Annotated in this window: 96 protein-coding genes and 3 pseudogenes (1 of these 99 cut by a window edge); 48 read left to right on the top strand and 51 right to left on the bottom strand. The window is 71.8% G+C overall.

Translation table 11 applies throughout. The annotated features are described in order from the left end of the window. Positions 1-152: 152 nt before the first annotated feature. From ACIRC0_RS03440 to ACIRC0_RS03450, 3 genes are read left to right on the top strand one after another with little or no spacing between them, the layout of a single operon-like run. Positions 153-1,217: a Rieske 2Fe-2S domain-containing protein gene (locus ACIRC0_RS03440; RefSeq protein ID WP_403610600.1), complete on the top strand. Its 1,065-nt coding sequence runs from the start codon at positions 153-155 to the stop codon at positions 1,215-1,217. Further along, positions 1,214-1,396: a hypothetical protein gene (locus ACIRC0_RS03445; RefSeq protein WP_403610603.1), complete on the top strand. Its 183-nt coding sequence runs from the start codon at positions 1,214-1,216 to the stop codon at positions 1,394-1,396. Before ACIRC0_RS03440 ends, ACIRC0_RS03445 begins: the two co-directional genes overlap by 4 nt. After that, entirely contained in the window at positions 1,393-2,328 is a 936-nt protein-coding gene (locus tag ACIRC0_RS03450) for a PDR/VanB family oxidoreductase (RefSeq protein WP_403610605.1), read from the top strand. The genes ACIRC0_RS03445 and ACIRC0_RS03450 overlap by 4 nt, the downstream gene beginning before the upstream one ends. A 201-nt stretch (positions 2,329-2,529) precedes the next feature. Here ACIRC0_RS03450 and ACIRC0_RS03455 read toward each other — a convergent pair whose 3' ends face one another. From ACIRC0_RS03455 to ACIRC0_RS03470, 4 genes are read right to left on the bottom strand one after another with little or no spacing between them, the layout of a single operon-like run. Then, a complete protein-coding gene (locus ACIRC0_RS03455) occupies positions 2,530-3,345 on the bottom strand; it encodes an ABC transporter permease (protein ID WP_200420407.1) in 816 nt (271 codons plus the stop codon). Between the two features lie 49 nt (positions 3,346-3,394). After that, a complete protein-coding gene (locus ACIRC0_RS03460) occupies positions 3,395-4,285 on the bottom strand; it encodes an ABC transporter permease (protein WP_403610610.1) in 891 nt (296 codons plus the stop codon). 9 nt (positions 4,286-4,294) lie between these two features. Continuing rightward, positions 4,295-5,500 (bottom strand): ABC transporter substrate-binding protein, encoded by a 1,206-nt coding sequence (locus tag ACIRC0_RS03465; protein ID WP_403610612.1) that lies wholly within the window; start codon positions 5,498-5,500, stop codon positions 4,295-4,297. A 41-nt stretch (positions 5,501-5,541) separates the two neighbouring features. Beyond that, positions 5,542-6,579 carry an ABC transporter ATP-binding protein gene (locus ACIRC0_RS03470; protein WP_403610614.1) on the bottom strand — a complete coding sequence of 346 codons (1,038 nt, stop codon included), beginning with the start codon at positions 6,577-6,579 and terminating at the stop codon, positions 5,542-5,544. Between the two features lie 122 nt (positions 6,580-6,701). Between ACIRC0_RS03470 and ACIRC0_RS03475 the strand changes: the two genes are divergently transcribed. Next, positions 6,702-7,439 (top strand): FadR/GntR family transcriptional regulator, encoded by a 738-nt coding sequence (locus tag ACIRC0_RS03475; RefSeq protein WP_403610616.1) that lies wholly within the window; start codon positions 6,702-6,704, stop codon positions 7,437-7,439. Positions 7,440-7,688: 249 nt separating this feature from the next. Here ACIRC0_RS03475 and ACIRC0_RS03480 read toward each other — a convergent pair whose 3' ends face one another. Beyond that, positions 7,689-8,357 (bottom strand): hypothetical protein, encoded by a 669-nt coding sequence (locus ACIRC0_RS03480; protein WP_403610618.1) that lies wholly within the window; start codon positions 8,355-8,357, stop codon positions 7,689-7,691. 221 nt (positions 8,358-8,578) lie between these two features. On the opposite strand from ACIRC0_RS03480, the gene ACIRC0_RS03485 reads away from it, so the two are divergent. The 4 genes from ACIRC0_RS03485 to ACIRC0_RS03500 are packed head-to-tail and all read left to right on the top strand — an operon-like array spanning position 8,579 to position 12,465. Then, entirely contained in the window at positions 8,579-9,235 is a 657-nt protein-coding gene (locus ACIRC0_RS03485; protein ID WP_403610621.1) for a helix-turn-helix domain-containing protein, read from the top strand. A 32-nt stretch (positions 9,236-9,267) separates the two neighbouring features. Beyond that, on the top strand, positions 9,268-9,798 hold the full coding sequence (locus ACIRC0_RS03490; protein ID WP_366026182.1) for a toxin-antitoxin system, toxin component: 531 nt from the start codon (positions 9,268-9,270) through the stop codon (positions 9,796-9,798). A gap of 20 nt (positions 9,799-9,818) precedes the next feature. Beyond that, a complete protein-coding gene (locus ACIRC0_RS03495) occupies positions 9,819-11,027 on the top strand; it encodes an MAB_1171c family putative transporter (RefSeq protein ID WP_403610624.1) in 1,209 nt (402 codons plus the stop codon). Beyond that, positions 11,011-12,465 carry an FAD-dependent monooxygenase gene (locus ACIRC0_RS03500; RefSeq protein WP_403610626.1) on the top strand — a complete coding sequence of 485 codons (1,455 nt, stop codon included), beginning with the start codon at positions 11,011-11,013 and terminating at the stop codon, positions 12,463-12,465. The genes ACIRC0_RS03495 and ACIRC0_RS03500 overlap by 17 nt, the downstream gene beginning before the upstream one ends. A gap of 110 nt (positions 12,466-12,575) precedes the next feature. Here ACIRC0_RS03500 and ACIRC0_RS03505 read toward each other — a convergent pair whose 3' ends face one another. Continuing rightward, a complete protein-coding gene (locus tag ACIRC0_RS03505; RefSeq protein WP_403610629.1) occupies positions 12,576-13,238 on the bottom strand; it encodes a TetR/AcrR family transcriptional regulator C-terminal domain-containing protein in 663 nt (220 codons plus the stop codon). 239 nt (positions 13,239-13,477) lie between these two features. On the opposite strand from ACIRC0_RS03505, the gene ACIRC0_RS03510 reads away from it, so the two are divergent. Further along, positions 13,478-14,533: a threonine/serine dehydratase gene (locus ACIRC0_RS03510; RefSeq protein WP_403610632.1), complete on the top strand. Its 1,056-nt coding sequence runs from the start codon at positions 13,478-13,480 to the stop codon at positions 14,531-14,533. A 35-nt stretch (positions 14,534-14,568) separates the two neighbouring features. Here ACIRC0_RS03510 and ACIRC0_RS03515 read toward each other — a convergent pair whose 3' ends face one another. After that, positions 14,569-14,997 carry a hypothetical protein gene (locus tag ACIRC0_RS03515; protein WP_403610634.1) on the bottom strand — a complete coding sequence of 143 codons (429 nt, stop codon included), beginning with the start codon at positions 14,995-14,997 and terminating at the stop codon, positions 14,569-14,571. A 403-nt stretch (positions 14,998-15,400) separates the two neighbouring features. Here ACIRC0_RS03515 and ACIRC0_RS03520 point away from each other — a divergent pair, with 403 nt between their 5' ends. After that, positions 15,401-16,591: an MFS transporter gene (locus tag ACIRC0_RS03520; RefSeq protein WP_403610637.1), complete on the top strand. Its 1,191-nt coding sequence runs from the start codon at positions 15,401-15,403 to the stop codon at positions 16,589-16,591. 3 nt (positions 16,592-16,594) lie between these two features. On the opposite strand, the gene ACIRC0_RS03525 is transcribed toward ACIRC0_RS03520, so the two are convergent. Then, a complete protein-coding gene (locus ACIRC0_RS03525) occupies positions 16,595-17,617 on the bottom strand; it encodes an alpha/beta fold hydrolase (RefSeq protein WP_403610640.1) in 1,023 nt (340 codons plus the stop codon). Between the two features lie 275 nt (positions 17,618-17,892). On the opposite strand from ACIRC0_RS03525, the gene ACIRC0_RS03530 reads away from it, so the two are divergent. Next, on the top strand, positions 17,893-18,117 hold the full coding sequence (locus ACIRC0_RS03530; protein WP_403610643.1) for a hypothetical protein: 225 nt from the start codon (positions 17,893-17,895) through the stop codon (positions 18,115-18,117). Between the two features lie 25 nt (positions 18,118-18,142). Here the strand turns inward: ACIRC0_RS03530 and ACIRC0_RS03535 are convergent, their stop codons facing one another. Both ACIRC0_RS03535 and ACIRC0_RS03540 read right to left on the bottom strand, forming a co-directional pair. Then, positions 18,143-18,898, bottom strand: a complete 756-nt coding sequence (locus ACIRC0_RS03535; protein ID WP_403610646.1) for a 4'-phosphopantetheinyl transferase — start codon at positions 18,896-18,898, stop codon at positions 18,143-18,145. Then, entirely contained in the window at positions 18,843-19,751 is a 909-nt protein-coding gene (locus ACIRC0_RS03540) for a metallophosphoesterase family protein (RefSeq protein WP_403610648.1), read from the bottom strand. Before ACIRC0_RS03540 ends, ACIRC0_RS03535 begins: the two co-directional genes overlap by 56 nt. 333 nt (positions 19,752-20,084) lie before the next feature. On the opposite strand from ACIRC0_RS03540, the gene ACIRC0_RS03545 reads away from it, so the two are divergent. Continuing rightward, positions 20,085-21,209, top strand: coding sequence for an ATP-grasp domain-containing protein (locus ACIRC0_RS03545; protein WP_403610651.1), 1,125 nt, complete (start codon positions 20,085-20,087; stop codon positions 21,207-21,209). A 42-nt stretch (positions 21,210-21,251) separates the two neighbouring features. On the opposite strand, the gene ACIRC0_RS03550 is transcribed toward ACIRC0_RS03545, so the two are convergent. Continuing rightward, positions 21,252-21,413 (bottom strand): hypothetical protein, encoded by a 162-nt coding sequence (locus tag ACIRC0_RS03550; RefSeq protein ID WP_403610654.1) that lies wholly within the window; start codon positions 21,411-21,413, stop codon positions 21,252-21,254. Between the two features lie 54 nt (positions 21,414-21,467). Here ACIRC0_RS03550 and ACIRC0_RS03555 point away from each other — a divergent pair. Together ACIRC0_RS03555 and ACIRC0_RS03560 are read left to right on the top strand one after the other, a co-directional pair. Beyond that, a pseudogene (locus ACIRC0_RS03555) lies at positions 21,468-21,728 on the top strand (zinc-binding dehydrogenase); the annotation flags it as partial. A 160-nt stretch (positions 21,729-21,888) separates the two neighbouring features. Next, positions 21,889-23,574, top strand: coding sequence for a carbohydrate binding domain-containing protein (locus ACIRC0_RS03560; protein ID WP_403610656.1), 1,686 nt, complete (start codon positions 21,889-21,891; stop codon positions 23,572-23,574). 64 nt (positions 23,575-23,638) lie between these two features. On the opposite strand, the gene ACIRC0_RS03565 is transcribed toward ACIRC0_RS03560, so the two are convergent. From ACIRC0_RS03565 to ACIRC0_RS03580, 4 genes are read right to left on the bottom strand one after another with little or no spacing between them, the layout of a single operon-like run. Then, positions 23,639-24,889 (bottom strand): alpha-L-fucosidase, encoded by a 1,251-nt coding sequence (locus tag ACIRC0_RS03565; RefSeq protein ID WP_403610659.1) that lies wholly within the window; start codon positions 24,887-24,889, stop codon positions 23,639-23,641. 3 nt (positions 24,890-24,892) lie between these two features. Next, a complete protein-coding gene (locus ACIRC0_RS03570; RefSeq protein ID WP_403610662.1) occupies positions 24,893-27,937 on the bottom strand; it encodes an alpha-mannosidase in 3,045 nt (1,014 codons plus the stop codon). A gap of 57 nt (positions 27,938-27,994) precedes the next feature. After that, positions 27,995-29,332 carry a 6-phospho-beta-glucosidase gene (locus tag ACIRC0_RS03575; protein WP_403610665.1) on the bottom strand — a complete coding sequence of 446 codons (1,338 nt, stop codon included), beginning with the start codon at positions 29,330-29,332 and terminating at the stop codon, positions 27,995-27,997. Further along, positions 29,329-30,093 carry a DeoR/GlpR family DNA-binding transcription regulator gene (locus tag ACIRC0_RS03580; protein ID WP_403612674.1) on the bottom strand — a complete coding sequence of 255 codons (765 nt, stop codon included), beginning with the start codon at positions 30,091-30,093 and terminating at the stop codon, positions 29,329-29,331. Before ACIRC0_RS03580 ends, ACIRC0_RS03575 begins: the two co-directional genes overlap by 4 nt. Before the next feature lie 129 nt (positions 30,094-30,222). Here ACIRC0_RS03580 and ACIRC0_RS03585 point away from each other — a divergent pair, with 129 nt between their 5' ends. The 7 genes from ACIRC0_RS03585 (at position 30,223) to ACIRC0_RS03615 (ending at position 40,315) form a co-directional block, all read left to right on the top strand. Then, positions 30,223-31,275 (top strand): carbohydrate kinase family protein, encoded by a 1,053-nt coding sequence (locus tag ACIRC0_RS03585; protein ID WP_403610668.1) that lies wholly within the window; start codon positions 30,223-30,225, stop codon positions 31,273-31,275. 47 nt (positions 31,276-31,322) lie between these two features. After that, positions 31,323-32,600 carry an ABC transporter substrate-binding protein gene (locus tag ACIRC0_RS03590; RefSeq protein ID WP_403610670.1) on the top strand — a complete coding sequence of 426 codons (1,278 nt, stop codon included), beginning with the start codon at positions 31,323-31,325 and terminating at the stop codon, positions 32,598-32,600. 124 nt (positions 32,601-32,724) lie between these two features. After that, positions 32,725-33,609 (top strand): carbohydrate ABC transporter permease, encoded by an 885-nt coding sequence (locus ACIRC0_RS03595; RefSeq protein ID WP_403612676.1) that lies wholly within the window; start codon positions 32,725-32,727, stop codon positions 33,607-33,609. Further along, positions 33,606-34,475 (top strand): carbohydrate ABC transporter permease, encoded by an 870-nt coding sequence (locus ACIRC0_RS03600; protein ID WP_403610673.1) that lies wholly within the window; start codon positions 33,606-33,608, stop codon positions 34,473-34,475. The genes ACIRC0_RS03595 and ACIRC0_RS03600 overlap by 4 nt, the downstream gene beginning before the upstream one ends. Before the next feature lie 84 nt (positions 34,476-34,559). After that, complete coding sequence (locus ACIRC0_RS03605; protein WP_403612679.1) at positions 34,560-35,531, top strand: alkaline phosphatase family protein; 972 nt, start codon at positions 34,560-34,562, stop codon at positions 35,529-35,531. Then, positions 35,528-38,446 carry a glycoside hydrolase family 2 TIM barrel-domain containing protein gene (locus ACIRC0_RS03610; protein ID WP_403610676.1) on the top strand — a complete coding sequence of 973 codons (2,919 nt, stop codon included), beginning with the start codon at positions 35,528-35,530 and terminating at the stop codon, positions 38,444-38,446. Before ACIRC0_RS03605 ends, ACIRC0_RS03610 begins: the two co-directional genes overlap by 4 nt. A gap of 42 nt (positions 38,447-38,488) precedes the next feature. Continuing rightward, positions 38,489-40,315 carry a LamG-like jellyroll fold domain-containing protein gene (locus ACIRC0_RS03615; protein WP_403610679.1) on the top strand — a complete coding sequence of 609 codons (1,827 nt, stop codon included), beginning with the start codon at positions 38,489-38,491 and terminating at the stop codon, positions 40,313-40,315. Positions 40,316-40,324: 9 nt separating this feature from the next. On the opposite strand, the gene ACIRC0_RS03620 is transcribed toward ACIRC0_RS03615, so the two are convergent. The 5 genes from ACIRC0_RS03620 to ACIRC0_RS03640 form a co-directional block, all read right to left on the bottom strand. After that, positions 40,325-41,038, bottom strand: coding sequence for a DUF4232 domain-containing protein (locus ACIRC0_RS03620; protein ID WP_403610682.1), 714 nt, complete (start codon positions 41,036-41,038; stop codon positions 40,325-40,327). Positions 41,039-41,289: 251 nt separating this feature from the next. Next, a complete protein-coding gene (locus tag ACIRC0_RS03625; RefSeq protein ID WP_403610685.1) occupies positions 41,290-41,745 on the bottom strand; it encodes a MaoC family dehydratase in 456 nt (151 codons plus the stop codon). After that, positions 41,742-43,265, bottom strand: coding sequence for an o-succinylbenzoate--CoA ligase (gene menE, locus ACIRC0_RS03630; RefSeq protein ID WP_403610687.1), 1,524 nt, complete (start codon positions 43,263-43,265; stop codon positions 41,742-41,744). The genes ACIRC0_RS03625 and menE overlap by 4 nt, the downstream gene beginning before the upstream one ends. A 12-nt stretch (positions 43,266-43,277) precedes the next feature. Next, positions 43,278-44,153, bottom strand: a complete 876-nt coding sequence (locus ACIRC0_RS03635; protein WP_403610690.1) for an amidohydrolase family protein — start codon at positions 44,151-44,153, stop codon at positions 43,278-43,280. Beyond that, entirely contained in the window at positions 44,153-45,070 is a 918-nt protein-coding gene (locus tag ACIRC0_RS03640) for an SDR family NAD(P)-dependent oxidoreductase (RefSeq protein WP_403610693.1), read from the bottom strand. The genes ACIRC0_RS03635 and ACIRC0_RS03640 overlap by 1 nt, the downstream gene beginning before the upstream one ends. Positions 45,071-45,331: 261 nt before the next feature. On the opposite strand from ACIRC0_RS03640, the gene ACIRC0_RS03645 reads away from it, so the two are divergent. Then, positions 45,332-45,757 carry a MarR family winged helix-turn-helix transcriptional regulator gene (locus ACIRC0_RS03645; RefSeq protein WP_403612682.1) on the top strand — a complete coding sequence of 142 codons (426 nt, stop codon included), beginning with the start codon at positions 45,332-45,334 and terminating at the stop codon, positions 45,755-45,757. A gap of 10 nt (positions 45,758-45,767) precedes the next feature. Continuing rightward, positions 45,768-46,544 (top strand): IclR family transcriptional regulator, encoded by a 777-nt coding sequence (locus ACIRC0_RS03650; protein WP_403610695.1) that lies wholly within the window; start codon positions 45,768-45,770, stop codon positions 46,542-46,544. 17 nt (positions 46,545-46,561) lie between these two features. Here ACIRC0_RS03650 and ACIRC0_RS03655 read toward each other — a convergent pair whose 3' ends face one another. Both ACIRC0_RS03655 and ACIRC0_RS03660 read right to left on the bottom strand, forming a co-directional pair. Further along, on the bottom strand, positions 46,562-50,761 hold the full coding sequence (locus tag ACIRC0_RS03655) for a trypsin-like peptidase domain-containing protein (RefSeq protein WP_403610698.1): 4,200 nt from the start codon (positions 50,759-50,761) through the stop codon (positions 46,562-46,564). After that, complete coding sequence (locus ACIRC0_RS03660; protein WP_403610701.1) at positions 50,758-51,099, bottom strand: CU044_2847 family protein; 342 nt, start codon at positions 51,097-51,099, stop codon at positions 50,758-50,760. Before ACIRC0_RS03660 ends, ACIRC0_RS03655 begins: the two co-directional genes overlap by 4 nt. Positions 51,100-51,397: 298 nt before the next feature. On the opposite strand from ACIRC0_RS03660, the gene ACIRC0_RS03665 reads away from it, so the two are divergent. Continuing rightward, positions 51,398-52,801, top strand: coding sequence for a glycoside hydrolase family 16 protein (locus ACIRC0_RS03665; RefSeq protein ID WP_403610703.1), 1,404 nt, complete (start codon positions 51,398-51,400; stop codon positions 52,799-52,801). Between the two features lie 66 nt (positions 52,802-52,867). On the opposite strand, the gene ACIRC0_RS03670 is transcribed toward ACIRC0_RS03665, so the two are convergent. Continuing rightward, positions 52,868-53,755: a helix-turn-helix domain-containing protein gene (locus ACIRC0_RS03670; RefSeq protein ID WP_403610706.1), complete on the bottom strand. Its 888-nt coding sequence runs from the start codon at positions 53,753-53,755 to the stop codon at positions 52,868-52,870. Between the two features lie 146 nt (positions 53,756-53,901). Between ACIRC0_RS03670 and tkt the strand changes: the two genes are divergently transcribed. From tkt to ACIRC0_RS03705, 7 genes are read left to right on the top strand one after another with little or no spacing between them, the layout of a single operon-like run. Further along, positions 53,902-55,977: a transketolase gene (gene tkt, locus ACIRC0_RS03675; protein ID WP_403610709.1), complete on the top strand. Its 2,076-nt coding sequence runs from the start codon at positions 53,902-53,904 to the stop codon at positions 55,975-55,977. 19 nt (positions 55,978-55,996) lie between these two features. Beyond that, positions 55,997-57,142 carry a transaldolase gene (tal, locus tag ACIRC0_RS03680; protein ID WP_403610712.1) on the top strand — a complete coding sequence of 382 codons (1,146 nt, stop codon included), beginning with the start codon at positions 55,997-55,999 and terminating at the stop codon, positions 57,140-57,142. Next, positions 57,139-58,752 (top strand): glucose-6-phosphate dehydrogenase, encoded by a 1,614-nt coding sequence (gene zwf, locus ACIRC0_RS03685; RefSeq protein ID WP_403610715.1) that lies wholly within the window; start codon positions 57,139-57,141, stop codon positions 58,750-58,752. The genes tal and zwf overlap by 4 nt, the downstream gene beginning before the upstream one ends. After that, complete coding sequence (gene opcA, locus ACIRC0_RS03690) at positions 58,749-59,690, top strand: glucose-6-phosphate dehydrogenase assembly protein OpcA (protein ID WP_403610718.1); 942 nt, start codon at positions 58,749-58,751, stop codon at positions 59,688-59,690. The genes zwf and opcA overlap by 4 nt, the downstream gene beginning before the upstream one ends. Continuing rightward, on the top strand, positions 59,683-61,341 hold the full coding sequence (gene pgi, locus ACIRC0_RS03695) for a glucose-6-phosphate isomerase (RefSeq protein WP_403610721.1): 1,659 nt from the start codon (positions 59,683-59,685) through the stop codon (positions 61,339-61,341). Before opcA ends, pgi begins: the two co-directional genes overlap by 8 nt. Before the next feature lies 1 nt (position 61,342). After that, on the top strand, positions 61,343-62,224 hold the full coding sequence (gnd, locus tag ACIRC0_RS03700) for a phosphogluconate dehydrogenase (NAD(+)-dependent, decarboxylating) (RefSeq protein WP_403610723.1): 882 nt from the start codon (positions 61,343-61,345) through the stop codon (positions 62,222-62,224). A gap of 6 nt (positions 62,225-62,230) precedes the next feature. After that, positions 62,231-62,842 carry a histidine phosphatase family protein gene (locus tag ACIRC0_RS03705; protein ID WP_403610725.1) on the top strand — a complete coding sequence of 204 codons (612 nt, stop codon included), beginning with the start codon at positions 62,231-62,233 and terminating at the stop codon, positions 62,840-62,842. A gap of 13 nt (positions 62,843-62,855) precedes the next feature. On the opposite strand, the gene ACIRC0_RS03710 is transcribed toward ACIRC0_RS03705, so the two are convergent. Continuing rightward, entirely contained in the window at positions 62,856-64,646 is a 1,791-nt protein-coding gene (locus ACIRC0_RS03710; protein WP_403610728.1) for a bifunctional sugar phosphate isomerase/epimerase/4-hydroxyphenylpyruvate dioxygenase family protein, read from the bottom strand. 13 nt (positions 64,647-64,659) lie between these two features. Next, complete coding sequence (locus ACIRC0_RS03715; protein ID WP_403610730.1) at positions 64,660-65,535, bottom strand: shikimate dehydrogenase; 876 nt, start codon at positions 65,533-65,535, stop codon at positions 64,660-64,662. Between the two features lie 157 nt (positions 65,536-65,692). On the opposite strand from ACIRC0_RS03715, the gene ACIRC0_RS03720 reads away from it, so the two are divergent. From ACIRC0_RS03720 to ACIRC0_RS03735, 4 genes are all read left to right on the top strand, one after another. Continuing rightward, positions 65,693-66,358: a TetR/AcrR family transcriptional regulator gene (locus tag ACIRC0_RS03720; RefSeq protein ID WP_366026166.1), complete on the top strand. Its 666-nt coding sequence runs from the start codon at positions 65,693-65,695 to the stop codon at positions 66,356-66,358. A 172-nt stretch (positions 66,359-66,530) separates the two neighbouring features. Continuing rightward, positions 66,531-67,889 (top strand): MFS transporter, encoded by a 1,359-nt coding sequence (locus ACIRC0_RS03725; RefSeq protein WP_403610733.1) that lies wholly within the window; start codon positions 66,531-66,533, stop codon positions 67,887-67,889. A gap of 159 nt (positions 67,890-68,048) precedes the next feature. Continuing rightward, complete coding sequence (locus ACIRC0_RS03730; protein WP_403610736.1) at positions 68,049-69,398, top strand: glycosyltransferase; 1,350 nt, start codon at positions 68,049-68,051, stop codon at positions 69,396-69,398. A gap of 173 nt (positions 69,399-69,571) precedes the next feature. Continuing rightward, complete coding sequence (locus ACIRC0_RS03735) at positions 69,572-70,711, top strand: PP2C family protein-serine/threonine phosphatase (protein ID WP_403610739.1); 1,140 nt, start codon at positions 69,572-69,574, stop codon at positions 70,709-70,711. Here ACIRC0_RS03735 and ACIRC0_RS03740 read toward each other — a convergent pair. Beyond that, complete coding sequence (locus ACIRC0_RS03740; protein WP_403610742.1) at positions 70,708-71,316, bottom strand: TetR/AcrR family transcriptional regulator; 609 nt, start codon at positions 71,314-71,316, stop codon at positions 70,708-70,710. The two genes, ACIRC0_RS03735 and ACIRC0_RS03740, sit on opposite strands and share 4 nt — an antisense overlap. Positions 71,317-71,428: 112 nt before the next feature. On the opposite strand from ACIRC0_RS03740, the gene ACIRC0_RS03745 reads away from it, so the two are divergent. Beyond that, entirely contained in the window at positions 71,429-72,313 is an 885-nt protein-coding gene (locus ACIRC0_RS03745; protein ID WP_403610745.1) for an NAD(P)-dependent oxidoreductase, read from the top strand. 24 nt (positions 72,314-72,337) lie between these two features. Here ACIRC0_RS03745 and ACIRC0_RS03750 read toward each other — a convergent pair whose 3' ends face one another. Beyond that, positions 72,338-72,787 (bottom strand): PPOX class F420-dependent oxidoreductase, encoded by a 450-nt coding sequence (locus ACIRC0_RS03750; protein WP_403610748.1) that lies wholly within the window; start codon positions 72,785-72,787, stop codon positions 72,338-72,340. A 274-nt stretch (positions 72,788-73,061) separates the two neighbouring features. Here ACIRC0_RS03750 and ACIRC0_RS03755 point away from each other — a divergent pair, with 274 nt between their 5' ends. Further along, positions 73,062-74,330: a serine hydrolase domain-containing protein gene (locus ACIRC0_RS03755; protein WP_403610751.1), complete on the top strand. Its 1,269-nt coding sequence runs from the start codon at positions 73,062-73,064 to the stop codon at positions 74,328-74,330. A 44-nt stretch (positions 74,331-74,374) separates the two neighbouring features. Here the strand turns inward: ACIRC0_RS03755 and ACIRC0_RS03760 are convergent, their stop codons facing one another. The 3 genes and pseudogenes from ACIRC0_RS03760 to ribA form a co-directional block, all read right to left on the bottom strand. Beyond that, positions 74,375-75,430, bottom strand: a complete 1,056-nt coding sequence (locus ACIRC0_RS03760; protein ID WP_403610754.1) for a saccharopine dehydrogenase — start codon at positions 75,428-75,430, stop codon at positions 74,375-74,377. Then, positions 75,427-75,576, bottom strand: a pseudogene (locus ACIRC0_RS03765) (sarcosine oxidase subunit beta); the annotation flags it as partial. The gene ACIRC0_RS03760 and the pseudogene ACIRC0_RS03765, both read right to left, overlap by 4 nt. A 64-nt stretch (positions 75,577-75,640) precedes the next feature. Then, positions 75,641-76,324, bottom strand: a complete 684-nt coding sequence (gene ribA / locus ACIRC0_RS03770; RefSeq protein WP_403610756.1) for a GTP cyclohydrolase II — start codon at positions 76,322-76,324, stop codon at positions 75,641-75,643. A 55-nt stretch (positions 76,325-76,379) separates the two neighbouring features. Between ribA and ACIRC0_RS03775 the strand changes: the two genes are divergently transcribed. Then, positions 76,380-77,192, top strand: coding sequence for a creatininase family protein (locus ACIRC0_RS03775; RefSeq protein ID WP_403610759.1), 813 nt, complete (start codon positions 76,380-76,382; stop codon positions 77,190-77,192). Between the two features lie 215 nt (positions 77,193-77,407). On the opposite strand, the pseudogene ACIRC0_RS03780 reads toward ACIRC0_RS03775, so the two are convergent. The 5 genes and pseudogenes from ACIRC0_RS03780 to ACIRC0_RS03800 form a co-directional block, all read right to left on the bottom strand. Beyond that, positions 77,408-78,391 (bottom strand): annotated as a pseudogene (locus tag ACIRC0_RS03780) (YbhN family protein); the annotation flags it as partial. Beyond that, the gene (locus ACIRC0_RS03785; RefSeq protein ID WP_403610762.1) at positions 78,391-79,320 is read right to left on the bottom strand and encodes a class I SAM-dependent methyltransferase; all 930 of its coding nucleotides are present in this window, start codon (positions 79,318-79,320) and stop codon (positions 78,391-78,393) included. The pseudogene ACIRC0_RS03780 and the gene ACIRC0_RS03785, both read right to left, overlap by 1 nt. Further along, the gene (locus tag ACIRC0_RS03790; protein ID WP_403610765.1) at positions 79,317-80,528 is read right to left on the bottom strand and encodes a glycosyltransferase family 4 protein; all 1,212 of its coding nucleotides are present in this window, start codon (positions 80,526-80,528) and stop codon (positions 79,317-79,319) included. Before ACIRC0_RS03790 ends, ACIRC0_RS03785 begins: the two co-directional genes overlap by 4 nt. Beyond that, a complete protein-coding gene (locus tag ACIRC0_RS03795; RefSeq protein ID WP_200420487.1) occupies positions 80,525-80,923 on the bottom strand; it encodes a 6-carboxytetrahydropterin synthase in 399 nt (132 codons plus the stop codon). Before ACIRC0_RS03795 ends, ACIRC0_RS03790 begins: the two co-directional genes overlap by 4 nt. A 155-nt stretch (positions 80,924-81,078) precedes the next feature. Beyond that, a complete protein-coding gene (locus ACIRC0_RS03800; protein ID WP_403610768.1) occupies positions 81,079-82,059 on the bottom strand; it encodes a zinc-binding alcohol dehydrogenase in 981 nt (326 codons plus the stop codon). Between the two features lie 107 nt (positions 82,060-82,166). Here ACIRC0_RS03800 and ACIRC0_RS03805 point away from each other — a divergent pair, with 107 nt between their 5' ends. Then, positions 82,167-82,946: a CDP-alcohol phosphatidyltransferase family protein gene (locus ACIRC0_RS03805; RefSeq protein ID WP_403610771.1), complete on the top strand. Its 780-nt coding sequence runs from the start codon at positions 82,167-82,169 to the stop codon at positions 82,944-82,946. 22 nt (positions 82,947-82,968) lie between these two features. Here ACIRC0_RS03805 and ACIRC0_RS03810 read toward each other — a convergent pair whose 3' ends face one another. Next, positions 82,969-83,424 (bottom strand): RpiB/LacA/LacB family sugar-phosphate isomerase, encoded by a 456-nt coding sequence (locus ACIRC0_RS03810; protein ID WP_403610774.1) that lies wholly within the window; start codon positions 83,422-83,424, stop codon positions 82,969-82,971. An 89-nt stretch (positions 83,425-83,513) separates the two neighbouring features. Between ACIRC0_RS03810 and ACIRC0_RS03815 the strand changes: the two genes are divergently transcribed. Further along, a complete protein-coding gene (locus ACIRC0_RS03815) occupies positions 83,514-84,128 on the top strand; it encodes a DNA polymerase ligase N-terminal domain-containing protein (RefSeq protein ID WP_403610777.1) in 615 nt (204 codons plus the stop codon). A gap of 191 nt (positions 84,129-84,319) precedes the next feature. On the opposite strand, the gene ACIRC0_RS03820 is transcribed toward ACIRC0_RS03815, so the two are convergent. Continuing rightward, the gene (locus ACIRC0_RS03820) at positions 84,320-85,756 is read right to left on the bottom strand and encodes an MFS transporter (RefSeq protein ID WP_403610779.1); all 1,437 of its coding nucleotides are present in this window, start codon (positions 85,754-85,756) and stop codon (positions 84,320-84,322) included. A gap of 311 nt (positions 85,757-86,067) precedes the next feature. Between ACIRC0_RS03820 and ACIRC0_RS03825 the strand changes: the two genes are divergently transcribed. Further along, the gene (locus ACIRC0_RS03825; RefSeq protein ID WP_403610782.1) at positions 86,068-86,649 is read left to right on the top strand and encodes a TetR/AcrR family transcriptional regulator; all 582 of its coding nucleotides are present in this window, start codon (positions 86,068-86,070) and stop codon (positions 86,647-86,649) included. A gap of 22 nt (positions 86,650-86,671) precedes the next feature. On the opposite strand, the gene ACIRC0_RS03830 is transcribed toward ACIRC0_RS03825, so the two are convergent. The 9 genes from ACIRC0_RS03830 to ACIRC0_RS03870 form a co-directional block, all read right to left on the bottom strand. Then, positions 86,672-87,439 carry a TIGR03943 family putative permease subunit gene (locus tag ACIRC0_RS03830; protein ID WP_403610784.1) on the bottom strand — a complete coding sequence of 256 codons (768 nt, stop codon included), beginning with the start codon at positions 87,437-87,439 and terminating at the stop codon, positions 86,672-86,674. Next, positions 87,436-88,449 (bottom strand): permease, encoded by a 1,014-nt coding sequence (locus tag ACIRC0_RS03835; protein WP_403610787.1) that lies wholly within the window; start codon positions 88,447-88,449, stop codon positions 87,436-87,438. The genes ACIRC0_RS03830 and ACIRC0_RS03835 overlap by 4 nt, the downstream gene beginning before the upstream one ends. 154 nt (positions 88,450-88,603) lie before the next feature. Then, a complete protein-coding gene (locus ACIRC0_RS03840; protein WP_403610790.1) occupies positions 88,604-90,430 on the bottom strand; it encodes a phosphatidylglycerol lysyltransferase domain-containing protein in 1,827 nt (608 codons plus the stop codon). A gap of 230 nt (positions 90,431-90,660) precedes the next feature. Continuing rightward, entirely contained in the window at positions 90,661-91,251 is a 591-nt protein-coding gene (locus ACIRC0_RS03845) for a hypothetical protein (RefSeq protein ID WP_403610793.1), read from the bottom strand. Positions 91,252-91,446: 195 nt separating this feature from the next. Then, positions 91,447-92,256, bottom strand: coding sequence for a DUF2690 domain-containing protein (locus ACIRC0_RS03850; protein ID WP_403610796.1), 810 nt, complete (start codon positions 92,254-92,256; stop codon positions 91,447-91,449). Between the two features lie 227 nt (positions 92,257-92,483). Then, positions 92,484-92,978 carry an SH3 domain-containing protein gene (locus tag ACIRC0_RS03855; protein WP_403610799.1) on the bottom strand — a complete coding sequence of 165 codons (495 nt, stop codon included), beginning with the start codon at positions 92,976-92,978 and terminating at the stop codon, positions 92,484-92,486. 333 nt (positions 92,979-93,311) lie between these two features. Beyond that, positions 93,312-95,378 carry an elongation factor G gene (gene fusA, locus ACIRC0_RS03860; RefSeq protein ID WP_403610802.1) on the bottom strand — a complete coding sequence of 689 codons (2,067 nt, stop codon included), beginning with the start codon at positions 95,376-95,378 and terminating at the stop codon, positions 93,312-93,314. 338 nt (positions 95,379-95,716) lie between these two features. Continuing rightward, complete coding sequence (locus ACIRC0_RS03865; protein WP_403610805.1) at positions 95,717-96,967, bottom strand: serine hydrolase domain-containing protein; 1,251 nt, start codon at positions 96,965-96,967, stop codon at positions 95,717-95,719. 162 nt (positions 96,968-97,129) lie between these two features. Then, positions 97,130-98,173 (bottom strand): LacI family DNA-binding transcriptional regulator, encoded by a 1,044-nt coding sequence (locus ACIRC0_RS03870; RefSeq protein ID WP_403610808.1) that lies wholly within the window; start codon positions 98,171-98,173, stop codon positions 97,130-97,132. Between the two features lie 224 nt (positions 98,174-98,397). On the opposite strand from ACIRC0_RS03870, the gene ACIRC0_RS03875 reads away from it, so the two are divergent. From ACIRC0_RS03875 to ACIRC0_RS03900, 6 genes are all read left to right on the top strand, one after another. Further along, positions 98,398-99,183 carry a TIM barrel protein gene (locus tag ACIRC0_RS03875; RefSeq protein WP_403610811.1) on the top strand — a complete coding sequence of 262 codons (786 nt, stop codon included), beginning with the start codon at positions 98,398-98,400 and terminating at the stop codon, positions 99,181-99,183. Positions 99,184-99,251: 68 nt separating this feature from the next. After that, positions 99,252-100,358: a Gfo/Idh/MocA family oxidoreductase gene (locus tag ACIRC0_RS03880; RefSeq protein ID WP_403610814.1), complete on the top strand. Its 1,107-nt coding sequence runs from the start codon at positions 99,252-99,254 to the stop codon at positions 100,356-100,358. Between the two features lie 88 nt (positions 100,359-100,446). Beyond that, positions 100,447-103,314, top strand: a complete 2,868-nt coding sequence (locus ACIRC0_RS03885; protein WP_403610816.1) for a SpoIIE family protein phosphatase — start codon at positions 100,447-100,449, stop codon at positions 103,312-103,314. 43 nt (positions 103,315-103,357) lie between these two features. Continuing rightward, positions 103,358-104,929, top strand: a complete 1,572-nt coding sequence (locus tag ACIRC0_RS03890; protein ID WP_403610818.1) for a sugar ABC transporter ATP-binding protein — start codon at positions 103,358-103,360, stop codon at positions 104,927-104,929. Continuing rightward, positions 104,926-106,005, top strand: coding sequence for an ABC transporter permease (locus tag ACIRC0_RS03895; protein ID WP_403610820.1), 1,080 nt, complete (start codon positions 104,926-104,928; stop codon positions 106,003-106,005). Before ACIRC0_RS03890 ends, ACIRC0_RS03895 begins: the two co-directional genes overlap by 4 nt. Positions 106,006-106,056: 51 nt before the next feature. Beyond that, positions 106,057-107,205 carry a substrate-binding domain-containing protein gene (locus ACIRC0_RS03900; RefSeq protein WP_403610823.1) on the top strand — a complete coding sequence of 383 codons (1,149 nt, stop codon included), beginning with the start codon at positions 106,057-106,059 and terminating at the stop codon, positions 107,203-107,205. A gap of 61 nt (positions 107,206-107,266) precedes the next feature. Here ACIRC0_RS03900 and ACIRC0_RS03905 read toward each other — a convergent pair whose 3' ends face one another. The 5 genes from ACIRC0_RS03905 to ACIRC0_RS03925 all read right to left on the bottom strand — a co-directional run bounded on the left by ACIRC0_RS03905 (position 107,267) and on the right by ACIRC0_RS03925 (position 113,912). Next, complete coding sequence (locus ACIRC0_RS03905; protein WP_403612685.1) at positions 107,267-108,457, bottom strand: sugar ABC transporter permease; 1,191 nt, start codon at positions 108,455-108,457, stop codon at positions 107,267-107,269. A 74-nt stretch (positions 108,458-108,531) separates the two neighbouring features. Continuing rightward, complete coding sequence (locus ACIRC0_RS03910) at positions 108,532-109,314, bottom strand: ATP-binding cassette domain-containing protein (protein ID WP_403610826.1); 783 nt, start codon at positions 109,312-109,314, stop codon at positions 108,532-108,534. Positions 109,315-109,427: 113 nt separating this feature from the next. Beyond that, positions 109,428-110,522 carry a sugar ABC transporter substrate-binding protein gene (locus ACIRC0_RS03915; protein WP_403610828.1) on the bottom strand — a complete coding sequence of 365 codons (1,095 nt, stop codon included), beginning with the start codon at positions 110,520-110,522 and terminating at the stop codon, positions 109,428-109,430. Between the two features lie 607 nt (positions 110,523-111,129). Next, positions 111,130-112,716 carry a Na+/H+ antiporter gene (locus ACIRC0_RS03920; RefSeq protein ID WP_403610831.1) on the bottom strand — a complete coding sequence of 529 codons (1,587 nt, stop codon included), beginning with the start codon at positions 112,714-112,716 and terminating at the stop codon, positions 111,130-111,132. Positions 112,717-112,850: 134 nt separating this feature from the next. Continuing rightward, on the bottom strand, positions 112,851-113,912 hold the full coding sequence (locus ACIRC0_RS03925) for an ABC transporter permease (protein WP_403610834.1): 1,062 nt from the start codon (positions 113,910-113,912) through the stop codon (positions 112,851-112,853). Positions 113,913-114,173: 261 nt separating this feature from the next. On the opposite strand from ACIRC0_RS03925, the gene ACIRC0_RS03930 reads away from it, so the two are divergent. Further along, positions 114,174-114,909, top strand: the start of a protein-coding gene (locus tag ACIRC0_RS03930) for a glycoside hydrolase family 97 catalytic domain-containing protein (RefSeq protein ID WP_403610836.1). The gene runs 1,232 nt beyond the window's last position; 736 of the gene's 1,968 nt are visible here — the first part of the coding sequence; the start codon lies at positions 114,174-114,176; the stop codon falls past the right edge of the window.

Below are 114,909 nucleotides of genomic sequence, written 5' to 3' on the forward strand. Positions count from 1 at the left end.
GCTCGCCGGCCGCAAAAGCACGCCGGTCACTCCAATCAGCCCTGTGAACAGGCCTTTTAGATCGATCCTTCCGTGAGGCGGAAGCCGTATTGCGCCCCTGCGAGCCCCTTCCGGACCATGTCGCCACGACAGAGAGACGGGAGCCAGCCCCCATGCCTCACATGACCGCCTTCGCCAGGAACCAGTGGTACGTCGCCGCCTACAGCCATGAGGTCGGGCGCGAGTTGCTCGGCCGTACGATCCTCGGTGAGCCGCTCGTCTTCTACCGCACCGAGGACGACGGCACCGCGGTCGCCCTGGCCGACCGCTGTGTCCACCGCCGCTTCCCGCTCTCGGAGAGCCGGCTCGACGGGGACCGCATCGTCTGCGGGTACCACGGGTTCACGTACGACACGACGGGCGCCTGCGTGTACGTGCCGGGGCAGAAGCGCATCCCGCGTACGGCCCGTGTCGCCTCGTACCCGGTCGTCGAGCAGGACTCCCTGGTGTGGGTGTGGATCGGTGACCCGGCGCTCGCCGACGCGGGCACCATCCCGCGGGCGAAGCACCTCGACTCCCCGGACTGGGTCACGGTGCGCGGCATGGAGCCGATCGACGCCGACTACGGCCTGCTGGTCGACAACCTGCTCGACCTCTCCCACGAGACGTATCTGCACGGCGGCTACATCGGCACCCCGGAGGTCGCCGAGACGCCGATCACCACCGAGGTCGACGAGGGCGCCGGCATCGTGCGGGTCAGCCGGCACATGGACGACGCCGAGTGCCCGCCCTTCTACGCCCGCTCCACCGGTATCGAGGGCCGCATCACCCGCTGGCAGGACATCGAGTACCACGCCCCCTGCCTCTACCTGCTGCACAGCCGGATCGCGCCGGTCGGCGTGCTGCCCGAGCCGGACGGCAGCGACCCGAACGGTTTCCACACCGAGATCACCTACGCGATCACCCCGTCCTCCGACGGCAAGGTGTACGACTTCTGGGCCGTCTCCCGGGACTTCGCGAAGGACGACGAGGAAGTCACCACGTTCCTGCACGACTTCAACCACACGGTCGTCATGCAGGACGTCGACGCGCTCAACCTGCTGCAAAAGACGCTCGGCACCGAGCGGGCCGGCTACCAGGAGCTGAGCATCAACATCGACACCGGCGGTCTCGCCGCCCGCCGTATCCTCGCCCGGCTGGTCGAGGAGGGCGACAAGCCGGTGGAGAAGGTCCAGTGAGCACGCCCCCCGGTTCTGCGCTGCGCGAGGTCTACCGCATCGACTGGCTCCCGGGCACCGACATCCTGCACGGCACCTGCCACTGCGGCGCCGAGCACACCGCCCAGGACCCGGTGGAGATGTGGGAGTGGATGCTCGCCCACCCCGAAGGACACCAGCCCCGAGGAACCACCTCATGACCGCGTACGAAGCCGAACTCGTCGTCGACCGTCGCGAGCCGGCGGCCGAGGGCGTGATCGCCCTCACCCTGCGCCACCCGCTGGGCGAGGAACTGCCGGCCTGGGAGCCGGGCGCCCACGTCGACGTCCTGCTCGGGCCGGGACTGGAGCGGCAGTACTCGCTGTGCGGCGATCCCGCGGACCGGCAGGCCTGGCGGATCGCCGTGCTCCGCGAGGCAGACGGGCGGGGTGGGTCGGCTCACGTCCACGAGCAGGTGCGCGAGGGTGACAAGGTGCGCGTGCGGGGACCGCGCAACCACTTCCCCCTGCACGCCTCCCCCCGTTACCGCTTCATCGCCGGCGGCATCGGCATCACGCCCATCCTGCCGATGCTCGCCGCGGCCGAGGCGGCGGGCGCCGAGTGGACCCTGCTGTACGGCGGCCGCACCCGCCGCTCCATGGCGTTCACCGCGGAGTTGGAGCGGTACGGGGACCGGGTCACCGTCGCCCCGCAGGACGAGACCGGGCTGCTGGACCTGGCCTCGGTGCTGGACGACGTGCCCGACGGCACGCTCGTCTACTGCTGTGGCCCCGGCCCCCTGCTGGACGCGGTGGAGGAACGCTGCCCCGCCGGCACGCTGCGCGTCGAGCGGTTCCAGCCCAAGGAGCGACCGGCCGGGGACGACGGGGAGTTCGAGGTCGTCCTCGCGCAGAGCGGCCGTACGCTCACCGTCCCGCCGCACGTCTCCGTCCTCGACACCGTGCGCGACGCCGGCGTGGAGGTGCTGTTCTCCTGCACGGAGGGCACCTGCGGCACCTGCGAGACCGACGTCCTGGAGGGCACCCCGGACCACCGGGACTCGGTGCTGACGCCGGAGGAGCGGGAGTCCGGCGAGACGATGATGATCTGCGTGTCGCGGTGCCGGGGCGGGCGGTTGGTGCTCGACCTCTGACCGACGGGCGTTCCCCGATGGGCCGGGGGGTTACGGGCCCGCCCCGCAGCCCTCGGTCCTCGTGCCCCGGTAGCAGGACCCGGCCCCAGTGCCCGTATCCAGGACCGGTCCCAGGGCCCATGTACGCAGGACCGGTCCCAGGGCCCATGTACCAGTGCCGGTCCCGGTGCCCCGGTGCCGGGACCGGGGCCGGGGCCGGTCCTAGATCCGGCTCTCCGTCGCCGTGTCCGCCGACAGTCGCTGGGCTACGTAGATCGGGATCACCGAGAGCAGGACCAGCACCGCCGCCACCACGTTCACGACGGGCGCCTGCTGAGGGCGTGTCATGTTGTTGAAGATCCAGATCGGCAGGGTCTCGATGCCGGGGCCCGCGGTGAACGTCGTCACCACGATCTCGTCGAAGGACAGCGCGAACGCGAGCAGCCCGCCCGCGAACAGCGCCGAGCGCACCAGCGGGAAGGTCACGTCGACGAAGGCGCGGAACGTGTCGGCCCCCAGGTCCATCGCCGCCTCCTCGTAGGAGCCCGAGGTGCGGCGCAGCCGTGCGACCACGTTGTTGAAGACGACGACGATGCAGAAGGTGGCGTGCCCGACGATCACGGTGAACAGGCCGAGACCGACGCCGAGGGGCTGAAGGACCGTGCTGAACGCCGAGTTGAGCGCGATGCCGGTGACGATGCCGGGCAGCGCGATCGGCAGGACGACCACGAACGAGATGGTGCCGCGGCCGAAGAAGCGGTGCCGGGCCACCGCGAACGCGATGAGCGTGCCCAGCACCAGCGCGATGGCCGTGGCGCCGAGGCCCGCCTTCACCGAGACCCAAAGCGCGCTGCGGGCACCCGCGTTCTCCCAGGCCACCGACCACCAGTGGAACGTCCACCCGGGCGGGGGCCAGCTCGCGCTGCGGTCCGGGTTGAAGGAGTTGACCAGGACGAGCGCGAGCGGGACGTAGATGACCGCGAAGCCGAGCCCGGCGGCGATGCGCAGCGCGATGCGCGCGGAACGGGACAGTTGCATGACGTGGGACCTCTTCTGGAGGCTGCCGAGTTGTGGTGGCTCGGGAGTTCTACAGGCTGCTGAGCGCGCCGGTGCGGCGCATCGCCAGCAGGTACAGCACGATGACCACCACCGGGACCGTGCCCAGCGCGGCGGCCATGGGCAGGTTGAGCTCGATGTTGGAGTAGACGAGGTTGCCGATCAGCTGGGTCTTGCCGCCGACGATCTGCACGGTGATGTAGTCGCCGAGGCTGAGCGAGAAGGTGAAGACCGAGCCGGCGGCGACGGACGGCAGCACCATCGGCAGGACGACCGAGCGGAAGGTCCGGCCGGGCCGCGCCCCGAGGTCGGCGGAGGCGTCCAGCAGGTTGGCGGGCATCTGCGCCAGTGCCGTGTGGACGGGCAGGATCATGTACGGCAGCCACAGGTACGTCAGCGTGATGATCGCCGCCGGGAGGCCGAACCCGGGTCCGCTCAGCCCGAACGGCTTCAGCATCCAGTCGGCGAGCCCGCCCTCGGACAGGATCAGCCGCCACGCGTACACCTTGACCAGGTAACTCGCCCACAGCGGGGTGAGGATGGCGACGACCAGCAGCGGTCGCCACCTGGGCTTCGCGACGCGCGCCGTGTAGAAGGCGAGCGGGAAGGCGATCACCGCGCACAGGACGGTGACCGCGAGGGCCACGACGATGCTGCGCCAGATGACCTGGCGGAAGACGGAGGTCGTCAGCAGCGCGTGGAAGTTGTCGGTCGACCAGACCTTCACCACCTCGGAGGTGAAGGAGTCCGTCGTCCAGAACGCCGAGACGAACAGCACTGCGAGCGAGCCGAGGTAGAGCACGGCCAGCCACAGCAGGGGGGCGGTGAGCAGCAGGGACAGCCGCAGCCGCGGGCGGCGGTGCAGCATCCCGGCGAGCCGCCGAACGGGGGCCCGTCCGGCGGCCTGCGCGGTGGCGGTCATCGTCGTGCCTCAGCCCTTGATCTCGGTCCAGGCCTGGACCCACTTGGCGTACGGCACGCACTTGACGTCGCTGCGGCCGTCGAGGCACTGCTCGATGGGCGTGTTCCAGAAGGCGATGTTCTTCCAGTACGCCGTGTCGGCGGCGTGGAAGGTGGTGCAGAAGTTCTTGTCGCTGGTCTGCTCGCACGCCTTGGCGTTGGCGGGGGCCTCACCGAAGTACTCGGCGACCTGCGCGTTGACCTTCGGGGAGATGATCCAGTTCATCCACTGGTAGGCGCAGTTGGGGTGCTTGGCCTTGGAGTAGAGCATCCAGGTGTCGGACCAGCCGGTCGAACCCTCCTTGGGCACGATGGCGTTGACCTTGGCGCCCTCGCTCTTCGCCAGGTTGGCGATGACCTGCCAGGTGGTGCCGACCACGGAGTCGCCGCTCTTGAAGGCGGAGACCTCCTTGAGGTAGTCGCCCCAGTACTCGCCGATGTATCCGTTCTGCTTCTTGAGCAGGTCGACGGCCGCGTCGAACTGCTTCTGGTCGAGCGCGTACGGGTCCTTGATCTTCAGCTCGGGCTTGGTGGCCTTCAGGTACAGCGCCGCGTCGGCGATGTAGATCGGGGAGTCGTACGCCGTCACATGGCCCTTGTACTTGGCGGCGTCGTCGAAGACGGCGGACCAGGACGTCGGCGCGGGCTTGACCTTCTCCGTGTTGTACATGAGCAGGTTGGCGCCACGGCCGTGCGGGATGCCGTACGCCTTGCCCTTGACGGAGTTCCAGGCCTGCAGCTTCAGGTCGCTGAAGACGTCCTTGTAGTTCGGCACGAGGTCGGTGTTGACCGGGGCGGCGTCACCGGAGGCGATCAGGCGCAGGGAGGCGTCGCCGGAGGCGGAGACGGCGTCGTACTCGCCGGTCTTCATCAGCTTGACCATCTCGTCGGAGCTGGCCGCCACCTTGGAGTGGACCTGACAGCCCGTCTGCTTCTCGAAGTCGCCGACCCAGTTCACCTTGGGGTCGTTGGAGCCGTCCTCGACATAGCCGGCCCAGGCGATCAGGTTGACCTGCCCCTCGGTCTTGCCCAGCTTCGACTGCGCCTCGAGGTCGGGCGGGTTGAGGCCGGTGGACGAGGAGGAGCCGCCCGAGCCGGAGCCGGACGAGCCGCAGGCGGTGGCCGCGAGCAGCACCGCGGCACTGGCGGCGACCTGGAGGGTTCGGGTGAGACGCACGACGTTCTCCATACGTGACGGTGACCTGGCGTGGGGGATGGTCAGCGGGCGGTGGGGACCTGGACGGCGTGGCGGCGGTGCCACGTGAGGCGCACCCGGGTGCCTCGGTAGGCGGCGACGTCCTCGGAGGAGGTCTCCAGGTTCTGCTGGAGCGCGGTGAGGCGGCCGCCCGCGTCGAGGTCGACGAGGAAGCGGGTGGCGTCGCCGAGGTAGACGACCTCGGCGACGGTGCCGGTGGCGGTGGAGTGCTCGGGCTCGTCGGCGAGGGCGAACTCCTTCAGCACCCGGATCTTCTCGGGCCGGATGCTGTACGTGCCCGGGGCGCCGGTGACCCGCTCGGCGGCCTCGCCCTGCAGCAGGTTCGAGGTGCCGACGAAGGAGGCGACGAAGGCGGTCGCGGGGCGCTCGTAGATCTCGGCGGGGGTGCCGATCTGTTCGATGCGGCCCTGGTTGAAGACGGCGATGCGGTCGCTCATCGTCAGGGCCTCCTCCTGGTCGTGGGTGACGAACACGAAGGTGATCCCGACCTCGCGCTGAAGGGCCTTGAGCTCGACCTGCATCTGCTCGCGCAGCTTGAGGTCGAGGGCGCCGAGCGGCTCGTCGAGCAGCAGGAGGCGGGGGCGGCCGACGAGGGCGCGGGCGAGTGCGACCCGCTGGCGCTGGCCGCCGGAAAGCTGGCTCGGCCGCCGCTTGCCGAAGCCTTCGAGGCGTACGTCGGCGAGCGCCTTGCGGGCCCGCTGGAGCCGTTCGGCCTTGGGCACCCTGCGGACCTTGAGGCCGTAGGCGACGTTCTGCTCGACGGTCATGTGCGGGAAGAGCGCGTAGTCCTGGAAGACGGTGTGGACGTCCCGCTCGAAGGGGGCGAGGCCGGTGACGTCCTGACCGGCCAGCTCCACCGTGCCGGAGGTGGGGCTCTCGAAGCCCGCGATCATGCGCAGGACGGTCGTCTTGCCGGAGCCGGACGGGCCGAGCATCGAGAAGAACTCCCCGTCGGATATCTCCAGGTCGACCCCGGCCACGGCGCTGGTGCCGCCGAACTCCTTCCGCAGGCCCTGCAGCCGGATCGCGCTGCCCTCCATGGACGGGAACCTTTCTGGAGCACTCTTCCGTTCTTACCTAGGGTCGTAAAGATATGAAGTCATAGTTCAAAGCTCAAGACCCTCTTAAGGTAAAGGTTGAGTCAACGCACAAGGTGGTGGCCGTGAGGCAGAACAGGGACGGCGCCGCCCGGAGAGCCGTGTTCGCTCCGGTGGACACCCGGGCGCGCGTGGAGACGGTCGTCCGCCGGCTCGGCGACGCCATCGAGCTCGGGCTGCTCGCCGACGGGGAGCAGCTGCCCGGGGAGACGGAGCTGGCCGGGCAGCTCGGCGTGTCCACGGTGACCCTGCGGGAGGCGCTGATGGCGCTGCGGCAGCAGGGGCTGGTCACCACCCGACGGGGGCGCGGCGGCGGCAGCTTCGTCTCGCTGCCCGCGGACCCGGCCGAGGAGCGGATCAGGCAGCGGCTGGCCGGCTGGAGCACGGAGGAGCTGCGCGACCTCGGCGACCACTGGACGGCCGTCTCCGGTGCCGCCGCCCGGCTCGCGGCCGAGCGCACCGAACCGGACGACCTGCAGCACCTGCGGCGCACCCTGGAGGAGTTCGCGGCGGCCGGGGACGCGGCGGCGCGCAGTCGCGTCTACGGCCGGTTCCACGTGGAGCTGGCCGCCGCCGCGCAGTCGGCCCGGCTCACCCGTGAACAGATCGCGCTCCAGACTGAGGTCGGGGCACTGCTGTGTCTCGTCCTCGGGGACGACGCCTATCGCGAGGAGGTGGCCGGCCGCCACCGCTCCCTCGTCCGCGCCGTGCAGGACGGGGCCCGGGATGCGGCCAGGGAACTGGCCGAGCGGTGCGTCCAGGAATCGACGGCTCGGCTCATCGCACTACGGGTGACTCTGTAGGGCCTGCCGGCGTACCGGGTCCCGCCGCCGCACCGGGTCCTGCCGCCGCCGTACCGGATGCTGCCGCCGTACCGGGTCCCGCCGCCGCACCGGGTCCTGCCGCCGCCGTACCGGATGCTGCCGCCGCACCGGGTCCCGCCGCCGTACTGTCGCCTGCCCGGCGACCGCGAGGGCTGACGCACGGCAAGAACGAGCCCCGGCGCCGTCGGTGACCTGAACACCGACGGAGCCGGGGCCTCCGCAGCAGCCTTACGCCGGCAGCTCGGGCACCACGCTGAGGTGGTTCGCCGCGTGCCGGGCGCGGCGCGGGCGGCGGGGGGCCGGTGCCGGGCGGCGGGCCTCGCGCAGCACCAGGGTCAGCCGGGAGTACCCCATGTCCTGCAGGGTCTTGGGGGTCTCCCCCACCACCCGGCAGTCGGTGCCCCAGCGCGGGTCGGGGTGCAGCAACGGCCGCACCGCCCCGTCGTGCTCCACGGCGTGCGGTCCGGCCGCGCGGATCCAGTGCGGCAGGCCGTCCCGGTAGGCGGCCTCCATGATCGGGTCCTGGGCGATGTCCCGGCGGATGGACTGCAGCCCGTGGTCCTGCCCGTGCCGCTCCACGGCCGCGGCGAAGTGCGCGAGCATCGGCAGGCACCAGCTCGATTCGTGCTCGCCGAGGACCGTGCCCGCGTCCGGATGGAACAGCACGAACCGCAGGAAGTTGTCGCAGGGCATGGCCGTCGGATGGGATGCCACCCCGCGGAACAGTGTCCTGAACGCGCTGTTGGCGAGCACCACGTCCCAGCGGTGGTCGAAGACGACGGACGGGAAGGGGACGGCCTCGAGGAGCGTGGCATAGTCCTGCAGATACGCCCGTGCTTCTGGACTCTCGGGGAGGGATCGCGGCTGCGACCGCTGCCCTCCTGCCTGAAACGCCATCGGGAGGTCACCCCTCTTGCCCTTGCGGCCTTCACGTGGCGCCTTGATCCTGGTGCCCCGCATCCGGCGTGTCAACTATCGTGGCATTTGGCGTCTGTTGACGGCTGAATCTCGCCACAGTTGTGGCGAGACCTGGATGTCTGTTCGAGGGAACGGCTACTCTCCGTTTGGTTCCGGGCAAGCGAGAACAACGACCTGAGCGAGACGTAGGAGACCTGTCGGTGACGGATGGCTTCGAGGTGCCGGGAGCCGCGGCGCCGGGTCTGCTGCCGGCCGTCGTGGCCCGTGTCACCGCCCTCGCCGACCGGCTGGGCGTGCCGTACGAGCGGATCTTCGACGTCGCACGGCTGTCGGTCGAGTCCGGCGTCCCGGAGCCGGTGGTGAAGGCCCTGCTGAGCGGAGTGCCCGCCGGGGAGCCGGACCTGCAGGCGCGTTTCCTGCAGCGTCTGGATTTGCTGCGCCGCACCCGGCTCAAACCCAACGGGCGCAAGTACACCCAGCAGGAGATCGCCGACGGCGCGGGCATGTCGCGGCAGCAGGCGGGTGCCCTCATCAATGGCGACCGGCGCCCCACCATGGAGCACTGCGACGCAATTCAGCGCTTCTTCGGCGTGCATGCCGGGTTCCTCACGGCCGAGGACCCGGAGGCGCTCGCGAACGCTCTCCAGCGCTCCGAGCAGGAGCTCCTCCAGCAGCTCGCGGACCGCGAGCGCGCGACGGCCGAGGCCGCCGACGACCCGCTGGAGCGGCTGTTGCAGGACCACGGCGTCCGCGGCATCGCCTGGCGGGCGGCCCAGCTGCCCACCGACCAGCACCGGGACAAGGTCGCCGAGTGGCTGGACATGCTCCTGGAGAGCGTCAAGCGGCCCGAGTCGTGATCCGGGAGAGAACCGTGGGCATCGGAAGGGAAATGCGCCGCCTGTGCGGCGAGTTGGTCGCGGAGCTGTCGCTCCCGGCGCCGGCGGAACCCGCCGACCTGTACGCCGCGCTGTGCGACGGCATGAGCAGACGCCGCGGCCGTCCCGTCCAGTTCCGCACGGCTCCCTTCCCACCGGGCACGGCCAGCGGCCTCTGGCTCGACATGGCCGACCAGGACCTCGTCGTCATCGAGGAACGCACCGCCCCCGACCACCAGTTGGTGATCCTCGGCCACGAGCTGTGGCACATGAACGCCGGGCACCACGGCCACCATGTGGAGGGCGCCGCGGTCGCGGCGCGGCTGCTGAGCGACACGGCGGATCTGCGGGCCACCGTCCACAAGGTCGCCGCGCGCACGCACTTCGACCTCGCCGACGAGAAGGACGCCGAGAGCTTCGGGCTGCTGCTGGCGAGCAAGTGCCGTACCTGGCTGGTCGGTTCGTCCCTGCGCGGGCCCGTGAAACGGGACGACCTGGCCGGGCGGATCGAGGCGTCGCTCGGTTATCGCGGACCGCGGGGCTGAGGGGCGCGGGCGCCGATTCCATGGACGGTTCCAGCTATTACATTCCGGCCGCGGCGATGGGTCTGGCGCTCGCCTTCAAGGCGCCCGCGCTGGCCCGTTCGTGGCGCGATCCGCTGCTCAGGTCGGTGTGCGCGCTGATGGCGCTGGCCGGCCTGGTGTTCTTCTTCGCCGCGCCCCCGACCATCGCGAAGGTCAACGACCTCACCGGCATCACCAATGTCTCGGCACCCCTGGTGTACTGCCTGCTCAGCGCGTTCAGCGCGTCCTGCCTGGTCCTCGTCGTCAACTGGCGCGGCGGCCCGCCCGAGGAGACCCGGCGCACCACCCGGAGGATCATCACCGGGTACGGGGTGGTCGTCGTCGCCCTGGTGACGCTGTTCGCGCTCGGCGACGCCCCGGTGGAACGTCTGGTCGACTTCGACACGTACTACGCCCGCACCCCGTACATGCGCGAGATGATCGTGCTGTACCTGCTGGCGCTCACCGTGGCGGGCGTCGCGATGAACTTCATGTGCGGGCGCTGGGCGCTGCAGGTGCGTGGCTGGCTGCGCGTCGGACTGCTGATCATCGTGACCGGCTATCTGTTCAACCTGGCCTATCTGACGACCAAGTTCACCGCCGTCGTCGCCCGCTGGTACGGCCACGACCTGGACTATCTCAGCAGCGACGCGGCGCCGGTGCTGGCGTCCGCGGGGGCGCAGATCAGTGCGGTCGGCTTCTGCCTTCCGCTGGCCTGCCAGCGCGTCGGGGACAGCTGGAGCACCTGGACGACCTACCGCCGGCTGGGGCCGCTGTGGCGCGAGCTGCGGCCGGTGTCCGCGCACGCGGACCACAGGGTGCGCATCTCCTGGTGGTCGCCGGTCGAACTCCAGGTCACCCAGCGGGAGTCCGACATCCACGACGGCATGCTCGGCCTGTACCCCTACTTCGACTCCGAGGTGCGCTCCCGCGCCTACGCCGCCGCCCTGGCGGCCGGCTCCGACCCCGTCCACGCGCAGGCCGAGGCCGACGCGGCGATGGTGGCGGCGGCCGTGCGGGCGAGGGCCGCCGATCCGGAGGGCAGGGTGATCAGCTCGGCGGGAACGGACAGCGCTCCCGCCGCGTCCCTGGAGGTCCCCCGCGACCTCGTGCGGATGTCGGTCGCCCTGCGTCAGTCACCCGTCGTCGCGGCCGCCCGGGGGCCGGCCGGGACCAGCCCAGGAAGCGACTTCCATGAGCGAACCCGCTAGCACCTCCCCGGACGCGAGACCGCGTCGAGCCGTCGTGATCGGCGGCGGCATGGCCGGCATGCTGGCCGCCGCGGCCCTGCGCGCCCACGCCGACGTCACCGTCGTCGAGCGGGATGTGCTGCCCGAGGGCCCCGAACCGCGCAAGGGGCTCCCGCAGGCCCGGCATGTGCACGTGATCTGGTCCGGGGGCGCCCGCGCCATGGAACAGCTGCTGCCGGGGGTGACCGAGGCGTGGCTCGCGGCGGGCGCCCGGCGCGTCCCGCTGCCCACGGGGCTCGTGTCGCTGCAGCCGCGGGGCTGGTTCCGGCGCTGGCCCGAGATGCAGTTCATGATCGCGTGCAGCCGTGATCTTCTCGACTGGGTGGTGCGTGAGCGCGTCACCGGGAGCGAGCGGGTGACGGTGCTCCAGCGGACCGAGCTGCTGGGCCTGGAGGGCGACGCGTCGCGGGTGACGGGCGTGCGGGTGCGGACGGCCGACGGCGAGGAGCGGGTGCTGGCGGCCGACCTCGTCGTGGACGCCGCGGGACGCGGTTCGCGCGCGGCGGCCTGGCTGAAGGACCTGGGCGTGCCCGCGGCGCCGCTGGAGGAGGTGGACTCGGGGCTCGTCTACTCCAGCCGTATCTTCCGGGCACCCGCGGGCACCGAGGAGTTCCCACTGGTCAATGTGCAGTCGGACGCGACGGTGCCGGTGCCGGGGCGGACCACGACCATCGAGCCGATCGAGGGCGGACGGTGGCTGGTGACGCTGTCGGGCACGCGGGGTGGCGAACCGCCCTCCACCGCCGAGGAGTTCGAGGCGTTCGCGCGCGAGAGCGTGCGGCATCCGGTGGTGGGCGAGCTGATCGCGCACGCGGAGCCGCTGTCGGACCCGGTCGTCACCCGCAGCACGGTCAACCGCCGGCGGTTCTACGAGAAGGTCTACGGCTGGCCCGAGGGGTTCGTGGCGATCGGCGACTCGGTGGCCACGTACAACCCGGTCTACGGGCACGGGCTCTCGGTCGCCGCGCAGGGTGCCGTGGCGCTGGGCGAGCTCGTGGCCCGGCACGGGCCTGCCGCCCCGGGACTCGCTCGGCGGGCGCAGCGGGCGGTGGCCCGTCCGGTTGCGACGGCCTGGGAGTTCGCGACCAGCACGGACATCCACTACCCGGGCGCGATCGGCAAGGCACCGAGCCTTGCCAACCGCGTCCTCGGCGCGTACGTCAACCGGCTGATGCTCACCGCGACCGGCCGGCCGCTCGTCGCCAAGGCGTTCTTCGACGTGGTCACCCTGTCGAAGCCGATGAGCGAACTGGTCCGACCGGCCGTCGTGATCGCCGTCCTGCGCGGCCCCCGCCGCCCGCTCCTGACGGCGCCGCCGCTGACCGCGGACGAGTGGAAGGCGGTCACGGGATCGGCGGAAGGCCCACTGGACGGCGAGGCCCGGGAGAGTGCGGCGTAGCAGCCCCTGTCTCTCAGAGGGGCTGCACCGACTCGGCGCCTGGCGACGGGGGGCGGATTGCGCGGGGAGGCGCAGACGGGACCGGCCCCGGAGGTGAGCCGGCCTGACGCTCATGTCCGGTTCCCTTCGCCGTCGCGTGTCGGGTCGGCGGCGTGGATCAGTTGGCGGAGTGCGCCGTAGTAGACCTCGTGGTCGACGGTGGCGGGCAGGATCGCGGCGACGTGCCCGGTCAGCACCGGGAACTCCTCGGGGTCGAGTGCTGCCAGTGCCGTCCGGGTGGCGGCTTGGGTGGCTCTGGGGTCGCGGTGGTCGACGAAGCCGGCACTGCCGAGGGTGAGCAGGTACATCCGCCGATAGGCGGTGATGGCGGCCTCCGGGGTCATCCCGGCAGCGATCGAGTCGGCGAGCTGTGGCTCCACCAGGCGCTTGAGCAACTGCGGTCCGAGCCAGGGCCGGCTGCCGCGCAGGACGACGAGGCCGGGGTGGGCTGTCAGCAGCTCGTACAGGGCGGTGAAGCGGGCCTCTGTGGCGGTGGCCCAGTCGGTGCCCGGCGGAATGTGGGGCAGGCGGGCGGCGAGTTGGTCGGTGACCAGGTCCAGCAGTCCCGCCAGGGTGGTGCAGCGGCGTTGGAGTGAGGCGAGGGAGATGTCCAGCGCGGCGGCGAGGGTGCGGAAGCTGAGCGCGCCGGGCCCGTCGCGGTCGACGATCGACAGCGCCGTTTCGGCGATGCGTTCGGGTGTCGCGCGGTCCAGCGAAGTGGGTTGCCCAGGCATACGGGTCACTGTACGGTACAGCGTATCGCCACGCCGGGAGTTCCTGTCGCCGGTCCGTCTCGCGGCCCCGGCACCTGCGCTTCGGTGCGGTCCCCGAGGCGGGCGGGGCGACGACCGTCGGGGCGGTCGCGCCGAACCGCGGGCGCGCACCGGATCGCGTTCGCGTTCTGCCTCGGCCTGATCGCCACCGGCCGGCTCAGCCTGGTCGTCACCCCTCTCCCACCCGCAGGAGCGACACCGTGCACCAGCTCACGTACGGCGACGTCAAGGCCGCCACCGACCGGATCGCCGGCCGCATCCGCCCCGTCACCCTCGCCCCCGTCGATCCCGGCGCGATCCGCACCGGCCGACGCGACCCCCTGGACGACCGCCCCGGACAGCCGTGCCAGGTATGGCTGGCACTGGAGTTCATGCAGCACACCGGGTCTTTCAAGGCCCGCGGCGCGCAGAACTTCCTCCAGGCCCACCGCGACGCCGGCACCCTACCCGAGGCCGGGGTGACGATCGCCTCCGGCGGCAACGCCGGCCTGGCCTGCGCCTGGGCCGCCCAGCAGCAGGGCATCCAGGCCACCGTCTTCCTGCCCGCCACCGCCCCGCAGGTGAAGGTCACCAAGCTCCGCTCCTACGGCGCCGACGTACGGCTGACCGGCACCGAGTACGCCGACGCCCTGGCCGCGTGCGAGGACTTCGCCGCCACCACGGACGCCCTGACCTCCCACGCCTACGACCACCCACTGATCGCGGCCGGCGCCGGCACCCTCCTCGAGGAGATCCACCAGCAGATCCCCGGCCTGGACACGGTGGTGGTCGCGGTCGGCGGCGGCGGCCTGTTCGCCGGCGTCGCGACCGCCGCCCGGCACCACGGCATCCGCACCGTGGCCGTCGAGCCGGACAACTGCCGCGCGCTGAACGCCGCCCTGCGGGCCGGCCGCCCCGTCGACGTCACCGTCGACTCCGTCGCCGCCGACTCCCTCGGCGCCCGCCGCGCCTCCGCCATGGCCCTGCACGCCGCCCAGCAGGACGGCGTGCACTCCGTACTGGTCCCGGACGCTGAGATCGTCCGCGCCCGCAAGGCACTGTGGGACCACCGCAAGGTGGCCGTCGAACACGGCGCCGCGACCGCCCTCGCCGCACTCACCTCACCCGACGAACGTCTGCCCGGCGGCGACCTGCCGGTCCGGCCCGACGCCCCCATCCGCAGCTACCGGCCCGGAAGAGGGGAGAAGGTCTGCGTCGTGCTGTGCGGCGCCAACACCGACCCCAGCGACCTGATCGAACCGCCCACCGGGCAGTGACCAGCCCGACGAAGTGGTCACCGAGGCCGAGGCGCCTACTTGAGTTCGATCACCAGGCCGAAGTCGTCGCCCCGGTGCCAGCCCGTGCTGATCTTCGGGCTGTGGTGGGTGTCGTCGGCCCAGCTGTAGAAGTGCGACCAGGTGACGTCGTCGCCGTACCAGTGGTCGTAGTCCGTCTCCGCATACGCCTGGACGGCCTTGCCGTCGCGCTTGGTGTCCCACAGGTAGAAGGCGCCGGAAACGTACGACTTGCCGTTGACCTTCTTCGTGCACTCCATGTACTTGGCGGCGCCGCCGGTGATATGGATCTCCTTCCAGCCGGAGCACTTGTTGGCCGCGGCCTCCACGCTCGCGGCGGACTGAGCAGACCGGGCGGACGGTGCGCCGGTCGCTGCCGGTGCGGCGGCGAGGCCGCCCACCAGGGCCAGTCCGGCGGCTACGAGGGCGATGCGCTTGCGTGACATCACAGTGGATCCCTTCCGTCGGCCGGCGGACGGTCCCCCGGTGGGTCCCTCGTGGTCCGTCGGCACGACACCACCGTGCCCGGCCGCCCCGGCCCGCCCCAGCGATCTTCGGGCAGATGACGTCCTTACGGGATCCCACCCCCTGTGACCTGCCGGGACATCGCCAAGGGTGGGGGAACGGCGGGACGGCTCCGCGGGAAGTTCCTGCCGAACGTGCACAGCGGCTGACGGCAGCGAACGGACGCCGGGCGGACGGTCGTGCGCAATTCCCTGCGCCGCAAAGAACCCGCCGCCTACGATGCGGTGCCATGACCTGGCGACATTGATCCCGCAGCCATGCCTCCCGAGGGCCGCCTCGGACGCCCTGCTCCCGGCGTCCGAACTGTCCCTGCGGGAAGGCCTCATGACACTCTCACCTGCACGTGTAGCCGCCACCGGGATCCGGCGGCTGACCGCGAAGCTGTACTGCTACGCGTTCCTCGACGACTTCGTGCTGCTCTACCCGGTGTACGCGCTGCTGTTCAGCGACACCGGTCTGTCGCTGTGGCAGATCTCCTCTCTCTTCGCCCTCTGGTCCGCCACCGGCGTACTCCTGGAGATTCCTTCCGGCGCTTGGGCCGACGCAGTCTCCCGTCGGCTGCTGCTGTGGCTGGGCCCGCTCCTCACCGCCGTCGCCTTCGCCCTGTGGGTGCTCGTCCCGTCGTACGGGGCCTTCGCCCTCGGCTTCGTCCTCTGGGGCGCCGGCGGAGCTCTCGGCTCCGGGGCGCTGGAGGCGCTCGTGTACGACGAGTTGGGCCGACTCGGCGCCGCCGAGCGGTACGCCCGCGTCATGGGCCGGGTCCGCGCGGCCGGGCTGGTGGCCGTGATGGCGGCGATGGCGCTCGCCGGCCCGGTATTCGCCCTGGGCGGCTATCCGGCCGTCGGCGCGGCGAGCGTGCTGGCCTGCCTCCTCGCGGCGGCGACGGCGGCCCGGCTGCCGGAACACCGGACGCCGGCCGCACGGAGCGGCGACTGGGCCACGACGCTGCGGGCGGGGCTCGCCGAGGCCCGGGCCGACCGGTCCGTGCGCGGAGCCCTGCTGCTCGTCCCGGCCGTGGGCGCCGTGTGGGGCGCGCTCGACGAGTACACCCCGCTCCTGGTACGGGGCACCGGCGTGCCCGACGAAGCCGTCCCCTACCTGCTCCTCCTCGTCTGGGCCGGGGCCACGACCGGCGGCCTGTCGGCCGGGGCGTGCGCACGCCTGGGCCGGGCCGGACTCTCCGGACTCCTCGCGGGCGCCGCGCTCGCCCTGGCCATCGGCGCAGCGCTGCGGACCCCGGCCGGCCTCGTCCTCGTGGGCCTCGCCTTCGGTGGCTTCCAACTGGCCACGGTGCTGGCCGACGCCCGGCTCCAGGTGCGCATCGACGACGGGCACCGGGCCACCCTGACCTCGGTGGCAAGCCTTGGCACCGACGTGGCCACGATGGCGGTGTACGCCGCGTACGCGGCGGTCAGCTCGGCCACCGCGCACAGCACCGCCTTCGTATGGGCCGCGCTGCCGTACCTTGTGACGGCCCTGCTGGTGGCGGCCGGCGGCCGCGCTTCGACCAGATGACCGTCACGTGGCGCTGCGTTCGCTCGCCTCCCGTGCGTCCCTGTCCGGCGCCCGCTTCCCGGACGTGCCGGGACGGCCGGCCCGCAGCAGCGCCCGCCAGTGGTCGCGGCTCCACTGCGCCGGGGGTGTGCCGCTGGTGAACTCCTCGACCAGGGCCAGGAAGCGCGCGGGGTCACTGTGGAACGGGAAGTGGCCCGCGCCCTCGAAGATCTCCAGACGGCTGCCGGGCATCGCCTCGTGCGCCCGGTGGGCGTGCCGCACCGGCACCACACCGTCCCGGTCGCCCCAGATCAGCAGGGTGGGCATGCCCTCGGTCAGATAGCAGCGGTCGAGCATGGTGACCGCCTGGCCGCGCCAGTCGACCACGGCCCGCAGCGTGCGGATGAAGGCGCTGCGGGACGTCGCGTCCGGCAGCGCGTCCACCAGGGTCAGCAACTCGGCCGCGTCCTGGCCGAGATCGGTGTCCAGCAGTCGCATCAGGTGGGCGAACAGGCCGAGGTTGAGCCGCATACCGGGCAGGCGGAGCGCGGAGAGGATCAGGTGCGCTCCGGGCAAGGAGGCGGCCCGCAGCACCGGGTTGACCTCCCGGCCCACTCCCCCGGCGCTGACCAGAATCAGCCGCTCGGTGCGCTCGGGGAACTGGTAGGCGAACTGCATGGCGACGCCGCCGCCCAGCGAGTGGCCCACCAGGGTCGCCGACTCGAAACCGAGAGTGGTGAGCAGATCGCGAACCCCGTTCGCGTACGCGGCCACGGAGTAGTCGGCGCGCGGTTTGTCGGAGGCTCCGTGGCCGAGCAGATCCGGCGCGAGCACGGTATGGGTGCGGGCCAGGTCGGGGATCAGTTCCGCCCAGGTCGCCGAGGAATCGCCGATGCCGTGGATGAGGACGAGCGCCGGGCCCTGGCCGGCCAGACGATAGGCGCGCCGGTAACCGTGCACGATCCGGTGGCGCGGGCGCAGTTCGCCCTCGCCCACGGGGCGCAGCCCGGGTGCGCGCCGCGGGCGCCCGCCCGGGACGTCCTCCACCGCCCGCCTCCCTTCCGCCGGCCGCCGCGAAGGCGTGTGAAAGCCCTTGTTCACCAGCGTAGGGGGCGTGTTCCCCGCTGGATTTCGGCCGGGTTTCGCCTCGGCTAAGCGGGCGAACCCGCAGGGAGGCGAACGGGATTGTCAGTGGCGGACGGCAAGCTTGGGAGGTGCGCCCGAGGTGCGCGCGGCGGCCGTCCGCGTACCGCCGGCGCGTGCCGTGCACGAACCGCCGCGCGACGCCCCGTCGTACGGCCGAAACCGGGGAGAGCCGACCGATGCCGACCGCCGTCCTGACCGACCGCCAGCGCGCCGCCGTCCAGGCCTATCTGCGTCTCCTGCACACCGTACGAGCCGCCTTCGACGGCTCGCCGGACGCGCACCGACCACCCGTGGTCCCGACCGCCGCGCTGGCCGAGGCGGACCTGGCCCTGGCGGAGGCGGGGCTCACGGGCACCGAGGAGGAGTTCTTCCGCCTGCTCGGCGACTGGTGCCCCCGATGACCGGGTGGACGACTCGGAGGGCGGCTCAGAAGTGGTGCACGGCGACGGCCGTGGCGAGCAGGCCCCCGCGTACGGTCCAGCGGCCGTCGAAGGCCTCGACGCGGCGGCCGTCGACCAGCGGGCCCGGCACGAGGAGCCGTGCCCGGAAGCCGCCGGAGGCGTCCGGGGCGGGCCGGAAGCCGGACGGCTCCGAAGCGGCCCGGGGGTCCGACGAGTCCGGCGAGTCCGGGGCCCGGAGGGCGGCGCCCGGGTCGATCTCCACATCGGCCTCGAGGAAGTCGAGCCACTTGCCGGTCAGGGGGAACCACGCCTTGTAGACCGACTCCTTGGCGCTGAACAGCAGCCGGTCCCAGTGGAGGGAAGGACGGCTGTGGGCAAGGCCCCGCAGCCGGGTCCGCTCGGTGGGCAGGGCCACCGCGTCCAGTACGCCGTCCGGCAGCCGGTCGTGGGGTTCGGCGTCGATGCCGAGCGAGGCCAGTTCGCCGGCCCGGGCCAGTGCGGCGGCACAGTAGCCGACGCAGTGCGTCATGCTGCCGATCAGCCCGTCCGGCCAGCGCGGTGCGCCGCGCTCGCCGGGCAGGACCGGCTGCGGCGGGACTCCGAGCTTCTCCATGGCGTGCCGTGCGCAGGCCCGTACGGCGGTGAACTCCCGGCGCCGCTTGTCCACCGCCCGCGCTATGACCGCTTCTTCCTCGGGGTAGAGGCTGACGCCGTCGCCGAGCGCGTCACGGCCGTGCGCCTCCACGACCGCGACCGGCCCCGGAAGCAGCTCCTCGATCACCTGCTTGGTCCTCCATCGGCAGAATGCGCCGCAGCTCCCCTGGAGGCTGCGGGCGCGGGCCCCACTCACGGGGGTATCCCAGGGACACCTCTTCGAAGCGGACGCCCTCGTGGTGGGTGGTCCGCGGGATGTGCAGATGGCCGTAGACCATGCACGCCACCGGGAAGCGGTGGTGCCAGTCGGCGGTCAGGCGGGTACCGCACCACATGGCGAACTCGGGGTAGCGAAGGATGTCCGTCGGGTGCCGGTCCAGCGGGTAGTGGTTCACCAGCACCACGGGGAGATCGCCGGGGATCTCCGTCAGCCTGCGCTCGGTCTCGGCCACCCGGGCCCGGCACCACGCCTCGCGGCTGGGATAGGGGTCGGGATGCAGCAGGCGCTCGTCGGTGCACACGATCCCGGTGCCGTGCGCGTAGGCGAGCCCCTGCTCCTTGGTCGTGCATCCCTGCGGCAGGAACGAGTAGTCGTAGAGGAGGAACAGCGGGGCGACGACCGCCGGACCGCCCGGGCCCTCCCAGACCGGGTAGGGGTCCTCGGGTGTCGTCACGCCCAGCTCCCGGCACACGGCCACCAGGTGCTCGTACCGCTCGACGCCGCGCAGGGTGACGGTGTCCTTCCCGTGGGTCCACAGCTCGTGGTTGCCCGGTGCCCAGACCACCTTGCGGAAGCGGCCGGCGAGCAGTTCCAGGGCCCAGCGGATGTCGGCGACGGTCTCGGCCACGTCACCGGCGACCAGCAGCCAGTCCTCGTCCGACGTGGGCCGCATGCGCTCGACGAGGGCGCGGTTCTCGGCGTACCCGACGTGCAGGTCGCTGATGGCGAGCAGACGTCCACGGCCGTCCGTCGACTCCACTCTCGCCCCTTTCGAGATCCGAATTGGCTCCACAAGACCACATCGCGCCGCGGAGGGACAAGAGCGACCCGCGGCAGGTTCCCGGCCGTGGCCGAAACAGCGGTGCACGACTGCTCAGCCGCCCCGGAACACACCCCGTCACCGCCCGATCGAGAGCCGGGGAAAATCCGTAACACGCGCGTAGCAGTGGTGGTGCCCGGAAGGGCCTATGATCGCCCCAGCACATCCGTCGCGGACGCCGCAGAAGCGTACGGCGGTTCGGTGCATCTCCCTCTCCCCTGGCCGGGCACGGCCTGCTTCGCCCTGCCCGCACAACCGTGAAAGGCGGCCTGCATGGTCTCTCGCGTACGCGTCTGGCTCAACCGCACGTACGCGGAGAACGTGTTCTTCATGGACCAGCTGCGGAGAAATCCCAGCGACCGGGCCGTCGAGATCCACGCCACGCACGGTGACCCCGACTCGCCCGTCCTGGCCGCCGCGGACACCGCCGATCTGGAGCCGGAGGCCCTGTCCCCGGCCGCGTACGTGGAGTACGCCCTCGACCAGTGCGCACGGCGTGGCATCGATGTCTTCGTGCCCCGCCTGCACCAGTCGGCGATCGTGGCGCACCGCGCCGAGTTCGAGGCGGTGGGTACGGCGCTGCTGGCGCCGCCGCCGGAGGCCGTGGCCGTCTTCGAGGACAAGGTGATCGCCTACGAGGCCGTGCAGGCGATCGGTGTGCCCGTGCCGCCGTGGTTCCGGGTGCGGTCGGCGGACCAACTCGTCGCCGCGGTGGAGGAGTTGGAGGCCGGCGGGCACAAGGCGTGCTTCAAGCCGGCGTCCGGTGCGGGCGGGGTGGGCTTCCGCGTCGTCACGCGCGCTCCCTTCTCGCTCGCGCACCTCACCGGGTTCCCCAGCCCGTACGTGCCGCTGGACCTGGTCGTGGAGGCGCTGGAGCAGGCCGACGAGCCGGTCGACTGGCTGGTGATGCCGCGCCTGGAGCAGCCGGAGGTGTCGGTGGACTGCCTCACCGGACCGGACAACCGGGTGCGGCTGGCCATCGGCCGCACCAAGAACGGCCGTCGGCGCGGCTTCACGCAGCACGAGCAGTGGCTGGAGCCGGCGCGGCGGATCGCGGAGGGGTTCGGGCTCCACTACCTGTCCAACATCCAGTTCCGGATGTTCGGCGAGCGGCCCGTGCTCATGGATGTCAACACGCGCCCGGCCGGCGGCTTGCACCAGCTGTCCCTGTGCGGGGTCAACGCGCCCTGGGCGGCTGTGCAGTTGGCGCTCGGGGAGGATCCCGGGGAGATCACGCCGCCGTTCCTGGGGCAGGACTACACGGTGGTGTCGGGGCCGCGGCCGCTGCGTCCGGTGTCGCTGCCGCAGCAGCGGGTCGAGCAGGCGGAGCCGTTGCTGCCGACGGTTCCCGCGCCCGTCGAGGCAGTCGAAGCAGCGGCGCAGGCACTGCCGCTCTAGGTTCGTCGGCCGGGTGCGGGGCTTTCGTGCCCGGTGATGTCCTCACGTGTACTTGAGCGGTGCCGCGGATGCCAGCCGTGCCGCCGGCGGGAGCGGCGAGTGCGTCGGGGAGGTCTGGTACGCCTGGATCACCAGCGCGGCGAAGCGCCGGGACGCCGCGACCCGGGCGGCCGGCGATGCGGCCTGGATGCCCCTGTTGGCCATGAGCATGAGGACCAGGTCGTCCAGGACGAAGTCGGGGCGTAGATGGCCGGCGGCCTTGGCGCGGTGGGCGAGGCGGCGGACTTCGCCACGAGCCTGATGGCAGCGTTCCGGAAGTCGACATCGTTCGCCACCTTCAGCGCCGACACCGTGAGTGAAGCCGATCGACGTGCTGTGAGGACCGAGCAGTTCGCTGCCGCGGGCCGCGGCGAACTGCAGACGGTGGTGCACGAGCTGCTGCCGCTGGAGCAAGCCGTCCTGGCGCACCGGAAGATGGACGCCGGCGAGGTGTTCGGCAGGATCGTGCTGACTCCGTAGCTCAGCGCAGTAGGCGCGAGCCCGGGGTTTCTCCACTCACCGGTATGGACCAATTCCGTCATTCTCCTTGACACGCGGATTGGTCCATACCAACTTGGTTGCGCATCGTTTCGCATGTCCCTGCCACTCCCGAACACCCCACATCCTCCAGGGAGATCGCGTGCGCAACACACTCAGGCGTTCCAGACGCCGGCTCCTCGCCCTGCTCGGTTCCGCCGCTCTGGCGGTCGGTGGAGCCATCGCCCTTCCGGGCACGGCCCAGGCGGCCAACATTCTGACCAACCCCGGCTTCGAATCCGGCTCCCTCTCCCCCTGGTCCTGCACCGGGAACCTCGGCTCGATCGTCTCCTCGCCCGTGCACGGGGGGTCCAAGGCCCTTCAGGGCGCGGTGAGTTCGAGTGACAACGCCCAGTGCAGCCAGACCGTGGCGGTGAAGCCGAACACCACGTACACGCTTCAAGGCTGGGTGCGCGGCAGCTACGTCTACCTCGGCGTCGACGGCGGCGCCTCCACGTGGACGACGTCCCCGTCGGCGTACAGCCAGCTGTCGGTGTCCTTCACCACGGGCGCCTCGCAGACCAGTGCCACGATCTACGTCCACGGCTGGTACGCCCAGGGCTCCTACTACGCCGACGACATCAGCCTCGACGGCCCGGGCGGAGGCGGCGGTTCGGACACGCAGGCGCCGACCGCTCCCAGTGGACTGACCTCCACGGGCAAGTCGTCGTCGAGCGTGTCGCTGAAATGGAACGCCTCGACGGACAACGTCGGTGTGACGGCGTACGACATCTACAGCGGCTCGAGTCAGGTGCTCAGCGTCTCCGGTACGACCGCCACGGTCGGCGGGCTGTCGCCCAGTACCTCCTACACCTTCACCGTGAGGGCGCGGGACGCGGCCGGGAACACCTCCGCGGCCTCCAACTCCGTGACCGTCACGACAAACGCGGGCACCGGTGGCGGCACCGGCTTCAAGCAGGCCGCGCCCTACCTGTACGAGGGCTGGGGCGACCCGCCGAGCCCGACGACGGTGATGAGCGCGACGGGCATCAAGTGGTTCACCATGGCGTTCATGCTGGACTCCGGTGGCTGCAACCCCGCCTGGGACGGCAGCAGGCCGCTGACCGGCGGTGTCGACCAGACCGCCATCAACGCCATCCGCTCCGCCGGCGGTGACATCGTCCCGTCGTTCGGCGGCTGGCAGGGCAGCAAGCTCGGCGCCAACTGCTCCTCGGCGAGCGCGCTCGCCGGGGCCCTGCAGAAGGTGATCGACGCCTACTCGCTCAAGGCGATCGACATGGACATCGAGAACACCGACGAGTTCGAGAACGAGGCCGTCCAAGCGAAGATCCTCACCGCTCTGAAGACGGTCAAGGCCAACAACCCCGGCCTGAAGACCATCGTCACCTTCGGGACGTCCACCACCGGCCCGACGTACTACGGCAACCGCCTTATCGAGCAGGCGCAGTCGCTCGGCGCCGACATCGACGTCTTCACCATCATGCCCTTCGACTTCGGCGGCGGCTCCGACATGTACGGGAACACCGTGAACGCGGCCGAGGGCCTGAAGGCCAAGCTGAAGTCGACCTTCGGCTGGGACGACGCCACCGCGTACTCCCACATAGGCATCTCGGGCATGAACGGCCTGTCCGACCAGCAGGAGAACACCACCCCGGCGATCTGGACCCAGATCAAGGACTGGGCCAACTCGCACCACATCGCCCGCCTGGCCTTCTGGTCGGTCAACCGCGACCGGCCGTGCCCGGGCGGGGGCGTGGTGAGCAACTGCTCCGGCATCAGCCAGAACACCTGGCAGTTCACCTCGATCACGGCCGGCTTCACCGGCTGAGCGAGGAAGCCAGGAGCGGAAAAGGAAAAGGGGGGTGCCCGGTACTTCGGGCACCCCCTGACCGTCAGAAACGGCCCGAGCCCCGGTACAGCTCCAGCTCGCCGTCCAGCTCGACCGCGAGGACGGTGGCGTACGGGTCCAGGTCGGCCTCGGACGGCGGGTCGATCCACAGCACGCCGACCGCCTCGTGCAGTCCGCCGACGACCCGGTGGCCGAGTTCGGTGCCGGTGCCGAGCACGGTGACCTTGCGGACCGGCGTGGCGAGTCCCCGGACGCCCATCTCGGCGCGCGGGATGTCGAACAGGGTCAGGTAAAGGGTGCGGCGGTCGGCGGAGAGGGTGCTGGGGCCGTAGTGGTGCCCGGCCGGGAGGCCGCGCACCGTTCCGTACACCGCCTCCGCATGCCTGCGGATCCACTCCCCCAGGCCTTCCAGACGCTCCACCTGGGGCTGCGGGATGGTGCCGTCCTCCATCGGGCCGACGTCCAGGAGCAGGTTGCCGCCCCCGCCGATGGTCTCGGTGAAGTAGCGAATCAGCTGGGACAGCGACTTGTGGTTGTGGTCGTGGTGCTGGTAGCCCCAGGAGTCGTTGATCGTCAGGCACAGCTCCCACGGGCCCTCCGGAGGCACGATGGGGGCGCCCTGCTCGGGGGTGGCGTAGTCGCCCTCACTGAGCATGCGGGCGTTGAAGACGACGTGGGGCACGTAGCCGCGGATGAGCGCGGCGAGTTCGGGGATGCGCCACTGCTCCTCGCTGCGGTCCCACTCGCCGTCGAACCACATCAGGTCGGGACGGTAGCGGGAGGCCAGCTCCTCGATCTGGCCATCCCGGTAGGCGATGAACCGCTCCCAGGCCTGGAGGTCCTCGTCCTCGGCCGCCACCTCGGAGTAGCGGTTGTCCTCCAGCTCCGGTGGGCGGCCCGGCTTGCGGGTGGAGGCGTAGTCGGGGTGGTTCCAGTCGGAGTGGGAGTAGTAGAGGCCGACCTTGAGCCCCTTCTCGCGCAGGGCCTCGGCGTACGGGCCGATGTAGTCCTTGCCGAGGTTGAGGTCGCCGTACCGCGTGTCCCACAGGGCCACTCCGTCATGGTGACGGCTCGTCAGCACGGCGTACTTCGCGCCGGCGCGGGCGAACAGGTCCGCCCACGCCTTCGGGTCGTAGTTGGCGCCGGTGAAACGCTCCAGCTGCGACATGTACCGGTCGTGCGGCACGATGTCGTCGTAGAACGACCAGGACTCCTGGACGCCGTCGACGGCGTAGATGCCCCAGTGCACGAAGATGCCCAACTTGGCGTCGTTGAACCAGGGTTGCATGGCCACAGGTCAGCCCCTCCGCAGACGGAGCGTCAGGATCTGGAAGGGCCGCAGAGCGACGGGGACACCGCCGTCGACGATCTCCGCGTCCTCCAGCGGACGCTCCAGCAGGTCCGTCACCTGGGCGCCGGCGAGCGGGAAGCCCGTGCGGAGCACGCCCTCGGCGCGGCCGCCCCGGGACTCGTAGAGCCGTACGACGACGTCACCGGACTCGTCGTCGGCGAGCTTCACCGCCTCCACGGTCACGCCCCCGCCGTCGACGGAGACGACCGGCTCCGGCGCGCCCGCCGCATCGGCCACCCGGAGGGGGAGGTTGAGGGCGTAGCCCTCGGCGACCGCGTCATCGATGGTCGCGCCCGGGAGGAGGGAGTACGTGAAGCGGTGGCGGCCCTGGTCGGCGCCCGGGTCCGGGACGCGCGGGGCGCGGACCAGGCTGAGGCGGACCGTGGTGGTCGTACCGCCGTCCTCGCGGACCGTGCGGGAGACGTCGTGGCCGTAGGTCGAGTCGTTGATGACCGCGACGCCGTAGCCGGGCTCGGCGATGTGCACCCAGCGGTGGCCGGAGACCTCGAAACGGGCCGCCTCCCAGCTGGTGTTGGTGTGGGTGGGCCGCTGGATGTGCCCGAACTGGATCTCCGCGGAGGAGTGCGGGGCCCGGATGTCGACCGGGAAGCCCGCCTTGAGGAACTTCTCCGCCTCGTGCCAGTCGATGTCCGTCTCGAAGTCGATACGGGGGCTGCCGGCCCGGAGCGTGATCGTCTGCGTGATCTTCGAGCCCTTGCCGAAGCTCCGCTCCACGCGGATCGCGCCGAGCAGCGGGTCGTCCTCGACGACCGTCACGGAGTCGGCGTCCAGCAGATCCGTGTAGCGGTTCTTGTAGTGCTTGTCGACGTCCCAGGCGTCCCAGTAGTTCGGGAGGTCGGTGTGCAGGCGGAGCAGGTTGCCCTTGTCGGCGAGGACCTCACGGCCACCGGCGCGCAGGTCGCGTACGGAGGCCAGCGTGCCGTCCTCCGCCACCTCGACGCGCACGAGGCCGTTGTCGAGCACACGGCCGCTCACCGTGACCGGCTGCGGCGGGTCGGCCACCGCGACGGGCGCGCTGCCGTTCGCCGGCACCTCGGCGTAGGCCGGGACGCCCGTGGCCGTGCGGACGACCTCGGCGCGGTCGAAGGGGCTGGTGTTGAAGACACGGGTGCCGCCGGCGCCCAGCGCGGCCACCGCCTGCGCCGTCAGCTCCTCCAGCTCCTGGGCGACGCGGGCGTACTCGGCCTCGGCCTCGCGGTGCACCCAGGCGATCGACGAGCCCGGCAGGATGTCGTGGAACTGGTGCAGCAGAACCGTCTTCCACAGCCGGTCGAGCTTCGCGTACGGGTACGCGTAGCCGGGCGCGTGCAGCGCGGCCGTCGTCGCCCACAGCTCCGCCTCGCGCAGCCGGTGTTCGCTGCGCCGGTTGCCCTGCTTGGTGCGGGCCTGGGAGGTGTAGGTGGCGCGGTGCAGCTCCAGGTACAGCTCGCCCACCCACACCGGGGCGTCCGGGTACTCCTCGCGGGCCTTGGCGAAGAACGCGTCGGGGTGTTCGACCTCGACCCTGGCGGAGCCCTCCAGGTTCTTCAGCCGCCGCGCCCGTTCCATGATCTCGCGGGTGGGGCCGCCACCGCCGTCGCCCCAGCCGAAGGGGGCCAGCGAGCGCGTCGCGCCGCCCTTCTCCTGGTAGTTGCGCACCGCCCGGGCCATCTCCTCGCCGCTGAAGCGGGCGTTGTAGGTGTCGACCGGCGGGAAGTGGGTGAAGATGCGGGTGCCGTCGATGCCCTCCCACCAGAAGGTGTGGTGGGGGAACTTGTTGGTCTGGTTCCAGGAGATCTTCTGGGTCAGGAACCACTCGTTGCCGGCGAGCTTGGCGAGCTGCGGGTAGGCCGCGGTGTAGCCGAAGGAGTCCGGCAGCCACACGCCCTTGGTCTCGATGCCGAAGTGCTCGATGAAGAACCGCTTGCCGTGGATCAGCTGGCGGGCGATGGCCTCGCCGCCGGGCAGGTTGCCGTCGGCCTCCACCCACATGCCGCCGACCGGCGCCCACTGGCCCTTCTTCACCGACTCCTGGATACGCGCCCACACGTGCGGGTAGTTGTCGCGCACCCACTCGTACTGCTGGGCCTGCGAGCAGGCGAAGACGAACTCCTCGTACTCGTCGGCCAGGGACGTGACGTTGGAGAAGGTGCGGGAGGTCTTGCGCTTGGTCTCGCGGATCGGCCACAGCCAGGCGGAGTCGATGTGCGCGTGGCCGACGCCGGAGACGATGTGCGCGCTGGCGTGCGCGGGCTTGGCGAGGACGGGCTTCAGCGCCTCGCGCACGGAGGCGGCCGAGCCGGAGACGTCGTCGAGGTCGAGCAGGTCCATCGCGCGGTCGAGGGCGTGCATGATCTCGTGCCGGCGCGGGTCGTGCTCGCCGAGCTCCAGCATCAGCTCGCGCAGCACCTGGATGTCGAGGTCGAGGTGCCAGACGTCCTCGTCGAGGATGGCGATGTCGGCGCGACGGAAGGTGTAGAGCGGCTTGTCGCCGGCTGTGAGCACGTCGCCGAGCGGGGTGGGGGCCGCGAAGTCGTTCGCGAGGATGTCCGGGTTGGAGGCGGCCTCGACGAGGTAGTCGATCTCCTCGCCGCCGACGGCCGGGTGGGCGATCGGGACGTACTGGTTGAGCGGGTTGACGGCCTTCAGCGGCCGGCCGTCGGTCAGGTGCACCAGGGCCTCGGCCTGGTTGCCGGGCCAGTCGCCCACGAAGCCGAGGTCGATGACGGCCTCGACGCGCCGGCCGGCCCACTCCGAGGGCACCTGCCCGCGCATGCGGAACCAGGTGGTGCCCCACGGCGGGCCCCACGGGGTGCCCATCGCGAAGGGCGCGTACGGCGCGGCGGCGGCCTCGGCGAACGGGACCGGCTCCCCCGGGGCCTGCCAGGCCTCCACCTCGAGGGGAACCGTGGCGGCGTAGATCGCGGTCTTGATGCGCTGGTCGTGGAGGCGCTGGACGCGCTCCTCGATCCGGCGGCGTTCGTCGTGCATTCGGTGTCTCCAGGGAGAGCGGGAGGCTAGAGGGGGAAAGCGCTTACTGGCAGGTGTTCACCTAAGGTACGCCAGCCCGGGGTGGACCGCCGTGTAGCCCTCGACCAACCTGCGGGCCACGTTCACGGAGTCGACCAGCGGATGCAGGGCGAACGCCTTCACGGCCGTCGCGCGGTCGCCGGACTCGGCGGCGGCGAGCACCTCGCGCTCCACCGCCTTGACCGCGCAGACCAGTCCGGTGGCGTGGCCCGGCAGCGGGTCGACCGCGACCGGGTGCGCACCGTTCGCGTCGACCAGGCAGGGGACCTCGATCACGGCCTCGGTGTCGAGGACGGACAGGGTGCCGCGGTTGCGGACGTTGAGGATCAGGGTCGTGCGCTCGTCCCGCGCGATGGCCCGCATCAGGGCGAGGGCGACCTTCTCGTAGCCGCCGGACAGGTCGTCGGCCTCGCGCTCGCCGGCGCCCGCGGTCTCGCGGTTCTCGGCCATGTAGGTCGCCTCCCGCTCGGCGCGGGTGCGCTCCCAGGCCTGAAGGGCGGAGGCGTCCGGCCGCGCGACCTGTTCGTAGAAGCGCGCCTGCTGGTCGCGCAGGAAGGCGCCGCGGGTCTTCTCGGCGTGCTGGTAGGCGCGGACCGCCTCGCGGTTGAAGTAGTAGTAGTGCAGATACTCGTTCGGGATCGCGCCCAGCGACTGCAGCCACTCCGTCCCGAAGAGCTTGCCCTCCTCGAAGGAGCCGAGCAGGTCGGGGTCGGCGAGCAGGCGCGGGAGTTCGTCGCGGCCGGCGATGCGCAGGCCGCGGACCCAGCCGAGGTGGTTGAGGCCGACGTAGTCGATCCACGCCTCCCTCGGGTTCGCGCCGAGCACCCGGGCGATACGGCGGCCGAGGCCGACCGGTGAGTCGCAGATGCCGATGACGCGGTCGCCGAGGTGGCGGGACATGGCCTCCGTGACGAGGCCCGCCGGGTTGGTGAAGTTGATGACCCAGGCGTCGGGGGCGAGCCGGGCCACCCGCTGGGCGATGTCGACGGCGACAGGAACCGTGCGCAGCCCGTAGGCGATGCCCCCGGCACCGACCGTCTCCTGACCGAGGACGCCCTCCGCGAGGGCCACACGCTCGTCGTTCGCCCTGCCCTCGAGGCCGCCGACGCGGATCGCGGAGAAGACGAAGTCGGCGCCGCGCAGGGCCTCGTCGAGATCGGTCGCGGCGGTCACCTCGGGCGCGTCGGGCACCCCCGCGGCCTGCTCGGCCAGGACCCGGGTCACGGCCGAGAGCCGGCCCGCGTCCAGGTCGTGCAGCACGACCCGGGTGACGCGGCCCTCGGCGCCGTCCGTCAGGAGCGCCCCGTACACGAGCGGGACGCGGAAGCCGCCACCGCCCAGAATAGTCAGCTTCACGCTTGCACCTTTCCTGCCACGATCACCTCGACGCCCGCCTCGTCCAGCGAGGAGCGGGTCGCCGCGTTCACCGGCGCGTCCGACACCAGCACATCCAGGTCCTCGGGACCGCAGACCTTCGCCATACCCGTGCCCGGGAACTTGGCCGAGTCGGCGAGCAGCACGACCTTGTCGCTCGCCTTGATCATGGCGCGCTTGACCGGTACCTCGACGACCGTCGTGTCCATCACCTGCCCGCCGGGCCGGACCCCGCTGGTGCCGAGGAAGAGCCAGTCCGCGTGCAGCTGGCGCAGGTTGTCCTCGGTGAGGAAGCCGACCAGCGAGCGGTACTCGCGGCGGACCATGCCGCCGAGCAGCACCAGCTCGATGCCCTCGTCGTCGGCGAGCTCCTCGTAGACGACGAGGTTGCTGGTGATCACGGTGAGCCGGCGGCCGTGCAGCTGGCGGGCCAGGCGGTAGGCGGTGGTGCCGATGTCGAGCAGCACCGACTGTCCGTCCGTGATCATCGCGGCGGCGTGCGCGGCTATCGCGTCCTTCTCGGACACGCGCACCTCAGCGACCTCGGCGAAGGGCTGGTCACCCTCCTCGACGACCGCGCCGCCGTGCACCCGCGTGAGCAGGCCGTCCTCCTCCAGCTTGACGAGGTCGCGCCGGATGGTGGCCGGGCTCACACCGAGCTGCTCGGAGAGATCGGTCACTGACGCGGGGCCGCCGGAGCGCAGGACCCGCAGGATGAGTTGGTGTCGTCGTTCTGCCAGCACGCCGCGAACACTACTCGTCATCTTCAATCATTTCTATGCTCACTTCTGCTTGAGTATTGACCAATCTCGTCGATGAGCGCACGATTCCGTGCACCGAGTTTGAGCAGTTCTGACGAGAGGACCCACGCGGTGGACGACGACCGGCCCGAGGTGCTGTTGACCGGGCTGCTCTTCTACGACCTCGTTCTCACGGGCCTGGGCAAAGCACCGACGCCGGGCGAGGAGATCTGGACGGCGGGCATGGGCTGCGGCCCGGGCGGCATCGCGAACCTCGCGGTGGCCTCCGCCCGCTTCGGTCTGAGGACCTCCCTGGCCACGGTCTTCGGCGACGACTTCTACGGCGCGTACTGCCGGGACGTCATCGGCGACCAGGAACACATCGACCTCTCGCTCTCCCGCACCGCGAACGGCTGGCCCACCCCCGTCACCGTCTCGCTCGCGCACGGGGACGACCGGGCCCTGGTCACGCACGGTCAGGAGCCCCCGTACTCGCAGGACGAGCTGATGGGTGAGGTGCCCGAGGCGCGCACCGCCCTGGTGCACCTCGAGGCCGAGCCCCGCGCCTGGCTCGCCAAGGCCGCCGCGAACGGCACCCAGATCTACGCCGACGTCGGCTGGGACCCCACCCAGCAGTGGTCCCGGGACCTCCTCGACCAGCTCTCCCTGTGTCACGCCTTCCTCCCAAACGAGACGGAGGCGATGGCCTACACCCGCACCGACAGCGCGGTCGCGGCGCTCGGCACGCTCTCCGAGTCGGTGCCGGTCGTCGTGGTCACGCGGGGCGGCGACGGCGCCATAGCCGTCGACCAGACGACGGGCGAGTACGCCGAGGCCCCCGCCCTCGACGTCGACGTACTGGACGCGACGGGCGCCGGCGACGTGTTCGGCGCGAGTTTCGTCGCCGCATCGCTCGGCGGCTGGCCGCTTCAGGAACGGCTGCGGTTCGCCGTGCTCGCCGCCGGCCTGTCCGTACAGCACCACGGCGGCGCCCTCGCCGCCCCCGGCTGGTACGGCGTCGACCGCTGGTGGCGCTCCCTGACCGACCCCGGCCTCAAGCAGGCGTACGGCTTCCTGGCGGACCGCCTCCCGGCGGACGTCGGCCCACCCGTGCGCCACGCCCCCGTCACCCCGCCGATCCGTCACACGCCCGTCGGCCCACGGGCTTCCGCACGGCAGCACTGACTCTCAACGCCCCCCAGCACCACGAACAGGAACAACAGGAGTGACCCGTGGACCTTTCTCGTAGAGGCTTCCTCCAGGCCGCCGCGCTCACCGCGGCCGCGTCCGGCCTGACCGTCGCATGCGGCGGCAGCTCGGGATCGAGCGGCACCAAGAACGGCAAGAACCTCACCTTGTGGTACTGGGGCGGCGCACTGAGCGACAAGGTGGTCGCGGAGGCCAGGACGCACTTCGGCAGCCAGGTCAAGCTGACCGTCTCGTCCATCGGCGGCGACTTCAAGCAGAAGCTCACCACCACCCTCGCCGCGGGCACCTCCGTGCCCGACATCACCGGCATCAAGGGCGAGGACATGGCCTCCTTCCTGCCCAACGCCGGCCGCTTCCTCGACCTCAACGACCTGGGCTTCAAGAAGATCTCGTCCCAGTACCTGGACTGGAAGACCAAGCTCGCCCAGACCGGCGACGGCAAGCAGATCGGCTTCCCGATCGACATCGGTCCCACCGCGCTCTTCTACCGCGCGGACCTGTTCGCCAAGGCGGGGCTGCCCACCGACCCCGACAAGGTCGCCGCCCAGGCCAAGACGTGGGAGGACTACTTCGCGCTCGGCACCGAGCTGAAGAAGAAGGTCCCCGGCACCTACCTGGTCAACAACATCAGCTCGGTGTTCAACATGGCCGTCGGCCAGGGCACCCAGCGGTTCATCGACAAGAACAACCACTTCATCGGCGACCAGGACCACATCCGCACCGCGTGGACCACGGCGGTGCGCCCCTACACCCTCGGCCTCGACGCCAAGATCAACGACAACACCTGGAACGCCGCCATCGGCAAGAGCCTGACCACCGAACTCGGCGCGGCCTGGCACGCGCTGGACATCGAGCAGGCCGCGCCGGGCACCAAGGGCAAGTGGCGGGTGTGCGCCATGCCCGGTGGACCGGCCAACCAGGGCGGCTCCTACCTGGCCCTGCCCAAACAGTGCCGCAACCCCGAAGAGGCGTTCAAGATCATCAGCTGGATCCTCAGCCCGGACAACGACGCCCGCGGCTTCACCGACGCCGCCATCTTCCCCGCCGCCCCGGCCGCGTACGCCATGCCGGCCATGACGGGCCCCGACGCCTTCTTCGGCGGTCAGAAGATCATCGAGGTCTTCGGCCCGGCCGCCAAGGCCATACCGGACAGCTACGAGGCGCCCGCCGACGCCGCCGTCATGGCCCCCTACATGACGGAACTGACCAACATCGAGGCCAAGGGCAAGAAGCCCGACGACGCCTGGAAGGACGCGGTCAGCCAGGCCAAGCAGATCGCCCGGCGACAGGGGGTGAACTGAGGTGTCGTCACCTCCGGTCACCGGCCCCGCCACGGTGCCCGCGCACCGTGGCGGGCCGGGCCCGGCCCGGTTCCGCCCGCGGCGCGCCACGCCCGCGGGCACCGCTCGGCCCAGGCGGCGCGGGCTGTTGTCGTACTGGCGGCAGTACCTGGCGATCTCGCCCTTCTACCTGATCTTCATCGCCTTCTCCTTCTTCCCCGTCTTCTACTCGCTGTATCTGGCCTTCCAGCGCTGGGACGGCATGGGCACCATGCAGTTCGTGGGCCTGCAGCAGTTCCGGTTCCTCTGGTCGGACCCGGTCTTCTGGCTGTCGATCCGCAACACCCTGGTGATCTGGGTCCTGTCGACCGTTCCCACGCTCTTCGGCGCCCTGGTGCTGGCGACGCTGCTGCACTCGGTGCGCCGCTTCAAGGGCTTCTACCGCATCGCCCTGTACGTCCCGAACGTCACCTCGATCGTCGCGGTGGCGATCTTCTTCGGCGCGGTGTTCAGCAACAACTTCGGTCTGGTCAACGCGATCCTGGGCACGGTCGGCATCTCGCCCGTCCCGTGGCTGAGCAACCCGTGGCTGATCAAACTGGTCATCGCGCTGCTGATGACCTGGATGTGGACCGGCTACAACATGATCATCTATCTGGCCGGTCTCCAGGCGATCCCGACGTCGATCTACGAGGCCGCGAAGATGGACGGTGCCGGGCCCATCCGCACCTTCTTCCAGATCACCATCCCGATCATGCGGCCCATCATCCTGTTCACCGTCATCATCTCGACCATCAACGGCCTGCAGAGCTTCAGCGAACCCCAGGTCCTGTTCGCCAGCAACGCCGCCAACGCGAACCTCGGCGGCCCGGGCCAGGCCGGTCTGACCACGTTGCTGTACTTCTACCAGTCGGCCTTCCTGAACAACGACTACGGCTACGGCGCGGCCATCGTGTGGGCCTTCTTCGTGTTGATCATCGTGTTGGTCGCCATCAACTGGCGCATCACGCGAGGAGGGAGGAAGTCATGACGACAGCGGACACGGCGCGGCCGGCCACGCGCGTGAGGCGGCTGCGCCGCCCCAAGGGCCTGACCACGCACATCATCCTCATGCTGGCCGTCCTGATCTCGGTCTTCCCCTTCGTGTGGACGATCGTCATGGCGACCAACACCACCCAGGACATCTACAAGAGCCCCCCGATGCTGACGGTCGGCTCCCACCTGCTGGAGAACATGCGGCACGTGCTGAACACCATCGACTTCTTCGGGTCGATGCTCAACACGGTGATGGTCGCGTGCGTCACCACCGCCCTGGTGCTGTTCATCGACTCCCTGGCGGCCTTCACCTTCGCCAAGTTCGACTTCCCCGGACGCAAGGTGCTCTTCGGCACACTGCTGTTGTTCATGATGCTGCCGCTCCAACTGGCCATCCTGCCCCAGTTCATCCTCATGTCCAAGATCGGCTGGGTCGGCATGCTCAAGGCGCTGGCCCTGCCCTCCCTGGCCAACGCCTTCGGCATCTTCTGGCTGCACCAGTACATCCAGAACGGCGTGCCCGACGAACTCCTCGACGCCGCGCGCATCGACGGCGCCGGGTTCTTCCGCCAGTACTGGAACATCGCGCTGCCGATGATCAGACCCGCGCTGTCCTTCCTCGCCATCTACGCCTTCGTCAACTGCTGGAACGACTACATCTGGCCGCTGATCGTGCTCACCGACCCAGGCCATGTGACGCTCCAGGTGGAACTCGCCCAGCTCAACGTCGGCCACACCACCGACTACAGCATGGTCATGGCCGGTGTGCTCATGGCGGCCCTCCCGCTGGTCGTGGTCTTCAGCATCTTCGCCCGCGGGTTCATAGCGGGCGCCACCGAAGGAGCGGTACAGGGAAGCTGAACCGGTGTCGCGAGAGAGGGGTGGGCGGTGACGTACGACGTTGACGGAAGGCGGCCGGGGCGCGGCAAGGTGCTCGTGGTGGGCATGGACGGGGTGCGCTTCGACCGGCTGCCCCTCCCCCGGCCTCCGGCCGGAGGGACCCCCGTCCCGCTCCTCCCCCGGCCTCCGGCCGGGGGGACCCCCATCTCGCTACGCTCGCCGTCCACGGCACCCGTGCTGCACGGCCTGATGGCCACGGGCGCCTTCGGCACCAGCCTGCTGCCCTACGGTGAGGCGGACGGTCAGGCCGAGAACGGGCCGTCGACCAGCATGGCCTACACCGACTCCGGGCCCGGCTGGTCGAGCGTGCTGACCGGGGTGTGGCCCGACCGCCACGGGGTGAGGGGCAACGACTTCACCGGCGCCGACTACACCCGCTGGCCCGACTTCCTCAGCCGCGCCGTCACCGCCCGGCCCGGTCTGCGCACCGCGGCCGCGGTGTCCTGGCCGGAACTGGTCCACCGCGGCACCCTCGGCCCCGCCATCGGCCGGCGTGTGCACCACGACGGCGAGTCGGACGGCTACGACACCGCCGACCGCCTCGTCGCCCGCACCGCCGCACGCTGGCTCACCGAGGACGACCCGGACGTCGTGTTCGTGTACTTCGGTGCCACCGACGAGGCCGGCCACGCCACCGGCCCCCTCGGTCCCGCCTACGACCACGCCCTCCTCACCCAGGACGCCCACCTCGGGCGACTGCTGAAGGCGATCGACGCCCGGCGCTCCGACCCCGCCCGTGCGGACGAGCGCTGGACCGTGCTGGTCACCACGGACCACGGACACCTCGACACCGGTGGCCACGGAGGCGACACGCGTGCCGAGCGAGAGGTCTTCGTGGTCCTCGCCGAGCCCGGCGTGCCCGGCGGCACCCGGCTCCCCACGCCCCGCCTCATCGACATCGCCCCCACCGTCCTGGACCGACTCGGCATCCCCGTCGACCCCGCCTGGGGGCTGCAGGGCCGCGTCCTGGCCGGCTCCATGCCACTCACCTCACCACCGACTGCGGAATGGTCATGACCGACGCACTTCTCGCCCTTCGCCCCTGGAAGGCCCCCGAGGTGACTTCCTGGGGGCGCCTGCCCATGAACGCCGTCGACCGGCGCTCCGGAGCACTCCCCCTGGACGGCGACTGGCGCTTCCAGTTGCTGCCCACTCCGGACGCGCCGGTCGGCGGTCCCTGGTCCTCGGCCTACGTCCCCGGCGCCTGGACCCTGCAGGGCACGGACGACCTGCCGCATTACACCAACGTGCGCATGCCGTTCCCCGACTTCCCGCCCGGCTCGCCCGACGCCAACCCGACGGGCGTGTACGAGCGTGAGGTGGACGTGCCCGCCGAGTGGGCCGGGCGGCGAATCGTGCTCCAGGTCGGGGCCGCCGAGAGCGTGCTGCTGGTGCACGTGGACGGGCGGCCCGTCGGCATCTCCAAGGACTCCCATCTGGCCGCCGAGTTCGACCTGAGCGGGGTCGTACGGCCCGGGGAGCGCGCCACCGTGCGCCTGACCGTCGTCAAGTGGTCCGACGCCTCGCACATCGAGGACCAGGACCAGTGGTGGCACGGGGGCGTCACGCGGTCGGTCCTGCTGTACGCCACCGACCCCCTGCACCTCGCCGACGTGACCGTGCGGGCGCGGCAGGACGGAGAGCTGCGCATCGACTGCCGGGTACGCGACGCGCGTGGGGCACTGCCGGAAGGGTGGTACGTCAGCGGCGAGCTGGAGGGCCACCTCCTCACGCAGGACACGGAGTTCGACCGCCTCAACGCCGAGGACGACCGCGTCTCCGACTTCCTCGGCGAGGCCCGTATCCACACCACCGTCCCCGACGTGCGCACCTGGAACGCCGAGACGCCGGAGCTGTACGACCTCACGGTCCGCCTGCACCGCGCCGACGGCACCCTCGCCGACACCTCGCGGCACCGCGTCGGCTTCCGCGACGTCGAGATCGTCGGCCGGGACCTGCTGGTCAACGGCGAGCGCGTGTTCATCCGGGGCGTGAACCGGCACGACTTCCATCCGCTGACCGGCCGCACGGTGTCGTACGACGACATGCGCGCGGACCTCGTGCTGCTGAAGCGGTTCGGCTTCAACGCGATCCGCACCTCCCACTACCCGAACGACCCCACCCTGTACGACCTCACCGACGAGCTCGGCTTCTACGTCGTCGACGAGGCCGACATCGAGTCCCACGACCACGCCCACGAGATCGCCGACGACCCGCGCTATCTGAACGCCTTCGTGGACCGGGTCTCGCGGATGGTGCTGCGCGACAAGAACCACCCGTCGATCATCATCTGGTCGCTGGGCAACGAGTCCGACTACGGCGCGAACCACGACGCGGCGGCCGGCTGGGTGCGGCGGCACGATCCGACGCGGCCGATCCAGTACGAGGGGGCCGCCAAGCTCGACTGGGCGGCGACCGGCGACGCCTCCGACATCGCCTGCCCCATGTACGCGCCGCTCGAGGACTGCGTGGCCCACGCCCTGTCGGGCCGGCAGACCCGGCCCCTGATCCAGTGCGAGTACTCGCACGCCATGGGCAACAGCAACGGCACGCTGGCGGACCATTGGGCGGCCATCGAGTCCACGCCGGGTCTTCAGGGCGGGTTCATCTGGGAGTTCTGGGACCACGGAATTCTGCAACGCGTGAGCGACGGCAGACCCGCCGGGCGCGCGGGCGCCGGGCTGTACGCGGGCGGTGTCGCCGCGCCCGGCCATCGCTGGGCGTACGGCGGCGACTTCGGCGAGACCATCCACGACGGCGCGTTCATCGCGGACGGTGTCGTCTTCCCGGACCGCACCCCGAAGCCGGCACTGTACGAGCACCGGGAGATCGCGGCGCCGGTGCGCATCGAGTGCTTCAAGCACGAGGGCATCGTCCTCGGCAACCACCAGCACTTCCGGGGCCTCGACTGGCTGACCGGCCGGTGGGAGCTGTCCCTCGCGGACGGCCGTACGCTGACCGCGCCCGCCGAACTGCCCGATCTGCGGCCCGGCGAGACGGCGGCGGTGCCGCTGCCCTTCGAGCTGCCCCGCGACGGCGGCGAGGCCTGGCTGACGCTGCGGGTGAGCGTGGCGGAGGACCAGCCGTGGGCGCCGCGCGGTACCGAGGTGTGCGTGCCGCAGGTCCGGCTGCGCGGGCCCGACGTGACCGGGGACGCCGCCGTGGACCGGCTCGTGGAGGTCGACGGCGAGGGCCTGCTGGTCCATCCCCTGCTGACGGCCGCCCCGACGCTGTCGCTGTGGCGGGCGCCCACCGACAACGACGAGCTGGGCGGCATGGCGCTGCGCTGGCGGACCTGGGGGCTCGACGCGCTGGTCCGCAAGGTCGTGTCGGTGCGGCAGGACGACGGCCGGGTGACCGTGGACGCCGAGTACGCGGGCACCGTCGGGGTCGTGCGGCACCGGCAGGTGTTCACGGCGGTCGAGGGCGGCGTCCGGGTCGACGAAGAGGCCCAGCTGCCCGAGGAGTTCGACGACGTGGCGCGGGTCGGGTCGGTGTTCGAGACGACGCCGGGTCTGGATCTGCTGGAGTGGTTCGGGCAGGGGCCCTGGGAGTCGTACCCCGACCGCAGCGCGGGCGCGCCGGTCGGCCATCACTCCGTCCGCGTCGACGACCTGTTCACCCCTTATCTGCGTCCGCAGGAGAGCGGCGGCCGGCACGGCGTACGCCGGTTCACGCTGTCGGCGCCGGACGCGACCGGCCTCACGGTCGTGCTGGACGAGCCGCGCCAGGTCTCCGTCACCCGGCATCGCGCCGAGGACCTGACGGCCGCCACGCACCACGACGAGCTGGTGCCGCGTTCGGGGTGCGTGGTGCACATCGACGCGGCGCACCGGGGGCTGGGCACGGCGTCGTGCGGCCCCGACACCTTCCCCGAGTACCGCATCCCACCGGGCGTCCACCGCTGGAGCTGGACCCTGCGCGTTCTGTAAACCCCCCGCCTCTCTTGTCACGTCACCTCTCACGGAGCACACGTGTGTACGTCGCATGACCACCATCAGGGCGAGGCCGCGCAGGCCGGTGCCGGAAGACGCGGTTTTCTCAGGGCAACCGCGCTGCTGGGCGCCGCGGTCACGGCCGGGGCCGCGCTGCCGGCCGTCGCCGAGGCGGCCGAGATGAGCAGCCGGCGACCCGACGCCGAGAGCCGTCGCTTCACCCTCGCGGTGATGCCCGACACGCAGTACCTCTTCGACGGACCGAGCATCGACCCGGCGCCCGTCGAGGCGTCCCTGCGTTATCTGCTGGAGCACGGCAGGGACGAGAACATCGTCTTCCTGTCCCACCTCGGCGACCTCACCCAGAACGGCGCCAAGGAGGAATTCGCCGCCATCAGCGAGGCGTTCGAGCTCCTCGACCGGCGGGGCGTCGGCTACAGCGTCCTGGCCGGCAACCACGACATCAAGTCGTCGACGGACGACCAGCGCGGCCCGACGCCGTACCTTGACGCGTTCGGGCCCCAGCGCTTCAGGAGCAAGTCGACGTTCGGGGGCGCCTCCCCGGACGGCTACAACACCTACCACCTGTTCCGGGCGGGCGGGCGGGAGTGGCTGGTGCTGGCGCTGGACTGGCGGCTGTCGGCGCAGGGGTACGCCTGGGCGAAGGACGTGCTCGCCCGGCACCCGAAGACGCCGGTCATCCTCACCACGCACGAACTGGTCGTCGAGGACGACCAGTTGTCGGCGTACGGCCGGCAGCTGTGGGACCAGCTGATCGAGGACCACGACCAGATCTTCCTGACCCTGAACGGCCACTACTGGCCCGCGGGCCGCGCCACCCTCAAGAACGCGGCGGGCAACGAGGTGCACCTGCACCTGACGAACTACCAGAACCGCTACTTCGGCGGGGCGGCGATGATCCGCCTGTACCACTTCGACCTCGACCGGAACGTCATCGACGTGGAGACGGTCTCCCCCTGGATCCTCGGGCGGGCCGCGAAGGGCCTCAACGAGCTGGAGCGCCAGGAGATCGAGCTGAGCGGTGACGCCGACCGGTTCTCGGTGGAGATCGACTTCGCCGAGCGCTTCTCCGGATTCGACCCGGTGCCGGCCCGCCCGGCGCGGCCCGCGTCGCAGATGCTGATATCGGGCACGGTCGCCTACTGGCGCTTCGAGTCGCCCGTCTCCGGCACCGTCCGCGACCTGTCCGGCCGCGGCAACGACCTCACCCTGGTCTCGGTGGGCGGCGGCTCGCTCGGCTGGTCGTCGGACCACCACCCCGACCAACCGGGCCACGGCAGCCTGGAGTTCCAGGGCTTCAAGTCGCCGCTGAAGGGCGCGTACCTGCGCACGGTGGACGGAGCCCCGCTCAACTCGGCCACCTTCGGGAACGGCTACACCATCGAAGCCTTCTACCGGCTGCCCGCCGACTGGGACCCCGACCACAACGCCTGGTCGGGCATCGTCAGCCGTACGGGCACGGGCGGCGCGGCCGGGAAGACCGCCGACGACCCCGACGAGCCGCTGGCCACCCTCTCGCTGTCCAACGACCGCGAGCCGCAGTGGGCGATGCGCCCGCTGAACCAGGAGGGCATCGCCACCAACTGGGGCCAGGAGACCCCGCTGGAGACCTGGTGGCACCTCGCGGTCGTCAACGACGGCACGTACACGACGCTGTACGTCGAGGGCTGCCCGGTCGTCCGCAACCCGAAGGCCGCCGCGGTCGGGATCACCTCAGTCGGGCTGCCGTGGCTGCTCGGCGGCTACGAGTACGCCGGGAAGATCGACCAGATCCTGCACGGCCGCCTCGGCGACGTGCGGATCGTCGAACGGGCGCTGCCGGTCACGTCGTTCATGAACCACTGACCGCGGTCGCTAGCGGGTGACGGGGCCGACGATCACGGTGTGGTCGTCGGGGCCGTCGCCCTTGGCGGGCAGGTTCACCCTGAGCCGCAGGATGTGCGGGTGGATCTCCCGCGGCAGGGTGATCACCGCGCGGGTGAAGGTGACTCCGCTGCCGCCGCCGTAGTTCTGCGGCACGACCAGCAGGAAGGTCGCGCTCCGGCCCGGGGTGAGGACGACGGTGTGCGGGGCCTCGACGCTTCGCCGGGCACGGACGTGTCCGTCCTTGCCGACCAGGTCCACGCCCGGGAAGCCGTGCAGAGTGCAGGGGGCGGGGCCGGAGTTGGTCAGTCTCACGGGAATGTTCGAGTACGGGCCCTTGCCGTACGCGTCGCCCTTGGCGAAGGTCAGATGGGCGGTCCTGCACCGGGCGGCGGGCCTCGTGGAGGTCCGCGGTCCCGCGGACGCCGTGGCCGAGCCAGAGCCCGTGGCCGAGCCGGGCGCCGTGGCCGAGCCGGACGCGCTGCTCGTGCCGCCGGTCGCGGTGCCGGAGGTGGGTGTCGCCGAGGTGCCGCCTGCCGGACCGCTGCCGGACCCCTGAGTGGCGCCTGCCGTGGACGCCGTGGCGGACGCAGCGGAGCTCGCTCCACTCTGCTTGCCGTCGTCGCCGTTGCAGGCGGTGAGCGCGAGTCCCGCCGCGAGCACCACGGCGGCGGCCGGAACCTTGCGGAACTGCTGGACGCGCATGGGCTTCCCCCTGGTCTGGATGCGGGACCCGCCACGCGGGCCCTGCATCCAGAAAGACGGAGGAAGCGGAGGCGAGGTTGCGGCGGGCGCGGGGAGGACTCCCGTGCGGATTGTCACCGGCCGCCGGAGGAACCGGGGCAGGGCTTCGGACGTGCGTCCCACGACCCTGCCCCAGACCGCCAGACCGAACGCGCCTGCCCCATAACCCATGCCTGAGGCAGAACGCCCTGCCTCAGGCAGAACGCCCGGCCTCAGGCGTAGAACCGCGACAGGCTCTGCAGGACGGCCGCGGGCTTCCCGCCGCCGTCGATCTCTATCGTGCCGTCGACGGCGATCTGCACCCCGCCCGGCACGTCCTCCACCGAGGCGAGCTTCGCGACCAGCCGGATGCGGGAGCCGACCTTCACCGGTGCCGGGAAGCGCACCTTGTTCAGGCCGTAGTTGACCTTCGTCGACACGCCCTCGACCTCCAGCAGCTCGGTGAAGAGCGGGATGAAGAGGGACAGGGTCAGATAGCCGTGCGCGATGGGCGCGCCGAAGGGGCCGTCCTTCGCCTTCTCCGGGTCGACGTGGATCCACTGGTGGTCGCCCGTGGCGTCGGCGAAGGTGTTGATCCGCTCCTGGGTGACCTCGATCCACTCGCTGGCGCCGAGGTCGCTGCCGGCCAGCTTCTTGAGTTCGTCGAGGCCGTTGACGGTGATGCTCATCTGTGGTCCTTTGCCTGGGAGTTGGTGCCGTACCGGGAGCGGACCCGGGACTTCAGGAGCTTTCCGGAGGCGGTGCGCGGGAGGGCGTCCGCGACCACCACCGACTTGGGGATCTTGTACTTGGCCAGCTGCCCGGAGAGCGAGGCGATCACCTCGTCAGGGTCGAGCGTGGCGCCCTCGCGAGGGACGACGACCGCGCGCGGAACCTCGCCCCACTTCTCGTCGGGCACGCCGATGACGGCGCACTCGACGATGTCGGGGTGGGCGAGGAGCTGGTCCTCGATCTCGGCGGGGTAGATGTTCTCGCCCCCCGAAATGATCATGTCCTTGATGCGGTCGACGATGTAGACGTACCCGTCCTCGTCCACGCGGGCCGCGTCCCCGCTGCGGAACCAGCCGTCGGCGAACACGGCCGCGGTCTCCTCGGGCAGCCCCCAGTAGCCGGGCATGACGTGCGGGCCGCGCACCACGACCTCGCCGGTCTCGCCGACGTCGACCGGGGCGAGGTCGGGCCTCACCACCCGTACGTCGCTGAAGAAGTGCGGCACACCCGCCGAACCCGCCTTGCTGACCGCGTGCTCGGCGTCCAGGAAGAGCGTGCCGGGCGCGGCCTCCGTCATGCCGTATCCCTGGAGGAAGGTGAGGCCGCGCTCCTGGTACTTCGCGATCAGCGGCGTCGGCACCGGGGAGCCGCCGCAGGTGAGGATGCGCAGGCTGGACAGGTCGGCCCGGTCCCAGCGCGGATGCCGTGCCACCTGGTCGAACATGGTCGGCACCCCGAACATGAAGGTGATCCGGTGGCGTTCGAGCAGGTCGAAGGTGGCTTCCGGGTCGAAGGACTCGACCAGGACGCAGGTGCCGCCCTTGAGCAGGACGGGCAGGGTGAGCATGTTCAGCCCGGCCGTGTGGAACAACGGGGCGGAGACCAGGGCGCGTTCGTCGGCGATCAGGTCGTGGTCGACGAGGACGTTGAACGCGTTCCAGACCAGGTTGCCGTGCGTGAGCATGGCGCCCTTGGGCCGTCCCGTGGTCCCCGAGGTGTACATGATGATGCAGGTGTCGTCGAGGGCGACGGGCTGGTCGATCGGTTCGTCGCTCGCGGCGGCCAGCAACTCCTCGTAGTCGGTGCCCACTTCCACGTACGCGCGGACATCGGTGCTGCCCGGCAGCCCGGCCACCAGCGCGGCCAGGGAGGGCGCGTAGACGAGGGCCTTGGCGCCCGAGTCGGCGAGCTGGTAGGCGATCTCGGGGCCGGCGAGGCGGGTGTTGAGCGGGACGAAGACCGCGCCGAGGGTGCCCGCCGCGAAGAGTGTCTCCAGGTAGGCGGGGTGGTTGGGGCCGAGGTAGGCGATCCGGTCGCCGCGGCGGACGCCACGGGCGCGCAGGGCGTGCGCGAGACGGGTGGTGCGTTCGTGCAGCTCCGCGTAGGTGACGCTCCGGTCGCCGTGGATCAGGGCGGTGCGGTGCGGGGTCTTGCGGGCCCGGCGTGCGGGCCACGACCCCAGTCCCTCGTTGCGCATCTCACGGCCCCTTTACGCTTTCGTCAGCCCGAGCAGGCGGGCGGCGTTCTCCTTGAGGATCTTCGGCCGGACCTCGTCCTTGATCGACAGCTTCTCGAAGTCGGCGAGCCAGCGGTCGGGGGTGAGGACGGGGAAGTCGGAGCCGAAGAGCACCTTGTCCTTGAGCAAGGTGTTGGCGTACTGCACGAGCTGCGGCGGGAAGTACTTCGGCGACCAGCCGGACAGGTCGATGTGCACGCCGGGTTTGTGCGTGGCGACCGCCAGGGCCTCGTCCTGCCAGGGGAACGACGGGTGCGCCAGGATGATCTTCAGATGCGGGAAGTCGGCGGCGACGTCGTCCACGTGCAGCGGGTTGGAGTACTTGAGCCTGATCCCGCCCCCTCCGGGTACGCCGGCGCCGATCCCGGTCTGGCCGGTGTGGAACAGGGCGATGGCGCCGGTCTCCTCGATGACCTCGTACAGGTCGTACGCCACCGAGCGGTCGTTGGGGAAGAAGCCCTGGATGCTGGGGTGGAACTTGAAGCCCTTCACCCCGTACTCCTCGACCAGACGGCGGGCCTGCTTGACGCCGGCCTTGCCGCGGAAGGGGTCGATGGAGGCGAAGGGGATCAGCACGTCCGGGTTCGCGGCGGCGGCCTCAGCCACCTCTTCGTTGGGGACCGGCGCGGTGCCCGTGGCGGACTCGGCGTCGACCGTGAAGATCACGGCGGCCATCTTCCGCTCGCGGTAGTACGCGGCCGTCTCCTCCAGGGTCGGCTTCCGCTTGCCCTCCACCTTGAAGTAGGCGGAGGAGGCGTCGTGCAGGTCGTCGTCCAGCGAGGAGTGCCCCTTGGAGGAGACCTCGGCGTGGGTGTGGACGTCGATCGCGACGAGTTCGTTCAGGTCCATCACGCCTCCGGGAACTTCGGCGCGGGGATGCCGACGGTCTGCGGTTCGGCGCCGACCGAGGTGGCCCACACGTCGGCGAGGGTGTCCGGGGACCAGCCGCCCGCCGCGTACGCCGTCCTGATCTCCTGCGGATGCGACCAGAGTGCCACCTTGTCGCCGCCGATGCCGATGCACTGGCCGGTCACGCCGCGCGCCGCCTCCGAGGCGAGGAAGGGCACGAGGGCGGCGCAGTCCTCGGGGGTGCCGAAGCCCTCGCCCTTGCGGAGGAAGTCCGGCAGCGGCTCGCCGTTCTTCATCGCCTCGATGTAGGGGGCGAAGGCCGGGATGGTCTCGGTCATGGCGGTGGCGGCGACCGGCACGATCGCGTTGACGGTGATGTTCGCGCGAGCCAGCTCCATCGACCAGGTGCGGGCCATGGCGGCGATGCCGGCCTTCGCGGCGGCGTAGTTGGTCTGGCCGAAGTTGCCGCGCTGGCCGGCCGGGGAGCCGACCAGGATCAGGGTGCCGCCCTCGCCCTGTTCGCGCATGCGGACGGCGGAGGCGCGGGCGCAGGTGAAGGTGCCGCGCAGATGTGTGGTGATCACCGCGTCGAAGTCGTCGTCGGTCATCTTCCACAGCACCTTGTCGCGCAGGATGCCGGCGTTGGTGACCAGGACGTCCAGTCGGCCGAACTCCTCAACGGCGCGGGCGACCAGCCGGTCGGCGGCCTCGCCGGTGCCGACCGCGACGACCTCGGCCACGGCCTTTCCGCCCGCCTCGGTGATGGACTTCACCGCCTGCTCGGCGACGGCCTCGTCGACGTCGTTCACGACCACGGCGGCGCCATGGGCGGCCAGGGCGTGGGCGTAGGCCAGGCCGAGGCCACGGCCGCTTCCGGTGACGACGGCCACCTTGCCGGTGAGATCGATGCTGGGCACGAGCGGGTCCCTTCCAGACGGGTCGGCCACCGGGCGCGCTGCGGCGGGGCGCCTGCTGCTCCGGCGGCGGTGCGGCTTCGAGATCGAAGCTAAGGACAATCATTGTTGTCGTCAATAGTTGTTGCCGACCGATCCTTGCGGCATGCTGTGGGCAGCAGTCCGTCCCGCCTCCCTCCGGAGGCCCGGCCCAGGGAGCCCGTCATCACCGGCCAGCAGCACGCCCCGACCTCCGCCGACCCCATCGACGCCCGGGAGCCGTGGATGCGCGGGCTGCACGCGGACACCGGCTATCTGCTGTACCGGCTCGGGCTGCGCTCGGGTCAGCTGTTCAACGCCTTCCTCCAGGAGTCCGGCCTGCGGCTGCGCCACTACGCCCTGCTGCGCTTCCTCGCCACCTCCGAGGGCGCCCTCCAGCGGGAGCTGAGCACCTCCCTCGGCTACGACCCGAGCGCGATCGTCGGCCTGGTCGACGACCTGGAGAAGCTGGGGTTCGCCGAGCGCCGCCCCTCCCCGGACGACCGGCGCAGCCGCATCGTCGTACTGACCGAGACCGGCCGGGCCTTCCTGCGCGACACCGACGAGGCCGGACTGCGGGTCACGGGCGAACTGCTCCGGCCGCTCGACGCCGACGAGCGGGAGGTCCTGCACGCGCTGCTGCTCAGAGTCGCCGAGACCGGGCTCGGGTGACCCGATACCGATGACCGCCGACGCCCTGCCCCCGCAGACGGTGCGCTCCGCGCCGGACCGGCTGCTCGCCGTCCTCGCGGCCTTCGACCACGCGCATCCGGCGCTCTGCCTCACCGACATCAGCCGCCGGGCCGGGCTCACCCTCACCACCACGCACCGGCTGGTGGGGGCGCTGACCGAGTGGGGCGCGCTGGAGCGGGACGCGGACGGTGTGTACCACGTGGGCCTGAGGCTGTGGGAGGTCGCGGCGCTCGCCCCGCGCGGGCTCGCGCTGCGGCAGGTGGCGTTGCCGTACCTGGAGGACCTGTACGAGGCGACGCACGAGAACGTGCAGCTGGCGGTGCGCGACGGCGCTGAGGTCGTGTACATCGAGTGGCTCTCGGGGCGCTCCGCCGTCGGCGTGCACATCCGGGTGGGCGCCCGCTGGCCTCTGCACGCCACCGGGGTGGGGCTGGCGCTGCTGGCCCACAGCGAGCAGGCGTTCCAGGAGGAGTACTGCGAGGGACCGCTGGCCGCGTTCACCCCGTACACCCTCACGGATCCGGTGCGGCTGCGCCGCGAACTGGCCGAAGTGCGGCGATCGGGTGCGGCCGTGAGCAGCCGTCAGATCACGGACGACGCCCTGTCGGTGGCGGCCCCGGTACGCGGCCGCGACGGGAGGGTGACCGCCGCGGTGTCGGTCGTGGTCCCGCACGCTACGGCCCAGGTACCGGCTCTTGTCCCGGCGGTGCGGCTCGCCGCGCGGGGGATCTCACGAGCGCTGGGGTGGCAGCCGGAGGCGCGGTGAGGCCCGGGGGCGCGGCTTCAGGCCTTGGGGCAGGACCCTGAGGCGTCGGCACCCCCGTCGGGCAGGAGCCGGCGTTCGTCGGCGGTCAGCGGACGGTTGAAGGCACGGCAGAGCCCTCTGTACCAGGCGTCGGGGTTGAGCGGGAGCGTCAGCGCACCCGAATTGGTCGCACCCACGGCGGTGTCGCCTTGCAGGCTCCACTGGGCATAGGCATTCCCCACGGGGAGATTCGCGATCTGCAGTGTGCTTCCCTGCTGCCACACCTGGAGGTTCTTGAAATCGGTGGAGAGCAGATGTCCGTCCGGGGTGAAGCCGATCAGGTGGCTGGTGCCGCCTGCGGAGATCGCGGGTGACTGCAGACGGAACTCGGGCACGCTGCGGAACTCGATCCGCGCGGCGTCCATGGTCTTGACGTTGCTGAGCGTGGCGAGGGTGTTCCCCGACGGGTCGAAGACTTCCGTCTCCGAGGTGCTATCCGCGTCGGGGTTGGCCTGGAACTCCCCGACCGCCCGGCGCTCTTGGAGATCCCACAGGCTCATCTCTCCGTCGCGTCCCCGGACCAGTACCTGCTGCGGGTGCCCAGGGCGCGGCCACAGCGACTCGCCGTTGGTCGCGAGCCATTGCTGGGTCGTGTCGTGCGTGTGCAGAGGCAGCGGTGAGCCGATGGCCCGTCCGGTGGAGGGGTCCCAGCGTGCGAGGACGCCCGCGTAGAGCGTGATGACACTGCCGTCACCGGCGGCGGCGACGGCCCCGGTGGCGTCCTCCCGGGACTTCGCTGGGCCCGGCAGCGGTAGGAGGCGCTCCGGTGACAGACGGGGCAGGGAGTAGACGGCGAGCCGGTTCCCGACCCTGGCGACCAGATGGCGGCCGTCGGAGGTGACGGCGTTCTGGCGCACGGCCATGAACGTGGGCAGGAGTTGTCGACGCGCCTCCGTCCCGGCCTGGTACCTCCGGCCGGTCCGGGTGTCGAGGACCGCGAGTGCCTCGTCGCCCGCGTTGAAGTTCTCCAGGATGCGGAACCTTCCGTCCGGCGTGAACAACGGGAGAGGCCCGTTTCCCGGCGTGGGCAGGTCCGGGTTGGCGCCCGGCCGCGGCAGCTTGAAGCGCAGCACCGTTCCGCCCCTGATGCCGAGCACGGTCAACTGCCCGTCCTTCCGGGGCAGTACGACGTAGGCGGCGTCCTTGGCACCATCGGTGACCGGGATGGGGCCGCGGGACACTTCGCCCGTCCGGAGGTCGATCGCCACCACCGAGTTCACCCCCTCGTCCCCGACCGGCATCACGGCGTAACGGCCGGTGGCGTCCAGGGGCGCGCCTCCGCAGTCGATCCCGCCGACCTCGTACCGCGGTGTCCGCCCGGTCAGCGGCCGCACCCGGAAGGAGTCGTCGGGGCAGTCGACGACCGCCTGGGCGTCGAGGCCGATGGCGTCCAGGCCTTCGACCGGGACCTTGCCGAGCTGAGCACCGGTGCGCAGGTCGAACCGCTCGTAGCTTCCCGTCTCCTTGAGTACGACGGTTTCGGAGGGCTGGGAGAAGCGCGCGGTGTAGAAGGCGCGACCGGCGGGCAGCAGCGTGGTGGACAGGAGCGCCCTGCGCTGCACGTCCCAGACACCGAGCCGTTCCCTGGCGTTGTCACCGTCCGTCGCGAACAGGGCCAGCACTCGGGACCCGTCGGAGGAGAAGTCGATGTCCCGGGTATTCTCGGCCGCATTCCAGGAAGCGGGTACGGGCAGCCGCACGGGACGGTCCGGGTGCGCGACGTCCCACACCGACAGCCCTTCCCTGTCGTCGAGTACACCGACCTTGCGGCCGTCGCGGCTGAGCCGCACGACCGGCTCGTGGGCGGTGATCGACCTGATGCGGGGCAGCCGGTGCACGGTCACCCGGCCGGTGAGGTTCGTGAGGACCTGCACCGCCCCCACCTGGTCGACCACCGCCGCGGCCCGGCCGTCGGGTGTGGCCGTCAGCAGCAGCACGTGGTCGGTTCCGGGGAGGTCCAGGGCGTACTCGGTGTTGCGCAGTTGTGAGTACAGCGTCAGGAGCGCGCCGTAGGCTTCGGGCTGACGTGCATCGGTGCGCCAGGCGGTCAGGGCCAGCAGAGCCGCGGTGCTCGGGTCGTCGGCGGCCCTGCGCACCGCGTCGGGGCCGAGCAGACGCGCCGCCTGGGCGCGCAGCTGTCGGTTCAGTTCCTGGGACCGCTCGTACGTCAGCCCGGCCATGGTGCCGGCCAGCACCGCGAGCACGGTGATCACCGCGGTGATCATCCGCCACCGTCGCACCTCCCAGCTCTGACGGGCCTGGGAGGCCTGGATGTACGCGTTTTCCTCGGCCGTGATCTCCTGTGGCCGCTGCTCCCGCCACCGGACGGCCTCCGCCAGCGGAGCCCCCCGTAACAGTGCCCCTCTGCTCCCGCCGTCGAGCTGCCGCCACTGGCGCAGGCTCTGTCGGAGCCGTTCCTGCCAGTCCCGGAAGTCACGGTCCGCCGCCAGCCAGGACAGCAGCCGGTCCCAGTGGTGGATCAGCGCTTCGTGGGCGACGTCGATCATCTCCGCCCCGTCCACCGCCTGGGTGGAGACGAGCAGTTTGCGGTCCGTCAGCAGGCTCGCCACCCGCCTCTGGTCCTCGGGAAGGGAGTCGACGCGCACGGTGCGCCGGACGAAGCCGCCGTCGTCCTCCGGCCGGGCGAGCTGGACGAGCAGGCGCCTCGCGGCGTCGCGTTCCGCGTCCCGCAGGTGGCGGTGGTACACCTCTTCCGCGTATCCGGCGACCGCGCCGGACACCCCGCCCATGGCGTCGTAGGCCTCATGGGTGAGTGTGCCGCCGCGGCGCCGGTTCCACAGCCGGGTCAGCGTGAACTCCACCAGTGGCAGCCGTCCGGGGCCGTCGCCCGCGTCGTCCAGGATCCGCTCGACCAGGCCCGCCTCGTGAGCGACACCGGGAGCGGCGGCGAGTGGCCCGGTGATCGCCGCCCGCAGCTGGTCCCGGTCCATGGGGGCCAGGAGCATGATGCCTTCCTGCAGCCCGCTCTGGTTGTCGTGGGTCAGCAGGCGGTCGAGGGAGCCGGACCGCACCGTGAGCAGCGCCCGCACCGGCCGGGACCGCGGACTGCCCTCGGCCAGTGCGGTGACCAGCCTGAGCAGTTCCCGGCCGGTGACCGGATCGGTCGTGACGATTTCCTCGAACTGGTCGACGAACAGCAGGACACCATCGGGGTGACGGCGTGCCAGGCGTGCGGCCACCTCGGTGGTGTCCCCGGCGGACAGCCGCTGCGCCAGCTCGGCGCGGCTCAGTTCGCCGTCCAGCAGCGGCTCGACGGCGCCGGCCAGCGTCTCCTCGGGGCCGAGCCCGGGAGTGGGCCGGAAGTCCGCCGTCACCTGGCCGGCCCGTCTCAGCCTGGGCAGCAGTCCGGCCCGGACGAGTGAGGACTTCCCGCTGCCCGACGGCCCGGACAGCACGACGACCGGCTGCCGGGTGACCAGCTCCTCCAGTTGCAGGGCGTCCTTCTCACGGCCGCAAAAGACCGATTCGTCCTCCTCCGTGAACGGTCGCAGACCGCGGTAGGGAGAGGAGGGCTGCGCGTGTTCCGCGAGCTCCGGCCATGCCCGCAGGATCGACGAGGCGGGGTGCAGATACGCCGTGCCGACCGCGCTCCCCTGTCCGGCGGCGACCGCCATACCGACGACCCCGCCTAGGTCGACGTCCCAGACCGGCGTACCGCTGAACCCCGGCTCCACCTGCGGTCCGGCCTCGCTCTGCATCTGCAGCCAGCCGGCTCCCTGCACGGCTCTCAGCCGGCCCGCGACCCACACCCCGTGGTCGCTGCCGGAGGGGAAACCGAAAAGGCGGACGCCGTGGTCCCACAGCTCGTCCGCCTCCACCAGCCACGGTGTCACCGTGCCGGAGGACACATCCCCCTCGAGGCGCAGCAGCGCCATGTCCCCGGTCTCGTCGGGGAGTACGGGGTGCCAGCCCGCCACGGTGGCCCGGACGAGCCGCGGGCCGTCGCCCGTGCCCGTCGCCGCCGCCAGCGGGAAGTCGAGTCCGATCCGTCCGGGCGGCGGGGCGGGGTCCCGTGCGTCCGTGCCCAGCGCACGCGCCACGACATGGGCGCAGGTGCAGAGCAGGCCCGGGGCCACGAGGAAGGCGGCGCCGACGATGCCGCCCCGGCCGTGCACCCGGGCGACGGCGTCGGCGAGTACGGACTCCCCTGCGGTCACGGTTCGGCGGGGCGTTCGGCCGGGCGGTTCCACTCCACCGCGACGGTGAAGTTCGCCTCGGTCGCCGTGCGCGCGACCACCACACCCGCGTCGGCGGAGAACTTGATCCCGAACTCCAGACTGATCCTGTCCGGCGGTGCGACGCCCGCGCGCAGCTGGCTGACCACCGCCTGCATGGCGGGTCGTATCGGAGCGAGCACCTCCTGCAGGCTCCTGCCCGCCGCAAGGGCGGCGTCCTGCGCCCGGCCGGCCCGGGCCCAGCCGTTCTCGTCCCGCTGTTCGACCTCGACGTGCAGCTGCTCCCCGCCGTCGAGCGGAATGGTCAGGACGTGCGGCATCGTTCCCCCAACTCCCGTGGCGCCTGGCTCGATTGAGGATAGTAGTCAGCCCCGGGGTCCCAGCGTCCCACGGGACCGGGTATCGCCGGACGGCCCTTTCATCCCTCCCTTCGCCCCAGCGTTCATGCCCTGAACTCCCTTCCCTCCGAGGGACTTTCTCTGCTTCACCTCTTGACGACCGAAGTGACGGAGAGCACATTGAGCGCGCAACCATCGCTTGAGAGCGCTCTCAAGGAGCCGCGGGCGCTCTCCGGCAGGCACCCGCGCATCGACTCCCCGTACCCGAGAGGCACCCCCCATGAGCGATTCCCCCGGCATACCCCGCAGACGGCGCAGTGTGAGGCGGGCGTTCGTCGCCGCCCTCGGCACGACGGTGCTCGCCGTGGCCGCCGCCACGGTCGCCACGCCGTCCGCCAACGCCTCCGCCCCCGCTCCCCCGTCGGGCTGGAGCCAGGTCTTCCTCGACGACTTCAACGGCGCGTCCGGCTCCGGCGTCAACACGTCCAACTGGCAGTACGACACCGGGACGTCGTATCCGGGCGGCCCCGCCAACTGGGGCACCGGCGAGGTCGAGACGATGACCTCCAGCACCGGCAACGTCTCGCTGGACGGCAACGGCAACCTGCTCATCACCCCCCGCCGCGACGCCTCCGGCCACTGGACCTCGGGCCGCATCGAGACCACCCGCACCGACTTCCAGCCGCCGGCCGGCGGCAAGCTGCGCGTCGAGGCCCGGCTGCAGATGCCGAACGTCACCGGAACCGCCGCCGAGGGTTACTGGCCCGCGTTCTGGATGCTGGGCGCGCCCTACCGGGGCAACTACCAGAACTGGCCCGGTGTCGGCGAGTTGGACATCATGGAGAACGTCCAGGGCCTGAACAAGACGTGGGCCACGATGCACTGCGGCACCAACCCGGGCGGCCCGTGCAACGAGACCAGCGGCATCGGCAACTCCACCGCGTGCCCGAACACGACGTGCCAGTCCGGCTTCCACACTTACACCATGGAGTGGGACCGCTCGGCGAGCCCGGAAGCGATCCGCTTCTACGTCGACGGCGTCAACTACCACACGGTCACCGCCAACCAGGTCGACGCGACGACCTGGACCAACGCCACGAACCACGGGTTCTTCGTCATCCTGAACGTGGCGATGGGCGGCGCCTTCCCGGACGCGTTCGGCGGCGGCCTGGACAACGACACCCAGCCCGGCCATCCGATGGTCGTCGACTATGTGCAGGTCCTCCAGTCCTCGGGCGGTGGGGGCGGTACCACGCCTCCGCCGTCGGGCAACCGGGACGCCTACAGCGCGATCCAGGCCGAGTCGTACGACAGCCAGTCCGGCGTGGCCACCGAGACGACCTCGGACACGGGCGGCGGTCAGGACATCGGCTCGCTGGCGAACGGCGACTGGGCCCTGTACAAGGGCGTCGACTTCGGCTCCACGGCCGCGAAGCAGTTCTACGGCCGGGTCGCGAGCGGCGCGGCGAGCGGGGTGAGCGGACTGGTCGAGGTGCGCCTCGACAGCCGGAGCAACGCACCGATCGGCAGTTTCGCGGTGGCCAACACGGGCGGCTGGCAGAGCTGGAGGACGGTCCCGGCCAACATCACCTCCGTGACCGGCACGCATGACGTCTATCTGACCTTCACCAGCGGTCAGCCGGGCGACTTCGTGAACGTGAACTGGTTCGACTTCGGGCACTGACCACCTCCCTCCCCCATGGAAAAGGGGCCCCACGTGCGCGTGGGGCCCCTTTCCCGTGCACGGAACTCAGCGCAGCTCCGCGCGGAACACCGCCGGCGTCGTGTCCGTGTGCTGGTGGAAGAACTTGGAGAAGTTCGCCGCGTCGGGGAAGCCCACGGCGGCGCCGACCCGGCCTATCGGCAGGTCCGTGTGCGCCAGCAGACGCTTGGCCTCGAGGATCACGCGCTTGTCGATGAAGCCCTTGGGCGTCTGACCGGTGGCGGCGCGGACGGCGCGGACCAGGGTGCGGCGGGAGTAGCCGAGGGCGTCGGCGTAGGCGCTGACGCTGTGGTTGGTGGCGAAGTCCTTCTCCACCGCGTCGCGGAAGCGGGTGAAGGTGGTGTCGACCTGGCCGCGGGCCGCCTCGGCGGAGCTGGTCGCCAGGTGCGCGAGGCGTACCAGGAACGCGGTCAGCGAGTGCCGCAGCACCTCGGTGTGCAGACCGAGCGGCAGCGTGGTGGTGTCCTCGTACTCGCGCCGGAGCTGGGCGAGGGCCGCCCGGAGCGCGGCGAGCTGGCCCGGGTCGGGGTGCAGCAGGGGCGGCAGATCGTAGCGGTAGAGGCCCGTGGCCTCCACCGTGGCACGGGGCAGGAAGCCGGGTTGCATGGTGAGCACGGTGCCGCGGTACTCGCTCGCCCGGGAGAAGCGGTGGACCTGCCCGGGGCGGATCCACAGAAGGTCGCCGTCGGTCATCTCGTACTCGGCGAAATCCACCATGTGTGTCACGGGGCCGCCAGTGAAGAGCATCAGGACATGGAAATCGATGCGGTGGACGCGGTCCAGCGGCGCGTCCTCGTGCCAGGTGCGCCCGGGCTCCATGGGGCCCACCTGCATACCGACGCCGCAGACGCTCCGGTCGGCGGGGAACGCGTATGTCCTGATCCCGTCACCGTCTTGCATGGTTCTGTCCGCCATGTCCTTCTCGTGCCGCCTCGGTACCGCTGTCGATGTCCCACTTTCACCGAAGGCTGACACAGGCGCACCTTCCCCGGCAAAAGTCAGACTTTTAGGTTTGAACGCGTTCCACCAGCGATTCCGCATCCAGTGAGGACTCTTTGAAGATGAGTGCGCAGAGCACCGACGGATTCGAATGGACCGAGCTCGACCGCCGTGCCGTCGACACCGCCCGCATCCTGGCGGCCGACGCCGTGCAGAAGGTCGGCAACGGCCACCCGGGCACCGCGATGAGCCTGGCCCCGGCCGCGTACACGGTCTTTCACAAGGTGATGCGCCATGATCCGGCGGATCCGGAGTGGACGGGCCGTGACCGTTTCGTCCTCTCCCCCGGCCACACCTCGCTGACCCTCTACACGCAGCTCTTCCTGGCCGGCTACGAGCTGGAGCTGGACGACCTGAAGGCGTTCCGCACGCACGGTTCGAAGACGCCCGGTCACCCCGAGTACGGGCACACGGCCGGTGTCGAGACCACCACCGGCCCGCTCGGCCAGGGTGTCGCGAACGCGGTGGGCATGGCGATGGCCGCCCGCTACGAGCGAGGTCTGTTCGACCCGGAGGCACCCGCGGGCGAGTCCCCCTTCGACCACACGATCTGGGCCATCGTCTCCGACGGCGACCTGGAGGAGGGCGTCTCCGCCGAGGCCTCCTCGATGGCCGGCCACCAGAAGCTCGGCAACCTCGTCTTCCTGTACGACGACAACCACATCTCCATCGAGGGCGACACCGCGACGGCCTTCTCCGAGGACGTCCTGAAGCGGTACGAGGCCTACGGCTGGCACACCCAGCGCATCGAGCCCGCCGAGAACGGCGACATCGACGTCCACGCGCTGTACGCGGCGCTGAGGGCGGCGCAGGCCGAGACCGAGCGCCCCTCGATCATCGCGATGCGCACGATCATCGCCTGGCCGGCCCCGAACGCGCAGAACACCGAGGCCGCCCACGGCTCGGCGCTCGGCGCGGACGAGGTCGCGGCCACCAAGCGCGTCCTCGGCTTCGACCCGGAGAAGTCCTTCGAGGTGGCCCCCGAGGTCCTCGCCCACACCCGTCAGGCCCTGGACCGGGGTGCCGAGGCGCACGCCGCCTGGGACAAGCGGATCGCCGAGTGGCGCGGCGCCCAGCCCGGGCGCGCGAAGCTGTACGACCGTGTCGTGGCCGGTCAGCTCCCCGACGGCTGGGAGCAGGCGCTTCCGGAGTTCGAGGAGGGCGCGTCCGTCGCGACCCGTGCCGCCTCCGGCAAGGTGCTGCAGGCGCTCGGCGCGGTCATCCCCGAGCTGTGGGGCGGCTCGGCCGACCTCGCCGGGTCGAACAACACGACCATCGACAAGACCTCGTCCTTCCTGCCGAAGGGCAACCCGCTGCCGGAGGCGAGCCCGTACGGCCGCACGATCCACTTCGGTATCCGCGAGTTCTCCATGGCCGCGGAGATGAACGGCATCGCGCTGCACGGCAACACCCGTATCTACGGCGGCACGTTCCTGGTGTTCTCGGACTACATGCGCAACGCGGTCCGCATGTCCGCCCTCATGCAGCTGCCGGTGACGTACGTGTGGACGCACGACTCCATCGGCCTCGGCGAGGACGGCCCCACCCACCAGCCGGTCGAACACCTCGCGGCGCTGCGCGCGATCCCGGGCCTGAACGTCGTCCGCCCGGCCGACGCCAACGAGACCGCCGTCGCCTGGGCCGAGATCCTCAAGCGGCACTCCACCAACCCCGCCCCGCACGGCCTCGCGCTCACCCGCCAGGGCGTGCCCACCTACGCCCCCAACCCCGAGGCGGCCAAGGGCGGTTACATCCTTCAGGAGTCCTCCACCGGGAGCCCGGACGTCATCCTGATCGCCACCGGTTCGGAGGTGCAGCTCGCCGTCGCCGCGCGGGAGCAGCTGGAGGCCGAGGGCGTGGGCACCCGGGTGGTGTCGATGCCGTCCGTGGAGTGGTTCGAGGAGCAGCCCGCCGAGTACCGCGAGCGCGTCCTCCCGCCGTCCGTGAAGGCCCGGGTGGCCGTCGAGGCAGGTATCGGCCTGACCTGGTACCGGTACGTCGGAGACGCAGGGCGCATCGTGTCCCTGGAGCACTTCGGCGCCTCGGCCGACGCCAAGACCCTGTTCGCCGAGTTCGGCTTCACCCCCGAGAACGTGGCCGCCGCCGCCCGGGAATCCCTTGCCGCCGTCCGCGGTTGATCCGATCGCCAGAAGGAAGATGATCACAGTGACCGAAGCAACCGCAGCAGCGGAGCCCCTGAAGCGCCTGTCCGAGGCGGGCGTGTCGATCTGGCTGGACGACCTGTCCCGCAAGCGGATCGCGTCCGGCAACCTCGCCGAACTCATCGAGACCCGGCACGTGGTGGGCGTCACCACCAACCCGTCCATCTTCCAGGCCGCCATCGGCTCCGGAGAGGGCTACGAGGAGCAGCTGGCCGACCTGGCCGTGCGCGGGGTGACGGTCGAGGAGGCCGTCCGCATGATGACCACCGCGGACGTCAGGGCCGCCGCCGACATCCTGCGGCCCGTGTACGACGCGACGGACGGCCGGGACGGCCGGGTCTCCATCGAGGTCGACCCCCGCCTCGCCCACAACACGGTGGCGACCATCGCCGAGGCCAGGCAGCTCGCCTGGCTCGTCGACCGCCCCAACGTGATGATCAAGATCCCGGCGACCGAGGCGGGCCTGCCGGCCATCACCGAGGTCATCGGCCAGGGCATCAGCGTCAACGTGACGCTGATCTTCTCCCTGGAGCGCTACCGCCAGGTCATGGACGCCTACCTCGCCGGCCTGGAGAAGGCCCGGGCGGCCGGCCTCGACCTGTCGGTCATCCACTCCGTCGCCTCCTTCTTCGTCTCCCGCGTCGACACCGAGATCGACAAGCGCCTCACCAAGCTCGGCACCGACGAGGCCCTGGCGCTCAAGGGCCGGGCCGCGCTCGCGAACGCACGGCTCGCGTACGAGGCTTATGAGAAGGCCTTCGCCTCGGAGCGGTGGAGCGCGCTGGAGAACGCCGGCGCCAACAGGCAGCGCCCCCTGTGGGCCTCCACCGGTGTGAAGGACCCGGCGTACAAGGACACCCTGTACGTCGACGAACTGGTCGCGCCGGGCACGGTCAACACCATGCCGGAAGCCACCCTGAGGGCCACCGCCGACCACGGCGCCGTCCAGGGCGACACGGTGACGGGTGGCTACGAGCAGGCCCGCGCCGACCTCGCGGCCGTGGAGCGGCTCGGGATCCCCTACGACGAGGTCGTGAAGCAGCTCGAGGACGAGGGCGTCGCGAAGTTCGAGACGGCCTGGCAGGACCTGCTGGACGCCGTGACGAAGTCCCTGAACAGCAAGGGAGTTGACGCGGAATGAGCGACGAGACCATGGCACAGGGCGCGGCTCCGGCCGAGAGCACGCTGGTGCTCGAAGCCGCCCTCACCCCACCCCACAGCGGTTCGTCCGCCTGGGACAACCCGCTGCGCGACCCCCGGGACCGCCGTCTGCCCCGTATCGCGGGCCCTTCCGGACTGGTCATCTTCGGTGTCACCGGCGACCTGTCCCGCAAGAAGCTGATGCCGGCGGTCTACGACCTGGCCAACCGCGGCCTGCTCCCGCCGGGCTTCTCGCTCGTCGGGTTCGCCCGGCGCGACTGGGCCGACCAGGACTTCGCGCAGGTGGTCCACGACGCGGTGCGCGAGCACGCCCGTACGCCCTTCCGCGAGGAGGTCTGGCAGCAGCTCGCCGAGGGCATGCGGTTCATCCCCGGTGACTTCGACGACGACACCGCCTTCAAGCAGCTGAAGTCCGCCGTCGACGAGTTGGACGCCTCCCGGGGCACGAGCGGCAACTACGCCTTCTACCTGTCGGTGCCGCCGAAGTTCTTCCCGAAGGTCGTGAAGCAGCTGAAGAAGCACGGCCTCGCCGACGCCCCGGAGGGCTCCTGGCGGCGGGCGGTCATCGAGAAGCCGTTCGGCCACGACCTGGCGAGCGCCCGCGAGCTGAACCGGATCGTGCACGAGGTGTTCGAGCCGGACCAGGTGTTCCGCATCGACCACTACCTGGGCAAGGAGACCGTCCAGAACATCCTGGCGCTGCGCTTCGCGAACCAGATGTACGAGCCGATCTGGAACCGGTCCTTCGTGGACCACGTGCAGATCACCATGGCCGAGGACATCGGCATCGGCGGCCGGGCCGGCTACTACGACGGCATCGGCGCCGCCCGCGACGTGATCCAGAACCACCTGCTCCAGCTGATGGCGCTGACGGCCATGGAGGAGCCCATCGCCTTCGACGCCGGGTCGCTGGTCACCGAGAAGATGAAGGTCCTGAAGTCGGTGAAGCTGCCGGAGGACCTCGGAGCGCACACCGTGCGCGGCCAGTACGCGGCCGCGTGGCAGGGCGGCGAGAAGGTGCGCGGCTACCTCCAGGAGGAGGGCATCGACCCCGCGTCCACCACGGACACCTACGCGGCGATCAAGCTGGAGGTCGACAACCGCCGCTGGGCGGGCGTGCCGTTCTACCTCAGGACCGGCAAGCGCCTGGGCCGCCGGGTGACCGAGATCGCGGTCGTCTTCCAGCGGGCCCCGCACTCGCCCTTCGACACCACGGCCACCGAGGAACTGGGGCAGAACGCGATCGTCATCCGGGTGCAGCCCGACGAGGGGATGACCGTCCGCTTCGGTTCGAAGGTGCCGGGTACGTCGATGGAGATCCGGGACGTCTCGATGGACTTCGCCTACGGCGAGTCGTTCACCGAGTCCAGCCCGGAGGCGTACGAACGGCTGATCCTGGACGTACTGCTCGGCGACGCCAACCTCTTCCCCCGTACGGAGGAAGTGGAGGAGTCCTGGAGGATCCTCGACCCGATCGAGGAGTACTGGGCGACGCACGGCAAGCCCGCGCAGTACGCCTCGGGCAGCTGGGGTCCCGGGGAAGCCGACGAGATGCTCGCACGAGACGGACGGAGCTGGCGCAGGCCATGAAGATCGACCTGACCGACACCACGGCAAGCAAGATCAACAAGGCGCTGGTGCAGGGCCGCCGCGCCCTCGGCACCCCCGCCGTGGGCATGGTCCTGACCATGGTCATCGTGACCGACGAGGAGAACGCCTACGACTCGATGAAGGCGGCCGAGGACGCCTCGCATGAGCACCCCTCGCGGACCCTGGTGGTCATCAAGCGGCAGGCCCGCACCCCGCGCGACCGCACCCGGTCGCACCTGGACGCCGAGGTCCGGGTGGGCGCCGACGCCGGCACCGGTGAGACGGTCGTGCTGCGGCTGTACGGCGAAGTGTCCGACCACGCCGACTCGGTGGTCCTGCCGCTGCTGCTGCCCGACGCGCCCGTCGTCGTGTGGTGGCCGGTGGACGCGCCGGACAACCCGGCCAAGGACCCGCTGGGAGCCCTCGCCCAGCGCCGCATCACCGACCTGTACGCCGTCGAGGACCCGCTGCGTGTGCTGCGAGCCCGGGTCTCCTCCTACGCGCCGGGCGACACCGACCTGGCCTGGACCCGGCTGACGCCGTGGCGGTCGATGCTGGCCGCCGCGCTCGACCAGGCCCGGACGAAGATCATCTCCGCGGCCGTGGAGGCCGAGGCGGAGAACCCGGCCGCCGAGCTGCTGGCCCGCTGGCTGGAGGCCCGCCTGAAGGTGTCCGTGGACCGGGTGGTCACCGCAGGACCGGTCGTGACGGCCGTTCGGCTGGGCACCGACAAGGGCGAGATCGTCATCGACCGCCCCGAGGGCCCGCTGGCCACGCTCACCCTGCCGGGCCAGCCCTCGCGCACCCTGGCGCTGAAGGTGCGCCCGACCTCCGAACTGATCGCCGAGGAGCTGCGCCGCCTCGACGCGGACGAGATGTACGCCATCGCCCTGCGCGGCGAGGGCGCGGGAGCCGAGGAGGGTGCCGCTCATGTCTGACAGCCCGAGGCTCACCCGGCGGCCCGAGTGGGTCGAACTGGAGGACCACCGCGCCCAGTGGCACGCGCACATCCGGGACCTGTTCGACCAGGACCCCGGGCGCGCGGAACGCTACGTCGTGCGCGTCGGTGATCTGCGCATCGACTACTCCAAGCACCTGATCACCGACGAGACCCTGGCGCTGCTCCAGGAACTGGCCACCGCCACCGATGTGTTCGGGCTGCGCGACGCCATGTTCCGCGGCGAGAGGATCAACACCACCGAGCGCCGGGCCGTGCTGCACACCGCGCTGCGCGCCCCCCGTGATGCGGTGATCGAGGTCGACGGCGAGAACGTGGTGCCCAAGGTGCACGCGGTGCTCGACAAGATGACCGACTTCGCGAACCGGGTCCGCTCCGGCGAGTGGACCGGCCACACCGGCAAGCGCATCAAGAACGTCGTCAACATCGGCATCGGCGGCTCCGACCTGGGCCCCGCGATGGCGTACGAGGCGCTGCGCGCCTACACCGCGCGGGAGATGACGTTCCGGTTCGTGTCGAACGTGGACGGTGCCGACCTGCACGAGGCGGTGCGGGACCTGGATCCGGCGGAGACGCTGTTCATCGTCGCGTCGAAGACGTTCACCACGATCGAGACGATCACGAACGCGACTTCGGCCCGGTCCTGGCTGCTCGCGGCGTTCGACGGTGACGAGAAGGCGGTCGCCAGGCACTTCGTGGCGCTGTCGACGAACGCCGGGAAGGTCACCGAGTTCGGTATCGACCCCGACAACATGTTCGAGTTCTGGGACTGGGTCGGCGGCCGGTACTCGTACGACTCGGCCATCGGACTGTCGCTGATGATCGCGATCGGTCCCGAGCGGTTCCGGGAGATGCTGGACGGCTTCCGCATCGTCGACGAGCACTTCCAGGGCGCGCCGGCCGAGGCCAACGCGCCGCTCGTCCTGGGCCTGCTGGGCGTCTGGTACGGCAACTTCTTCGACGCCCAGTCGCACGCTGTGCTGCCGTACTCGCACTACCTGTCCAAGTTCACCGCGTATCTCCAGCAGCTGGACATGGAGTCCAACGGCAAGTCGGTGGACCGCGACGGGCACCCGGTGCAGTGGCAGACCGGCCCGGTGGTGTGGGGCACCCCGGGCACCAACGGGCAGCACGCCTACTACCAGCTCCTCCACCAGGGCACCAAGCTGATCCCGGCCGACCTCATCGGCTTCGCGAACCCGGTCGCCGAGCTGAGTGACGAGCTCAAGGCGCAGCACGACCTGCTGATGGCCAACCTGTTCGCGCAGGGCCAGGCGCTCGCCTTCGGCAAGACGGAGGAGGAGGAGCGCGCGGAGGGCGTGCCCGAGGAGCAGGTGCCGCACCGCACCTTCAAGGGCAACCACCCCACCACCACGATCCTGGCCACCGAGCTGACCCCGTCGGTCCTCGGCCAGCTCATCGCCCTCTACGAGCACAAGGTGTTCGTCCAGGGCGCGATCTGGAACATCGACTCCTTCGACCAGTGGGGTGTCGAACTCGGCAAGGTGCTCGCCAAGCGCGTCGAGCCCGCCCTGACTCAGGGCGCCGACGTCCCCGGCCTCGACCCGTCCACCGCCGCCCTCGTGGCCGCCTACCGCACGCTCAAGAACGCTCAGGAAGAAGTGAACTGACATGCAGCTCGGACTCATCGGTCTCGGCAAGATGGGTGGCAACATGCGCGAGCGGATCCGCCGCGCGGGCCACACCGTCGTCGGCTACGACCGCAACCCCGAGGTCTCCGACGTCAAGAGCCTGGGTGAACTCGTCGAGAAGCTCGAGGCCCCGCGCGTGGTCTGGGTGATGGTCCCGGCCGGCGCCGCCACCCAGTCCGTCGTCGACGAACTCGCCGCTCTGCTCTCCCCCGGCGACATCGTGGTGGACGGCGGCAACTCCCGCTGGACGGACGACGAGAAGCACGCCACCGAACTCGGCATCAAGGGCATCGGCTTCATCGACGCGGGCGTCTCCGGCGGTGTGTGGGGCCTGCAGAACGGCTACGCGCTGATGGTCGGCGGCGACAAGGAGCACGTCGACCGGCTCCAGCCGATCTTCGACGCGCTCAAGCCCGAGGGCCCCTACGGCTACGTCCACGCGGGCAGGGTCGGCGCCGGCCACTTCTCGAAGATGGTCCACAACGGCATCGAGTACGCGATGATGCAGGCCTACGCCGAGGGCTGGGAGCTGCTGGAGAAGGTCAAGTCCGTGGACAACGTCCGCGAGGTCTTCCGCTCCTGGCAGGAGGGCACCGTCATCCGCTCCTGGCTGCTCGACCTCGCGGTCAACGCCCTGGACGACGACGAGCACCTGGACAAGCTGCGCGGCTACGCCGAGGACTCCGGCGAGGGCCGCTGGACGGTCGAGGCCGCCATCGACAACGCCGTCCCGCTCCCGGCGATCACGGCGTCCCTGTTCGCCCGGTTCGCCTCGCGGCAGGACGACTCCCCCCAGATGAAGATGATCGCGGCGCTGCGCAACCAGTTCGGCGGCCACGCGGTCGAGTCCGCGAAGGAGTAACGAGCCGTGGGCGACCTCCTGCTGGTCCGCCACGGCGAAACCGAGTGGAGCGTCTCGGGGCAGCACACCAGCTTCACCGACCTCCCGCTCACGCAGCGGGGCGAGGAACAGGCCAAGTCCCTCGCCCCGCTGCTCGCCGGACGCACCTTCGCGCGCATCCTCACCAGCCCCCTCGGCCGCGCGATACGCACCGCCGAACTCGCCGGACTCTCCGGCGCCGTCCCCGACCCGGATCTGCACGAGTGGGACTACGGTGCCTACGAGGGCATCACCACCGTCGAGATCCACCGCACCCGCCCCGACTGGTACCTGTGGACCGACGGCGTCCCGCAGGGCCCGCCCGGTCACCCCGGTGAGTCGCCGGAGGAGGTCGGCGCACGTGCGGACCGGGTACTGGCCCGCATCGCGCCCGGCCTCGCCGAGGGCGACGTGATCCTCGTGGCCCACGCCCACTTCCTGCGCGTCCTCACCGCGCGGCACCTCGGCCTCTCGGCCGCCGAGGGACGGCTGTTCCAGCTCGCCACGGGCACGCTCAGCCGGCTCTCCACCGAGCACGGGCGGCCCGTGATCGCGGAGTGGAACACGACCGGGGCGTCCGCGACTCCCGGTCCGTTCTAGTCAGCACGACCTGTCAACGCACCGGCCGGCTCGCGTGCTGCGCCGCCAGCCGCACCGGTGCGTTCCGGGCGCCGTATCCCCGGTAGCCGCCGTCCCGCTGGACCAGTTCGAAGAAGACGCGGCCCACGGTGTGCGTGTAGCAGTGCAGGAAGGTGCCCTCTGCGTCGCGGTCGTAGAGGATGCCGAGGTCGCGGTACGTCTCCAGCTCCCCGTCGGCGAACTCGTACTGGGCGGCCAGGTCGTCGTAGTAGTTCGCGGGCACCTCGAGCAGCCGGCCGCCCGCCTCGCGGAAGCGGCGGGCCGCCGCGACCACGTCCTCGGTGCCGAGCGCGATGTGCTGGGCTCGGGCGCCGTCGTCGGTCGGGGCGGGCCCGATGCTCAGGGCGATGCGCACACTGCCGTCGGCGTTGGTGACCGCGCGGCTGCGGTGCAGTCCGTAGGGGTCGGCGACGTCGACGCTTTCCTGGGCGTGCAGCCCGAGCACGCTGCGGTGGAAGAGGGCCGCCTCGTCGAACTGGTGCCAGGGCTGGGTGAGGGCGAGATGGTCGACGCGGTCGATGCCGGAGGCCGGCGCCTTGTGCGGAACGTCCTCGAAGTCCCCGCGCCAGTCGGGGAGTCGGGATCGTCCGGTGGCGCAGAAGAACAGCTCCGTGCCGTCGGGCGCGGACACCGCCTCCAGCGGCGCGTCCTGCGGGGCGCGGCGGCGTGGCAGGACCGGGGCGAGCAGCGCCTCGGCGCGCCGGGCGGCTCCTTCCGGGTCCGGGGACTCCAGACCGACGGCGGCAAGGGCGGTGCCGTCGCGGCGTGCGGCCGGGCCGGTGTTGACGAGGACGCGGGCGGCGCCCTGCTCCCACAGGTCCACGGGTTTCGTCCGGTGCCGGGCCGTGCGGGCGAAACCGAGCGCGCCGAGGACCGCGGAGACCGGGTCGACGTCCGGGGTGACGAGTTCCGCGAAGGCGACACCGGTCGGCACCACGGGCGGGGGCGGGGCCGCGAGTCCGGTCGCCTCCTGGAGGACGAGCAGCGAGCGGCGGGCGTCCACGGCGGTGGGGGCGGCCTCGGCCTGGCGGAAGACGTCGTTGAAGACCTCCAGGGACAGCGGGCCGGTGTAGCCGGCGCGCATCACATGGGCGAGGAGCCCGGCGAGGTCGAAGCCGCCCTGGCCGGGGAAGCAGCGGTAGTGGCGGCTCCACTGCAGGACGTCCATCGCCATCAGCGGGGCGTCGGCCAGTTGCAGGAAGAAGATCTTCTCGCCGGGGATGTCCTCGATGCCCTTCGGGTCACTGCCCCGGGCGAGGATGTGGAAGCTGTCCAGGCAGACGCCGAGCGCCGGGTGGTCCGCGGCCTCGACGACGCGCCACGCGTGGTCGTAGGTGCTCACGTGCCGGCCCCAGGCCAGTGCCTCGTAGGCGACGCGGATCCCGAACTCCTGGGCGACGTCGGCGAGTCGGCGCAGATGCCAGGCGGCGAGCGCGTCGTCGTCCTCGGCGTGCGGGCAGACGCTGGAGCAGACAAGGACCGTGTCCGCGCCGAGCCGGTTCATCAGCTCGAACTTGCGCCGGGCCCGGCGCAGATTGCGCTCGAACTCCTCCGCCGGCACGGCCTCGATGTCCCGCATGGGCTGGTAGAGGTCGATGCTCAGGCCGAGGTCGGCGCAGCGGGCCCGGATCTCCTCGGGGGTCAGCGGGCTGGCGAGCAGGTCGTTCTCGAAGATCTCGATCCCGTCGAACCCGGCCCGGGCCGCGGCGGTGAGCTTCTCGGTGAGGGATCCGCCGATGGAGACGGTGGCGATGGAGGTACGCACCAGGGGTCCTTCCCTACTGACGGGCGGCCGTGGCCCCGGCCAGTTCGGTGATGTCCGTGAGCATGCGCGTGCTGTCCGGTTCCCGCCCGGTGAACAGGCGGAACGCGTCGGCGGCCTGGAAGACGGCCATGCCGCCGCCGTCGAGCGTGGCGCAGCCGAGCGCGCGGGCTGTGCGCAGCAGTTCGGTCTCCAGCGGGCGGTAGACCACCTCGGCGACCCACAGCCCGGGATGCAGCAGCCGGGCCGGGAGCGGCAGCCCGGGATGGGCTGCCATGCCGGTGGGAGTCGCGTGCACGAGGCCGTCGGCGCCCGTCAGGACCGCCGGCAGCGCGTCGAGGCCGGCTCCGGTCGCGCGCTCGGCGCCGAAGTGCCGGCCCAGGGAGGCGGCGAGGTCCGCGGCGCGCTCGGGCAGGGCGTCGACGACGGTGACGTGACCGGCGCCGAGCGTCAGCAGGGCGTGCGCGACGGCCGCGCCCGCGCCGCCCGCGCCGAGCTGCACCACGCGGTCCAGCGGGGCGTCGGGCAGACCGCGGGCGAAGGAGGCGGCGAAGCCGGTGACGTCCGTGTTGTGGCCGACGGCCCGGCCGTCCTCGAGGACGACGGTGTTCACCGCGCCGAGTGCCTCGGCCTGCGGGACGAGCGCGTCGAGGTGCGGGATGACCAGCTGCTTGCACGGGTGGGTGATGTTGAGCCCGTCGAAGCCGAGGTCTCGGGCGGCGCGGACGAGATCGCCCACGGCTGCCGGACCGGCTTCGAGACGGTCGAGGTCGATCAGCCGGTACACGTAGCGCAGGCCCTGCCGGTGGGCCTCCCTCTCGTGCAGGGCGGGGCTGAGCGAGGGACCGATGCCCGAACCGATGAGACCGACGAGATACGAGTCCTGGGGCACCGGCGTCCTCCTGGCAGCAATGTACGAACTAGTACGTTAGTCATAGCAGTAGCCACCAGGTCGGCGGAAGCCCTCCGGGGAACGGAAGGCGGCCGGGCTTCTACAATCGCGGCACGCGAACGAGTCAGACAGCCCTTCCCTCGTCCCAAGGAACCCCATGACCAGCGTCGACGAACCGGCACGACCGAACGGCCGCATCCGCGACGCCGCCCGCACGAAGGCCGAGATCCTCGACGTGGCCACCCAGGAGTTCGCCCGCGCCGGGTACGACGGGGCCCGGGTCGACGAGATCGCCGCCCGCACCCGTACCACCAAGCGGATGATCTACTACTACTTCGGCGGCAAGGAGCAGCTGTTCACGGCCGTCCTGGAGCGGGCGTACGGGGTGATCCGCCAGGCCGAACAGGAGCTGGACGTCGAGCACCTGGACCCGGTCGCGGCCATCCGCCGGCTCGCCGAGGTCACCTTCGACCACCACGAGCAGCACCCCGACTTCATCCGCCTGGTCAGCATCGAGAACATCCACGACGCCGAGCACATCGCCGCCTCCGAGGAGCTGGGCGCGATCGGCTCGCCGGCCCTGGAGGTGACCGGCCGCATCCTCGCGGCGGGCCGGAAGTCCGGGCTGTTCACGGCCGACGTCGACGCCGTCGACCTGCACGCCCTGATCAGCTCGTTCTGCTTCTTCCGGGTCGCCAACCGGCACACCTTCGGTGCCCTCTTCGGCCGGGACCTGGTCGCCGCCGACCAGCGCGAACACTACCGCCGGATGCTCGGGGACATGGTGATCGCGTACCTGACGGCGGACCGCACGGAGGACTGACCGCCGCACCGGAGGTCCGGGCACGACCTCTTGACACCGGGGAAACGCGGGCGCAACATCCCACCCACCGCTACTAACTACCCAGTGGGTTAATTAGCCGAATCCGGCGCCTCTCCCCCATCCGCTCACTCCGCACGTTCCTCAACGGTGGAGTCCCCCGAAGGAGCCCGTCGTGTCCGTCCCCGCCCCGCCCGACGACGCCGCCGCCCCGCCCGGCCAGCCGAGGAAGGCCGCGACGGCCGCCTGGATCGGCAGCGCCCTGGAGTACTACGACTTCTTCCTCTACGGCAGCGCGGCCGCGCTGATCTTCCCGAAGGTCTTCTTCGACGCCTCCGACCCGGCCACCGCGACCCTGCTGTCGCTGGCCACCTTCGGTGTCGCGTACGCGGCCCGTCCCCTCGGCGCGCTGTTCCTCGGACACTACGGCGACCGGGTCGGCCGTAAGAAGATCATGGTGTTCACGCTGGTCCTGATGGGCCTGTCGACGTTCCTCATCGGCTGTCTGCCCACCCGCGCCGAGGTCGGCACCCTGGCCCCCGTCCTGCTGGTGCTGTGCCGCGTCCTGCAGGGAATCTCGGCGGCCGGCGAGCAGGCGAGCGCCAGTTCCATGAGCCTGGAGCACGCGCCCCCGCACCGGCGCGGGTTCTTCACCAGTTTCACGCTCAGCGGCACCCAGGGCGGCCAGCTCATCGCCACGCTCGTCTTCCTGCCGGTCGCCGCGCTCCCCGAGGGGCAGTTGCTGTCCTGGGGCTGGCGCCTGCCGTTCTGGCTGAGCGTCGCGGTCGCCGTCGTCGGCTACGTCATCCGCCGCAGGCTCGCGGAGACACCGGCCTTCGCCCGGCAGTCCGGCGCCGAGGGACCGGCCCGGCTGCCGCTGGCGGTGCTGCTGCGCGAACACTGGGCGGACGTACTGCGGGTGATCGCGGGCGCCCTCATCGCCTCGGTGAGCACCATCTTCACGGTCTGGGCGCTGGCGTACGCGACGAGCGACGCGGTGGGCGTGTCCCGCTCCTCCATGCTGTGGGTGGGCGCGCTCGCCAACCTCGTCGCGCTCGCCGCGATCCCGCTGTGGGCGGCACTGTCCGACCGCATCGGCCGCCGCCCGGTGTACCTCATCGGTGCCGTGGGCAGCGCGGTGACGATGTTCCTGTACCTGTGGGCGATCTCCAGCGGCTCCTACCCGCTGATCCTGCTGACGGGGATCGTCGCCTTCGGTGTCGTCTACAGCGCCGCGAACGGCGTGTGGCCCTCCTTCTACGGTGAGATGTTCTCCACCCGGGTCCGGATGTCGGGCATGGCGATCGGCACGCAGATCGGCTTCGCGGTCGCCGGGTTCGCGGTGACGTTCGCCGCCGAGATCGCCGGGCCGGACGGCACCGACTGGTCGTCGGTGGCCCTGTTCACCGCGGCCCTGTGCGTCCCGCCGGTCGTCGCCGCGCTCACCGCCCGCGAGACGCACAAGGTGCCGACGGAACGGCTCGGCGAGCGCCCGGCGGGCGATGCGGCGAGCCGGGAGACGGTCACGGCCTGAGCCCCTCTCATCCGAGTCCCCGACCGCGCCGGCGGTTCGGGGACTCGGACGCACCACCCTCGCCGTTCCCGCGGCGACAGCCCGCGCAGCCACCGCACCCCCGCGCCCGCCCCGGCCCGGGCCGCACACCCTGCGGGTCAATACACCTAGCCTGGCGGCATGTCCCGTCGTCCGTCCCGTCGTTCCGTGCGTGCCCTCACGCTGGCCGCGTCCGTCCTCGCGACACGGGCCCGCCCGTTCCAGCCGCCCGCGGCACCCGTACCGGCGCCCGCCGGGCGCCCGGTCCGGCCCGTGCCCGGGCGTGTGCTGCACCTGGTCACCAGCGGGCTGCCGCACCAGCGCACGGACTACACCCTGCGCACCCAGGCCCTCGCCCGGGCGCAGTCGGAGGCGGGGCTCGATCCGCACGTGGTGACGCGGCTCGGATTCCCGGTCACCCATGGCGTGTTCGACGCGCGGTCGCTGGATCTGCTCGGTGGAGTGCCCCAGCACCGGCTCCTGCCCCGGTGGCTGCCCCACGGCGGCGGGCCGCTGCTCGCGCGCGACGCCGAGCTGACCGCGCGGCTCGTCGAACGGCTGCGGCCCTCGGTGCTGCACGCGGCGAGCGACCACGGCAACGGCCAGGTGGCGCTCGCCCTGCGCGAGACGTACGGGCTGCCCGTGGTCTACGAGCTGCGCGCCTTCCCGGCGCAGCACGGGCCGGAGCGGACCCCGGGGCGTTCGGGCGACGACGATCCGTACGTCGCCCTGCGTGCGTCGGAGACGTACTGCCTGCGCGAGGCCGACGCGGTGCTGGCGCCGAGCGAGGCGGTGAAGGCCGAGATCGTCGCGCGCGGGGTGCCCGAGGAGCGGGTGCGCGTCGCGCCGGACGCCGTCGATCCCGTCTTCCTCCAGCCCCTGCCCGACGGCAGCGCCCTGCGCGCCCGGCTCGGCATCGGAGCGGACGAACACGTCGTCGGGACGGTCGGCGGCCTCACTCGCCGCGGCGGCCTCGCCACCCTGCTGGAAGCCGGTGCCGAACTGCGTCGCCGGGGCGTCCCGCTGCGGCTGCTGCTGGTGGGCGACGGCCCCGAGCGCCGGTCGCTGCGGACGCTGGCCGCCCGGCTGGGACTGGACGACGGCACGGCGCTGTTCACCGGCCGGGTGCCGCACGACCGGGTGCGCGCCCACCACGCCGTGCTGGACGTGTTCGCGGCGCCCCGCACCGACGAGCCCGGCGGCCGTCCGGTGGCCCCGCCGGCGCTGGTCGAGGCGATGGCGAGCGGTCTTCCCGTGGCGGCCAGTGATCTCCCCGCGATCAGGGAACTGGTCGAGTCCGGCGTGAACGGGCAACTGGTGGTGCCGGGATCCTCTCGCGTCTGGGCGGACGCGCTCGAGGTGCTGCTGCGCAGTCCGGGAACGCGCCGCGACCGGGGAGCCGCCGCACGGGCCTTCGTCGCCCGTGACCGCACCTGGTCGCAGATCGCCGCCACGACCCGCGCGACGTATCAGGTACTCGGGTGTCTGTGAGTCGCCGTCGGTGAGTGGCACACGCCCTGCTCACCCGTCGCGGCATAGAGCGCAGCACCGATCTGTTGACTCCGCTGAGGGACGTGGTGTCGGCGGCACCCTGGTCCCCCGACCGCGGCTTTCCCCCACCGTGGCCGTCACCCCCCACCCGGCCGCCACCGTCCGGAGCAGGAATGAGCGCTTCGACCATCACTACGTCCGCGACCAGGATCCGCCAGGTCTGGCGCCGGGCAGCGCCGCACCCGCTCTTCCTGGTCATCCCCCTGGCCTTGATCATCTCCATCCCGGTGGCCGACGCGTTCCTGCCGCCTGACATCCACCTCGCCCATCTCCTGGTCGTCGCCACCGCGGTCACCGCCATCGGTGCCGGTCCGCGACCCACGGCACTGATCGGTGCCCTCGCGGTACTCGCGCTGATCGCCGCAGGGGCCGAGCGGCGGACCCTGCTCACCGAGAGTGTGCTGGTCGAACTCGCTTCACTCGCCGTGCTCTCCGTCCTCCTGGTCGCCTTCACCCACCTGCGGGACCGGCACCATCGGGAACTCGTCAGAGCGCGCACGGTCTCGGACACCGCTCAGCGCGTCGTCCTGCGCCCGCTCCCGGAGCGGACCGGGCCGGTCTCCCTCGCCGCGGAGTACCACAGTGCCGAGGCCGACACCTACATCGGCGGCGACCTGTACGCCGCGGCCCGCACCACCGACTCCACCCGCCTGATCATGGGAGATGTCCGCGGCAAGGGCCTCGCGTCCATCAGCGACACGGCGACCGTGCTGGGCGCCTTCCGCGCCGCGGCCCACCGGCGGATCCCGCTGACGGAACTGGTCGCCTACGTCGAGGACGCCGTCCGCTGGGGCCTCGCGGAATTCTCGGAATGCGAGCCCGACGCCGCCGAACGCTTCGTGACCGCCGTGATGCTCGACATCCCGGACGACGAGCCGGTGGTCCACATGATCAGCTGCGGGCATCCGCCGCCGCTGCTGCTGCGCCGGGCGACCGGGATCGCCACCGCGCTCCATGTGACCGAACCCGCCCCGCCGCTCGGCCTCGGCGCCATGTCCGACGGCACGTACACGGCGGCGACCTTCCCCTTCCACGAGGGGGACAGGATCCTCCTCTACACCGACGGCGTCACCGAGACCCGCGACCGCGAGGGCACGTTCTACCCGCTTGCCGAACGCGTCGTGCGGTGGGCCGACCAGGCCCCCGGCCCGCTCCTGAAGGAGATCACCACCGACCTCCGGGCGTACGCGGGCGGCCTGCTCAACGACGACATGGCCATGATGCTCGTACAGCGGGGCCCCGGGACCGCCTAGGCCTGCCCAGGGGTGCCGCTTTCGATGCTCGCGTCGAGCAGCGGTCCGAGTTCCCGCACCACGGTCGTCAGGGCCCGGTCGTCCCGTTCGGCGCGGGCGATCAGCAGGGCGCCCTCCAGGGCGCTGATCATGAGCGTCGCGAGTGGTTCCGCCCGGGCCGCCGGGACTCCCATGTCCGTCAGCGCCTCGGCGACCGGGCGCGTCCAGTGGGCGAACGCCGCCGCGGCCGCCGCGCGCGTGGAGTCGGTGGACTGTGCGCAGTCCACGGCCGCCGCGGCCACCGGGCAGCCGCCCTCGAAGCCGGTTCTGGCGTATTCGTCCGTCCACTGCCGGACCATCTCGGCGAACAGCCCGCTCGGTGTCGGCTCCGCCATCGACGCAAGGAAGCGGGCGATCCGCTTGGCGGCGTACCGGCCGGCCCACTCCACCGCCTCGTTGACCAGCTGTTCCTTGCCGCCGGGGAAGTAGTGCTGGAGCGAGCCGCGCGGTGCCCGCGCGTGCGCGGCGACGTCGCGCATACCGGTCGCGGTGACGCCGTCGCGCCGGATCAGCTGGGCCGCGCTGAAGACCATCCGCTCGCGTGGCCCGCGCTCGGACACCGCCATCGTGACCTCCGTCTCGACACTTCGCCACCCACCCTATGACCGGTGTCATAAGGCCCGCTACTATGACGGTTGTCATAACCCATGACGACGCCTCGCAGGGAGGGCGGTCCCCATGGACGTCGGCTTCATCGGTCTCGGGGTCATGGGGCAGCCGATGGCTCTCCGGCTGGCCCGGGCCGGCACCCCGCTCCTGGTCTGGAACCGCACGGCCGCCCGCACCGGGCCGCTGCGCGCGGCGGGCGCCGAGGTGGCGGCGGGTCCCGCCGAGGTGTTCGCGCGGACGGACGTCGTGATCCTCATGCTGGCCGACGACCTCGCGATCGACGCCACCCTGGGCCGCGGCACCCCGGACTTCGCGACCCGCGTCGCCGGACGCGTCGTGGTCCACATGGGCACGACGTCGCCCGGATACTCGCGCACCCTCGAGGCCGATGTGCGCGCGGCGGGCGGGCGCTATGTCGAGGCACCGGTCTCCGGGTCGCGGGTGCCCGCGGAGAACGGGCAGCTGGTGGCGATGCTGGCCGGGGACGAGCCGGCCGTGGAGGTCGTACGGCCGCTGCTGGCACCCCTGTGCCGGGAGACGTTCGTCTGCGGTGCCGCGCCGAACGCCCTGCTGATGAAGCTCTCGGTCAACCTGTTCCTGATCACGCTGGTGACCGGGCTGTCGGAGGCGTACCACTTCGCGGACCGGCACGGCCTGGACCGGCGGCTCTTCCTGGACGTCCTGGACGCGGGCCCGATGGCCAGCGGGGTGTCCCGTATGAAGGCGCCGAAGCTGTACGCCCGCGACTTCACGGTGCAGGCGGCGGCCCACGACGTCCTGAAGAACAACCGGCTGATCGCCGAGGCCGCCCGCAAGGCGGGGGTCGCCTCCCCGCTGCTCGACGTCTGCCACGCCCTGTTCGAGGAGACGGTGACGCTGGGCCACGGCCACGAGGACATGGTGGCCGTCCTACGCGCGATCGAGTCACGGACGCGGGACGGCCTCCACGGCTAGGGCGTGTTGTCCTGGCAGGTTTCCCTAACCCAGGTTCGCCCCCTTGGGGATGCCGTACGCGCGCTCGACGTGCAGGCGCAGCACCAGGCGGCGGTCGCGGACCATGGCGGCGCGGTACTCGTCCCAGTCGGGGTGCTCACCCAGGACGTCGCGGTAGAGCCGGATGAGCTCCTCGACCGTCGCGTCGTACGGGTCCTTCGCGACGGGTGAGAGCTCGGCGGTGCCCTCGACGACCGTGTAGGCCCGCCGGTCGGCGCCGGTGACGTGGTAGGTGGCCCTGGGGTCCCGGCGCAGATTGCGGGTCTTGGCGCGGTCGTCGGTGATCGAGACCCGGATGATCCGCTCGCCGGGGTCATAGGCGTGGCTGACATTCGACAGCTGGGGCCGGCCGTCCCGCTTGAGGGTGACCAGCACCCCACCGTGCCCTTCGGAGAGCAGCGCGAGCAGCGCGTTCTGTGTCCCGTCCTGAGTCATACCCGGGTCAACTCCCGGGGTCGAGCCGCACATTCCCGACTGGGCACTGTCTGCGCACGTCTGGTGGACACCCTCTGCGCCGGGGCAGCGCGGCGATCGGGGTGGCACCCGGCATCGGCTGGGTAAGGAGCAGTTACCTGCTGCAGGAGGGTGCTCGGCCCCACCCCGGGGCGGACCGCTCCGCCAAGGAGGGACCGGCCCCGGTTCCGTGGCGGAGCATGAAAGGTTGGACCCGGAAGCCCGGGACCGCACCGGGAGAGACCGGAGGAGAACGATGGGACACCTGCGGCAGGAGGTCGAGCCGGAGGAGGTCGGCCTCGACCCGAAGGCGCTGGCCCGCCTCGACCAGCACTTCGCACACCAGGTGGACGACGGCCGGCTGCCCGGCTACCTGGTGGCCCTCTCCCGGCACGGCCGCATAGCCCACCTCACCACGTACGGACACCGGGACGTCGCCGAGCGGCTCGCGGTGGAGACCGACACCTTGTGGCGGATGTACTCGATGACCAAGCCGGTCACGTCCGTCGCCGCGCTGATCCTGATGGAGGAGGGCCGCTTCGGGCTGGACACGCCCGTCGCCGACTTCCTGCCGGCGTTCGCCGAGCCGCGGGTGTACGTCGACGGCACCGGCCCGGCCGTCCGGACCCGCCCCGCACAGCGGCCCATCCTGGTCCGCCATCTGCTCACGCACACCGCCGGCCTGACGTTCGGCTTCTACCACACGCATCCCGTGGACGCGCTGTACCGGGAGGCGGGCATCGACTCGTCCGTGGTGCCCGGCACGGACCTCGCCCAGACCTGCGAGGTGTACGCACGGCTGCCGCTGCAGTTCGAGCCGGGCACGCAGTGGAACTACTCGGTGGCGACCAACGTCCTCGGCCGGCTCATAGAGGTCGTCTCGGGCCGGGACCTGGACGCCTTCCTCGCCGAGCGGGTCTTCGGGCCGCTGGGCATGGACGACGCGGGCCTGCACGTCACCGAGGACCGGGCGCCGCGCCTCGCGGAACTGTACGGCGAGACGGAGAGCGGCGGCATCACCCCGATTCCGGGTCTGCCGCTGCACGGCCGGCCCCGTTTCCTCTCGGGCAGCGGCGGCATGGTGGCGTCGGCGTACGACTACCACCGCTTCATGGAGTTCCTGCGACGCCGCGGGGAACTGGACGGCACCCGGCTGCTGGCCCCCGACACGGTCACCGCGATGACCTCGAACCACCTCCCGGGCGACGCCGATCTGCGGTCGTACGGCAGCCGGGTGCACCGCGAGCCCGGCAAGGCGGGCCTCGGTTTCGGCCTGGGCGTCTCCGTCGTCACCGACCCGGAACTCACCCGGTCCCCGGCGGTGCGGGGCGCGTTCGGCTGGAGCGGGGTGGCCACCACCACGTTCTGGGTGGACCCGCGGCACGACCTGACGGTCCAGTTCCTCACCCAGTTGCGGCCCACCGGCTCGCACACGGTGTACCCGGAGCTGAAGCAGCTCGTGCACGAGGCCCTGCCGGGAAGCGTCAGGTCCGCAGCGGGGGCCGGCAGGCAGTCCGGCAGGTAGTGGCCCCGCCGGGTCTGCCCGGGGCCGGCCCGTACGTCGAGGACTCAAGCATCGCCCCGCTCCCCTCCCCCGGCGCCGAGTGCCCGGACCGCCGCGTCGAAGTGTTCCCGGCAGCGGCCCCAGGCGCCGCCCACCTCGAAGTCCTGCAGCAGCGGGGTGAGCGCGGCCGAGAAGTCGGTGCTGGCCTCCAGGGGCAGCAGCGACGGCAGGTTGTCGATGGCGATGAGGTCGAGCACGGGGTGCTCACGCAGCCGGCGTACCGGGTGGTCCCAGTCGGTTGGGGTGTCGTAGACCGGCAGGAGGTTCAGGGGCGAACCGACGTCGGCCGTCACGTCGCACAGGGTGCGCAGCCGGCGTCCGGGGTCGTCGAGGTCCTTGTCCGTGAGGAAGGGCGGGACGGGGCGGGTCGTCAGGACGGTGTTGACCATCAGCTCGTGGGCGAGCAGGGCCTGACGGTCCAGGTTCCGGGTCTCGGCCAGATCCCAGCAGGTGGGGTCGGCGCCCGCGACGCCGAGCGCGACCCGGGCGCCGCGTCCGCTGCGGCCGAGGGCGCCGATCACCAGCGCCCGCACCTCGCCCGAGGCGGCGCGCAGTTGTTCGTCCAGCTCCTCCTTGGACGTCGGCCGCAGCGGCGCGGTCAGCCGGCCCTGGTGCTGGAGCAGGGCGAGGGCGGCGCCCAGGTATCCGGCCCAGTAGCCGAACGCGACGAGCCGCCGCCCGTCCTCGTCCGCCAGGTACTCCAGGTCCAGCAGGGCGCCACCGCCGGCGACGAACCGGCGCAGCAGGGCCTCGGCGCCCGGCTGCCCCTTGTAGGCGTGCCCGAAGAACAGGTGACGGTGGACCAACGCGGAAGGCTCGTCGGGGAGTTCCTTCAGACCGGCGATCAGCGCCTCGGGCGGCGCCGACACCCAGGAGCCCGGCTCGGCGACACGGCAGCCCACCTGTTCGTACGCCTCGGCCGGGAACACCCGCTGCGGCGAGTCCTCGACCGTCACGGTCACGCCGCTCTCGACCAGGCGCCGGGCGTCGGACGGCACGATCGGTGTGCGCCGTTCGGTGGTACGGGACTCGTGGCGGAGCCACAGGTGGAGCGCGGTCATACGCGGTTGACCTCCGGGCGCGGGGCGTCGGCGGCGAAGCGTCCGACGCTCACGGGGCTGACGTCGACGAAGGGTACGCGCCCCGGGAGGACATCCCTCAGGATCTCGTCGACGGCGGGTCCCGGCGGGAGGCCGTGGCCACCGCGGTCGGTGGACCGACGGGAGCGGGGTGCGCGGCGGCCGGCGCCGGACGGCCGCCGCGCGGGCCGCTCACGAGGACTGCACCACGGCGTCCAGGTGGGGCAGGTAGTGGTCGAGCCGCTCCCGCTTGGTGCGCAGGTAGGTGATGTTGTTCTCGCACGGCGGTATCAGCAGCGACACCTGCTCGTCGACCTTGATGCCGTGCCGCAGCAGCGCCTCCCGCTTGCGCGGGTTGTTGGAGAGCAGGCGCACCGACCGTACGCCGAGGTCGTGCAGGATCTCCGCCGCGACCCGGTAGTCGCGGGCGTCCACCGGCAGACCGAGGGCCAGGTTGGCCTCGACGGTGTCCAGGCCCTCCGACTGGAGCTTCATCGCGCGCAGTTTGGCCAGCAGGCCGATGCCGCGGCCCTCGTGGCCGCGCAGGTAGACGACGATGCCGCGGCCCTCGGCCACGACCTGCCTGAGAGCGGTGGAGAGCTGGGGCCCGCACTCGCAGTGCGTGGACCCGAAGGCGTCCCCGGTCAGGCACTCGGAATGCAGGCGGACGAGCATGCCCTCTTCCTCGATGTCGCCGTAGACCAGCGCCACTTGTTCGTCGCCGCGGTCGTGGTCGAGGTAGCCGACGGCCTGGAAATCACCGTACTTGGTGGGCAGGGGCGCATTCACGACTCGGGTGATCCCGGTGGGCACGTTCGCGATCCGGGTGACTCCCGAGGGGGCATTCCCGCCGAGCACGCCGTCAATGTCTGTCATGATCTGATTCCTATCTGGTAAGCGCAGGCGGTACGAGACGAAAGGCCGTGAAGTGATGAGCGGTTCGGGAACTGCGGACACTGCCGGGGGCCACACCGCGGGTGTGCTGCCGTCGGACACCTCGCGGGACGTGCGGGAGCGGGCTCAGGGCCCGCACCGTCAGGTGGCCGTCCTTCCCGTGGGCAGTTTCGAACAGCACGGTCCGTACCTTCCGTTGGCGACCGACACGCTGGTCGCCTGCGCGATCGCCCGCGAGCTGGCCGCCGCGTATCCGGTTCACCTCCTTCCTCCGGTGACGATCTCCTGCTCGCACGAGCACGCGGCGTGGCCGGGAACGGTGAGCATCTCCTCCGTCACTCTCCATGCGGTGGTACGGGACATCGCCGCGTCGCTCGAACGCTCGGGCGTTCAGGCCCTGGTCCTGGTCAACGGTCACGGCGGTAATTACGTCCTCGGCAATGTCGTCCAGGAGGGCAATGCCGTCCGGGATTCCTCGGGCAGCGGGGTGCGGATGGCGCTTTTCCCGGCCCCGGAGGACTGGGAGGCTGCCCGGGAACGGGCCGGGGTGCGCACCTCGCTGCTCAGCGACATGCATGCCGGGGAAATCGAGACCTCCATTCTTCTGCACTGTCATCCCGAATTGGTCAGGCCTGGTCACGAGACCACGGATTTCATCGCCGACGACCGACGGCATCTGCTCACCCTCGGTATGTCGGCCTATACGGAGTCCGGTGTCATCGGGCGTCCTTCGCTGGCTTCCGCGGACAAGGGGAAGCAGTTGCTCGCGACGCTCGCGGAGTCCTTCGAGCCGTATTTCTCCCTGGTCGGGTCGGACGGCGACGAGGACGGTGCGACACATCGCCGGTGACCCCGCGTCAGAAAGGCCGCCGGGGCCGAGCGGGTGCGGCGGATGTGCGGACGGGGGGCGCGGAGCGCGTGGGGGGTACGCTCCGCGCCCGGTACGGGGGGCCGGGAGGGTGCCACGGGGGCCTGGTCCTCCTCGGCGGCGTTCTCCGTCGCGGTGCGCGGGTGCCGCAGACCCGTGTACCAGCGGGCGAGGAGGACGAGCAGGCCGGGCAGGCTCGCCACGAAGCTGAGGACGCCGTAGACGACCGCGACGCCCAGCCCGGTGTCCGCGCCCAGGCCCGCCGCGCCGAAGGCCCAGGCGGTGACACCCTCCCGGGGGCCGAAGCCGCCGATGTTCAGCGGCAGGCCCATCGCGATGAGCGCGAGCAGGGCCAGGGGCAGCAGCGTGACCGGGGAGGCGTGCGATCCGGCGACCCGCGCGGCCACCAGGAACATCAGCAGGTGCCCGGCGAGCACGACCACGGACGACAGCAGGACGGAGGGCCAACTCCCGCGCGCCAGCAGGGCGGTACGCGCCTCGGCGAGCGCGGCGCCGAGAGCCCGGCGCCGACGGGAGGGGCGGGGGGTGCGGCCCATGCGGACGGCCACGACGATGGCGAACGCACCGAGCGTGGCGAGCGCCGTCAGGCCGGCCAGATGGCGGGCCTGGGTGAGCACCGGCGAGGGCAGCGTGAGCAGGACCGGTACGCCCACCGCGACCAGGGCGACCTGGCCGGCGGTGCGTTCCAGGACCACGGCGCGGACGCCGCGGCCGACGTCACCGGCGCTCTGCCCGTGCCGCACCGCGCGGTGCACGTCGCCGAGGACGCCGCCGGGGAGTGCCGCGTTGAGGAACAGGGCGCGGTAGTAGTCGGCGACGGCGGCGCCGAACGGCAGCCTCATGCCGAGCGCGTGGGCGACCCGGCACCAGCGCCAGGCGCTGAACACGGTGGTCACCGCGCCGATCCCGAGCCCGGCCAGAAGGGTCGGCACATCGATCCGCCGCAGCCCGTCGAGCAGCACCCCGGTCCCGAGCCGCCACAGCAGCACCCCGAGGATGAGCGCCCCGGCGACGGTCCCGAAGTGGGTGCGCAGGGCGCGCAGGACCCGGCCGCGCGGGGGCGCCCCGGTGCGGGCGGCGGCCGCCACGGGGACGGTTTCCGTCACGGGCACGCGCACCTCCTCCGCCGCCGACGCCAAGGCCGCCGTCCGCGTCGTCATCACGCGCCTCCCGTCGGGCGGGGCAGGACCAGTACGTCGCTGTGGTGGACCGTCACGCGCAGGTCGCCCGCGGCGCAGACGGCCAGGCGGTCCCGCAGATACGTCTCTGCGCGGGGCGCGAGGTCAGGGCGCTGCTCCACGGCCGCACCGACCCAGCCGTGCAGCCACTCCTGCGTCAACTCCCGCTGCCCGGCGCCCAGTCGCCAGGGGCTCGGATGGACCCGTACGCTCGCGCCGAGCCGGTCGAAGGCCTCACAGGCCGCGCCCACCGCGTCGGGGCCGAGGAGGTCACCGCGCCGCTGGTGGGCGTTGAACGCCTCGCCGATCTCCCGGTCCAGGGGGTGCTCGGGCGTCAGTTCCACACGGCCGACGACGGACAGCGTGAGCAGCGCCGGGCAGCCCGCGCCCACGCAGGCCCGGGCGAGCGTGTCGATCTCCTCGGCGGTGAGCACGTCCAGCAGCGCGGACGCGGTCACCAGCGACGCCCCGGCCAGCGCGTCCGCGGTGAGCCGTCCGATGTCGCCGCGCTGGGTGGTGACGGTCACCCGGCTGCCGTCGCCCGCCGCGCGGGGCGCCCCCACCGAGGCGAAGTGCAGCAGGTAGGGGTCCCGGTCGTGCAGCACCCAGTGCTGGGGGCCGTCGAGCAGCGGGGCGAGCCAGCGGCCCATGGAACCGGTGCCGCAGCCCAGGTCGTGCACGATCAGCTCGGTACCGTGCCGGGGCCGGTTCGCTAGGCGGATCCGCAGCGGGTCGAGCAGTTCGTGCGCCCGCGCCTCCGCGTCGGCGGGCTCCCGCAGCCTCAGCCACTGCGGGGCGTATCGCGGCACCTCGGTCTCGCCGCCGCCGGGCGCGGGGATCGCGGGGGGCACCCCGGGCTCCGGTTCCGTGGACGTGTCGGACCCCGCCTCCGATGTCGTACCCGTGCTCATGCCGCCCTCCGAGGGTCGTGCAGCCGGCCCAGCACACCCGCCAGGCTGCGTGCCGTGGTCGCCCAACCGTCCAGTGCCGCCCGGCGGCCGCGCGCGGAGGCCTTGAGCCGGCGCCGCACGTCCGCCTCGCCGAACCAGCCGCGCAGCTCGGCGGCGATCGCGGCGGGGTCCTCCGGCGGGACGAGGATGCCGGGCACCCCGCCGTCCGGCGCGCGCCCCACCGCCTCGGGCAGGCCGCCGACATCGGTGGCGAGGACCGGGATGCCGCGCGCCAGGGCCTCGGTGACGGCCATGCCGTACGTCTCGGCGTACGAGGTGAGGACCATGAGGTCGGCGGATGCGTAGCTGGCCTCGAGTTCGGCACCGGACCGCGGTCCGGCCAGGTGCAGCCGGTCGGCCAGGCCGTGTCCGTCGATGAGGGCGCGCAGCCGCTCGACGTACTCCGGGTCGTGGCCGAGCCCGCCCACGCACTCGCAGGTCCACGGCAGGTCCTTGACCGTGGCGAGGGCCTCGATGAGCCGGTGCTGCCCCTTGCGGGGGGTCACGGCGGCGACGCACAGCAGCCGGGAGACGCCGTCGGTGCCGGGGGCCAGGGGCGCGATGTCGGCGCCGGGCGCGGCGACATGGACCCGCTCGGGGGCGAGACCGTGGTGGGAGACGAGCCGGCGCACCGCCCAGTCGCTGGTGGCGATCACGGCGGGCACGGCCCGCAGGGTGGCGCGCTCCTTGGCGTCCAGTTCGGCCGCGGTCTCGGGGTCGAGACCGGTCTCGTCGCCGAGCGGCAGGTGCACCAGGACGGCGAGGCACAGACGTCCGGCCTCGGGCACGACGATCTCGGGGACGCCGCAGGCGACCAGGCCGTCCAGCAGGACGACCGTGCCGTCCGGCAGGTCCCGCAGCGTACGGGCGAGTTCGGCCCTCGCCTGCGCGCCGGGCCGGGGCCAGGAGCCCTCCACCAGGTGCCTTTCCACCTGCCAGCCGAAGCCTGGCAGGTCCAGGCAGACCCGGCGGTCGAAGGCGTTGCCGCCACTGGGGGTGGCCGGGTCGTCGACGCCGCCCGGCATCACGAAGTGCACGGTGCGCAGGGACATGGGGATGATGTCGGCGTTCCTGAGGGCCGTGTTCTGCACGGGCACATAGCCGAGACGGGGCTGGGCCGGCTGCCCGGCAATATTCACGGACGCGTGGTCGATGGTCGTGTCGGTCACAGGGCACGCTCGTAACTCGCCCAGGCGATGTGCGACTCGTGCAGCGTGACGGTGATGCCGGCGATGCCGCGGGCGTTCTCGCCCAGGGCGCCCTTGTGGATCCGTTCGGCGAGGCGGTCGGCGATCACCTTGGCCAGGAACTCCGTCGAGGTGTTTATGTTCGCGAAGTCCGGCTCGTTGTCGAGGTTGCGGTAGTTGAGCTCGCTCACCACCGCGCCCAGCTCCTGCGTGGCCAGTCCGATGTCGACGACGATGTTGTCGTCGTCCAGCTCGGCGCGGCGGAAGGTGGCGTCCACGAGGAACGTCGCTCCGTGCAGGCGCTGCGCGGGCCCGAAGACCTCGCCGCGGAAGCTGTGGGCGATCATCAGGTGATCGCGGACGGTGATGCTGAACAACGGACGACCCTCCAGGTGCACGGTGCGTCTGGTCCCCTTCCGGGGTATGCCGTGTAGTACGGCTGACCCCTCCGCGTTGTTCAGCTGCCCTTCTCCTTGTTCGGAGGTTCCTTGGGAGTTCGCCCCAAGGGCGGGCAACTCGGGCGGGGCGGGACTCAGTCGGTGGGATACAGGATGCGGTGGCACAACCCCTTGAGCTCACCACGCGTGAGGCGTGGCAGCACGTCGGGGAGGTCTTCGAAAGGGGACTCGCCGGTGACGAGCGCGTCGAAGGCGGGGTCGGCGAGCAGGTCGAGGGCGAGGGCCATGCGGTCGGCGTAGTCACGTCCGGTGCGGGAGCGCGGCGAGACGGTGCCGACCTGGCTGCTGCGGATCGTGAGGCGGCGCGAGTGGAAGGCCTCACCGAGCGGCAGGGTGACGCGCCGGTCGCCGTACCAGCTGAGTTCGACGACGGTGCCCTCGGGCGCGAGGAGTTCCAGGGAGCGTACGAGCCCCTGTTCACTGGCGCTCGCGTGCACGACGAGGTCGCAGTCGCCGAGCGCGTCCTCGGGTGGGGCGAAGTCGACACCGAGCGCGCGGGCGATCGCGGCGCGCTCCGGGTCGGCGTCGACCAGTTGGACACGGACGCCGGGGTGGCGGGCGAGGAGGGCGGCGACGGAGCATCCGACCATGCCGCCGCCGACGACCGCGATCCGGTCGCCGAGCTGCGGGCCCGCGTCCCACAGGGCGTTGACGGCGGTCTCGACGGTGCCGGCCAGGATGGCGCGGTGGGCGGGCACGGCGTCGGGGACGACGGTGACGGCCGAGGCGGGGACGACATAGCGGCTCTGGTGCGGATACAGGCAGAAGACGGTCCGACCGACCAGCTCGTCCGGCCCCTGCTCCACCTGCCCGACACTCAGATAGCCGTACTTCACGGGGGCCGGGAAGTCCCCCTCCTGGAACGGGGCGCGCATGGCGGCGTGCTGGCTCTGCGGGACACCGCCGCGGAAGACGAGCGTCTCGGTGCCGCGGCTGACACCGGAGTACAGCGCGCGCACCAGCACGTCGCCGTCGCCGGGCTTCGGCAGCTGAACGTCCCGCAGCTCCCCGTGGCCCGGCGAGCGCAGCCAGAAGGCGCGAGCTGTGAGGTCCATGTGCGTCTCCCTGAACGATCCGGCGTTTCACCACGTACGCAGCTACGAGAAGTCGCGCACAAGGTACGCGCGAAGATCGAATCTGTCACTTGGCCGGAGGGTGAGCGGTGGCCCTGAACCACACATACGAGGCGAGGCTCTTGCAGCAGGAGACGACCGTGGGGGCGGGCGTGCAGGTACTGCTGCTGACCTTGCTGGGCACGGCGATCGGCATGGGTCCGGCCGGCTGGCTGACGGGCCTGGCGTTCGCGCTCGCCACCTGGGCCGTGCTCACCCGGGCCGTGCTCCGCTCCCGGCTCAGCTCGTTCGGCCCGGCCAACCGGGTGACGCTGGGCCGGGCGATCCTGGTGGGCGGGGTGACGGCGCTGGTCGCGGACTCGTTCGAGAGCGCCCCGCCGGTGACGGTGTTCGTGGGGCTCACGGCGGTGGCGCTGATCCTGGACGGCGTGGACGGCAAGGTGGCCCGGCGCACGGGCACGTCGACGGCGCTGGGCGCGCGATTCGACATGGAGGTCGACGCGTTCCTGATCCTGGTGCTGAGCGTGTACGTGTCGATGGCGCTGGGCCCGTGGGTGCTGCTGATCGGCGCTATGCGGTACGTGTTCGTGGCGGCGGCCCGGGTGCTGCCGTGGCTGAACGGCGAACTGCCGCCGAGCATGGCCCGCAAGACGGTGGCGGCGGTGCAGGGCGTCGCGCTGCTGGTGGCCGCGTCGGGGCTGCTGCCGTACGCGGCGGCCGTGGGGGTCGTCGGGTGCGCGCTGTCGTCGCTGGTGTGGTCGTTCGGGCGGGACGTGCTGTGGCTGTGGAGCGTGCGGGGCGGCGCGAGGGTGGCGACGCCCGCCGAGGTGGTGGTGGAGCCGGTCGCGGAACTGGTGGCGGGCGGCTGACCGGCGCCGTCGCCTCAGGTCGTCAGGAGGCGGCCCTCGGGCCGTCGAGCCGTCCGATGCGGGCCACGTTCTCCCGGTCCTCGGGCTCCTCGCTGGGGCGGGCGGCGAACCAGGCGTCGAGGATCTCCTTCAGGAGCGGCTCTGAGGTCAGGCGCAGGCTGAGCGCGAGCACGTTGGCGTCGTTCCAGCGGCGGGCGCCGTCCGCCGAGTACGCGTCCGTGCACAGCGCCGCCCGTACGCCCGGCACCTTGTTCGCGGCGATCGACGCGCCGGTGCCGGTCCAGCAGCACACGACCGCCTGGTCGGAGGTGCCGTCGGCGACCTCGCGGGCCGCCGCCTCGGAGCACGCGGCCCACTGCGGGTCGTCCCCGGCGCGCAGCGCCCCGTGCGTGAGCACCTCGTGGCCACGGCCGCGCAGTTCGGCGACCAGGCTGCGGGCCACGGGTTCGTCCATGTCCGAGGAGACGGAGATCCGCATGTCTCGGAGGGTACCCGCTCACACCCATCCGGTGGTTCCGCCGGCCTGCGGGGTACTCGGCCCCCGGACCGAGGCGGAAGGAGCCGGACGTGGGCGGCAGCGATCGGCTGCGGGAGTACCGCGGCAAACGTGACTTCGACCGGACCGCCGAGCCCCGGGGCGACACGGCGGCATCCGGTGCGGAGCCCCACTTCGTGGTGCAGATCCACGACGCGAGCACCCTGCACTTCGACTTCCGGCTCCAGGTGGGCGACGTCCTCAAGTCTTGGTCCATCCCCAAGGGCCCGTCCGCCGATCCCGGCGACAAGCGGCTCGCCGTGCCCACCGAGGACCATCCGCTGGACTACGAGGACTTCGAGGGCGTCATTCCCGCGGGTGAGTACGGGGGCGGCACCGTGATCGTCTGGGACCGCGGCACCTATCAGCCGCTCAGCCACGACCGGCGCGGGCGCCCCATGCCCTTCGAGGAGTCGCTGGAGCGCGGGCACGCCACGTTCCGGCTGGACGGGTCGAAGCTGCACGGCGAGTACGCGCTCACCCGGTTCCGCGGTGGCGGGAGGGGCGGCGAGCAGGAGGCCTGGCTGCTGGTGAAGGCGGGGCACGCCGGCTCCGGCGGCCACGGGACGCCCGACCCGCGCCGCGCCCGGTCGGTCCGCAGTGGACGCACGCTCGCGCAGGTGGCCGCGGACGGCGGTGAGGGATGAGGGGCCATGAACGGCCTCCTTCAGGCGCTGCCCGCCGAGAGCGCGGGCCGGTCGGCGCGGCGCGCCCCCTCACCGAACTCGCCGCACGGCCCGTGCTCGCCACGCCGAGCGATCGGCGCGACTTCCCGGCGGCGGAAAGTGGGTCTTCGAGCGGAAGCTGACGCCGGCCGACCGGTGGCCGCCGGGCCACGTCACGTACCCGACGTGGCAGCCTCCCGCTCCGGGCGCGAAGCGGCTCGCAGCGCACCCTCGGTGCGCGACGCGCGCCTGCCGGGCACCGACAACGCGGCCAGCGCAGCGCCGAGGCACAGCACTCCCAGCAGACCGAAGCCATGCGTGTACCCGGAGCCGTACGGCAGTCCCGTCGGCTGCAGCCGACCCGTCACCAGCACACTGGTGACCGCCGCGCCGATGGAGCCGCCGATCGTCCGGATGTTGGCGTTCATTCCGGTCGCCGCACCGGTCTGCTCGGCCGGAACGCTGCCGACGATCAGGTTGGCCATGGAGGCGAAGGCCAGCCCGATGCCGAAGCCGAACACACCGGCGACGAGAGCCACCTGCCACTGCGCGTCGTGCCACAGGGTGAGGAACCCGCAGGCGACCGCACCCAGCGCGGCCCCCGCCGTGAGCAGCGCCTTGGCTCCCACCACCGGCTCCAGGCGGCCGCTCAGGACGCCCGAGACGAACATGGCCACCAGCATGGGCAGCATGAGCAGCCCGGACGTGGTGACGGAGGCCCCGAAGCCGTATCCGGCGGCGCGGGGTGTCTGCACGAAGGCGGGCAGGAAGGACCAGATCGCGTACATGCCCGCGCCGAACAGCAGCGCGGCGGTGTTGGTCGTCCACACGGCGGGCAGCCGCAGGACGCGCAGATCGATGAGCGGGCTGCGGGAACGCGCCTCGGCCGTCAGCCACAGCGCGAACAGCACGGCGGCGGCGAGGAAGAGACCGATCACCGGGGCCGATCCCCAGCCCCACCTGGTCGCCTGGCTGAGCGGCAGCAACAGCGCCACCAGCCACGCGGACAGCAGGACGGCGCCGAGCCAGTTGACGCGTCCCTCGGCACGGCTCGGCGACTCGGGCACGAAGCGCGCGGCGATCAGCGTGGTGACGGCGACGACGGCTACCGGGATCCAGAACAGCCAGCGGTAGTCGAGCGCGGAGACGATGGGACCGGCCGCCACGATGCCCACGCCGCCACCGGCGGCGATCACGGCGGACAGGTTGCTGATGCTGCCGCTCACCTCGGCCGGGGCGAACTCGTCCCGGATGATGCCGAACGACAGCGGGAACAGCGCGCCGCCGGCGCCCTGGACGACCCGGGCGACGATCAGCACGCCGATGTTCGGCGCGAACGCGGCGAGCAGACAGCCGGCCAGCAGCGTCAGCAGCACCGCGACGAGCGTGCGTTTCCTTCCGACGAGGTCGCCGACCCGGCCGAGGATCGGTGTGAAGACCGAGGCGGACAGCAGGTACGCCGTCATCACCCAGGTCGCGGTGGACTGCGAGGTGTGCAGCGCGTGCTGGACGGTCGGCAGGGCCGGCGCGATCAGTGACTGCAACATGGAGAACACGCCCGCACCGGTCGCGAGGACCGCGAAGGTGAGGCGGGTGGACTTCCGGGGCATGAAAAGCCTCTCCGAACAGGGCGCGGCCGAGATCTTCCGGCCGCGGTCGTAGGACTCCGTGGTGCCGCAGGGCAGCGTGGAGCGCGCCGACGGCCGCGTGGAAGCGGTCGCGGAGCGGATGGGCTGACGGGCGGGCGGTGCGATCGGCGCAGCGCCCGCGGGTACGAGGTCATGGGGTACGAGGCCGACGCCGGGGGCGTGCGGCCGCACGCGCCCAGGGCGGGCGCACCCCGACTGCTAAAGTGGAGGTGTTCCTCCACTCTAACGGAGGCATACCTCCGCTTCAACCCGTCCGGCCCCGGGAGGCAGCAGTGACGACCCCGCCGTTCCCCGTCAGTGAGATCGTGGCGTCCCAGCGGCCGCACCGTAAGGACGCCGCCCGCAACTACGACGCCCTGATCGCCGCCGCCCGCGAGGGCTTCGCGGAGCACGGCGCGGAGGCGTCCCTGGAGGACATCGCGCGCCGCGCGGGCGTCGGGATCGGCACGCTGTACCGCAACTTCCCCACCCGCCGCCATCTCTTCGAGAGCGTCTACGCGGGCGAGGTGAACGACCTGTGCCGGGTGGCGCGGGAGGTCGCGGACCGTGAGCCGTGGGAGGCGCTCACCTCGTGGCTGCGCCGGTTCGTGGGCTACACGGTGACCAAGCGGGCCATCCGCGAGGCGATGGACGACGAGTCGGAGATCTTCCTGGCCTGCCGGGAGTCCATGTACCGGGCGGGCGGCCCGCTCTTCGAGCGCGCGCAGCAGGCCGGCGAGGCGCGCACGGACATGACCTTCGACGACCTGCTGCGGATGGTCGCCGGCATCACGGCGACGAACTTCCTGGACGACGCCCAGCGGGACCGGGTCCTGACCGTGGCCCTGGACGGGGTGCGGGTGTCCGGCGCCTGACCGTGCTCAGGCGCCGGACCGGCTAGCTGTTCCAGCTCTCGTCGTACGGATCGCTGGGGGTCGCGACCGGCTTCGCCTGTATGACGTCGAGGTAGGGGATGATCCCGCCGTTGACGGGGTCCTTGGTGCGCTTCGGGGTGTAGGTGCCGGTGACGTCGAGCCAGGAGTCCGGCTGCAGGACGGGCGGCAGCTTGCCGGTCAGGCCGATCTTGACCGGCTGGGCGTCGGCGGCGCAGCAGTTGAGGGCCATGCGGACCAGGTAGGGCGTCCCCGTGTGGTCCAGGGCGACGAACCCGGTGATCTCCACCTTCCGGCCGCCGAGGGAGTGTCCGTGGCCGTACGCGGCGCGGCCCGCGTAGTCCACCAGGCCGAGCCTGACCGGGTCGCCGGACGGGAGGGCCGGATAGGCCAGGGGCTGCTGGAGGGCCGTACCGGAGCGCACGGCGCTGTAGGAGCCGAGCGCGGGCGGGGCGACCAGGATGAGCGCGAACAGGGGGAGCACGAGGAGCCAGGAGATCCGCGGCTCGCGGTGGACGTGGCCGTGGCCGTCGGCGTGTTCGTCATGCCGGTCGTGTGCCTCGCCGCCGCCCGGAGGCTTCCGGGCCGCCCACGCGCGGCGCAGCTCGTACCAGAAGGTGGCGGCCGCCGCCACGATCAGGACCGCGCCGGCCGCGAGCAGCAGCGGCTGCAGGCCCGCCTTGACGTAGCGCAGGTACAGGCTGGTGGTCCCGGCGTGCAGCAGTGCCCCGCCGACCAGGAACAGGACGGCCGCTTGCGCCTGTCGGTTCACAGCAGCACCGCCCCGGTCAGGACCGACACCAGGATCGCCAGCACGAAGGTGGCGGGCGCGAACCGCAGTGCGAAGGAGCGGCCGAAGGTGCCGGCCTGCATCGCGAACAGCTTCAGGTCGATCATCGGCCCGACCACCAGGAACGCCAGCCGCGCGGTGAGCGAGAACTGCGACAACGAGGCCGCCACGAACGCGTCGGCCTCGGAGCAGATCGACAGCAGCACCGCGAGCACGGACAGCGCGAGGACCGCCACCACCGGGTTGCTGGCCGCCGTCCGCAGCCAGCTCGCCGGCGCCACGGCCTTGAGGGTCGCCGCGGCCATCGCGCCGACGACCAGGAAGCCCCCGGCGTGCATCACGTCGTGCCGTACGGACCCCCAGAACGCGGCCCCCTTGCTCTGCCCCTCGTACGACGCCCGGGCCGGCGGCCGCAGCCAGTCGGTGCGGCCGAGCCGCTGCCACAGCCAGCCCATCGCGCACGCCACCAGCAGGCTCGCCAGGAACCGGGCGAGGACCATCTCCGGGTCACGGGGGAAGGCCACGGCGGTGGCGGTCAGCACGATCGGGTTGATCGCGGGCGCGGACAGCAGGAACGCCAGCGCCGCCGCGGGCGTCACCCCCCGGCGCACCAGCGCCCCGGCGACCGGCACCGAGGCGCATTCGCAGCCGGGCAGGACCGCCCCGGCCATCCCCGCGACGGGCACCGCGAGGGCGGGCCGTTTCGGCAGCGCTCGGGCGAAGAACGACGGCGGGACGAACACCGCGAGCGCCGCGGACAGCAGCACGCCGAGCACGAGGAACGGCAGCGCCTGGACGACCACCGCGAGGAACACGGTCATCCAGCTCTGCATCACCGGGGCGCCCAGCGCCCGGCGGATCGGGCCCTGCCCGACGACCAGCACGAGCAGCAGCAGGGTCAGGCCGAGGGAGGAGTTGAACTGCCAGCCCTGCGAAGGCTCCTCGTCGTGGCCCCGGTCGACCGGGGCCGGGGGTGCTTTGACGACGGTCACGGGCGGGGTACCTCCGGAAAGGAGCGGGCGGCGCGGGGGGCTTCCCCCCTCCCCACCCATACGAAGTCCCGGGCGCGGTGTCTCACCGCGGACCCGGGACTTTGCCGCCCAATGACCTTCCGCTCAATGACCTTGCCCGGTCATCGGCCGCTGCCTACGCCGGTTTCGGCTGTCCCCCGGCGGCCGGGGCGTGCCGGCGACGGAAGAGGGACGGCAGGCTCGGCACCGTCAGGAACCCCTCGGCCTGTGCGCTGGCGATACCGATGCGCGGTATGTCGCGGGTGTTCTCGAACAGCAGGAAGCGGGGCTCCCAGACCGGCCGGTACTTGGCGTTGGCCCGGTACAGGGACTCGATCTGCCACCAGCGGGAGAAGAACGTCAGCACCGAGCGCCACAGCCGCAGCACGGGGCCGGCGCCGAGGCGGGAGCCGCGTTCGAAGACGGCGCGGAACATGGCGAAGTTGAGCGACACCCGCTCGATGCCGAGGTCGCGGGCGCGCAGCAGCAGCTCGATGACCATGAACTCCATCAGGCCGTTCTCGCAGTCGCGGTCGCGGCGCATCAGGTCGAGGGAGAGGCCGTGCTCGCCCCAGGGGACGAAGCTGAGCACGGCCCGCGGCTCGCCCTCGCTGTCGCGGCACTCCAGCATCATGCAGCACCCGTCGGCGGGGTCGCCGAGGCGGCCGAGGGCCATGGAGAAGCCGCGCTCGGTGGCGCCGTCGCGCCAGTGGTCGGCCTTCTCGATCAGCTCGGCCATCTCGGACTCGGGGATGTCCCCGTGGCGGCGGATCGTCACGGTGTACCCGGCGCGCCGGACCCGGTTGTGCGCCTGCCGCACGACCCGCATGGCGCGTCCCTCGAGGCTGAAGTCGGCGACCTCCACGATCGCCTCGTCACCCAGTTCGAGGGCGTCCAGTCCGTGCCGGGCGTAGATCGTGCCGGCCTCTTCACTCGCGCCCATCACGGCGGGCGTCCAGGCGTGCCGACGGGCCTCCTCCAGCCACTCCTCGATGGCGCCGGGCCAGGCCTCGGGGTCGCCGATCGGGTCGCCGGAGGCGAGGGTGACACCGCCGATCACCCGGTAGGCGATGGCGGCCTTGCCGCTCGGGGACCAGATCACGGCCTTGTCGCGGCGCAGCGCGAAGTAGCCGAGAGAGTCCCGCTCGCCCTGCTTGGCGAGCAGTTCGCGCAGCCGGCGCTCGTCCTCCTCGCCGAGGAGCTCGCGGCCGCGGGGCGCGCGGAAGCAGGCGTACAGGACGAGGAGGAAGGTCGCCGCGGTCAGGACGTTGATGGTGATGTCCACCCAGCGGGGGGCGTGCACGTGCTCGATGTGCTCGGCGAGCGGGCCGACGCTGACGCCGCGCAGCAGCGCGTACACGATCTCGTCCGCGAGGGAGGCCGAGGCTTCGGTGTGCGCCTTGTTGGTGGCGTCCACCAGCAGGGTGCCGATGCCGCCGCTGACGACGATGCCGCAGGCGGCGACGATCAGCGCGAGCTTGGGGTTGGAACGGTCGCCCACGGCCCGGAACTCCTTGCGGCCGAGCAGCAGCGCGGCCACGAACAGGCCGGTGAGCAGGGCGGAGATCCAGTTGAAGACGTGCCGGTTGTACTGGTGTTGGGTCAGGGCGGCCGCGTAGAGCGCGAGCAGCGGGCCGGCGAGCAGGATGTTGGCGATCCAGGCCGCCCGCTTGCGGCGCCGCATGACCATGGCCAGGAACAGGGCGAGGACCGCCGAGACCAGTCCGGCGGTGGCCAGGTACGGGGTGAAGAACTGACCGCCGTTGTGCTCGTGCACCTCCTCACGGAAGGGCAGCGAGACGACGGCCACGATGTTCAGCAGGGCCATCAGCCGCAGGTACCAGACCGTGGCGACGGCCGCCCCGGGTCCCAGGCGGGCGGGCAGGGACGGGCCCTCCCCCGCCGCGCCCTGCGGGCGCCGGGCGCGCTGCTGGACGATCTCTGCTTGCTGCTGTGGGGGCACCGCGATGACTCACCTTGACGAGAGAGAGGCCGGAGCGACCGGCGTGGACGGAAGCACTCGCATCGACCCTACATTTCGTAGGGGTAACGGTGGCTTTTCCTAGGGTAGGAGTCCGGCAAGGACGATCTCGTTCCCCGCGCACCCGGCAGGGGCGGCGCGGGACGGCCCGCCGGTGGGCCGACAGGTTCACCCGTACGGGTACGGGAACCCCTGGAAGTCTACGGGTCTGCCTAGGGGGCTCTCTCCTCGGCGTGCTCCAGTCCGGCGCGTTCGAGGTCCGCGTGTTCGAGCAGGAACGGCACGATCGCCCGCTCCAGCAGAGCGCGCTCCCAGACCTCGCGGGCCCGGCGCACCCGGGGATCGCGGTCCGTGGGGTCGTCGCCGTCGTCGCGGCGGGTTCGGGCGCGGGCCGCCAGGAGCCAGGCGAGGTCCCCGAGGGCCGCTCCCGCCGTCACGACGGCGGCGATCACCCCGGACATCACGAGCCCGTCGCCGATGTGCGGGCGCACGGCGAAGGCCCGCAGTCCGAAGCCGCACAGCAGGAACACTCCTGTGGCCGCGGCTCCGAGGCTCGGCACCAGGACCGCGAGCGCCGGCAGCAGTCTTTTTTGCGTACGATCGTCGCCGTACCCCTCCGGCCTGTCACGGTGGGCCGCCGCGGCCCGCAGCGCGAGGTAGTGGTGGTACTCGTCGGCGGCGATCCCGGCGAGGCGGGCGCGCGCCTCCAGCGCCCGCGCACGCAGCTGCTCGCGCGCCGGTCCCGCATCGGTGGCGCCGATCGCAGCCGCGACCCCCGGATGACCGAGGGCCCGGTCAACCATCCGTTCGAAGATCGGGCCGCCCGCTGGTGACGGCTCCTCGGACTCCCGCACAGATCCCCCGATCGGCGCACAACGGGCCGGCCGATACCGACCGGCGGACGAACGAGCCAAACCCTACAACATGTAGGACCTACGGCAGGGGCAGAGCGTTGAGACCAAACCTTCCCCGGGGCGGCGGCCTGCTCGGGCATACGGTCAGTGCTCCTCGGCGGGTTCGGCGTCCAGGCCGGTGCACGCCAGCTTGCCGTCCACCTTGGCGCACGCCTCCACGTCGTCGGGTGACGTCACGGCGAGCATGGGGCTCGCCGAGCCGCCGGAACCGTCTCCCGGATACGCCGCGGAGAGCACGTCCCGCCCCTTGCGGACGGAGATGACGCGGGCGTCGGAGGCGTCCACGTCGACCTCGGCCCAGGCGGTGCCGCAGGTCGCGGAGTACTCGAGGCGCACCGCATAGGAGGTGTCGCGGACCTTGCTCTTGGTCTGCGCGTCCCGGTCGCAGGCGGACACGTCGGGCAGCTGCCCCTGGCAGGCGTCGCCCCGGCACCGGGGCGAGGCCGCGGCGAGCCGTCCGCCCGGCGCACCGGAGCGGTCGGAGGCGAGGAGGGCGACGGCCACCGCGGTGACCGTGACGATCAGCGCGACCGCCGACAGCGGCAGCCGGCGCGGCCAGCGCGGCCGGGCGGTCCGCGGCGGGGGGCCGTCGTGCGGCAGCGTGTCCGCCGGCTGCCGGTCGGCCGCCTCCCACAGGGTCAGCGCGGGTTCCGGGTCGGCGCCGGCGAGTGCGGCGAGCGCCTCGACCGCCGAACGCGGGGGCCGCCCGGCGCCGGTGAGATAGCGGTGCCAGGCGGACTTGCTGTACGGGGTGCGCGCGGCGAGGGCCGCGAGGCTGAGACCGGTGCGCTCCTTCAGATCGCGCAGCGTGGTCACGAGCGCCTCGTCCGTCTGTGCGGGCGGTGCGGCCGAGGGGCCGCAGGGCGCCGCCGTCCGTGCCGCGCCGGCCTTCACGGTCTGGATCCTTGGGGCTGTCGCATGACCTGTCCCTCAACACCTAATCCTATTTGGGCGGTTCGCCCTGGTTGTCGAGATGTGTTCCCGGGGGTGCGGTGCCGCCACACATCGGCACCGGTATGAGAAATGCGAACCGGGAGCCGGGACGGAGCACACCGACGGCCTGCCCGGTCACGTGGTGACCGGGCAGGCCGTCCCTTGGAGGAGAGAGAGCGGTCGCGGTGTCAGCACCAGGGCAGGGCGCCCCGCGTGCGGACGTAGTGGGCGGAGACGTAGCCCCGGTTGCCCGAGAGCTTGTACCAGTGCCGGTTGCCGAAGACGTACGAGCCGTTCTTCTTGCAGACCAGTACGAGGCTGCCGTTGACGTTCGCGTGGCCGACGACGCGGTAGCGGAAGCCGGGACCGGAGCGGACGTTCAGCCTGACGTGGCGCGTGGCGACGTGTCCCACGAGGCGGACGGGGCGCCGGTGGTGGACCACGCGCGTGACGTGCCTGGTGTGGCGGACGGGGTGGGAGCACCGTGTGGAGCGGTGCGCGCGGTGCCGGGCCGGGATGTGCCGGGCCGGGGCGGGGAGCAGGATGTGCGGGCGGTGCGGAACCGTCCGCACGACCGGCGCCGAGGTGGACCGGCCGCCGTCGGCGGCGACGGCGGCCGTGGGCACCAGCGCGAACATCGCGACCGCGGCCACCAGGCCGCTCTGCAGTGTCCGGCGAATCATGGGAACCTCCGTGCTGACGATGCCGATCACGGTCTGCGTGATCTCATGTCGCCCAGCGTTTCCGCGTGGACGGCCGGGGATTCCGTCCCGTTGTGCCAGGGATAGGGGAAACGTCCCGTGGGACGACCGGCGGCGGCAGCCACCGGAGCGCGGGCCGCACACGACGGCGCACGGCAGGTGCGGGTGCCTGCGCGGCACAGGCGTGGCGACGTACGGACGTTCGGACGTGCGGACGCGGGCGGACGCGGGCGGACTTTCGGACACGTGCGGACGGTCCCGCCCCACGCGCGGGGCGGGACCGTCCTCGGGCTAGCGGAACAGACCGTCGTCGGACTACCGGGTCGGTGTACCGTGCGGGGCCGGGGAGTACCCCGCGGGGCGGGTGGCGAAGGCCCCCCGGCCCTGGGTGCGGCTGCGCAGGCGGGTCGCGTAGCCGAACAGCTCGGCCAGCGGCACCGTCGCGGTGACCACCGTCGCGCCGGCCCGTGCCGTGGAGCCCGAGACCCGGCCGCGGCGTGCCGCAAGGTCGCCGAGCACCGAGCCGACGGCGTCGTCGGGCACGGTGACCGTGACCTCGGCCACCGGCTCCAGCAGCACCATTACGCACGCCCGCAGCGCTTCCCGGAGCGCGAACCGGCCGGCTGTGCGGAACGCCATCTCCGAGGAGTCCTTCGGATGCGTCGCCCCGTCGGTCAGCACCACTCGTAGCCCGGTCACCGGATGGCCGCCGAGCGGACCCTCGGACAGCGCGTCCCGGCAACCGGCCTCCACCGCGCGGACGTACTCCTGCGGCACCCGGCCGCCCACGACGGCCGAGCGGAACTCGAATCCGCTCGCGCCGTCCTCCAGCGGTTCCACGTCGAGGACGACGTGCGCGAACTGGCCCGCGCCGCCGTCCTGTTTGACGTGCCGGTAGACCAGTCCGGCCACCCCGCGGGCGACCGTCTCCCGGTAGGTCACCCTCGGCCGGCCGACCCCCACGTCCAGCCCGTGGGCGCGGCGGATCTTCTCCACCGCCACCTCCAGATGCAGCTCGCCCATGCCGGACAGCACCGTCTGACCCGTTTCGGGGTCGGTGCGGACGGCCAGCGAGGGGTCCTCCTCGACCAGCCGGGCCAGGGCGGACGCCAGCCGGTCGGTGTCGGTGCTCCGGCGGGCCTCGACCGCGACGGAGACGACCGGTTCGGCGACCGTGGGCGGTTCCAGGACCAGTGGGGCCCCGGGCGCGCACAGCGTCGATCCGGCGCGGGCCGACTTGGGCCCGACCACCGCCACGATGTCCCCGGCCACGGCCTCGTCCAGCTCCGTATGGCGGTCGGCCCGCACCCGCAGGATCCGGCCGACCCGCTCGGTGCGCCGGGTGCCCGTGTCCATCACCGTCTCTCCCTTCCGGAGCGTTCCCGAGTAGACGCGCAGGCTGGTGAGCCGGCCGGTTGTGGTGGCGTTCACCTTGAACACGAGCGCCGCGAACGGCGCCGCCGGATCGGCCTTGCGCTCCTGCTCGGCGCCGTCGTACGTGCCGCGTACGGCCGGCACGTCCAACGGCGAGGGCAGATACGCCACGACCGCGTCCAGCAGCGGCTCGATACCCCGGTTGCGGTAGGCGGAGCCGCACAGCACCACCACACCCTCACCCGTGCGGGTGAGGTCACGCAGCGCACCGCGCAGGGTCCGCTCACCCAGCGCGGCCTGTGCGCAGAACTCCTCCAGCGCCGACGGATGCAGTTCGGCCACGGCCTCCTCCAGCAGCCGGCGCCGCCGCAACGTCTCCTCGCGCAGGGCGTCCGGAACCGGACCCTCCTCGGCGGTGCCACCGCCGTCGGCCCACACCAGCGCCCGCATGCGCAGCAGATCCACCACACCGGTGAACCCGTCCTCCCTGCCGATCGGCATCTGGACGACCAGTGGGGCCGGATGCAGCCGCCGCCGGATCGACTCGACGGCGGTGTCGAGGTCGGCGCCCGCGCGGTCCAGCTTGTTGACGAAGGCGATCCGCGGCACGCCGTACCGGTCGGCCTGCCGCCACACCGACTCGCTCTGCGGCTCGACGCCCGCGACCGCGTCGAACACGGCGATCGCGCCGTCCAGCACGCGCAGCGAGCGCTCGACCTCGTCGGCGAAGTCGACGTGCCCCGGGGTGTCGATGAGGTTGATCCGGTGGCCGTCCCAGGAGCAGCTGACGGCTGCGGCGAAGATGGTGATGCCGCGGTCGCGCTCCTGCGGGTCGAAGTCGGTGACGGTGGTGCCGTCGTGGACCTCGCCGCGCTTGTGGGTGGCCCCGGTGAGGTACAGGATCCGCTCGGTGACGGTGGTCTTGCCCGCGTCGACATGGGCGAGGATGCCCAGGTTGCGCACGGCGGTGAGCGGACTGGTGAGGTGACGGTGCAGGTCGGTACGCACGGCCCATGGCCTTTCCGGGTCTTCCGAACAGGGCGGCGCGATTCCCGGACGAACGTGCCTGTCCCAAGGCGTGGTTGAGAGCCACCGAGGTGGCGGGGTTCCGTCAGGTGTTCGTCACGGGTCTCCGGTTCCGGCCGCGCAGCCGGCACCGGAGCGACCAGGACACCAGGATCACCTCGTACCGTGACCGGGGAACGACGACAGCGGTGCGCTCACGCACGGCCGGGCTCCCCTCACTCGTCACGGAACGCGCCGCGAGAACGGGGCGGCGCGCGCTGCAAGGTGAGTGTAGGGAGCCGGCCGGCCGGGAGGCACCGGATTTTCGCCGGTCGCCGTCCTCACCTGCCTGCCGGCTGGGCGGGCAGGTCGAAGACGTGCCCGGGCGTGACGAGCTTCGTGATCGCTTCGCCGAAGAGCGTGCTGGGCTCCTGGCCGGCATGGTCGATGTCGGTGTTCAGCAGCACCACCAGGGTCGTCCGCGCCGACGGGAGGTGGACGGTGAGGGACTCGTAGCCCGGCAGCGAACCGTTGTGCCCGATCCAGCCGTGGACGTCGAAGATGCCCAGGCCGTATCCGGCACCCGGGATGGGGGTCGGGGGTGTGGTGAGCCGTTCTTTCTGCAGAGCGGGGCTGATCAGGGTGCCGCCGCCCGGGAGCCTGCCGGTGGCCACCGTCCGCGCCCACACCCGCAGGTCCCGCAGATCGGAGATCATCGCGCCGGCCGCCCACGCCCAGGAGGGGTTCCAGTCGGCGGCGTCCTCGACCTTCCCGCTCGCGGTCTGGTCCGTGTAGCCCTGCGCGTGCGGGGTCGGGAAGCCCGCGTCGAGCGGGAACAGCGTGTGGTGCAGGCCGGCCGGTCCGAGGATGTTCTTCCGGATGAAGTCCCCGAGCCGCTCACCGCCGGCCTTCTCGACGACCAGGCCCAGCAGGACGGTGTTGGTGTTGGAGTAGTCGAACTTCTGCCCGGGCGGAAACAGTACGGGGTGCCTGAAGGCGTAGTCGAGCAACCGCCGCGGCGTGAAGGACCGTCGCGGATCGGACGTCAGCGCCTTGAAGAAGTCCGGGTCCTGCGAGTAGTTGAACAACCCGCTGCGCATACCGGCCAGTTGGCGCAGGGTGATCCTGTCGCCGCCCGGTACGCCGTCGACGTACTTCCCGATCGGGTCGTCCAGGCCCACCCTGCCCCGGTCGACCAGCTGGAGCAGCGCGGTAACGGTGAACGTCTTGGTCTCGCTGCCGATCCGCAGGTACAGGTCCGGCGACATCCGCCGACCGCTGCTCTGGTCGGCGACGCCGAACGACCGTACGTAGCTGCCCTGGTGGGGCGTCCACAGCCCCACGGTCACGCCGGGCACGTGCGCCTCCCGCATGACCCGCCGAACGGCCTCGTCGAGTTGCCGCGTCACGGCGGGGGTGAGGTCCCGGAGCCCGTCCGAGGCCGACGGCGTGGGCGGTGCGGCGGCGGTGACGGTCGTGACAGGCGACCGGCCCGCTCCGAACGCGGTACCACCCGCCACCGGCACGACGAGCATCCCCGCCGCCACGGCGGCCACGGCCCCCCTGCGCCATCGCGTACACGCACGTGTCATGGGCTGACTCCCACCGAGCCGCGGGTCCCGAGGTTCCGCAGGCCAGCCTAGGGGGGTCCGCGCGCTGCCGCCTGTCGAAGCCTGTGCGGCCCGAGAGTCCTCGGGGGCCTTTGAGAATTCCCGGCGGGCGCGCGACGCCTGGCGGGAATGGTCAGGCACCTTCTAGCCCGCGCCGGGCGCCGCCGTGGTGCCCCGGACGACCAGGCGCGGGGCGATGACGGTCTCTTTGCCCGGGGCCGTTTCGCTGTCCCTCTCCCCCTCCAGCCGGGCGATGGCGCGGCCGACGGCGAGTTCGGCCAGACGGGGGATGTCCTGCGCGACGGTGGTGAGGTCGATGTGGGCGAGGCGGGCCAGACGGGTGTCGTCGAAGCCGACCACGGACACCTCGCCGGGGACGCTGACACCGGCCCGCAGGAAGGCGTCGAGGACGCCCGTGGCGCAACGGTCGTTGAAGGCGAGGACCGCGCTCGGCCGGGGGCCCTCGGCGAGCAGGGCGCGGGCCGCCCGCGCGCCGTCCTCCTCGGTGAGCCCGCCGGGCAGCAGGCGGCTGTGGCCCGCGAGGCCGTGGCGGTTCATCGCGGTGCGGTAGCCGCGGCGGCGGTCGGCGGCACCGGGCGCCCTGCCGCCGTCGATGTGCACGATGGCGCGGTGCCCCAGCGCGACCAGGTGGTCGACGGCCTGGCGGGCGCCCTCGTCGTCGGCGGTGCGTACGACGTCCACGCCGGGCGGGGCCGGCCGCAGCCGACGGGCCACCGAGACCACGGGGACCTGGGCCGCGAGGTCCGCCAGCCGGGCGACGGGCATCTCGGGACCGAGCAGGACCAGGGCTTCGCAGCGGTCGGCGAGCAGCGCCTCCACCGCCTGCCGCTCGCCGCGGGAGGGGGCGACCGCGCTGAGGGCCACCTGATAGCCGGCGGGCTCGGCGGCGGCGTAGATGCCCTCCACCAGGTCGGTGTGGAACGGATGGTGCAGCCCGAACTGCACGCCGAGCAGGCGGGAACGGCTGCTGCGCAGAAGGCGGGCCCGGGTGTCGGGCCGGTAGCCCATCTCCTCGGCGGCCCTGAGCACCCGCTCGCGGGTGTCGGCGCCGGCGCCCTTTGCCCCGCGCATCACGATGGAGACCAGGGCGACGGACACACCCGCCCGTGCCGCGACGTCGGCGAGTGTCGGCCGTCTGCCCTCCCCGGCCGCGGGGGTCGTCGGCACGGCTGCCCTCCCTGTTCGAGCCGGTCGCGGTGTGCTTCCCGGCGAGGATCGTAGCCGGTCCGAGGGTACTGCAACGTTCTAGTCCGCAGGCGCGCGAACGCTTGACAGAAGGGGACGATGACTGGCGTACTGCTGCGGTCCTACTAGAACGTTCTAGCACCGCTCTACCAACTAAAACGTTCTAGTCAACGTGGCCACGAGAGCGTGAAGGAAGGCGTGCAGCCATGTACACACTGGCCGTCTGTGCCGAGATGGTCTTCCGGGACCTGCCGATCCACGAGCGCGCGCGACGCATTCACGACGCCGGCTTCCAGATCGAGATCTGGGACTGGACCCGGCACGACCTCGACGCGCTCGCGCGGACCCCGGCCGCGTTCTCGTCCATGACCGGATACATCCGCGGCAGTCTCACCGACGAGGCGGGCGCCGCCGAACTGCTGCGCACCGCCGAGGAGTCGGTCAGGGCGGCCGAGCACCTGGGCTGCCCCCGGCTGAACCTGCACGGCACCGGGCTGGACGCCGAGGGCCTGCCGGTGGCGCCGGTGAACGGCACGGCCACCGGCCCGATGTGGCTCGCGGCCCACCGCACCCTGTTCCAGCTGGCCGAGCTGGGCGAGAGCGCCGGGGTCACCTTCACCCTGGAGAACCTGAACACGGCGGTCGACCACCCGGGCGTACCGTTCGCGACGGCCGCCGACACCCTCGCCCTGGTCGCGGCCGTGGACCGCCCCGGCCTGCGGATGAACCTGGACCTGTACCACGCCCAGATCGGCGAGGGAAACCTCATCGAACTGGTCCGCAAGGCGCACGGTCTCGGCCTGATCGGCGAGATCCAGGTGGCCGATGTACCCGGCCGCCGTGAGCCCGGCACCGGCGAGATCAACTACCCGGCCGTCGCCCGCGCCCTGGCGGACCTCGGTTACGACGGCACGGTCGCCCTGGAGGCCTGGGCCTCCGACGACGACGGCGACCGCGCCCTGGAGCGCTTCCGCGCCGCGTTCACCCTCTGAGCAACGGCCCCCACGAAGGCAATGGCCCCCACCATCCAACAGCCGCCCACAAACGTACGGAGAACCCGATGACCACTCACCGGCCCCTCGCCATCGCCCTCGTCGGTGCCGGACGCATGGGCTCCTTCCATGCCGAGACCCTCGCCCACCGCCTGCCCGGCGTCCGCCTCGCCGCCGTCGCCGACCCGGCCCCCGGCGCGGCACGGGGCCTGGCCGACCGGCTCGGCTGCCCCACCGCGTACACCGACATCGACGAGCTGCTGGCGGACCCGGCAGCCGACGCGGTCGTGATCGCCACCCCGGCCCGCACCCACGCCGGTCTCGTCGAGGCCGCGGTGCGGGCGGGCAAGGCGGTGTACTGCGAGAAGCCGATGGCGGTCACGCTCGCGGAGGCCGACCGTGCCCTCGCGGCCGCCGCCGAGGCGGGCGCAGTGCTCCAGGTGGGCTTCAACCGCCGCTACGACACCGGGTTCCGCACCGCCCACGAGAAGATCGCCGCGGGCGCCGTCGGCACCCCGCAGCTGCTGCGCTCGCTCACCCGCGACCCGAAGCTGGCCGACCCGGCCCGTATCCCGCCGTGGACGATCTTCCTGGAGACCCTCATCCACGACTTCGACACCCTGCGCCACCTCAACCCGGGCGCCGAGCCGGTGGAGGTCTTCGCCTGGGCCGACGCCCTGATCCGCCCCGATTTCAAGGACCGCGGCCTGCTGGACACGGCCGTCGTCACGATCCGCTTCGACAACGGCGCCCTCGCCACCGCGGAGGCGAGCTTCCAGGCCGTCTACGGCTACGACGTGCGCGGCGAGGTCCTCGGCTCCGCCGGCATGCTGACGATGGGCGACCTCCGCCGCACCCACCTGACGGCCCACGGACCGGACGGCATCGCCGCCGAGTGCGTCACCTACGACCAGCACCTTTTCCGCGACGCGTACGTCGCGGAGCTCGCCGACTTCGCCGACAGCGTCCGCACCGCCCGTACCCCGTCGGTCACGGGCGAGGACGCCCGAGCGGCCCTGACGATCGCGCTCGCGTCCATACGGTCGGTGGAGACGGGAGAGCCCGTACGCATCGCGGAGATCGAGGGTCATGCCGACGCGGACATCAAGGGAGCGGCCGACCCTGCCGACGACGGAGTGGATGAAATGAGCAATTCGTCTCTTTTGTCAAGATAAGTTCTAAAATTACCTACGGCATCCAACCGTTCCCCCAACGAGGGCGGCGGAGCAGCCCAGCGGCGAGCCGGCGAGGGGAGTGATGCACATGGTCGTGGACGACGGCATCGACCTCGCCCCGGTTCGCGAGCGGTTCCTCCAGGGCGGGACCGTCGAGAGCGGCGTACGGAGCATGATCCTCAACTCCTGGCAGCGCTCCCTGCTGCTCGGCCTCTCCCCCGACCAGGCCGAGCTCCCCTACCGTCCGGACGTCGACACGGACGTACGGCTCGTCCGTGCGGCCGACCCGGTGCTCGACTGGCTGCAGAACCGGTTCGCCGGCAGCCGGATGAACATCGGCCTGGCCGACGCGGAGGGAACGGTGCTCGCACGCCGCTTCGGGCAACCGTCGCTGGCGCGCAGGCTGCCGCCGTTCCAGGTCGACCCGGGGTTCGTGTTCGCCGAGCACGTCGCGGGCACGAACGGCATCGGCCTCGCCCTGGCGGAGCGGCGGCTGTGCCGGCTGTACGGCGCGGAGCACTTCGCCGAGCGTTCGCAGGGCAACGCCTGTTCGGCCATCCCGATCCGGGACCTGCTCAGCGGTCGCATCGAGGGCGTCCTGTCCTTCGGCTGCCCCCGCACCGACGCCGGCCTGGTCATGGACACCTTGCTCACCCAGGCCGCCCGCGCGATCGAGCGCCGGCTGCTGGAACAGAGTTCGGCGCGCGAGCGTGCCCTGCTCCAGGCGTACCTCGACGCGCGGAGCGGCGCCACGGGCGGTGCGCACCTGCTCGACGCGGTGGGGATCGGCGTGGACGAGCCGACCCTGAGCGCCCTGAACGGGCGCGACCGGATGATCGTCAGGGAGAAGGCCGCCGAGCTGATCTCCACCGCCCAGCGCGGCGCGGTCGAGGTGGCCCTCTGCGACGGCCGGCGGCTCACCCTGCTGAGCCAGGTGGTGACCGGCCCCGGCGGCACGGAGGGCGTCGCCGTCGAAGCGGTCCTGCACGAGAACGGGCCGCAGCCGCTGCTCACGCTGCCCGGCCACCCGGGCGGACGCGACCTCGCCCCGCCGGACACGTCCGTCATTCCCGTGCCCCGGGACCTTCTCGGTGTGCCGTCCGGCCAGGTGACCACGGCCCCGCCCCTCACCGTCCGTACGCCCGAGCAGTCCGGCGGCAGCGAACCCCCGCCGACGACGGCCGACGGCCGGCTGGTCCTCGTCGGGGAGCCCGGCGTGGGAACGTACGCCGTCGCGGCGCGCCGCCGTCTGGAGCTGCTGTCCGAGGCGAGCGCCCGCATCGGCACCACCCTGGACGTGCGCCGCACGGCTCTCGAACTCGCCGAGATGGCCGTACCCCGCCTCGCGGACCACGTCGTGATCGACCTGCCCGAGGCCGTCCTGCGCGGCGAGGAGGCGACCGACCCGCGCACCGGCATGGTGCGCGCGGTGAGCCACGGTACCCGTGACGACCTCCCCTTCTACCCTGTCGGCGAGCGGGTGGACCCGCGCCCCACGACGCCGCAGTCCCAGTGCCTGGACCGCGAGCAGGCCGTGCTGGTACCCGATCTGCGGATCTCCACCGGTTGGATCTCCCAGGAGCCCGCGCACACCGAACGTCTCGTCGCCGAGGGCGTCCACTCCCTGATCGCCGTCCCGCTGCTCGCACGCGGCGTCGTCCTGGGCATCGCGAGCTTCTACCGTTGCCAGTCCCCGTCACCCTTCGGCGACGACGACCGCTCCCTGGCCCAGGAGCTCGCCACCCGCGCCGCGATCTGCATCGACAACGCCCGCCGCTACACCCGCGAGCACACCATGGTCCTGGCGCTGCAACGCAGCCTGCTGCCGAAACGGCTGCCGGAGCAGAGCGCCCTGGAGATCGCGCACCGCTACCAGCCCGCCGAGTGGGAGGTCGGCGGCGACTGGTTCGACGTCATCCCCCTCTCCGGCACCCGGGTCGCGCTGATCGTCGGCGACGTGGTGGGCCACGGTCTGCACGCCGCGGTCACCATGGGCCGACTCCGCACGGCCGCGCGCAACTACGCCGAACTCGACCTCGCCCCCGACGAGGTGCTCACCCATCTCGACAACCTGGTGGGGCGCATGGACCGGGACGAGACGGCCTGCACCACCGCCGGCATCATCGGCGCGACCTGCCTGTACGCCGTCTACGACCCCATCTCGCAGCAGGCCACGGTGGCGCGCGCCGGACATCTGCCGCCCGCGCTGGTGCACCCCGACGGCAGCGTCACCTTCCCCGACCTGCCCGCCGGGCCTCCCTTGGGCCTCGGCGGCCTGCCGTTCGAGTCCACCGACATCCCCCTCCCCGAGGGCAGCGAACTCGTCCTGTACACCGACGGGCTCGTCGAGGACCGCGGGCGGGACCTGGACACCTCCTTCGAGCTGCTGCGCCGGGCGCTCGCCCACCCGGACCGCGCACCGGACGACACCTGCCGCGCGATCCTCGACACGGTGGCGCCGGAGCACCCTGACGACGACATCGCGCTGCTGGTCGCCCGCACCCACGCCCTGGACCCCCACCGGATCGCCGTCTGGTCGATGCCCGCAGACCCGGCCCGCGTCAAGGAGGTCCGCGCCGCCGTCATCCGCCGCCTGGCGGACTGGGGCCTGGACGAGGTGTCGTTCACCGCGGAACTGCTGCTGAGCGAACTGGTCACCAACGCCGTCCGCTACGGCAGCGGCCCCATCGACGTACGCCTGATCCACGACCGCACCCTGATCTGCGAGGTCGCGGACACCAGCAGCACAGCGCCGCACCTGCGCCACGCGGCCGCCTACGACGAGGGCGGCCGGGGCCTGTTCCTCGTGGCGCAGCTCGCCCAGGCCTGGGGTACCCGCTACACCGCCGAGGGCAAGGTCATCTGGGCGGAGTGCGCACTTCAGGCGCCGTCCGGCGGTCCGCCGGAGGCCACGGTGACGGACATGGACTGGGGGGACCTCGCTGGCCTCGCATGACGTCCCGGACTTCGCCGCGAACGACAGCGGTGCGGAGCCCCTCTTGCGCATCCGGGGGCTCGGCAAGCGGTTCGGCGGCACGCTCGCGCTGGACTCGGTCGACCTCGACGTCCACCGGGGCAGCGTCGTCGCGCTGCTGGGTCCCAACGGCGCCGGCAAGTCCACCCTCATCAAGGTGCTCGCCCAGGTACACCGCGCCGACGAGGGAGAGGTGACGGTGGCCGGGCACCCGCTCGGCACGCAGGCCGCCGCGCGTGCCATGTCCTTCATCCACCAGGACCTCGGGCTCGTCGGGTGGATGACGGTCGCGGAGAACATCGCGCTGGGCACCGGGTATCCCCGGCGCCTCGGGATGATCTCGTGGCGGCGGGCGCGCGAGCACTGCGTGGAGGCCCTGGAGATCGTCGCCGGCCACCTGGACCCGGACGCCCGGGTCGCCGACCTCGGCCGGGCCGAGCGTTCACTGGTCGCCATCGCCCGCGCGCTGGCCACCCGAGCCCCGCTGATCGTGCTCGACGAGCCCACGGCGAGCCTGCCCGCGACCGACTGCGCGCGCCTGTTCGACCTACTGCGCACCCTGCGCGACCGCGGCCACGGCATCGTGTACGTCAGCCACCGGCTCGACGAGGTGTACCAGGTCGCCGACCGCTTCACCGTACTGCGCGACGGCCGCGTCGTCAGCCGGGGCCGCCTCGCGGACCATCCCCGGGCCCGGCTGGTGCAGGACATCGTGGGTCAGGGTCCGGCGGCGCCCCACGGGCGTACGACGGCCCCCGCGCATGGACCAGCCGTCCACCCGCCCACGACGGCCCCCGCGCACGGACCGGTCGGCCCCCGGCTCACGACGGCCCCCGCCCACGGACCGGTCGTGCTCCGCCTGGAGGACGTCCGCACCGAGACCGCAGGGCCGGTCAGCCTGCGGCTGCGGTCCGGTGAGCTGCTGGGCATGGTCGGGCTCACCGGTGCCGGTCACATGGCTCTGGGGCGCGCGCTCGCCGGCTCGGGGACGATCACCAGCGGACGGGTCCTGCTGGACGGCCGCCCCTACCACCCGCGGACCGTGGCCGCCGCCGTCGGCGCCGGGGTCGGGTTCGTGACCGACGACCGGCAGGAGGAGGGCTGCCTGCACGACCTCACCGTCCGCGAGAACCTCCTGGCCAACCCCCGGGCGCAAGGCCCGCGCGCGCCCCGATGGATCCGCCCGCGACGCGAGCGCGCCACGGCCCTGTCCCTGCTCGACCGGTACGAGGTGCGCCCCCGGGACACCGAGGCCCGTATCGACACCCTGTCCGGCGGCAACCAGCAGAAGGTCATGGTGGGCCGGTGGCTCGAGCTCGGCCGACGCCTGCTGATCCTCGAGGAGCCGACCGCCGGCATCGACGTCGGCGCCAAGGCGGCCGTCCACCGCCTGCTCGAGGAGGCGCTGGCCGCCGGGGCGGCGGTTCTGCTGTGCTCCACGGACTTCGAGGAGGTCGCCGACGTGTGCCATCGCGCCCTGGTGTTCGTCCGCGGGACCGTGGCGGCCGAGCTGACCGGCGCGGCCCTCACCGTCCCGGAACTGACCCGCACGGCGTCGGCCATGCCGGGCATCACCGGGACGGCGACGGAGCGATGACCGGCGCCGCCCCGCGGTCCCCGCGCGGACCGTCCCGCCCGCCCCGCCGTCGGCCGGTCCGTGCGCGGGGTCATGTCATCGGGGCGTACGGCCTGCTGTTCCTGACCGCCCTGTTGTTCCTCGTCTTCTCCCTCGCCCTGCCCGGCACGTTCCCGACGCTGGACAACGTCTCCTCGATCCTGTTCAACCAGTCGGTGCCGGCGATCCTCGCGCTCGGGGCGACGGTCCCCATCGCCACCGGCCGGTTCGACCTGTCCATCGGGTACGGCCTCGGTCTCGCCCACGTGATGGTCCTGCACCTGATGGTGGCCGGCGGCTGGCCCTGGCCGGCGGCCTGCCTGGCCGTCATCGGAGGCGGCGGGGTCGTCGGCGTCTGCAACGGCCTGCTGGTCGAGTTCGCCCGGATCAACTCCTTCATCGCCACGCTCGGCACGGGCACGGTGATGTACGGGATCACCGGCTGGATCACCGGCGGCGCCCGGATCGTCCCCGGCCCCGGGGGCCTGCCGACCGCGTTCACCGGCCTCTACGACGCCACGTTCCTCGGCCTGCCCCTCCCCGCCTTCTACGTCCTGGCACTGGCCGTCCTGCTCTGGCTGTTGCTGGAGCGTCTGCCGCTCGGCCGGTACCTCTACGTCATCGGCTCCAACCCGCGCGCCGCCGACCTGGTCGGCATCCCCACCCGCCGCTACGGCGTCTACGCCTTCACCGCCTCCGGCCTGGTCGTGGGCTTCGCCGGAGTCCTGCTGGCGGCGCAGCAAGAGCTGGGCAACCCGAGCGTGGGCATGGACTACCTGCTCCCGGCCTTCGTCGGCGCGCTCCTCGGCTCGACCGCCATCAGGCCGGGCCGCGCCAACGCCGCGGGAACCCTCGTCGCCGTCGCGGTGCTGGCGATCGGCCTGGCCGGCATCCAGCAGCTCGGCGCGGACTTCTGGGTCACGCCGCTGTTCGACGGCGGCACCCTGCTGCTGGCGGTCGGTCTCGCGGGCTACGCGGCGCGCCGCCGCCTACGCGCGGCCACGACGGACGGCCGCCCCGCGCCGACGACCGGCGAAGGCCCTCCGAGGAACCCTTGAGGTGGACGAAGACCCTCCGCGGCCTCGTCGACGTACCCAAAGCGGGAAAATGTGCACGTGAACCGCACAACCGCCAGCGGGACCGCCGCCCTGGCCGCCGTCGTCGTCCTCGCCGTCGGCTGCGGACACGGCTCGCGGCCGGACACCGGGACCTCCGCCGAGCCGTCGACGTCCGGCTGCCCGGCTGCCTTCGCCCGGGCGCAGTCGGCCGTACGCCAGGCGGAGCAGCCCCACACCGCCTGGAACGGCCCCACGACCGGTCCCGAAGCGGCACGAGGCCGGACCGTCATCTACGTCGCGCAGACGATGACCAACCCGGGTGTCGCCGGCACGGCGAACGGCGCGCGGGAGGCCGCCAAGGCCATCGGATGGAAGTTCGAAGTGATCGACGGGGGCGGCACACCGGCCGGCATCCAGGCGGCGCTCAACCAGGCGATCGCGCTCAAGCCGTCGGGCATCGTGCTGGGCGGCTTCGACCCGAAGTCCACGGCGCAGCAGGTGTCGAGGGCGAACGCGGAGGGGATCCCGCTGATCGGCTGGCACGCGGTCGACAAGCCCGGCCCCAGCGAGAACCCGAAGCTGTTCACGAACATCACCACCCATGTGGCGGAGGTCGCGAGGATCACGGCCGACTGGATCATCGCGCATTCCGGCGGCCGGGCGGGCGCCGTCCTGTTCACCGACGACTCGATCCCGTTCGCGAAGCACAAGGCGGAATCGATCAGAGAGGAACTGGCCAGGTGCGGCGGCGTGCGGCTCCTGTCCTACGAGAACATCCCGCTCCCGGACGCGAGCAGCCGCGTCCCCCAGGAGGTCTCCGCGCTGACCTCCCGCCTGGGCGGCCGCTGGACCTACTCGGCGGCCATCAACGACCTGTACTTCGCCGACGCCGCCCCCGCCCTGCGCGCCGCGGGAAGGAAGGGCTCGGGTCCCCCCTTCAACATCGGCGCGGGAGACGGGGATCCGTCCGCGTTCCAGCGCATCAACAGCGGTGGCTACCAGGCGGCGACGGTCCCGGAACCGCTCACACAACAGGGCTGGCAGATCGTGGACGAGTTCAACCGGGCGTTCGCGGGGAGGCCTGCGAGCGGGTATGTGGCTCCGGTGCACGTGGCTACCGCCGGGAACACGGGAGGAGCCACGTCCTGGGATCCGGTGGGGTATCGGGAGGCTTATCGGGGGATCTGGGGAACGGCGTGACCACGCGGCCAAAGCCTGTGATCGGGCATCCCCGCGCGCCGGCACGGGCTGAGCACGCCCCTCACGCCCGCCCATGCGCCTCCTGCGACCGTCGCGACAGTGCGTCGATGACCGCCGCGGCGAAGAGAACTCCGCCGGTGATCACGAACTGGACGGCGACCGGGATGCCTGTGATCGCCATGCCCGAGGAGATCGACTGGATGATCAGCGCGCCGAGCACCGCGGACCAGGTGGTGCCGCGTCCGCCGAACAGGCTGGTGCCGCCGATGACCGCGGCGGCGATGGCGTTCAGCAGCAGGACGCCCGAGCCGGAGGACTGGCTCACCGAGGTGATCCGTGAGGCGAGGAACAGGCCGCCGATCGCGGCCATCGTGCCCGAGATCGCCAGCACCGCGGTCTGCACCCAGACCACGCTGAGACTGGCGCGGCGGGCCGCCTCGATGCCGCCGCCGAGTGCGTAGACCTGCCGTCCGTAGTGCGTGCCGCGCAGGAGGATGTCCAGGCCGGCCGTGATGACGAGGAAGATCAGGAGGGCCAGCGGCAGGCCCTGGAACCGGTTGAGTACGTAGGCGGCGCCGAACGCGACCACCGCGAGTGCTCCCGTGCGCACTCCGATCTCGCCGAGCGAGCGGTGCGGCAGGTCGAGGGCGCGCCGGCGGCGCCTGTCCCGGTAGGAGATGAGGAAGAGCAGGCCGGCGCCGAACGCCGCCAGAGCGTAGGCGACGCTGTGGTTGCCGAAGTAGTAGCTGGTCAGCCGGGCGACGAAACCGTTCTCGTCGAGGTCGATGGTGCCGGTGGTGCCGAGGATGTAGAGCATGACGCCGTTCCAGGTCAGCAGTCCCGCCAGCGTGACCACGAACGCGGGGACGCGGGTACGGGCGACGGAGAAGCCCTGGAGGGTCCCCGTCGCGGTGCCCGTGAGGACGGCGAGGATGACGGCGAGCCATTCGGGCATGCCGTTGTTGACGTTCAGTACGGCGAAGACTGCCGCCGCGAGGCCGCTGATCGAGCCGACCGACAGGTCGAGCTCGCCGATCAGCAGCACGAAGACGATGCCGACCGCGATCAGACCCGTACCCACGATGTCGACACTGAGGTTGGACAGGTTCCGGGGTGAGAGGAAGTTGGGGTTGAGGGACTGGAAGACGATCCACACCGCGGCGAGCACGAGGATGACCGGGAGCGAGCCCAGTTCGCCGGCGATGAACCTGCGCCGGGACGCAGCGGCCCAGCCCGCCACCACAGGGACGATCCTCCGCCCGGGCTGCGGCTGACGGGGGGCGGCGGGGGCGGCCCGCGTGTCGTCTGCCCTCTTGCGGCTCTCTTTCACCACTCCACCTCCCGGTGGGCCACTCGATGCGGAACGTTTTCCGTGGCCCCGGTGATGGAGGAAATGATCTCTTCCTGAGACGCGGTGTTCACGTTGAAGAAGCCGTTGTTGCGGCCCAGTCGCAGCACCGCGGCCCGGTCTGCGAGAGCTTTGACGTCGGCCATGTTGTGACTGATGAGCAGTACCCCCATGCCGCGGTCACGCAGCTGGTCGACGAGCTCCAGGACCTCGGCGGTCTGCTGGAAGCCGAGGGATGCCGTCGGCTCGTCCAGGAGGAGGAGCCGCGGGTCGCCGAGGAGCGAGCGCGCGATGGCGACCATCTGCCGCTGGCCGCTCGACAGGGAGACGACCGGGGAGCGCAGATCGACCAGGCCGGTCGCGAGGCGCTTCAGCAGGTCCCGGGTACAGCGTTCCATCTCCACTTCGTCGAGGAATCCCCACCTTCGGATCTCACGGCCGAGGAACAGGTTGCCGACGACGTCGAGGTTCCCGCACAGGGCGAGGTCCTGGTAGACGGTGGCGATGCCGAGTCCACGGGCGTCGTGGGGACGCCTGATCTGCACCGGCCGGCCCTCCCACTCGATGACGCCCGTGTCCGCGGGCGCGACGCCCGAGATCACCTTGACCAGGGTGGACTTGCCGGCCCCGTTGTCGCCCAGGAGCGCCACGACCTCGCCGGCGCGAACCTCCAGTTCGATGTCGGTGAGGACCTGAACGACGCCGTAGCGCTTGCAGACGCCGTGCAGTGCCAGCAGGGGTTGAGCCGGCACGGAAACCATCTCCTTCCCGGGCCCGGCCGTGGTGAACGGCTTGTCCGGCCCGTGCGCCTGTTCGGCTTGTTCAGCACGCTCGACCTGATGGCCTGCTCGGCCGCCCGTTCGGCCTGTTCGGCCTATCCGGTGAGTCCGGCCTTGTCGCAGGCCGCCCTGAGTCGGGGAATGCAGATCTGCTGGATCGTGTACACCCCGCCCTTCACGAGGGTGTCCTTGATGTTGTCGGCGGTCACGGCCACCGGGGTGAGCAGGACGGCCGGAACCGCCTTCTCGCTGCGGTTGCTCACCTTGCCGGTGGCCATGGGGTCGAGGCTCTCGCCGCGGGCGGCGGCCACGGCCATGGCGGCACCCGCGGCGGCCTCGGGCTGGAACGGCTTCCAGACGGTCATGTACTGCTCGCCGTCGACGATGCGCCGGACGCCTCCGAGGTCCGCGTCCTGGCCGGTGACCGGGGGCAGCGGGCTGATCTTGTTCGCTCGGAGGGAGGAGATGATGCCGGAGGCGAGGGCGTCGTTGGCGGAGTAGACGCCGTCGATGTGGTCGGCGCCCAGGTCGGCGATGGCTCCCGACATGCTCATGTTGGCGAGGTCCGACCGCCACATGGGCGTGTCGAACATCTTGCCGATCTTGACTTTGCCTCTGAGCACCGACAGGGCTCCCTCCTTGAACGCGACGGCGTTGGGGTCGGTGGGGTCGCCGTTGATCATGACGATCTCGTCGCCGTGCCCTCTCTCATCCATGGCTCGCAGGAGCGCCCTGCCCTGGAGCCTGCCGACCTCCTGGCCGTTGAAGGAGACATAGCCCGAGATGGGGCCCTCGGAGAGGCGGTCGTAGGCGATCACCGGGATACCCGCCCCAGCCGCCTTCCCGACCGCGGAACTGAGCGCCCTGGCGTCGACCGCCACGAGCACCAGCGCATCGACCCGTCTGGTGATCATGGAGTCGACCTGCTGCTGCTGGGTGGCCACATCGCCCCGGGCGTTGGCGTGTACGACCTTGCAGTCGCCGCACAATTCCTTGATCTTCTTCTCCAGCAGGGGCCTGTCGTCCGTCTCCCAGCGGGGCGTGACCGCATCCGGCACCAGCAGGCCGATACTCGGACCGCCGCTCCTGCCGCCGACGGCGTTCTCGCCGCTCTGTCCGCAGGCCGCCAGGGCGACGGCCACCGACACCGCGGTCACAGCGAGGACGGCGTTCCGTATGCAGGTCTTCATGCGGGAGACCTCCCTGGGCCTTCCCACCGGGGCGAGGCCCGATCAGGTCCTCAGCCGAGGGCGGCCTCGGACCGGCAGGTTCCACAGGTCCCGGGCCGGGACGGATACCGGGACGGACGGATACCGGGACGGATACCGGCTCGGACGGATACCGGGTCGGGACAGGTCCCGGCGGACAGGCCCCGGTCCGGGACAAGTCCCGGGTGCCGGAGTCGTCGGCCCGGCGGCGCACATGGCACGGCTGCGCGGTTCGGCGGCGGGGCCCTCGGCGGCGTCGTCGACAGGACAGGTCGTCCAGCGGGCACGGGCGCCTCCCTGACTGCGCACGGCGGCGGTACCCGGCCTCCTCACCATGCCACGCGTACCGGCAGGCCGAGGCCCGCCGGAGGGCAGACGGCGACGATGCGGGCGCCGGCGCACTGCGCCCGCAACGTGCCGTCTGAGAGTGACATGACGGCCACGTCGTCAGTCTGGCATCGGCTGCGGCGACCTGCGAGCGCAACGGGTCCATAGTGGTGGCCGACGCCGGTGGGGGCACCGAGCGTCGGCGAACCGGTCGTCCTCAGCCGCGTGGGAGCGGGTTGGAGCGGGATACCGGGACCGGCAGTCAGCCGCGGTCCCGGAGGCTGGCTTCTTCGAGGTCGAGTTCGTGCTGGATCCGGCGACGGGTGGCGTTGCTGATCTTGTTGGCTTCGTAGAGACGCTGGAGCTCGGCCGCCTCGATCGCGATGAGTGTCCGGCGTATCTCGCGGTAGACGTCGGCAGGACGGGCGTCCGGGTCGCTGTAGTCGGCGTCTTCGACCTGGTGGATACGCGCTTCCAGATGGCGACGGGCCTGTTTCAGGGCGGCCTCGGCGGCGCCACCCAGTTCGGCGAGCTGGTCCAGATCGCCGAGCTGTTTGAGCTCTTCGAGAGCGGCGTGGGCGATGTGCCGGCGGGTCCGGGCCTCCTCGCGGGCGGTGTGCTCCGGTTCCAGAGCGATACCGGAGCGGTGGACGACAGAGGCGAGGGTGAACCCCTGGAAGACAAGGGTGAGCACGACGGTCCCGGTGGTGAGTGTGAGGATGAGCGCCCGGTGCGGCAGCGGCGCCCCTGCGTCGGTGGTCAGGGGGATGGAGAGCGTGGCGGCCAGCGGCATGACGCCACGGGTGCCTGCCCAGGACAGGACGGCCGGGACACGCCAGGAGAGACGGCCGTCGCCCTCGCTGTGCCGGTGCTGCATCAGGGCGGACAGCGGGAAGACCCACAGCAGGCGGATCGCCAGCACGGTGAAGGCGATCACCGGCACCCACAGCGGCCAGCCGCGCTCGTCGTGCGCGAGATGGCGGACGGCGGAGGGGAGCTGCAGGCCGATGAGGGCGAAGACGACGCTCTCCAGCAGGAAGGCCACAGTGTCGTAGACGGCGTGGACCTGGAGGCGGATGGGGGCGTTGCTGAGCTTGTGACCGGTGCTCCCGAGCACGACGCCGGAGACGATGACGGCGGTCACGCCCGAGGCGTGCGATTGCTCCGCGATGACGTACGAGGCGTACGGGGTGACCAATGCGATGACCGTGTCCAGCATGGGATCCTCGGTCCGCCGGCGGATGAGGGTCACCACTGCGGCGACCGCCGCGCCGATGAGGACTCCTCCGCCTGCGAGGATCAGGAACTGCTCGACGGTGCCGGACAGGGTGATGGCGCTGCCGGAAACCGCGGTGGCCACGGCGACCTTGTACAGGACCAGGGACGTCGCGTCGTTGAACAGGCTTTCCGCCTGCACCATGGCCTGCACGCGCGGTGGGAGGGACAGGCGCCGGCCGAGCGCGGTCACGGCCACGGGGTCGGTGCTGGCCAGGACCGAGCCGAGGATGAACGCGGTCGCGGCGGTCAGCGGGGTGATCGCTCGGGCGACGTACCCGACGGCGATGGCGGAGGCGAGGACCAGACCGAAGACCAGGCCGGTCACGGGCCGCCACACGGTGCGCAGGTCGCGGACGGAGATCTCCCCGGCCGAGGCGAAGAGCAGTGGCGGCAGCACCAGCACGTTGATCGTGTGAGGCGGCAGGCGCACCTCGGGAACCCACGGCATCAGCCCCACGACGAGACCGGCGACGACGAGCAGCGAGGGGGCCGGCAGGCTCCAGCGCCGGGCACCGGTCGCCACGGCTGTGGCCAGGACCACGAGCAGAAGGACGACGGTCAGGCCGGTCATGGTGCGTCCCCGGGTGGTTACGGCTTGTCACTACGCTCTGACCAGGCTTTATCAACGTAACCGACCGCGGGCGGCGACGCAGCCGCCGACGTCTCGTACGCGTCGGCCCACAGGGCGATCCGGGTGCCCGCTCATCACGCGCTTCCCGCACCGGGGGCGGTGGCCGGTGCGGTCGCCGGGCTGCCGGGGTGGCGTGCACGCCAGGCGAGGAAGACCGACGTGCCGGCCAGGCACCACGCGGCGAGCACGACATAGGGCTCGACGTGCTGGTCGTGAGGGAAATAGATGGCGTTGCGCTGGGCACTCACCGACGCGCCCGGTGGCAGGAACCGCCCGAGAAAGCCCAGGATCGGGGGGAGCAGCGGCCAGGCGACCGCACCCCCGGAGGAGGGGTTGCCGAGGATGACCAGCAGCAGCCACGTCGGCAGCAGCGCCCACCGGCCCAGGAAGGTGTGGAACGCGGTGAAGATCATGCCGGCGGTGAACATCGTGAGCGCGCAGATTCCCCACGACTGGGCGAACGGCAGCCGTGCCACGCCGAGCACCCAGTCGGTCATGGCGCAGATGGACAGTCCGCCCAGCACGGAGTAGCCGGCGGTGGCGGCGATCCGTTCGGCGGGGCGCAGCGCCAGGGCATGCCCTCCGAGCTGGATGGCGCCGACGAAACCGAGGATGGTCGACCCCAGGGCGATGTAGAAGAGCGCGAGCCCCTGCGGGTCGGTGGCCGGAAGCGGTTTCACGTCCCTGACCTGGACGGGGATGGCCAGCGCCCGGCCCACCGCCGGGGCACTCCGGCTGAGGACCCGGGCGACCGACGCACCCGCCGCGCTCGCCACGTCGACCTCCACCCCGGCCGGACGGCGCTGCAGGATCGCGAACTCCCGCTGCGCGCCGACCGCGGCGAGGGCCTTGTCGTAGTCGGCATACGGGTGGAGGACGAGCGAGGTGCGCAGCGCGGCCTCCAGCGCGCCGACGAACCGTTCGCCCTTGGCCGACTTTCCCGTCACCGCGACGGGGATGCGATGCGGTACGGGATCGGCCATGGCCCAGCAGTAGGCGCCGACGAAGAGCCCGGCCAGGGCCGCGATGATGAGGGAGATCACCACGGCCGGCACGAAACGCGAGGACGTCAGCCGCGACCATCCGCCCTGACGGGGCTGCCGACGAGGCTCCGCTGCGGACCGATGCTCGCCCATGGCCGTGATCGTATGGGGGCGTGGAGGGCGGCGCCCGGCTGCCGCACCGGACGCGTCACCGGCATGCCGGACCCCTCTCGACCGCGCCGGGGACCTCGAGGGTGCCGTCCTCGTCCTCCCTCTCCGACGCTCCGGCTGCGCAGGTATTGACCCGCCCTCACATCAGCACGTACAACGGCTCCAGAAAACGCTTACTACACCTTTCGCTCAAATCAGGCCGCGCGCGAACGACGCGCCCTTCAATCGGAGAGGTCCCTGACGATGAGAATTTCCGGCGACCAGGAAGAGCCCACCGCAGAGAGAGCCGGCCGCTCGGGGGCGCTGTCCCGTCGGGGCATGCTCAAGGGCGCGGCCGTCACCGTCGGTCTGGCGGCGGCGGGGATCGGCGCCACGCGGCCCGCCTACGCGGCGGGGGCCTCGGTCAGCGCGACCGCGCGCATGGGCGGCAACTCCATCACGATGTCGGTGGTGGACGGAGCGCTGCGGTGGTCCGCCCAGCACGACGGCAAGACAGTCATCGACACCTCTGCCCTGGGCCTCAGGCTGAGCGACGGGACCGTCCTCGGCAGCCAGGTGACGGTGACCCAGAACCAGCACTGGACCCTCCACACCACCTGGTCCCCGGTGTACGGGCGCAACGCGACCGTCACCGACCACTACCAGGAGCAGCGCTGGAACCTTGAGGACACCGCCTCGGGGCTCCGCTTCAGCGTCCAGATCCGCGCCTACAAGACCGGCGTCGCGCTGCGTTACGTCCTGCTCGACACCGGCACCGCCACCGTCTCCGACGAACTGACGACGTTCGTGTTCCCCGACGACACCACCGTCTACAGTGCCCGCGACGAGAACCCCTACAACCCGGTGGCGCCGGGCTCCATCCCCGTCACCGGCACCTCCAGCACGGACAACGGCCCCCTGACCGACCTGCCGCTGACCGCCGCCCTCCCCGGCGAGCTCATCGCCTGCGTCTGCGAGTCCTCGCGGATCGACTTCCCCC

The sequence above is a fragment of the Streptomyces sp. NPDC093984 genome, assembly GCF_044764595.1.
Classification (GTDB): domain Bacteria; phylum Actinomycetota; class Actinomycetes; order Streptomycetales; family Streptomycetaceae; genus Streptomyces; species Streptomyces cynarae.

What these genes read in the sequence shown, in the direction of transcription:
- ACIRC0_RS03440 (WP_403610600.1), top strand. Translation starts at nt 153, where the DNA reads ATGCCTCACATGACCGCCTTCGCCAGGAACCAGTGGTACGTCGCCGCC.
- ACIRC0_RS03450 (WP_403610605.1), top strand. Translation starts at nt 1,393, where the DNA reads ATGACCGCGTACGAAGCCGAACTCGTCGTCGACCGTCGCGAGCCGGCG.
- ACIRC0_RS03455 (WP_200420407.1), bottom strand. Translation starts at nt 3,345, where the DNA reads ATGCAACTGTCCCGTTCCGCGCGCATCGCGCTGCGCATCGCCGCCGGG.
- ACIRC0_RS03460 (WP_403610610.1), bottom strand. Translation starts at nt 4,285, where the DNA reads ATGACCGCCACCGCGCAGGCCGCCGGACGGGCCCCCGTTCGGCGGCTC.
- ACIRC0_RS03470 (WP_403610614.1), bottom strand. Translation starts at nt 6,579, where the DNA reads ATGGAGGGCAGCGCGATCCGGCTGCAGGGCCTGCGGAAGGAGTTCGGC.
- ACIRC0_RS03480 (WP_403610618.1), bottom strand. Translation starts at nt 8,357, where the DNA reads ATGGCGTTTCAGGCAGGAGGGCAGCGGTCGCAGCCGCGATCCCTCCCC.
- ACIRC0_RS03490 (WP_366026182.1), top strand. Translation starts at nt 9,268, where the DNA reads ATGCGCCGCCTGTGCGGCGAGTTGGTCGCGGAGCTGTCGCTCCCGGCG.
- ACIRC0_RS03495 (WP_403610624.1), top strand. Translation starts at nt 9,819, where the DNA reads ATGGACGGTTCCAGCTATTACATTCCGGCCGCGGCGATGGGTCTGGCG.
- ACIRC0_RS03500 (WP_403610626.1), top strand. Translation starts at nt 11,011, where the DNA reads ATGAGCGAACCCGCTAGCACCTCCCCGGACGCGAGACCGCGTCGAGCC.
- ACIRC0_RS03505 (WP_403610629.1), bottom strand. Translation starts at nt 13,238, where the DNA reads ATGCCTGGGCAACCCACTTCGCTGGACCGCGCGACACCCGAACGCATC.
- ACIRC0_RS03515 (WP_403610634.1), bottom strand. Translation starts at nt 14,997, where the DNA reads ATGTCACGCAAGCGCATCGCCCTCGTAGCCGCCGGACTGGCCCTGGTG.
- ACIRC0_RS03520 (WP_403610637.1), top strand. Translation starts at nt 15,401, where the DNA reads ATGACACTCTCACCTGCACGTGTAGCCGCCACCGGGATCCGGCGGCTG.
- ACIRC0_RS03530 (WP_403610643.1), top strand. Translation starts at nt 17,893, where the DNA reads ATGCCGACCGCCGTCCTGACCGACCGCCAGCGCGCCGCCGTCCAGGCC.
- ACIRC0_RS03545 (WP_403610651.1), top strand. Translation starts at nt 20,085, where the DNA reads ATGGTCTCTCGCGTACGCGTCTGGCTCAACCGCACGTACGCGGAGAAC.
- ACIRC0_RS03550 (WP_403610654.1), bottom strand. Translation starts at nt 21,413, where the DNA reads ATGGCCAACAGGGGCATCCAGGCCGCATCGCCGGCCGCCCGGGTCGCG.
- ACIRC0_RS03570 (WP_403610662.1), bottom strand. Translation starts at nt 27,937, where the DNA reads ATGCACGACGAACGCCGCCGGATCGAGGAGCGCGTCCAGCGCCTCCAC.
- ACIRC0_RS03600 (WP_403610673.1), top strand. Translation starts at nt 33,606, where the DNA reads ATGACGACAGCGGACACGGCGCGGCCGGCCACGCGCGTGAGGCGGCTG.
- ACIRC0_RS03605 (WP_403612679.1), top strand. Translation starts at nt 34,560, where the DNA reads ATGGACGGGGTGCGCTTCGACCGGCTGCCCCTCCCCCGGCCTCCGGCC.
- ACIRC0_RS03610 (WP_403610676.1), top strand. Translation starts at nt 35,528, where the DNA reads ATGACCGACGCACTTCTCGCCCTTCGCCCCTGGAAGGCCCCCGAGGTG.
- ACIRC0_RS03620 (WP_403610682.1), bottom strand. Translation starts at nt 41,038, where the DNA reads ATGCGCGTCCAGCAGTTCCGCAAGGTTCCGGCCGCCGCCGTGGTGCTC.
- ACIRC0_RS03625 (WP_403610685.1), bottom strand. Translation starts at nt 41,745, where the DNA reads ATGAGCATCACCGTCAACGGCCTCGACGAACTCAAGAAGCTGGCCGGC.
- menE (WP_403610687.1), bottom strand. Translation starts at nt 43,265, where the DNA reads ATGCGCAACGAGGGACTGGGGTCGTGGCCCGCACGCCGGGCCCGCAAG.
- ACIRC0_RS03635 (WP_403610690.1), bottom strand. Translation starts at nt 44,153, where the DNA reads ATGGACCTGAACGAACTCGTCGCGATCGACGTCCACACCCACGCCGAG.
- ACIRC0_RS03645 (WP_403612682.1), top strand. Translation starts at nt 45,332, where the DNA reads ATGCGCGGGCTGCACGCGGACACCGGCTATCTGCTGTACCGGCTCGGG.
- ACIRC0_RS03650 (WP_403610695.1), top strand. Translation starts at nt 45,768, where the DNA reads ATGACCGCCGACGCCCTGCCCCCGCAGACGGTGCGCTCCGCGCCGGAC.
- ACIRC0_RS03660 (WP_403610701.1), bottom strand. Translation starts at nt 51,099, where the DNA reads ATGCCGCACGTCCTGACCATTCCGCTCGACGGCGGGGAGCAGCTGCAC.
- ACIRC0_RS03665 (WP_403610703.1), top strand. Translation starts at nt 51,398, where the DNA reads ATGAGCGATTCCCCCGGCATACCCCGCAGACGGCGCAGTGTGAGGCGG.
- ACIRC0_RS03670 (WP_403610706.1), bottom strand. Translation starts at nt 53,755, where the DNA reads ATGGCGGACAGAACCATGCAAGACGGTGACGGGATCAGGACATACGCG.
- tkt (WP_403610709.1), top strand. Translation starts at nt 53,902, where the DNA reads ATGAGTGCGCAGAGCACCGACGGATTCGAATGGACCGAGCTCGACCGC.
- tal (WP_403610712.1), top strand. Translation starts at nt 55,997, where the DNA reads ATGATCACAGTGACCGAAGCAACCGCAGCAGCGGAGCCCCTGAAGCGC.
- zwf (WP_403610715.1), top strand. Translation starts at nt 57,139, where the DNA reads ATGAGCGACGAGACCATGGCACAGGGCGCGGCTCCGGCCGAGAGCACG.
- opcA (WP_403610718.1), top strand. Translation starts at nt 58,749, where the DNA reads ATGAAGATCGACCTGACCGACACCACGGCAAGCAAGATCAACAAGGCG.
- pgi (WP_403610721.1), top strand. Translation starts at nt 59,683, where the DNA reads ATGTCTGACAGCCCGAGGCTCACCCGGCGGCCCGAGTGGGTCGAACTG.
- gnd (WP_403610723.1), top strand. Translation starts at nt 61,343, where the DNA reads ATGCAGCTCGGACTCATCGGTCTCGGCAAGATGGGTGGCAACATGCGC.
- ACIRC0_RS03720 (WP_366026166.1), top strand. Translation starts at nt 65,693, where the DNA reads ATGACCAGCGTCGACGAACCGGCACGACCGAACGGCCGCATCCGCGAC.
- ACIRC0_RS03730 (WP_403610736.1), top strand. Translation starts at nt 68,049, where the DNA reads ATGTCCCGTCGTCCGTCCCGTCGTTCCGTGCGTGCCCTCACGCTGGCC.
- ACIRC0_RS03735 (WP_403610739.1), top strand. Translation starts at nt 69,572, where the DNA reads ATGAGCGCTTCGACCATCACTACGTCCGCGACCAGGATCCGCCAGGTC.
- ACIRC0_RS03740 (WP_403610742.1), bottom strand. Translation starts at nt 71,316, where the DNA reads ATGGCGGTGTCCGAGCGCGGGCCACGCGAGCGGATGGTCTTCAGCGCG.
- ACIRC0_RS03745 (WP_403610745.1), top strand. Translation starts at nt 71,429, where the DNA reads ATGGACGTCGGCTTCATCGGTCTCGGGGTCATGGGGCAGCCGATGGCT.
- ACIRC0_RS03750 (WP_403610748.1), bottom strand. Translation starts at nt 72,787, where the DNA reads ATGACTCAGGACGGGACACAGAACGCGCTGCTCGCGCTGCTCTCCGAA.
- ACIRC0_RS03755 (WP_403610751.1), top strand. Translation starts at nt 73,062, where the DNA reads ATGGGACACCTGCGGCAGGAGGTCGAGCCGGAGGAGGTCGGCCTCGAC.
- ACIRC0_RS03760 (WP_403610754.1), bottom strand. Translation starts at nt 75,430, where the DNA reads ATGACCGCGCTCCACCTGTGGCTCCGCCACGAGTCCCGTACCACCGAA.
- ribA (WP_403610756.1), bottom strand. Translation starts at nt 76,324, where the DNA reads ATGACAGACATTGACGGCGTGCTCGGCGGGAATGCCCCCTCGGGAGTC.
- ACIRC0_RS03775 (WP_403610759.1), top strand. Translation starts at nt 76,380, where the DNA reads ATGAGCGGTTCGGGAACTGCGGACACTGCCGGGGGCCACACCGCGGGT.
- ACIRC0_RS03785 (WP_403610762.1), bottom strand. Translation starts at nt 79,320, where the DNA reads ATGAGCACGGGTACGACATCGGAGGCGGGGTCCGACACGTCCACGGAA.
- ACIRC0_RS03800 (WP_403610768.1), bottom strand. Translation starts at nt 82,059, where the DNA reads ATGGACCTCACAGCTCGCGCCTTCTGGCTGCGCTCGCCGGGCCACGGG.
- ACIRC0_RS03810 (WP_403610774.1), bottom strand. Translation starts at nt 83,424, where the DNA reads ATGCGGATCTCCGTCTCCTCGGACATGGACGAACCCGTGGCCCGCAGC.
- ACIRC0_RS03820 (WP_403610779.1), bottom strand. Translation starts at nt 85,756, where the DNA reads ATGCCCCGGAAGTCCACCCGCCTCACCTTCGCGGTCCTCGCGACCGGT.
- ACIRC0_RS03845 (WP_403610793.1), bottom strand. Translation starts at nt 91,251, where the DNA reads ATGGTTGACCGGGCCCTCGGTCATCCGGGGGTCGCGGCTGCGATCGGC.
- ACIRC0_RS03855 (WP_403610799.1), bottom strand. Translation starts at nt 92,978, where the DNA reads ATGATTCGCCGGACACTGCAGAGCGGCCTGGTGGCCGCGGTCGCGATG.
- ACIRC0_RS03865 (WP_403610805.1), bottom strand. Translation starts at nt 96,967, where the DNA reads ATGACACGTGCGTGTACGCGATGGCGCAGGGGGGCCGTGGCCGCCGTG.
- ACIRC0_RS03875 (WP_403610811.1), top strand. Translation starts at nt 98,398, where the DNA reads ATGTACACACTGGCCGTCTGTGCCGAGATGGTCTTCCGGGACCTGCCG.
- ACIRC0_RS03880 (WP_403610814.1), top strand. Translation starts at nt 99,252, where the DNA reads ATGACCACTCACCGGCCCCTCGCCATCGCCCTCGTCGGTGCCGGACGC.
- ACIRC0_RS03885 (WP_403610816.1), top strand. Translation starts at nt 100,447, where the DNA reads ATGGTCGTGGACGACGGCATCGACCTCGCCCCGGTTCGCGAGCGGTTC.
- ACIRC0_RS03895 (WP_403610820.1), top strand. Translation starts at nt 104,926, where the DNA reads ATGACCGGCGCCGCCCCGCGGTCCCCGCGCGGACCGTCCCGCCCGCCC.
- ACIRC0_RS03910 (WP_403610826.1), bottom strand. Translation starts at nt 109,314, where the DNA reads ATGGTTTCCGTGCCGGCTCAACCCCTGCTGGCACTGCACGGCGTCTGC.
- ACIRC0_RS03915 (WP_403610828.1), bottom strand. Translation starts at nt 110,522, where the DNA reads ATGAAGACCTGCATACGGAACGCCGTCCTCGCTGTGACCGCGGTGTCG.
- ACIRC0_RS03920 (WP_403610831.1), bottom strand. Translation starts at nt 112,716, where the DNA reads ATGACCGGCCTGACCGTCGTCCTTCTGCTCGTGGTCCTGGCCACAGCC.
- ACIRC0_RS03925 (WP_403610834.1), bottom strand. Translation starts at nt 113,912, where the DNA reads ATGGGCGAGCATCGGTCCGCAGCGGAGCCTCGTCGGCAGCCCCGTCAG.